Consider the following 115,343-nt stretch of genomic DNA (forward strand, 5'->3'; position numbering starts at 1 on the left):
GAACCATCATAATTTTTAGCTCTCGTATGATTGATTGTATATTTCCTGTCATAAAATCCATATCCGCCCACTCCGGCAAATATATATGGAGAAGAACCTGAATATTTTATATCATTGATATCAAAGAAATAATATTCAAATAAAACTGAGGTTTCAAAAATGGTATTACTTCCTGATATTTTTCTTTTAAATCTATAATCTTCACTTGCTTTCTCATCATCAAAATAGACTCTGTTATAAATTAAATTTAAACGTAAACTTTGTCTATTATCTAAATTATACCTATAAAGTACTCCTAAAGAAATTGGAATTCTATACCTATCCATAGGAAATATTTCAATATAATCGGTTTTACCTATATCACCAATTATATTGGCTCTTCCAATAGATATTCCTACTTCATTACGTTGAGCTTTTATATGCATTAAACAACAAGTACAAATCAGAATAACCAGTAAGAAAACTTTTTTCATTTTAATTTAATATTATTTCACGTAATTGCATAATTGCTTTAAACGTGAAATAAAGTCATTTTGTTGCATTATCCTCTGCAATATTATGTATCTTCTCAAGCAACAAAGATAATAATTCTTTTTATGTTTATACTCTTTATTTTGTTATTAACTTATTTTTAGTATATAACCTTTATTTTAATTATCTTTTTACCTCTTCTTTATAAAATAAAATGGAAATTTCAAATTAAAATATGTAAAATTTGATTATTTTTGAAACCTAATGTCCAAAGTTACTGAACAAATTAAAATTCCAATAGCTGATGAAATGAAGCTTTTCGAAAAAAGGTTCTATGAATCCATGAAAAGTAAAGTTCCCTTATTGGATAGAATCACCCAGTTTATAGTTAGAAGAAAAGGTAAGCAAATGCGCCCCATGTTTGTTTTTTTAACTGCTAAGCTTACCGGTACTGTAACGGATAAAACATATCGAGCAGCTTCATTGATCGAACTTATCCATACAGCCACTCTTGTTCATGACGATGTAGTAGATGAAAGCTACATGAGACGAGGTTTTTTTTCAATAAATGCTTTATGGAAAAATAAAATTGCTGTTTTAGTGGGCGATTATCTTCTATCAAAAAGTGTATTATTAGCTACTGATAATCAAGATTTTGATTTATTATCTATTATTTCCAGAACTATACGAGAGATGTCTGAGGGAGAACTGCTACAACTGGAAAAAAGTAGAAAACTTGATATTACTGAAGAAGTCTATTTTGAAATTATACGCCAAAAAACAGCTGTATTAATATCTGCGTGTTGTGAATCCGGAGCACGTTCTACTTATGCTTCGGATGAAAATGCTGAAAAACTTCGCCTTTTTGGAGAATATACCGGAATTGCGTTTCAAATAAAAGATGATTTGTTTGATTATACAAGTTCTAACTTAATTGGAAAACCGGTCGGTATTGATATTCAAGAAAGAAAAATGACGCTTCCATTAATTTATGTGCTTAACAACGCAAGTAAAGAAAATAAAAAATGGTTGATAAATTCCATTAAAAATCACAATAAAGATAAAAAAAGAGTTGCTGAAATAATCAAATTTGTAAAGGAAAATGGGGGGATTAATTATACGATTGATAAGATGAATGAGTATAAGCAAAAAGCGCTCGATATTTTAGTTAATTTTCCAAAAAATGAAAATAGAGATTCATTGGAATTGATGCTTAAATACGTTATTGAAAGAAAACACTAAATTACCTCGACTTATTTCTTCAATTTGCAATTATTTTCATATTAGTAAAATCCAAAAAATTATTTATTTTTTACCTATAAGTAAACTTATATTTACCACGCGCCAACATATAAATATGTATAAAAAATTATATTGGAATTAGGTAAGGAAATTTAAAAAATAATTAAATCATTTTTCAAATTTCCTAAAGTCATTTACTAGTTTAATTTATTTTCTAAATATAAATAAAAGGCATATTCCAAGGCTACTTCTTTTAAGGATTCAAAACGTCCGCTAGATCCTCCATGCCCTGCATCCATATTAGTTTGAAGTAATAAAAGGTTAGAATCTGTTTTCATATCCCTAAGTTTAGCCACCCACTTGGCCGGTTCCCAGTATTGTACTTGAGAATCATGTAAGCCGGTTGTTACCAACATATTGGGATATTCTTTATTTTCAACATTATCATAGGGTGAATACGATTTCATATAATTATAGTATTCTAGTTGATTCGGATTACCCCATTCATCGTATTCTCCCGTCGTTAAAGGAATACTGTCATCTAACATAGTTGTAACTACATCTACAAAAGGTACATCTGCCACTACACCATGAAATAGTTTAGGGGCATAGTTAATAACTGCTCCAATTAATAATCCACCAGCACTACCTCCATTGGCATATAAATGATTAGAAGATGTATATTCTTTTTTGATTAAATACTCAGCACAGTCTATAAAATCGAAAAATGTATTTTTCTTTTTTAACATTTTTCCATTTTCATACCACGGCCTTCCTAAGTCTTCTCCTCCTCTCACGTGAGCAATTACATAAATAAAGCCCCGATCTAACAAGGATAATCGTATGGAGCTAAATGTTGCATCCATTGAATATCCATAGGAACCATAAGCATACAATAACAAAGGGGTATTTTTAGATGGCTGAGTATCTTTCTTCATTACTAAAGATAAAGGGATTTGTACTCTGTCTCGAGCTTGAGCCCAAATTCTTTTAGTAACATAGTTATCTTTATTAAAATTACCCAAAACTTCTTGCTCTTTTAAAACCTTTTTTTCTTTGGTGCGCATATTAAAATCAATATCGCTCCATGGGGTGGTCATTGAAGTATAACGATATCTGATAATATCCGTATCGAAATCTCTGTTTACAGAAGTTCCTACTGTATAAACTTCTTCTTCGAAAGGTATATCATAATTAATTGAATTATCCCAACTTTTAATTTTTATATGAGTTAACCCTCTTTCTCGTTCTTCGGTTACTAAATAATTTTTAAATAATTCAAAACCCTCCAATAAAATTTCCTTATTGTGTGGTATTACTTCAATCCAATTTTCAATTGAAGTATCTGTTATTGAGGTCTTCATTAATTTAAAATTAGTTGCCCTGTCTTTGTTCGTAAGAATATAAAAAAATCCTTCATAATGATCAAAAGAATATTCCAATCCCCTAATCCTTTCTTGAAATATTTTCCATTCAGCTTCGGGATGATCGGCAGAAATAAATCTATACTCATCTGTTAAGGTACTTCCGGAGGCTATTACAATATATTGTAAGGATTTAGTTTTGGTTACATAGACATTAAATGTTTCGTCATGTTCTTCAAAGACCAAAAGGTCTTCCTTTTGAGAAGTTCCTAAAATATGTTTATATATTTTAGATGAACGTAAAGTTTTAGGATCTTGTACAGAATAAAAAATGGTTCGGTTATCATTAGCCCATACTACATTTCCTGTGGTATCTTTTAATTCATCGGAAAGTATTTCGCCGGTTACCAAATTTTTTATTTGAATGGTATATATTCTTCGACTCACTGTATCAACTGAATAACAAGCCATGGTATTATCCGGACTAACGCTAACACTTCCAATTTGGTAAAATTTATGTCCTTTGGCCATCTCATTGACATCAAACATGATTTCTTCTTTAGCTTCTAAAGAGTCCTTTTTTCTTATATAGAGAGGATATTCTCCTCCTTTTATGTATTTGGTGGTATACCAATATTGATTGAATTTATAGGGAACGGACTCATCATCTTCTTTTATCCTGGACTTCATTTCCTCAAATAATTTTTTTTGCAATAAATCGGTAGATTTCATCTGCTCTTTTGTATAAGCATTTTCTTCCTCCAAATATTGTATTACTTCAGGGTTTTCTCTATCGTTAAGCCAATAATAATTATCAATTCGAATATCGTTATGAGTAATTAATTTTTTAGGAATTTTTTTTGCTACCGGTGCCTTCATAGATACTTTATTTATATAAACATCAAAAATAAGGGTAATACTATAGAAAATCAATTATATTAGTCTTTTTATTTAAAAACGTATTTAATTAAAATAGATCTATTGTATTCGTAAGTAATTGTTAATATTTTAATAATTAAATTATCTTATTAGTCCAGAGATTTGTTCTAAACTTAATACATTTAAATTGTAGTATAATGATTGATTTAATTATGGAATTTTTATAATATATTTTAGGAATATTCACAAAAATAAAACCTATTAGTAATATTATCTTATTACCCTTTAGGAATGCCGTTTAAATAATATTTTAATGTCAAATTATTAATTATCAGCATTAGATCTTCGTAATATTATAGCTTTTTTACCAAAAAAAATGGCCATATTTTGATTGTAAAAGTGGTTGTTTGTTTCTTTAAGATCACTTCTTAAAATTGTTTTAGGTATATTTTTAATTGGTTTAACATAAACAGTATCTTTTTTAGAATTACGAATGGTATTGTATCTTTCTTTCATCTCTTCTTTATACTTTATCATATTTCCAGTTAATACATCCTTATATGAATTATAAAGATTATTTGAAAAATTATAAATATTCTTATCTCGTATAGTAAATGTGTAACTAAAGACTATTAATAATAAAATTGCTAATAAGGTATAAGGTGAAAATTTGATGGTATTAAAAAAAGGTAAGGTTACAATTTTATAGGCAATGATCATAGACAATATATTCATAGCAAAGAAAATCACATTTACGGTTCGTAACGGTGGAAAAAATCCTACCGACCATAAACTAGGAAAAGAACCTAAAAACATAAATATCAAAAAGGTAATAATATAAAATATATTTGAAAATTTTAAAAAAGGTAGATCAATATTTTTAAGCCAATTTCTTAAATTATAAAGCACTAATAGATGAATTGAAAATACTATTATAAAATATCTTATAATTATTACAGTAGTCTTCCATAACATGCTTATTATACAATTAACTAAAGACAAATGATATTGAGCAGTAGTTGAAGATCTGAATTTGTTTCCTGGAGATACCAAAATATACATGGTTAAAATCCCAGCGAATATTAGTAAACTTAAATAAAATGTATTAATTTTTTTATTATTGTAATAACTACATGAAAGTAATAAAAATATAAAAATATCCAAATATATCATGGAAATTTCATTACATCCAATGATTAAAAATATCAATAAAAATGATAATATTTTGTAAATTAAACTATGATTTCTATAAAGTTTTAATATAATTCCAATAAAAAATAAAGATAAAATATTTCCCAAATGATATGTCGCTGAACCTGCTAACCAATAGAATGCAGAGGTAATTTCTGGCAACATAAAAAAATAAGTAAAACAAAAAGTAGATAATAAAATTAAAGTAAATTTTTTATTTAGTGTTATTTGATAAAACATGAAATAAGAACCGACAACAAAAAGAAATATCATTAAAAAAGAAATAATACGATATCCATCAAACCATCCAAAATAAATTGGATCGGTAATAAGTAAACCAGTAGATGTATATCTACTCCCCCAACTCATATAATCATTAATTTGTACTTCTAAAAAACTTTTATGTCTTAGCTTTAACGCATACACATAATCATCGAGAATTGGTTCTGTATAGAAACTTAATATCAAAAGAGGGATAAGTGATGCTATAAATAAGATTATTATGCTCCAATTAAAAAAATTTGAGAAAAAAGAAATTTTCATATTTGTTTTACTTACAAAATATTTATCTAACAAAAATATTAAATTTTAATCTAACTTTCTTATATCTATATTTTAAATTAAAATGTATAATAACCTATATATTTATAGATGCTTGAAAAATAAAAACTTTTAAAAATATTACTATTTTATAATTATTTTTACAAACCGTTTACAAATAAATTTTAAATCTTATTATATTAATATAATTACATAAAAAAACTCTCAAAAATGAGAGTTTCTATAATTTATATTAATTTAATTTTGTGTTAAGTAACTTTTATGCATCTAGTTCACCCGCAATCACGTTTAAACTTCCTAACGTAATGATAGCATCAGACAGCATTTGATCTTTAATTAATTCCGGATAGGCTTGATAGTAAATAAAGCAAGGTCTTCTAAAATGTAATCTATAAGGACTTCTCCCTCCGTCACTAACCATATAAAATCCTAATTCACCATTACCTCCTTCAACTGAATGAAAAACTTCACCCGTTGGAATATCTGTTTCTCCCATGATAATTTTAAAATGATAGATAAGAGCTTCCATACTGGTATAAACATCCGGCTTATCCGGTAGATAATATTCGGGAACCTCTACATGATAATTTCCTTCAGGTAAATTTTCATAAGCATTTTTAACCAATTTGAAACTTTCCCTCATTTCTTGCAAACGAACCATGAAACGATCGTAAGCATCTCCTGAAGTCCCTATAGGAATAATAAAATCAAAGTCATCATATGAAGAATAAGGGCTCATGACTCTCACATCATAATCTACCCCTGCTGCTCGTAAGTTCGGACCGGTAAATCCATAATTCAGAGCTCTTTCAGCGGAAATACCTCCTACCCCGATCGTACGATCCATAAAGATCCGGTTTCTTTCCAATAATTTAGCGAATTCTTCCAATCTTTTTGGAAATTCTGCAATAAATTCTTTAATTAATTGATGGAATTTTGGACTAAAATCACGCTCAAACCCTCCAATTCTTCCAATATTGGTAGTCATTCGAGCTCCGCAAACCTGTTCATAGAGGTCATATATCTTTTCTCTATCCTGAAATACATAAGTAAATCCGGTTAAAGCACCTGTATCTACTCCCATTACTGAATCGCAAACCAAATGGTCCGCAATTCTTGCCAACTCCATAATAATGATACGCATATAATCAATCTTTTTGGATACTTTAATGCCCAAAAATTTTTCCATGGTCATATGCCATCCCATATTATTTATGGGAGAAGAGCAATAATTAAGTCTATCGGTTAAGGTGGTTATTTGCGAATATGTTCTTCTTTCAGAGATTTTTTCAAATGCACGGTGAATATATCCAACGGTTGATTTTGCTGAAACAATCCTTTCCCCATCCATTAATATTTTATTTTCAAAAATACCATGGGTAGATGGGTGTGTTGGTCCTAAATTTATTTTTTGTAATTCTCCATCGACTTGTTCCTTCACAATGTATTTGTCCACTGAATTGGATAAATCGACCAAATCACTTATATTTTTTTGTTTAGACATTTTTTAATTCTAACTTTTTTAGTTTACTAATTATCTGCCAAACATGGCATCATTCTTATCTGTACGGGTAGTATCTTCCAGCGTATATTGTTTTAAAAGCGGATGATAGTCCATATCATCCCTGTTTAAAATCCTTGTTAAATTAGGATGACCTTTAAATACTATTCCGTAAAAATCAAAAGTTTCTCTTTCCTGCCAGTTAGCTGCAGAATAAATTGAGGTAACCGAATCAATTTCAGGATTCTCAATAGAAAAGAATGCTTTAATTCGTATTCTAAAGTTGTTTATGAAACTATGTAGATGGTAAATAACTCCTAATTCCGATCCTTTATTATCGGGATAATGTATTCCGCACACATCAGTTAAAAAATCAATTTTTATCTCATGATTTTTAATAAATGTTAGTAAGGATAGTACAATATCTTTTTTTATTTCAATGGTTAAAATTCCATCCGGCTCGTATGCCCTTATAATACCATCACCAAACTCATCTGATATGAGTTGCAATACCAATTGATTATCTATAATTTTTCCTTCCATGATTACGATATTTCATAGGATTTTAACAACTCTTTATATTCAGCAGATTCTCTTCTTCTTAAGCTTTCATTTCTAGCTATTTCTTGTATCTGCATAAAACCTTCTATAATTTGTTCGGGTCTTGGAGGACAACCGGGCACGTATACATCTACAGGTATGACTTTATCTATTCCTTGCAATACAGAATAGGTATCAAAAATTCCACCGCTGGAAGCACAAGCTCCGACAGCCATTACCCATTTAGGTTCTGCCATTTGAGTGTATACTCGTTTTAAAACCGGAGCTAATTTTTTGGATATCGTTCCGCAAACCATTAAAAGGTCTGCCTGTCTTGGCGAAAAACACATGTTTTCTGCTCCAAAACGCGATAAATCATAATTGGCAGCTTGTATAGCCATAAACTCAATTCCGCAACAAGAGGTAGCAAACGGTAACGGCCATAAAGAATATGACCTTGCCAATCCTATAATTTTATCAAAACTTCCGGCAAAATATCCGGGCCCACTTACTCCTTCAGGAGCATCAACAATCTTAACTTTTTTTTCTGCCATGTCTTTTTTAAAAAATATTTAAAATAGATATTTTATTCCTATTTTTCCCAGTCTAATGCTCCTTTTTTAACTACATATACGAATCCTAAAAGAAAAACCGAGATAAAGGTTAATACTGCTAAAAAGCCTTCAACCCCAAAATCTCTGATGTTCAACGCATAAGGATAAAAGAAGATAATTTCAATATCAAATAGTACAAATAATATTGCTGTTAAAAAATATTTAACTGAAAAAGGCGAACGGGCATCACCTTCATAAGCAATCCCGCATTCAAAGGTATCATCCTTAACTTTACCGTGTACTCTCGAACCTAACATTGCTGAACCGACCAGTGCTATCACACTGAAACCCAAAGCAACTGCAACCTGTATAAGTACCGGAACATAATCTATAGGTAAACTCATCCTTTCTAATTTATTATACTTTCTAATTTAGATTGCAAAGTTAATATATTTTTTAGAGTTGATCTCTATTTAAACCTGTAAACATCACCTAATTAGTCCTTATTTTATTCATATTAAAAAAAACCTAAAAAAACACATATCTTGTTATATTTTAATTGTTTACAAAAAAAGATAATATAAAACATTCTTTTTATTTGTAATTGGTCTAAATTAAAATTATATTTGCCTAAAAATAAAAATTATTATGAAAAAAACATACATAGCTTTTGTTCTTTTATGTTTAGGGCAGCTTCTATTAGCGCAATATACATCAGGGATCAGAGGATATTTATTTGATGTAGAAGATAAACCGATAAAAAAAGCAACTTTCTACATTGACGGTGAAAAAATTTCTGAGATCGACAATCAAACCGGTTTTTTTGAAATATCGGGATTAAGTGATGGATTTCATAAATTGACCATTTCTTCTCCTAAATTCAATGATTATAACGAATCCGTTATTCTCAATCCTGATGAGGTAAAAGAAATTAATATAACATTATACGGTAAGGGAGATATTGATGATGTTACCATATACGGAACTAAACAAATACATGGTTTAGACATGATAACTCGTTTACCGGTTGCTCCGAGAGAATTACCACAAAATATCTCCGTAATTTCCAGTGAAATTATTAACGAACAGGGTGCTCTTACTATAACCGATGCAGTTAGAAATGTTCCGGGGGTTAACTTATTCGGTACTTATGGCGGCTCTTCGGAAAGTATGTCTATCAGAGGATATCGTGGAACTCCTGTGTTGAAAAACGGAGTTCAGGTTGATTCTGATTTTCGTTCTGCGTCTTTGTTGACAGATATGCAAGGGGTATCAAGCATTCAAGTTTTACGTGGATCAGCGGCTATAACTCAAGGTATTGGTAACGGATTAGGAAGTCCGGGAGGTGTAATTAATGTAGTTACCAAGACACCATTATTTTTAACCGGAGGAAATGTTGCTATTGAAACCGGAAGCTGGGGGTTATTTCGACCAACTTTTGATTATCAAACCATTTTGGACAAAAAAGGTACTGCTGCATTTCGTTTAAATGGTGCATATCAAAGAGCGGACAGCTATAAACCAAGAGTTGACAATAATAGAGTTTATATAAATCCTTCTTTTGAATGGAGACCGGATGATAGAACGACTGTTACTTTAGAAATGGATTATATCAATAACAATATAACTCCAGACAGAGGTACTGTAAATTCAACTGATGCCGATAAAAATAATTTATTAGATACTACCCATAAATTTTATGGTTGGACAACGGATAATCAAAATACTAGGACTACTACCTATAGCGCCAAAATTGTACGAAAATTAAATGAAGTATTAAGTTTACGTGCCTTATATGCGGCCTCTATAAATAACGAAGAAACCTATGGATTAGGTTCTTTAGCTAGTCCTTATACTTTTACTGATAAAGCTACCGGTCAAAAAGTTTCGGATTTTTCAAGACGTACAAGAACTCTAACTTGGTCCGAAAGTGAAGATAAAAACAAAGTGATTCAGATTGATTTAATTGGAAAAAATTTATATACCGGCAAGGTAAAACATACGTTTCAAACAGGATTTGATTATAAGATCAATAATACGAATTCTACCACTCACGGAAAATACAGAAAAGATAAAGACGGAAAAGTTATCTTAGATCCAAAAACCGGTTTGCCTCTTATTGACAGATCCATTGAAGTAGACGTTATTAATATATTTGACAAAATACCTAATGTATTACCTAAGGGAATCAATAAATCATCTTTTGATGCCATTGCTTCTACCAGCTCCAGCGAATCTGAAGTTTATGGTATTATGATTCAAGATGCTGTGGAAATCAATGAATATATTAGAGCCAATGTTGGATTACGTTTTAGTCAAGATGCTAAAAAACCAAATATAGGCGCTGCTAATGAAGCATGGGATCCTTTTATAGGAATCATGGTTAGCCCGGTAAAAAATATAAGTCTTTTTGGTAATTATGCTACTACAACCAATTTGCGTTCAGCAAGTAATCCTACTAAAGATGGAGGGACTATTGGATCTTCAGTTACTAACCAATTTGAAGTTGGAGTTAAATCTGATTGGTTTAATAAAAAATTAGATTTCAATGTAACCTATTACTTTATTAAAAATAATGATATTTCATATCAGATATACGAAAATGGAGTGGGAACAGGCTTTTACTCTAAAGCAGGTGATTTGCGAAGAAACGGTATTGAAATTGAGGCAAACGGACATATTTTGGAAAATTTACAAGTAATTTTAGGATATTCTTATTCGGATGTTCAATATAAAAACAGCGTTGCTTATGTAAACGGTTCCAGACCAATGAATGCTCCATATTCCACCGCTAATGGATGGGTACAATATTTATTTAATCGAGGAACATTAAAAAATCTTGTTTTGGGTGTAGGTGTTTATTATGTGGGAGATCGCCCAATTAATGACTACAGTTCAAACTTAAGAGCAGATGGACACGGTTCAACACCGGGTATTAAACCTTTCAACATGCCGGATTATACAACTGTTAATGCTCAATTGGGATACACGTATAAAAAAGTTGGTTTGAAATTTTTCTTTAATAATATATTCGACAAAATTGGTTATACTTCATATTATAGAGGAGGTTATATTAATCAAATCGATCCTAGAAATTTTAAACTTCAACTTTCATATAATTTCTAATTTTTTCATAAAATAATTTTTAATTACACTATAAAAACTACCTGTAAAACAGGTAGTTTTTCGTTTAAAAAGATTTTTATTTTTTTTATAATTCAATATGATATAAATAGGATTGATAATTTTTGAAAATTAACTTATGACTTATACCACTTTTGCCAGGTTTAAAATTCCGTATGTATTATGTAATTTTTCATCTGTCTATTAAAAACTTGTTTACATTTTCTGAAATGAAATTGAATATATGAGTTATTCTTAAAATAGAATGCTTTCTCTTTTTCAATTTATATATGACCTAAAAAATTAGAGTTTAAATACCTTTTTATATTTATTGCATTTCTGTGAGATATTTCCAATACCTTTTAGGCATATGTTGTTTTTGTAGTTTCAAATTAATTCTCTCTTTTATAGATAAAGCTTGAAAGTATTTTTTCCACGATTCTTGAAATAAAATTTCTTTTGAATCTAATAATTTTTCGTTGGGTTGTTCTGAATTAAAATATTCATTATCGCTTTCCAAAGTCATTTCAATCACTACTTTTCCATCATAATAAAATCCATAATTGCGGTTTAAATCATAAATAATCCAAGACTGTGAAGAAAATCGATCTTTAAAATGAGGAATCGCCAATGGTAAACTATTATAAATTGGATATACGGGAGCAAAATAAATTCCGTCTTTCGACTTTTTAAATCTTACAAATTGTTTCCAATTATAGCCTTCTTTGTAAACTTTTTTAGCCAAATTATGAATGTTAATAATGTCTTCATCCCCAAAATCAGTATGGCCTGTAAATTTTGTATCAATGGCTTTTTTAATAAATTTATATAATAGCCAATCTCTATCATCTTGTTCTGATAACCAAACTGCTTGCATCATATTGAGAGATTCTTTAGACATCTTTTTCTCTAAATATGCCCAAGTTTTACTAACAATTTCATCTCGTGTTTGTATTTCAAGTAATTGATCAACGAACAACGGGGGTATTTCTCCCGATTGAATTAATAGTTCAGGAAAAATTTTTCTTTCGTATGCTTCATAAATTACACATAAAAGCCCATCCAACGATTTATCATAAGAGAATACTATCATAATTTTAATAGCTTTTTTAAGGGAAAATCAAAGATATTTGATTGGTGTTTTGGGATGTATGTTTTTTGTTTACAAGTATTTTTTTTAGAAATTCAGGCTTTATTTCATTAATTGTTGTTCCTGACGAATCTCTACAGGTAATAAAATATTGGGCTCTTTTTATGATAACACCTATTTTTTTTAATTGATACCTATCTAATTTACCAAATTTACGGGAGGCTATAATCAATTTAGCCGATTTAATTCCGATGCCGGGCACCCGTACTATTTGCCTGTATTCTGCTGTATTTACATCAACAGGAAACATTTCGGGATGTCGAAGAGCCCAGGATAATTTTGGATCTACTTCCAAATCAAGGTTTGGGTTTGTATCATCAATTATTTCATCAGCCGTGAAATGATAAAATCTCATTAACCAATCCGCCTGATATAATCGATTTTCTCTTACTAGAGGCGCTTGTTGTAAAGCAGGAAGTCTGTTATCATGAGGATTGACCGGTATGAATCCCGAATAATACACTCTTCTCATGCTTGATTGCATATATAAAAGTGAAGAAACTTTCAATATATCCTGATCGGTTTCATTAGTTGCTCCGATAATCATTTGTGTACTCTGCCCGGCAGGGGTGAATTTAGGAATAGATTTATATTTTTTCTTTTCTTCTTTATATTCTAATACCCCGTTTTGAATGTACTTCATAGGTGCAAAGACACTTTTATGGTCTTTTTCGGGAGCTAAAAATTTGAGATTTTTTTCTGTGGGTATTTCAATATTTACGCTGAGCCTGTCTGCATATAATCCGGCTTGTGTAACTAATTCTTTACTGGCGCCAGGGATGCTTTTCATATGGATATATCCATTGTATTTATGAACCGTTCGGAGTTCTTTAATTACCCGCACCATTCTTTCCATTGTATGATCCGGACTTTTAACCACTCCCGAACTTAAGAACAAACCTTCTATGTAATTCCTTTTATAAAATTCAAGGGTTAATTCCACCAATTCCTTAACGCTAAACGAAGCTCTTTTTATATCATTGCTTTTACGACTAATGCAGTAGGCACAATCGTACATGCAATAATTGGTCATCATGATTTTTAATAAGGAAACACATCGTCCATCTTCAGTAAATGTATGACAAATTCCTGAAGATGAAGTTGAGCCTATACCTCCGACTTTACTCTTTCTTCCAACTCCACTTGAGGAACAAGAAACATCATATTTAGCTGATTCTGCTAAAGTTGCGAGTTTATTGATAATTTGTTCATTCATATATAACAAAATTACAAATACTGCTATTTTTAAGGAAATATTAAATCATAAAAGAAACTTAAATATTTAATTAACAACTACTTAAGATAAATTTTTTATTTAGTTTTTTTAAATTTAGCCATTAAAAAAAACTATTTTCATAATTGGATGTTATTGATCATTTAATTATGCCAAGTTGTGTTTATTAACTTGCCATAACCAAATGATTGATTTTTATTATTTATTCAATAAGTTTAGTAATTTTTTAATCAGTGATTATGTCCGGATTCCATTTCTCCGGATTGTAGATAATAAACTCCTGAAATTACAAGTTCTTGATGAGAATCTAAATTAGTCACCTCCACAAAATTATTATTTGAATTTCCAATTAGTATTTCTTTTTGTTCTATTTGTTTATTTTTTCTAATAAATACATAATTTTTACCTTCTTCTTCAAATACAGCCTCTTTAGGTACAGTTAGCACTTCTTTACTTTTATTAATTATATATGCATTTACAAATCGATTTTCATAGAAATTTGTGTCAGGCAATTTTGTTTGAATATCTGCATGAACCTGTATGGTGTTGTTTTCGGTACTTGTTACTTTTCCTATGATGTGAATAGTTCCTTGTAAGGTATCTTTAATTTCCGGCAATGTGAATTCAATTTTTTGTCCTACAAAGAGGGTTGAAGCATATTTTGCGGGAACATTTAATTCAACATGTAGTTTTTCCTGATTTATTATTAAGAATAATTCTTCTGTGGTAGTTATTTGTTTACCTGGAGAAATTTCCTTTGCTTGAATAAATCCGCTTAAAGGACTTATAATTTTTAATTCCGGATTAATTTTTCCTTTTTTAATTATAGTGGCAGGAGAAAATCCCAGTAATTGTAATTCAGATTTCAGACTTTCATATTCTGCAGTTGAAACTTGATATGTTGCTAAAGATTGTTCATACGATTTTCTGCTAATTGCATCACTTTCTAATAGGGCATTTTTTCGCTGATAATCCTTATATGCCAAGTTCATTGTATAATAACTTTCTAGAAATTGTTTTTGTAAAGAGATGAATGAAGGATTATTTACCGTTGCCAATTCTTGCCCCTTACGAACGAAATCTCCGGTTATGAAGTTTATTTTTCCAATAAATCCATCTACTTTACTATGTATAGATGCCTTATTTTGAGGTAAGGCATGTATTACGCCGGTAACCATAATTTTGGATTCAATGGGACGTAATTCTGCAGTACCGAATTTTATATCATTGGTTTTAATCTGTTCTTCGCTCAAGGTAATTTCTGAATGTACACGGGATTCTTTTTCGATAGAGTTTTCTTTATTTTTGGATGAACAGGAATAAACAAGCAATATTGAAATAAAAAGTAGGATTATATGAGTTATTGTTTTCATGATGGATAAATTAATTGGATTGTGTTAAATAGTTTAGCTCAATTAAGGTTTGATTGTAGTTGTTCAATAAATCTAAATAGGTGGTTTGAGCATCTATAGAAGATTTTAATATACTGCAATATTGCAAATAGTCTATTTCTCCGTATTGGTATTTAATCGTCGCTATTTTTATCATTTTTTGTAGTTCTTCTGAATGTGAAGTTCCAAATATGCTTAATTCCTTATCTAAATATTTTTGCTGCTTTTTTAATTGCCTGATTCTTAAATTTAAATTTCGTGTTATCTCCTTTTTTTTAAATTCAACATTGTTATTTTCAAGAAGAGTCTGTTCTTTAATTTTTTTATAAACATTGTTAAATAAGGGAATGCTTATATTAACCACACCCGCAAAATAACTGGTTTTGCGTTCAATGCTTTGCATTAATCCGCCAATTGAAAATTCAGGTAATTTTTTGGCTTTTTCCAGAATCAATGTTTTGTTATTAATATTCAGCTCTTTATCTAATTCATCCAAGTATAGATTATTCAAACTATCCGTCAAGGGATTTTTTTCTAATTTTTTAAATGATTCAAGAGGTACTATATTTTCATCAGCACTTATTCCACATAATGAATATATCTTATTTTCAACTTCCATATTTTCTTGCTCATTTATAGTTTTTTGCTGAATTACTTGTTCTAATTCTACCTTAAAAAATTGTTTTTCCATATAATCCGTCTCTCCTTTTACATTTTTTAATTCAGCTTTCTTTAATCCTTCTCTATATATAGAATCTATTCGGGTAAATAAATTATTCTTTTCTAAGATATAAATCCATTTATTATATAATTGTTCTAATTGATAGGTTATTATATGTTTTTGTAAGTTAGATTTAGCCGTTAACCATTCTAACCGGCTATCAATGAGGCTCTTTTTTTTAGTTTGTGAAAATAGATTTCCTAAATCTTGTGACACTTCCCATTGATAATCAGCATCTTTATTGTTAAATTGTCCAAAACCGATAGTCATTGAAGTAGAATTGACTGTATAGGCATATTTTTTTTCAATCTTTTCTTTCTGAATTTGCAATTGACTGGATTTAAGCTCTCTATTTTCTTTATAAGCTCTTTCTACAAGGTAGGAAAGAGAAACTTTTTTTTGAGCACTCACTGAGCCTATACTGCCTAAAAAAATTAGTATGATTAGCATCTTTTTTACATTTATATTCTTTTGAAAATTTTTATTTTCAAAAACATAATATAAAGCCGGAATAACGAGTAAGGTTAATAAAGTTGAGGTAACCAGTCCTCCAATAACTACAGTAGCCAAAGGTCTCTGTACCTCTGCTCCGTTTGATGTTGACATAGCCATTGGAATAAAGCCTAAGGTTGCAACCATTGCCGTTATTACCACCGGACGCAGACGGTTTAGTCCTCCTTTTTTAATTATTTCTTTGAGAGAAATATAGTTGCCCGAATTTTTCAGTCTATTTAATTCACTTACTAACACGATTCCATTTAAGACAGCAACTCCAAAAAGGGCGATAAAACCTATTCCTGCTGAAATGCTGAACGGCAATTCACGTATCCATAAAGCTATAATTCCTCCTATGGAAGCCAGGGGTACGGATGTAAAAATTAATATTGCATCTTTTAAGCTTTTAAAGGTTGTATACAATAATATAAGTATGATTACTAAAGCTATGGGAATAGCAATGCTCAGTCTCGAAGTTGCTTCTTGTAAATTTTTAAATGCTCCACCATATTCAATTGAATATCCCGGTGGTAATTTGATGTTTTCTTCTAATCCTGATTGAATTTTTTGTACCAGGGAATTTATATCGGAATTACGCACATTTACTCCAATATTAATTTTTCTTTGTGCTTGTTCCCTTGAAATCATCATTGGTCCGGATTCATAATTCACGGTTGCCACTTCGGAAACGGGAATTAAATTTTGGGTAGCCGTACGTATTGGTAATTGATCTAAATTTAAATCTCTTCTATATTTTTCATCCAGTCGCATTACTAAATCAAAACGCCGTTCTCCTTCCATTATAACCCCTGATTTTACTCCTGCTATCCAAGATCGGATAACTTCATTTAAGGTAGTTATATCCAATCCATATTGTGCTAATTTATTTCTATTATAACTTATTTTCATTTGTTTTAGTCCTTCGGTTTGTTCTACTTTTACATCGGCTGCTCCTTCTATTTTATTTATAATCTGAGCCGTTTGATCTGCCAACTTTTTTAATTCTCTTGCATTCTCGCCATAAATTTTAATTACTATGTCTGATTTTGCTCCTGTCATAAGCTCATTAAATCTTAATTGTATTGGTTGAGAAAATTCAAAAGAAGCTCCTAATATTGTCGACAGCTTTTCTTTTATTTTTTCCACTAATTCATCTTGTGTTTTGGCTGAAACCCACTGATTTTTTTCTTTCAAAACAATCATGATATCTGAATCTTCTATACCCATTGGATCCGTTGGTATTTCAGCAGTTCCTATTTTTGAAATTACATGTACTACCTCCGGAAAATTGTCTTTAATTATCTTTTCAACTTTTGAAGTAGTGCGTATACTCTCTTCTAATGAACTTCCGGGCTGTATGCTCATTTGCATCGCTATATTTCCTTCTTGTAAGGTGGGAACAAATTCGGCTCCCATATTGGAAAAAACAAAGAGAAAAAAAAGCCAGATTACAAAAATGCTACCTATAAGAATATAGGGTATTTGCAACACTTTTTCTAAAACAGGCAAATAAATTGATTTTAATTTATTCATGATTTTATCTGCGAAGGTTACTTTGTTTTCAATATTTTTTTTAAGGACAAATGTTGACAATACAGGCACATAGGTTAATGATAATATAAAAGCTCCAATTATAGCAAAACTAACAGTGAAGGCCATGGGCCTAAACATTTTACCCTCTATTCCCTGTAAAGTCATAATGGGAATAAACACTAAAATGATAATAAGGATTCCGAAAGCTGCTGATTTATATATTTCTCCCGCAGTTTTAGATACTACGCCATCTAATTCTTTTTGAGTAAGCTTTTTTCCTAAATAGTTTGCATGTAAAACTGAAATGACCGATTCTATAATTATAATTGCCCCGTCTACAACTATTCCAAAATCTATAGCTCCTAAGGAAAGTAAATTTACTGAAACTCCGAATAAATTCATCAGTATCAGAGCAAATAATAATGAAAGTGGAATAATGGATGCTACAATTAGCCCCGCTCTTATATCGCCTATTAAGATAATTACAACTAACATTACTATTATTCCACCTTCTAGTAAATTTTTTTTAACGGTTGAAATAGTCTTTTCTATAAGATTTGCTCTATCTAAATAAATATAAATATCTAAGCCTTCGGGTAATGTTTTTTTAATTTGATTGATTCTTTCTTTTACCTTATTAACTGTTTTATAAGAGTTTTCTCCTTTTAACATCAACGTGATTCCTCCAACCACTTCTCCCTTTCCATCCATTGTCATGGCTCCAAATCTTTGGGCAAAAGCATATTTTACTATCGCTATATCTGAAATTTTAATGGGTACTTGATCTTTTACTGTTATAACCGTATTTTCAATATCTTGAAAATTTTTTAGTCTCCCTTCTGTTCGTATGTAGAACAAATTATGCTTTTGTTGAATGTAACCGGATCCGGAATTTTGATTATTTTTCTCTAGTGCATTATTAACTTCTTCTAAAGTGATATTGTAACTTTGTAATAAGATAGGATCTATAGCTACTTCATATTCTTTTACTTTTCCTCCAAAACTTGAGATTTCTATTATTCCTTCGATTCCGTTGAGTTGCTTTTTAATAATCCACTCTTGAATGGTCCTTAACTCTTCAAGATTATAAGTAGATTCATATCCGGGATTAACTTTAATTATATATTGGCAAATTTCTCCTAATCCTGTAGTAATAGGCATTAATTGCGGTTCTCCTATTCCATCGGGAATTTCACTTATAGCGATATCTATTTGTTCTTTAACCAGCTGTCTGGCTTGTATTATGGGAATGTCTTCTTTAAATACAACGGTAATTATGGATAAACCAAATCTTGAAATAGATCGTACTTCTATAGCTCCGGGAATATTTCTTAATTCTGATTCAAGGGGTATGGTTAATAATTGTTCCACTTCTTGTGGAGCTAAGGTAGGTGAGGTAGTTACTACCTGCACTTGATTATTGGTTATGTCAGGGGTAGCATCTATGGGTATATGTTTAAGAGAATAAAGACCCCATACCATTAATGCTACTACTCCTAAAGCAACCAATAATTTATATTTTATTGATAAATCAATTATGGTTTGAAACATGATTAAATTGTTTGAATTATGAATTGAAATGGATCATTATTCTCATTATTTAAACAATAGTTTAAATAATGAGTTGTAATACATCAATATTATTTTTTATGTAAAAATTAACTGTTACTTAATTTTTTGAATAGAAACTTTAGTTACGGAGAATAAGAATCAATAATATATTTATTATCTCCGAAAACTTAAAATCAGTTGGAATTTTAGGGATTTACTAATGGGGGAGCTCTCAAACCTCTTCCTAAAAATTTTTCAGAAGTGGTTTTTGTATATGCATAGTAGAAATTTGAATCTTTATTCGAAGAATTTAATAATATAAAATTATGCCCCAAAAAAGATTCCGGTATAATATAAATGAGTTGTTGAGAAAATTCATAATTAGAGATAGATAATTTAAAATCGTCTAAATTTTTTTCTCCTAAATTTATATGTTTGATTATATCTTCGAGTTTCTCGAATAAGTTTACAGAATGATTATTTTTAGCCTCAGATAAAAAACATTCGTGAAGAACAATTTCAAATTTAACCTTGTGTTGATGAGGAACAAAGGAATGTGCTACAATTAGTAACGTAGCAAAAAATATGAATATTTTACTTATTATTTTCAAACATTACAAAAATATATATTTTATTAAAATAAATTAAATGTTTTATATATTATTTTATAACAATAACTCTAAATTGCTTTCTTATCTCCTCCAACCGTTTTAAATACGGTACCTAAAATTATGACCATATCTAATAGGAAAGACCATTTTCTAACATAATAAATGTCTGCAATTATTCTTTTTTGCATATCTTCTCTGGAATTTATTTCTCCTCTGAAACCTTTTACTTGAGCTAATCCGGTAATACCAGGTTTAACATAATGTCTTAGGCTATATTTTATTAATAGATCATTATAATAATTATCTTGAAGAACCATATGTGGCCTAGGCCCTACAACAGACATATTTCCTTTTAACACATTGAAAAACTGAGGCATTTCATCCAAACTTGACTTACGCAATATACGACCTAATTTAGTCACTCTTGAATCACCTTTTACAGTGGCTTTAATGTCATTATCTTTACTGTTTTTCATCGTTCTGAATTTATAGCAATAAAATATATTCCCTCCTAATCCCACTCTTTTTTGAGCATAGATTACAGGTTTGCCAGATTCTAGTAAAATTGCTATTGCAATAAGCGGATATAGCCAACTTAAAATAAAAATTATAACAAACAATGAAAATAGAATATCAAATAGCCTTTTTATAAATTGATTCCAAAAATCATCTAAAGGAAATTTTTTAAATAACAGTATTGGAAATGTATCATAATATTCTAAATTTAAACTATAAAATGAATCATACACTGTGCTTGGAATAAATCTAATTTCAACATGAAGTTTTTGTGCTAAAATTATCAGTTCATCATGTACTTTGTTTGAAAGTTTTCCATTTAATGAAAAAAATATAATTTGGATTTTCTCTTCAACTATATAATATTTTAACCTAGATAAATCAAATTGATACAAATTCTTTTTTTTATTATCATTTACACTTGATAAAAAAGTACCACAATTTATGTATCCATAATCTTTTCTTCTAGATAGAAAATTAATAAAAGAATGAGTGTTTTTATTCTCATCTATAAAAATGGCCCTTATGTAATTTCCACCTAAACTTCTATAAATTTTCAAAAATAAAAATAGAAAAGCTCTAATTATAAAGGTTAATATAAACAGAGAAATTAAAAAAGAAATTGTTACTTTATTTGAAAATAAATCATCTTTTTTTAATCCCGATACAGAGAATACTATTATGCTGAATAATATTATTTGATAAAAATTATTTTTAAAAATTGATATAATATTAGTTACTCTATCTACGACATATAATCGAGTTTTTAATGAAATAAAATACCAACTCATCAATAAGATTATCAGAGCTTTATAATGGGAATGGAATAAATCTTTTACATGTACAAAGTAAATATCTAAATTGTGATATTGGATTTTTAAAAAATGAAAAAATAAGATAATAATTAAAACTAAATCAAGTAATAGTTGAAGAATAAAACTATTCTTTGAATATTGAGTATATTTCATACATTATTAAATTTATAAAAAATAAAAAATAAACTAATATTTGATAAAAATAGTTAAATTTTCTTAAATAAATATTTTTTATTTTAGTATTTTAGTCTGTTTTAATATGAACATAATATTTACATAAAAATTATTAATTTCTCAAAATTATGGATAAAATAAAAGTTTTACATGTTGTTGAAGCTCTTGGTGGAGGTATTTATACTTATATCAAAGACTTAACGATTTTTTTTGGCAAACAATCTAACTTATTTGATACTACTATTGCATATTGTGGAAAACGTCGTGAAGTTGCTAATATAGATATTAAAAAGGAATTATCTAACGGGGTTTCATTAATTGAATTAGATATTAATAAAGAAATTTCTTTAAAAGATTTTAAAAGTATATATGAATTATTAAATATATGTAAATCATTAAAACCTGACATTATACACCTTCATTCATCTAAGGCAGGAGTAATTGGCAGATTTGTATCTTTATTTTACAAAAAAGCAGTTGTATTTTATACTCCTCATGCTTATTCCTTTTTACGTAAAGATATTTCTTATCTAAAAAAAGAATTTTATTATTACATAGAAAAGTATACATCCAAATTTTTTGGGGGAACAACAATTGCATGTGGAGATAGTGAATTTGAATATGGAAAAAAATTCGGAAAAACATTATTGGTGAGAAATGGCATTAACATTGAAACTATATCAGATAAATTTAAACCCGAACAAATTAATAATAAACGATTAGTTATAGGTATCATTGGAAGAATATCACATATTAAAAATCCCTGGTTATTTAATAATATTGCCCAAAATAACCTCGACATAGATTTTTTATGGATCGGAGACGGTGAATTACGAGATGCTATTACTTCTCAAAATATAACTATAACCGGTTGGTTAAATCGTGAAAATATATTTTATTATTTAAATCAATTAGATATTTATATACAAACATCTCTATGGGAAGGTCTACCTATAGCGCCTCTTGAAGCAATGACTTTTCAAAAACCAGTTCTTGCTACTAATATTATGGGAAATAAGGATATTGTAGTTCATGGAAAAACTGGATTCTTATTTCATGATGAAAACGATATCCAACAATATGTTGAAATTTTAAAAGATAGAGATATTCGAGAAGAAATGGGTAAAAATGGACTTACTCGCTGTAAAGAAGTATTCAACTTAAATAAAAACTTTAATAATTTGAAGAATATTTACTTAGACTGTTTAAATAAAAATAACCAAATAAACTAAAAAAAATACAGCTAAAAACTATACCGTCAAAACGAATTAAAAAGTCATCAGTCATATTTGATATTATGAAAAATAATGAAAAATAAATTATTAAAGAATTGTGCAATTTACATCCTATATAAAAAGGTATGAGCATAAATATAATTAATAAGATTAACCCCACTATTCCAAATCTTAATAAATAGTCTAAATATTGATTATGAACAGGAAATTTATACTTAAATAAAAATTTTTGATTAGTTTCACGATAATATTCAAATAATTTTCTTTTTCCATCAGATGCACCTACACCTATCCATAAGTTTCTTTTGGATAGGTCTATTGTGGATTTCCAAATAGTCAATCTTGTAACCATTGAATTATAAATCTCACTTTCGGGATCTTTAAATTCATCTAGCTTTCCCACTTTATCCAGATTATTAAAAGAAACTGTAGTATATTTTTTTATTATATATGGAAAAAAATTTATAAAAAGAAATATAAAAATCGCTAATAAAGCTGTTATTAAAACAGTTTTTTTTAATGTAAAAATGGATTTATATTTATGTAAAGTTAAATAAATAGTTCCTAATATCGCACAACATACCGCTATTCTCGTATTTATAATAAAAACTAAATTCAATAAAATTATATATATAATGAAATTAAATATACGGATTAAACGATTTTTATGTATATTATTATAATAAGTATATAATGCACAAATACAGCAAAATGAAACAATTAGATTAAGTGCAGGTGCGTGATTATTATCAATACTCCTTGAAAAACTATACCCCATATCCCACACATCTATTCCATTTAAATATTTTACAATATTTTCCCTAAATAGTACAATATATCTTACTGAGAAAAAAATTAGTGTTAAACACATAATTTTTGTCCAATAATTAATTATTCTAAATATTTCTATTTTAAATGGGGAAGTTAGAGTAAAAAAAGGAAAAAATAAATATATCATTTTTTTTTCTAATGATTTTATGCCATAATAAAAACTATCATTATTCCAAAAAAATAATATTTCAATTAAAAATGGAATAGATATCAATATTATCAAATAATGAAATTTAATTTTATATTTTAATTTAAAAAAACTAAATACTAAGAATAAAAAATAAATTAAAATCAAAATTGAACATACTGATCTAAATATAATACTACTTAATATTAATAAAATAAATATAAAATTTATTTTTTCAAGCTTTTGATTTGTAAACATCATCAAATAAAATAAAATAAATAAGAGGGAAAATTCCAGCTTTATGTCTTATAGAAGACCCTAAATCTGGTTCAAACAAACCTTGAACTATGAAAAAAGAAAACACGATATAATAAATCCACCTAATGTTATCACTCTTTTTTAATTTCAATCTTTTTTTAAACCTCAAGGATAAACAACCAAATAAAAATATCTGCCATATTGCAAAAACTACAACTTGTGGCGCTAAAGAAAAAATGGAGTTAAATGGTATATTTACTACCATAAACCCATATAATATTGATACTGCTTCTCCATACCACGTATCAGTGGAAACAGGAGATATTATGACCGATTTCGCTTCTTCTCTAATTTTTGGATCATCTAAACGTACTTGATTTAATTCTGTCCTTGTTTGGTCAGACATGTAGTCTCCTTTTACATATCCATATGCCAAACTAATAAGGATTATTAATAATAAACCATATATAAACAGTATATATACATTGTTCGTTATACGTATTAGATGCAAAACACTAAATAACAACGTTATGATTAATACTAGAAAATAATAATTTCTAAATACTATAGCAAAAATTATAAGGAGTATGCAAACTATTATTCTATTTCTTATAATATGATTTTTCTTTTTACATATTACAACAAGTAAAGTACAGAATAAAAATGTAATAAATTCTTTAGTTTGCATAGATATATATATTCCTAAAAGGAAAAAGGCAAAATACATAAGACAGTTATTTACTCTTATTTTATCAAAATTGGAAGGAATTCCCATTTTAACTAATATATAAATAAGAATAGGATACTGTAATATAGCAACTACTGGAAAAGGTAACCATCGAACACCTGTATAAGTGTAAAATGCAATCGAAAAATTATAACTACCTATTATACCACTTAAATTCCACGTATTATTGATAATTGTCAATGCATCTGAAAAATATTTCTTAGGTAATATAAAGCTACTACAAATTGCTAAAATACACCCTAAAAAAGCTAAACTATAAAAAACAAATTGACTTTTAGTTATTACTAAGTTATTCATTATTATTTAAAAATTTAAATATTTGTAAAGAAATATTTTCCCAACTAAGTGATTCTTTCTTTTTATGCATTTTTTTAGCTAGATAATTTCTTTTATCTTGGTCATGTATTAAACCTGATAAACCTTCTTTTAAAGATTCCTTATTGGGTTCAACCCAAATACATTCATCATCATTTAATTGTTCATGAAAACCTCCAACATTGGTACATACCATAGGTAACTCTGAATTTATACCTAACGTTATAACTCCAGATTGAGTAGCTTCTAGATATGGTAAAACTAAAATATCAGCCCAATTTAAAAGTTTTCCAATTTCTAAATCTGAAAGATATTTATCTTGAATTTTTAATTTATTTGATTTTTTGATTTTTGAATCATAAATACTTTTTCCGGCAATTATACATTCATCTATGCTCCCTGCAATTTCTTCAATAACTTCAGAGAGAAGTTCCACTCCTTTATATGGACTAATTCTACCTAGAAAAAGTATTTTTTTTCCACGATTAACTTTAAAAGGGGAATTTATTATAAATTTATTTTCAATTAAACCATGAGGTACAACAATGCTAGGTTTTATTATTTTTAAGGAATTTTCCACATTTGATTTGACGTAATTAGTTAGATAAATTATTTTGGTACTAAATTTAATATTTAAATTAGAATACCATTGTATAAAACAACCATTTTCACCCTTATGTAAAATTCCATCATGTACGGTCATTATTACATCTCGTCCTAATATCCTAAATAAAAGAATAAAAGGAAAATTCCATAAATGAAAATAAGGTAAATATAACTTTTTATAATTTTTTATAATTTTGGGTAAATGTATTGCAATATAATAGGGAAGAAAAAATAAAGTATTAATTATAAATGAAATAGTAGAATTAAATGTTTTTACAGTTTTTTGGTTAGGTATTGTAATTCCACCAATCAAATATTTAGATTTATAATAATCATAAGATTCTTTAGGAAAATGTAAAACTATGCTATCTGAATATAACGGTAAACTCCCTGTTCTCCCAAAAGATAAAATCATTATCTTATTTTTCATTTTTTAAATTTATCTCAATATTATCTTAAGTATCAAAGCTAACCTATCCCATTGCCTACGCTTTATCCTATTTATTATAATAGGTATAAAACTTAAATATATTGTCGGCAAGTTATAAAATTTTAAATTTTTCTTAGCAAATAATATTTTATTTTTTAAAAAATAATAATCTGCGAATAAAGTTTTTCTTTGTTTTCCATCTTTTCCACAGTTTATAGTTGTTCCATGTTTATGATAAATATGAAATTTTGTTATGATTAGCGATTTCCACTTTCTCTTCTTTGCTCTGCTTGCATAATCCCATTCTTCAAAATATAAAAAATAATCTTCATCTAAAAAACCTACATCTTTAAAACATTCTTTTTTTATAAACATAGAAGCACCAATTGGTATTAGATTATTTATATCAGATTTTGAGATATCAGAAAATTGCTTATTTTCATATAAAGGAAAAGTATGAGCTAGCCAAGGATTAAATTTATTACCAACACACTGTAATTTTTTAGGAAAATCATAATAACATAATGAATTACCAACTAATCCAACATTATTTTTTTCTTTACTCATTTTAATAGAGATATTGCGTAAAAAATCAGTAGGAATTACCGTATCATTATTTAGAATCCAAATATAGTCATATTTATCCTGCTTTTTAAGAAACTTTAAAACTATATTATTTGCCGCTGAGAATCCTTTATTTTCTTTTGCTTTTATAAATACAATTTTTTGTTCAATTACTTTCTTTATTTCAATTTCTTCTTCATTAATAAATAATATATCATTATTATTTTTATGAGAAATTGGATAAACAAGATCTGGAAATTTTGTACTTAAATTCAAAGGAACGTTTAAACTCCATTTTTTAAACATTTCATAATCCTTTTCTCTAGTAGAATTATCCACAACGAACAACTGAAAATTTTGTTCAGTTGATTTAAGTATAGACTCCAAACATTCCAATGTATCTGAATATCTATTATGATTTACTATAGAAATCTTATATATCAACTTAATCTAATATTTTTTGTTAAAGAACTTAAATGCTTATTCCAAGAATTATCTGTGTAATTGCTATTATGATATTGAATAAAATAATTATTATCAGAAATTATTTTTTCTATAACGGATTTTAATTGCTCACTATTATCTTGATCAATTATTTTTCCAAAATTATTATTTTTAAGAAGAATATCTTCCGCACCACCAATTCGTGTTGTTATTATATAATTTTGAAATCTATAAGCTTCAGAAAAAACTATTGGATAGCCTTCACTTCTGGAAGTTAGCACAAAAACTTTAGCCCGATTATAATATTCCCATAAAACACTCTTATCATAAATAGGACCTGTAAAAATTACTTTTTCTTTTAAATGAGTGTTAATAGCAAAAAATTGTTTTATCTCTTTTTTAAAATCATCATCGTAAGGCCCTATAAAATAAAATAACCAATTATTTACATTAGACAATTTATCAATAGCATTTAAAAACATTTGTGAGTTTTTTTCAAATGCTCCTAATCGCCCAACTGTTATAAATATATTCTCTTTCTCTTTAAAAGACCTAATTTTTAATGACAGCTTACTTAATTCCTCTTCATCAAAACCATTTTCAATAAAAAAAATTTTTTCAGGTATATTTAAATTCTTTTTCCATAATTGATATGCTAAATCAGTTTCCAAAGAAATATAATCACTTTGTTTAAGTAAGATATTATAAATCCTATTTTTAATGAAAGAGGCATTTTTTCTTACTTCTATTATATCTTTTCCACCATCTACTTTTAAATAAAACTTTCCATTTGGATTAACAAGTTTATATAACATACACAAAATGGCACTTGTTGTACGAAAATGAAAAGTCATCAATAAATCAATTTTTTTTCCTTTAAAAATCACATAAAACAAAGATGATATAAAAAAAGAGATTTTTTCTAAACCTTTTAGTAAGAAAATATTTTTAAGCGGAATTAAATTGATATTTCTAAATTTATCTTTAAAGAATCTATTTGTTAATTTATTTTGATAAACTATTGTTGTTTTGCATTTTAATTTTTTCCCTAAATAATAAGGTACCAGAAATACATCTTTCCCCAAATGTTCCTTTTCCAGATTATAAAAAATTAATGTTAAATTATTAATATTCATTTCTATAATACTTTTAAAAACATAAAAAATAATTTTTTAAAGAATTAAAATAATCTCAATATCAATAAATATTTTATACCATAAATTCAAATAAAAAAAATTATCAACTAATGAAGTAAGTATTTTTATAATAATTTTCATGTTATTTTTTAGTAATTAAGGTGATCGTCTCTTAAATTTATTATAATTATATAAAAAATAACCTAAAAAATCATCATTTTAACAGATTTTGTTAATCAAAACTAATATAATTAATATTTATATTTGCCAAAAGTTAGATATTAAAAATAGTAACAAAATTTGTAACTCTATCTTTATGATCAATTTCTAATTTAGGATTAATTAAAATCAAATTTATATTGTTCATTGCTTTATATTTTTAAATATTTTATGAATCGACATAATACGCAAAAATATTCATTTAGGATAAATTAAACAACAATTATAATTATTTTATTTACTAAAATTACTCCTTATATATTATATGATAAGATAATTTTTTGGTAAATTTTATATTTAACCCTATATAATATTCTTTTCTAAGAAAAATTAAATTATAATTTATTAAATGAAATAAATAACATAAATTTCAAATAATAAATTAAATAAAATGAGCGATCAAATAATAATATAAATTAATGAATAAACATCCCTTTTAAACTATCTTTCCAATCAGGAATGGAAATACCAAATGTATTTTTAATTTTAGTTTTATCTAATAAACTGTATCTAGGACGTTTTGCTGGAGTTAGATAATCCGAAGTTAGTATAGGATTGATTTTTATTTTAGATTTATTTATTTTTTTTATCTCTTCACTGAATTGATACCATGAACATTCTCCTTCATTAGAGTAATTATAAATACCATAAGCTCCTATATCATTTTGTATAATAGTTAAGATAGCATCTGCTAAATCAAATGCATTCGTAGGAGATCCTATTTGATCGTTAATGACATTTATTTCTTCTTTTTCTTTAAATAATTTTAACATGGTTTTCACAAAATTATTCCCAAAGGGAGAATATAACCATGCCGTTCTAATTATATATGTTTTAGGATTATAATATTGTGCAAACACTTCACCATTCAATTTTGTTTGACCATATATACCTAATGGAGCTACCGGATCATCTTCTTTGCGTGGTGTAGATTCTTCTCCTGAAAATACATAATCAGTAGAAATATGTATAAAAGTTGCTTTTTGCGATGCACTAGCTCTAGCCAAATATTTTACTGCATCAGCATTTAATTTTTCGGCCATCTCAATATCCGATTCTGCTTTATCGACCGCCGTGTAGGCCGCACAATTAATGACATAATCAAATCTATTTGAAAAAAAATATGTTTTTACAAACATTTCATCCAACACATCCAATTCCTGAATATCTGTAAAAACAAAACTATAATTAACAAGAGGTTTATCTTTTATTCGTTGCTTTAACGATCTCCCTAATTGCCCATCCCCTCCAGTAATTAAAATTTTTTTCATAATTTATATTTCAATTGGTTTAAAATCTTTAAATGAAATACCATTTAAATCTTTATTAGAAAGAATTTCTTTTCCGTTCTCAATTCCCCAATCGATGTTTAAATCTTTATCCAAGGGATTAACATTAATTTCGTTTTTTTTATTATAATATCCTTCACATTTATATGCAAATAATACTGTTTCTGATAAAACAGAAAAACCATGTAAGAATCCTTTGGGAATAAATAATTGTTTTTTATTTTTTGAAGATAATTCAACAGAAACATATTGCCCGAAAGTTGGAGAATTTTTTCGTGTATCCACTGCCACATCGATTACTTTCCCTTGTAAAACGTATACCAGTTTAGCTTGGGTATATGGAGGTAGTTGTTGATGTAAACCTCTTATAACCCCATAAGAAGACATTGAAACGTTATCTTGAACAAAATTAGGTTTATAACCTAATTGTTTTTCAAATTGTTTAAAATTATACGTTTCCATAAAATAACCACGAGAATCCTCAAAAACCTTTGGTTCAACAACATAACATCCTTTGAGTTTGGTTTCAGTTACAATCATTTATTTTTTAAATAATTTTTTTATTTTTCTTTCTCAATATTTCTACTCTCTCTTCAAATAAATTTTCAGGTATAGTTACACAAATTTCTTCAAATAATTTCATAAATTGTTCAGGCTGAACTTCAGATTTTCGAGTTGCTAAATTAAAATATATTAAAGTTACCCATAAGGAAGCATGTGTTATACTCTTATCCTTACTCAACATTAGTACTTCTACAGTATTAGTTCTATCTGTATATTTTATAATTTTACTTGTAATTACAATGTCTTTATTATATCTTACTTCTTTTATATAAGCAATTTGATTTTGCAAAGCAACCCATAGACATCCCGTTTTTTTAGACTGTTCAAAATTATCCAATTGATAATTATCTAAACAATGATCTTCCCTAGCATTTAGCATATAATCAAAATATCGAAGATTAGAAAGATGGCCTATAGGATCACAATCTGCAAATCTAACTCTATATGTAGATTCCGGTTCTTTAATTTTCATTTTGTAAATTTTATGATTTATTTTTCTAATTATTAAATAAAATCATTTTTTCTACAATAATAAAAAAAAGTTACCAATTTTAAATAATTATTAAAATTTTTTATAGAAGTTAAAAAAAATTTATTACACATTATATGTATTAATAATACTAACAATCTTATTTAAATCACTATTTTCTAAACCTACATATAAAGGCAGACATAAAATTTTTTCTGATATGGACTCTGATACTGGCATTTTACTACCTTTAACATAATTTATTGTATTTAAAGAAGGGTGAAAATATCGTCTAGGGACAATATTTTGTTCAGCTAATTTTTGTTGTACCTTTAGAAGTATCTTTTCAGAATTAAATATAATGGGATAGTAGCTGTAATTCCACTTAGTATTTTCTCTTATTTGGAGTGATTTTAATTTACTAAAATCTAGCGATTCATTGTAAAAATCTACTACTTTTTTCCTTTCAGCAATTATATAATCTATATAATGTAATACAGACAAGCCCATCGCAGCTTGTAGTTCAGATATTTTAGCATTAATTCCTACACCACAAATATCATTGGTTTCAGTGTATCCAAAATTATGACTATAATTTAACCTTTTCATCAATTCGGAATCTTTGCAAAATAAAGCTCCTCCTTCTCCCGTATGAAATAATTTGGTAGCATGAAAACTACAGGTACTTATATCACCATATTCAAATATGGATTTGTTGTCATGCTCCACTCCAAAACAATGCGCTGCATCATAAATAACCTTTATCTGATATTTCTTTGCAATTTTTTCAATTATTTTCACATTACAAGGATTACCAAACACATGGGTTGCTAATATTGCCGTAGTTTTATCTGTAATTGCTTCTTCAATCTTATTTTCATCTATAGTCAGATGATCCGGATCAATATCCACAAATACCGGTTTACAACATTCCCATATAATGGCGGAAGTAGTAGCCACAAAGCTAAAAGGTGTAGTAATAACTTCTCCTCCCTTAGCAATATTTTTCAATGCTATTTGAATAGGGACAGTACCGTTATTAGTAACTAATATATTAGTAATATTTAAATACTTCTTGAGCTTCTCTTCAAGTTTTAAAACTAATTCACCTCTATTGGTCAGCCATTGGTTTTTCCAAACTTTATCTAAATATTCATTATATTCAGATAAAGGAGGTAAAAATACCTTAGTTACATTAATTCTTTTTTCCAAAATCAAAAAACGCCTTTAATTATTAAAATTTAAAAATCAAAAATATAACAAAATTAATAATTCTCACAAAGAATACACATAATTTTATATCTAGAGCATAATTTATTAAACACAAACATTTAAAACAATTATAACAGCCTCAATAACGTTTACATACTCCAAATATAAATCTGCTATTTATTTTTATTTACCTTTGCAAAAAATATGATATGTCAAATATTATAGCGCTTGTAGGAAGGCCTAATGTAGGAAAATCTACTCTTTTTAATCGATTACTACAAAAGAGGGAAGCAATTGTTGATAGTGTGGCCGGGGTTACTCGTGATCGGCATTATGGAAAAAGTGACTGGAACGGAGTCGATTTTACTGTTATTGATACCGGAGGTTATGTTGTTGGATCAGAAGATATTTTCGAAGAAGAAATAAGAAAACAAGTTGAACTTGCCGTAGATGAAGCTTCTGCGATTATATTTTTAGTTGACGTAACAGAAGGCATCACCGACATGGATAAAGAGGTCTCCAATCTTTTAAGAAAGACTGACAAACCAGTCTTTTTAGTTGTTAACAAAGTGGACAATGCTATGTTGGAAACGGAAGCCATGGAGTTTTATTCATTGGGAATGGAGAAATATTATACTATATCAGGAATGACAGGTAGCGGTACAGGAGATCTGCTGGATGATATAGTTGCCACATTTAAAGAAGAAGATTACGTAGACCCTTTTGAAGGCTTGCCGAGAATAACCATTGCAGGAAGACCTAATGTGGGAAAATCAACATTTACCAATGCCTTATTGGAAAACGAGCGTAACATCGTTACAGATATAGCCGGTACTACCAGAGACAGTATAGAAACCTTATATGAAAAATTCGGATATAAGTTTGTATTGATAGACACTGCCGGTATGCGGAAAAAAACTAAAGTAAATGAAAACCTTGAGTTTTATTCCGTAATGCGTTCCATACGTTCAATTGAGGATTCAGATGTTGTAATCTTAATGATAGATGCAACCTTAGGTTGGGAAAAACAAGATATGAACATCTTATTTTTAGCCCAAAAATACCGAAAAGGTGTTGTTATCGTCGTTAACAAATGGGATTTAGTTGAAAAAGAAACCAATACATTAAAACAATTTGAAAATTTTATAAAAGAAAAGATTGCTCCATTTACGGATGTACCCATCATTTTCACCTCAGCTATTACTAAACAGCGTGTGTATAAAACGGTAGAAACTGCTATGAAAGTTTATGAAAATCGTTCACGCAGGATTAAAACCAGTAAATTAAATGAAGTCATGCTTCCTATAATTGAATCTACACCCCCGCCAAGTATTAAAGGTAAATATATAAAAATTAAATACTGTACTCAACTTCCCACCAGAACACCGCAATTTGCATTTTTCGCAAATCTGCCGCAATATATCAAAGAACCCTATAAACGATTTATTGAAAATAAATTACGTCAAAATTTTGAGTTGACAGGTGTTCCTATTGAAATATATTTCAGACAAAAATAAATTCCATAATAAATAAAAAGCATCTCATGATGAGATGCTTTTTTTTATAATAAATACTTTTAATGATTAGAAAGGATATTCAAATAATTCACTTTCATGATAGTATGGATTACCTTTAGCTTCTAAATTAAGCTTACTTATAGAATACATTACAGTAAATATAAATAGTCCCAACATAAAGATAAAAGCCCCGATTTCTAATAATCCTATACCCCAGAAAGCACCTACTGTTCCCGGCATAATAATATTAAACATATCCAAATAATGTCCGAATAGTACCACACAAGCCATAATAGGGACAATGACATAATTTCTTTTCACTTTACTGCTGACTAATATCAAAAACGGTAAAACTAAATTCGGGATCAACATGGTAAAATAAGTAGGTCCATATAATTTATATCTTCCAAAGAAATATACCGTTTCCTCAGGAATATCAGCATACCAATACAACATGAATTGCGCAAACCACAGGTAAGACCATAAAAGGCTAAACCCAAACAAAAATTTAGCAAGATCATGCATATGGTTATCATTAAATGCGGGTAAAAAACCTTTCTTTTTCAGATATATGGAAATAATCAACATCACTCCAACGGAGGAAACCAAACAGCTGATTAATACATACCACATATATAAAGTAGAATACCAATGAGGATCAATGGACATTAACCAATCCCATGCCCAACAAGCGGACGCCAAAGCAAAGAAAACAATAGCACCTACGCTCCAGTTATAAACTTTTTTATAATCGGAAACTTCTTTAGTTTCATCCAACTTTCTCGTTAGAGATTTTATTTTCCATAAAAAGAAAATACATCCGGCCACATAAATCAGCGTTCTAATAACAAAAAACGGTCTATTTAAAAACGGTTCCTTAGATTTTATAAGTAAATCGAAATGCGAAGAATTAGGATCGGTTAAAGAGGGATCCATCCAATGATATAAATGATTCAGTCCTCCGTGTTCACCACCATATGATGAAAGAAAAATAAATACAACCATTAATAAGCCGCCTACAGGTAGAAACGAAGCAATACCTTCCATTACTCTGATAACAACAATAGACCAACCGGCATTACCTGCATGTTGGACAGCAGCAAAAAACAAGGCGGTAGCTGAAATACCGAAAAATAACATCAAAGACACAAAAAATGCTGACCACGGCCTGTTATGAATTTGATGTTCAGCATGTTCAATATGTTCTTTAGAGTGTGCAACATCTCCTTTATAAACTGAATTCATGGGTTGAGCTCCCGCTAATTCTTCATTATGATGTAAAATTTCCTTAACAGCATGTTCATCTATACGTGAATTCTGATAATACCCTATACCAAAGGCTATCAATCCTACTACGATTAATACTATGGACGTTAATTTAAGACTTGATGAAAATGTATATCTCATAGCTGTATTATTGTTCTGTTGTTTGTGTCTGTTCTGCAGAGTTTGATGTTGCAGAAGGTTTAAATTCGTTAATTACATATTCTGCAACTCTCCACATATCTCCGGGTAAAAGTTGCCCCGCATAAGATCCCATGGCATTTCTTCCATGTTCCATAACATAATGTACAGATCCGACTGTTATATCCCTATCTTTATAATTAGGTACTCCCGAAAATGCTCCAGATTGAACAATATCACCTTGTCCGTCTCCGGCTGTACCATGACAGGCTGAACATGTTTTTATATATAAATCTTTTCCTCTGGCTAAGTCCTTATCTTTGTTTAAAGGATTTAGCGGTGAAACCGTTATTTTTTTAGAAGCATCGTATCCTTCAGGGGTGTTTGGCAAATCCATAGGTAGGATTCCTTCGGGATTTTGAGCTATAGTTCCGGGTACAGGCGCTAATGCGGTTGCTCCTCCTTGCTTTGAAAATAAAGGAACCGTCGTTCCTTGTTCTCCATAAGCAATTACTGCCTCTTGATAAGGATCATAAGCTACCGGATAGTACATATCTGGAAAATAAACCAAACTGGGTTTTTTCTTACTACAAGAAATTATAAACAAACTTCCTGTTATAGCAAAAAGAATATATTTAGTTATTTTTTTCATCTTCAATTTTTTTTACAGTTATTTCCTCAACACCTGTAGCTATCAAAATTTCCTTTACTTGGTCGTAATTTTGATTAGAAATTTCAACTAAAAATTTATCATCGGTAGTCCTTGGATCAGGATTTTGAGCTTTTTGTCCCGGATAATGCTTGTTTAAAATAAGGTATGTAATGGACATGAGGTGAGCGGCAAAAAATACTGTCAGCTCAAACATAATTGGAATAAAAGCCGGCATATTTTCTGTCCAAGTAAAACTCGGTTTTCCCCCTATATTTTGCTGCCAATCATAATTCATCGTATACCAAGTAAGCACAGAAGCAACAGCTAACCCCATAGCTCCATAGAAAAAAGCAAATTCAGACATTCTCGATTCTTTTAATCCCATTGCCTTATCTAACCCATGTACCGGAAAAGGTGTATAAACTTCATTAATTTCAATTCCTCTATCACGAAGTTGCTTAACCCCATCTATAAGGAGATCATCATCTCCGTATAAACCGTAAATAATTGTCTTAGTGGTGCTCATTTTCTAAATGATGTTTTTTATACCCTTCACTTGATGTTTTTATAATTGTCTTCAATTCTGCCTGTGCTATAACCGGGAAAGTTCTAGCATACAACAGATATAATACTGAAAAGAAACCTATCGTTCCGATGAATATTCCTACGTCTACAAAAGAAGGTTGGAACATTGTCCATGAACTTGGTAAATAATCCCGTGACAGATTGATAACAATAATATCAAATCTTTCAAACCACATACCGATATTTATAACAATGGAAACAATGAAGGTCCATAGAAAGTTTCTTCTTAATTTTTTTATCCATAGAGAGGCAGGAATTAATACATTACAAAGGATTAATAACCAAAATGCCCACCAATACGGTCCTGTGGCAGCTCCAACTGAGAAATAAGTAAAATCTTCATATCTGCTACCTGAATACCATCCGATAAAGAATTCCGTAATATAAGCTACAGTTACCATACCTCCTGTCACAACTATTACTATATTCATATATTCGATATGCTTTTGAGTGATATAATCCTCTAAATGACATACCTTTCTAACCACGCTAAGCAAGGTTTGAACCATAGCAAAACCGGAAAATATAGCACCCGCAACAAAATACGGCGGATATACTGTTGAATGCCATCCTTTAATAACTGAAGTTGCAAAGTCAAAGGAAACAATGGTATGAACAGAAAAAACTAAAGGAGTTGCAAGACCTGCCAAAACTAATGACACTTCCTCAAATCGTTGCCAATGCTTTGCTTTGCCTCCCCACCCAAAACTCAATATAGTATAAATCTTTTTAGTTACCGGTTTAACCGCTCGATCTCTAACCATGGCAAAATCAGGAATTAGTCCGATATACCAAAAAACCACAGATACCGAAAAATAGGTACTGATGGCAAATACGTCCCATAATAAGGGGGAGTTGAAATTGGGCCATAAAGTTCCGAACTGGTTAGTTATAGGAAATACAAAGTAAGCTAACCATATACGTCCCATATGAATACATGGGAACATGGCAGCCTGAACCACCGCAAAAATAGTCATGGCTTCCGCCGAACGGTTAATGGAAAGTCTCCATTTTTGACGGAAAAGCAATAATACAGCAGAAATCAATGTTCCTGCATGACCTATTCCTACCCACCAAACGAAATTTGTAATATCCCATCCCCAATTTATCGTTCTGTTTAGTCCCCATACCCCTATTCCGGTACCTATCGTATAAGCGATACACCCTACTCCATAGATAAAGGCTACTAAAGCAATATAAAAAGCAAACCACCAAAGCTTCCCGGCTTTGGTTTCAATAGGACGGGCAATATCTTCTGTAATGTCATGATAGGTTTTATCCCCTAAAATTAACGGCTCGCGAATAGGTGCTTCGTAATGTCCTGACATAGTAACTTTCTTAAAATTTTTATGATTCTTTTCTATTCCTAATTTTGTGCTGATAGAATACATTAGGTTTTGTTCCTACTTCTTCTAACAATACATATTTCCTTTTATCTTTTGATAGCCTTGCAATTTCTGATGAAGAATCATTAATATCTCCAAATTTAATTGCTCCACTAGAACAAGCCAGTGAACATGCTACTTGAAATTCTCCATCTTCCACTTTTCTGCCTTGTTTTTTAGCCTCTAAAATGGTAGCCTGAGTCATTTGTATACACATGGAACATTTTTCCATGACTCCTCTGGAACGAACAACTACATCCGGATTTAATACCATTCTTCCTAAATCATTATTCATATTATAGTCAAACTTATTGTTAAGCGCGTAGTTGAACCAATTGAAACGACGCACTTTATACGGACAGTTATTGGCACAATAACGTGTTCCTACACATCGATTATAAGCCATATGATTTTGTCCTTGTTTTCCATGAGAAGTAGCCGCTACCGGGCAAACCGTTTCACAAGGTGCATGATTACAATGTTGACACATCACCGGTTGGAAAATTACATCCGGATTAGTTGGATTCGGTTCAATTAATTCCTCATACATAGGAACTTGATCCAAATTTTCCAAGATTTCTTCTTTTTGCTCTATTCGCTTTTTAGAAGAATAATATCTGTCTATCCGTAACCAATACATGTCTCTTGACATCCTTATTTCTTCTTTTCCAACTACGGGAACGTTATTTTCAGCTTGACATGCTATAATACAAGCACCACATCCGGTACACGCATTTAAATCAACTGAAAGGTTGAAATGTGGACCGTCTGTACTGTCATAATCTCTCCATAGATCTACTTTATTCATAGGAACTTCTCCTACATATGAATCCATTTTTAACGGCTCATTCCATTCTTTAGGATCAACGTTTAAGAAAGTATCTAAGGAAACTTCTCTTGCTATTTCATACCTACCCATCAAGGTACCTTGCATTTGCATTGATGCAAATTCATGCATTCCTTGAGTCGGTTTAATAGTTATGTTATATTGAATTAAATTAGAGTTAAGATAAAAAGGATAGGCATTTATTCCGGTTTGACCTACTTTTCCTGATTTTGATTGACCGTATCCTAAGGCTAATCCAATCGATCCTTTAGCTTGTCCCGGCTGAATTAATGCCGGAACACTTTTTATTACTTTTCCATTAACCGTTAAATCTACTAAGGAACCATCCAATTGCATTCTGCCATTGGTCTCATTCTTAATTCCTAATTGTTTAGCATCTTCTAATGAAATTGTAATATAGTTATCCCATGCTAGACGAGAGATAGGGTCCGGCAACTCTTGCAACCAAGGATTATTCGCTTGAACTCCGTCTCCAATAGCTGTTTTAAGATATAAGTTTAATTCAAAAGTTCCCGCTTTAATAACTGCTAAGTTAGATAATGCCTGTTCCGCATTTCCTCCGATTACATTTAATTCTGTAATTTCAGATGTTTCATTGTATCCATTATATAAAGCCTGATTAAAACTATAACCTAATTTAGTTCCTAACTGCATTTGCCAATATTGTTTTAAATAATTATAATAAGCATTGGTTTGCTGGGGCGTTGCTGTAGTAGTATAGGTAGAATTAAACGGAGTAGTTACATTTTGAACCGTATCTTTTTTAGATTGAGTAGCTAAAGAATCAACCGATGGAGTCGAACCAACGGGAGCAACTGTGGTATTTTCTTTAACCGCATTTGTTTGTAATTCTGCATTTCTCCAAACCAATAATGAATCTTGAAATTGACGAGTATCAAAAATTCTTTGGATGGTTGGTTGTGATAATAAGTATATCCCTGTTGCCGGATTTAAATCTCCCCATGATTCTAACCAATGAGGAACCGGTGCAATGGCTTTACATATAGAAGCTGTTTCATTTTCATATTCTGAAAGAGATACAGAACAATTTACCTTTTTAAATAAATCTTTCAGTTTTTCTCCCTCTGAATATGAATAAATCGGATTAGTATTAAAGTTAAGTAATACTCCTACTTGTCCGGTTGACAACCAAGATAGTAATTCCGAAAAACGTGCATCATTGGATTCTTTAGTCAATAATACTTTATCCTTTCTAACTGCTAATGAATTTAATTTTTGATTTATCAGATTGGCTATCATATAGGCTGATTTATCGCCTTCCGCAAATACAACCGCTTTTGAACCTTTTTTTGTGAGTTCTTTAGCTATTTTTTGAGCAGTAGGATTGGAAGAAGTTCCTTCCAATGCTTTGTACACTTCGCCCAATAATTTTTGAACTTCCGAAGGTTTTAACGGCATTCTTTCATCGGAACTAGCCCCTGATAAACTTAAATTGGATTCAATTTGAATATGCTTAAGCATAGTTTTCCCCGGGGTTTTGGCTTTTGCATAATCTGCCTCAAAATGTCCTCCATTCCAATCATTCAAAAAATCAGCACCAAAAGAAACCAATAATTCGACTTTAGTTAGATCATATAATGGTAAAGCTCTTACTCCATAAACCTCTTCAGCAGCATCTAACGCCGGTGAATAGGAAATCGCATCGTAAACGACATGTTCTGTGCTTGGGTATATGGTTGTAAAATCTTCAATGATTTTTTTAGTGGAGGGAGAAGGTAAAGATGGGGTTAAAATTACAATCTTTTTACCCGAAACCTTAGCTGCCTGTAATTCTTTATTTACATAGTCATCTAATGATTTCCAATCAGTTTCAGATCCATTCAGTTTAGGTGCTTTAGCTCTGTTATTGTCATATAATGAAAGAACAGAAGCTTGACTTCTGGCTGTGCTTTCACCAAAAAAGGCTGCATTTTTATTACTTTCAATTTTAATGGGTCTTCCTTCCCTTGTTTTAACTAAAACACTGGCAATGTCAAATCCATTGTAAAGAGTTGAGGCGTAATAACTGGGTACTCCCGGAATGATACCTTCGGGTTTAACCACATAAGGTACCGATTTAATAATTGGAGCTTCACAGGCTGCTAAAGTTACAGCTGCTGTTCCAAAACCTAAGAATTTTAAGAAATCTCTTCGAGAAGTTTTTGTAGAATACATTGCTTGATTATCTCCTAAAAATTCATCGATAGGAAGCTCTTCTACAAATTCATTTGCTGCTAATTTCTCTGGTAGTGAAGGATCTTGTAATTCTTCTAAACTCCTAAATTTTATTTTATCTTTTGAAGCCATAATGATCTTCTGATGATTTTAATTAATTAATAATGACATTTACCGCATTCTAAACCTCCTATGGCATCTACCGTTATTTTAGATTTATCTTCTCCATATTCTTTCTTCAATTTTTCATGAAGTTTATTGAAGTAAGCTGCATTATATCCATTGGTCATATCGACTTCTGTGGTACGGTGGCAATCTACACACCATCCCATTGTGAAATCATTCGCCATTCTTACAACATTCATGGTATCTATGGAACCATGACAGGCTTTACATACCACGTCAATTTGATGATTCGGGTTCTTTTTATTGAAATCGGCTATTATTGTTTTTTCTCCTGCCACTACGTGTTGTGAGTGATTAAAATATACGAAATCCGGCATATTATGAATTCTTTCCCATTTCACCGGTTTTTGTTTACCTGTGTATTTTTGGTTTTCTTCATCCCAACCAATATGGTCATAAATTTTCTTAATTTCAGCAGTATAGAATTCTTTAGATTTGCCCGGTTCGATATATTTTCCGGTATATTCGCTGATATTTCTATGACAATTCATACATACACTTAGAGAAGGAATTTCGGAAACTTTTCCATATTTTGCTCCGGAATGACACAATTGACAATTGATTTTATTTTCTCCTGCATGAATTTTATGTGAAAAATAAATAGGTTGATCCGGTTCATAACCTTTATCGACTCCTATTCCCATCAACCAAGCCCATACTCCGTAAAAAGATAAAGCCAATAGTAAAGTTACCAATCCATACAAGCCCCCTTTGTATTGTACATAAAATTGTGAAAAAGTTCTAATTCTTGTAGATTCAAGTTCTGATAATTCAGCGCTAGATGTTTTTAGTTTTACTAGTTTATTGATTTTCAGTAAGGTAAAAATCAATATTACCCCTATTGAGGCAAAGGAAAGTAAAATATAGTTAAGATCATTTGATGTTTTCTTTTCAACTACGGCGGGAGCAGCTTCTTCCGGTGGAGCCGGTGGATTTTCAAGATAGGCTAAAATATCATCGATATTTTGTACTGATAATCTGCCTTCGAAAACATCCATAGCAATTTGATTGTTCTCTTCGAAGATTTTATTCGCACGCTTATCTCCACTTTTTCTTAAGGCTTCATTATTCATGATCCATTTTTGGATCCATTCTACATCAGCGCCTTCTTCAGTTAATTTTGTTACAATTCCTTTTAGTGCAGGTCCTGTAAGTTTTCGGTCTAACGCGTGACAAGCGGTACAATTGTCTTTGAATAATTTCTCTCCATTCTTTACATCTCCATTTACTTTCTGCGCTAAAACAGAAACACTTGTAAAGAGAGTCAGCATACAGACTGCTATAATTTTATTCATAATAATTGATTTCAATTGAATGAAACTTATTTATAATATAATTGTCCCATTAAAAGCGACTTATGCAAAAATAAAAATATGCTCTATATTGCCAAATGTTTTTTTTAACATATCTTTTAGTTTTTGTTAATTTGTAATTATTCTAAATAACGACCGCTTTTATCTAGCTGTTAAACAGCTTATTAAATTGAAATACACGCAAATAACCTTTCTAAAAACCAGCTTAAAAAACAGCTTTTTTTATCTTATACGGCAAAAATTACTCATTTTTTCTAGCCAAAAATCGTGTTAATTTAATACCCATATCTAAAAAAATGATTTTAGCACTTCCATTTCTTTCAATATGAAAAAATGCGTTATTAATTTCTTCTAAAATATCTTCTATATTTTTTCCGTGAACAAAATGACTAAAATTATCCCATTTAAAGTTTTCATATGTTAATGGATTATTTACTAAGCTTGAGGATTCGTAATTTTGTAGTAAGGCTTGTCTAAAAGTTTCAGCACAAAATTGTAAGAAATTCTTTTGTTTTTCTCTACCCCAAGCAGATATTTCTAAAGACCAATCTACTATTTCTCTTAAAAATTGTGGTTTTTTAGGAGCCATGACCGCTGCACGGTTCCATCGAATAAAATATTTCTCGAATTCTTCTTGTAAAGTATTGTTTTTTATTAGTTTACAAGCTACATCCCAATCACCTTCAGCTCTTTTTGCTAAAATATCGGCCGTTTCTTTGTCTAAGGAAAACCTATTTTGTAAATGATCGGATATTTCATTATTTTCCAAAGCATTAATAGTTATTTTTTGACAACGAGACAATATGGTTGGAAGAATTTTTTTATCATCTTCAGCAATGAGTATAAACAAAGTTTTAGCAGGCGGTTCTTCCAATATTTTAAGTAATTTATTGGCAGCTTCTACTCTCATAGTTTCTACCATCCAAATTATTTGAACTTTATATCCTCCTTCAAAACTTTTTAAGTTTAAGTTATCAATAATATTTTCAATTTCTTTAACAGAGATGATCCCTTGTTTTTTATCTTCATTAATATATGCATACCATTGGTTTATATCCCTATAAGGATCTTCGATAATAAACTCCCTAAACTGTTTAATGTAGTCGGAACTTATGGCTTCTTTTTTTTCTGTTGAATTATTAATGGTAGGAAAAGATAAATGCAAATCGGGATGTTGCAATTGATTAATCTGTAATAAACATTTTTCAGATTGTTTGCAAATAACTTCTGAAGCATAGGCAAGTGCAAGCGGTAAAACTCCGTAACCCGGTTTTCCTATATACAGTTGCGCATGGCTAATTCTATCTTCCTTGATTGAATTTTGCAATTGCTTTTTTAAATTTTGCTGACCTATTATTTCATCCCATTTCATGTAAACAAAGATAGATCAACTTTTCTAATTCACTTACTTTTATATAATAATTGAATCACTTGGTAAGTTTACTTTTTTATCTTAGGCTTAATAAATTTAGTTTTATATAGACTGACAATCGATAGCCGAAAATCGTTTCCATTATTTACTAAAATGAATAAAAGACAGGATATCTCTAAATTGTTCATAAGTTGTTTAGATGAATTTACATATATGAATAATTATTGCACTAGTTTATTAAACGTTACATCTAACTTCTAAAAAATTGTTTAGAAAAAAGATAGGTCTACCTTATAATTTTGCATATTTTTGAAACTGATATGGAACAACTAGAATCTAAATACAATAAAATTCCTAAATCCAACAAAATCATTAACTTAGAAAAAGGAAAGCTTCCCCCTCAAGCTATTGATTTAGAAGAAGCTGTACTAGGTGCCATGATGATCGATAAAAAAGGGTTAGATGAAATTATAGATATTTTATCTCCCGAAGTATTTTATAAAAGAGAGCACCAACTAATATATGAAGCCATTGAAGATCTTTTTAAGCAAACAGACCCTATTGATATTCTTACTATATCCAATAAATTAAGATCTCAAGGTAATTTGGAGGCTGCAGGAGGTGATTTTTATTTGATTCAACTTTCCAACAAAATATCTTCTTCGGCTCACATTGAATACCATTCAAGAATTATTCTTGAAAAATATATACTTAGGAAACTCATCGAAATATCATCTAATATGATTGAAAAATCATATGATGAAACTTCAGATGTTTTCGATTTGTTGGATTATTCTGAAAGTCAGTTATATGAAATTACCAACGGTACTTTGAAACGAACTTTCAATGAAGCGAAAAATTTAGTTTCCAATGCTTTAAAAAAGATTAAATCTTTAGAATCTAAACAAGGAATGAGCGGTATCCCTTCAGGATTTAAGCATGTGGATAAAATTACTGCCGGTTGGCAACCTTCGGATCTTATAATTATTGCAGCAAGACCCGGTATGGGTAAAACGGCTTTTATTCTTTCCATGGCCAGAAATATTGCCATAGGGGCAGAAACTCCGATCGGTGTATTTTCATTAGAAATGTCCGCAGAACAATTGATGATGCGTATGATATCCAGTGAAACCGGAATAGAATCTGAAAAGTTGAGAAAAGCCAATTTATCCGAATTAGAGTGGCAACAACTTTATTCCCGAGTTAATAAATTGGAAAATGCGCCGATATTTATAGATGATTCTCCCGGGATTTCTGTTTTCGATTTGAGAGCTAAAGCTCGTAGACTTGTTTCTCAGCATGGAGTAAAAATGATTATGATCGATTACCTCCAATTAATGTCGGCAGGAGGAAAAGGTATAGGAAATAGGGAGCAAGAGATCGCTACGATTTCTCGTTCACTAAAAGCTATTGCTAAAGAGCTTGAAATACCTGTTATAGCACTTTCGCAGTTATCCCGTTCTGTGGAAACTCGCGGAGGAAGTAAAAAACCTTTACTTTCGGACTTAAGGGAATCGGGGGCTATTGAACAGGATGCCGATATTGTAACCTTTATATATCGACCGGAATATTACAAATTAGATACTTGGGAAGACGGAACACCTTGTACAGGTCAAGCAGAATTTATTATTGCAAAGCATAGAAACGGTGCTCTCGAAGATGTTCGATTGCGTTTTACGAGTTCTCAGGCTAAATTTTCGGACATCGATGAAGATTACTTTTCCGTACAGGAAAGTATAAGTTCTACCACTTTTGAAAGTAAAATTAATGATGAAACTTCATTTGACAGTTCCATAAATATTCCATCTATTAATCCTAGTGATTCGTTTGGAATTGATGATACTATTGATGATCAGGATTCTGATATGCCTTTTTAAATCTTTGGCAGCATCTTGTGAGTCTTCTGCGTATTTTTAGCATTTAAATCAAGTATAATTAAAATAAAAAACACTCACTATATAGTGAATGTTTTTATTATGATAACGAAAATATTATTAAATTTATTTTTTTACAGTATCCACAACCGCTTTGAAAGCTTCTGGATGGTTCATAGCTAAATCTGCAAGAACCTTTCTATTTAAATCTATATTTTTTTCTTTTAGTAAACCTATAAATTTAGAATAAGAAAGACCGTATTGTCTGACACCTGCGTTAATTCTCTGTATCCATAAAGCTCTGAAATTTCTTTTCTTTTGCTTTCTACCTACATAGGCATATTGCAAACCTTTTTCAACAGCATTTTTCGCTACTGTCCAAACATTTTTTCTTCTCCCGTAATAGCCTTTAGCTAATTTTAGGACTCTTTTTCTGCGCGCTCTTGACGCTACTGAATTGACTGATCTTGGCATACTTTTTTGTTTTTTTGAAGTGGGTGGAAGTATTTTTTATCTTCTCTTCTTTTACCCAATCCAGGGTTAAACTTTTAAATGATTTTTAAAAAACCGGAATATCTTTAAAAAGATATCCTCTCTTACTTAATTAATAATTGTCTTTTAACGCTTTTTTCGTCTGCGATATCTACTAAAGTAGAATACGTCAGATTACGTTTACGTTTTGTGCTTTTTTTAGTTAAAATGTGACTTTTAAATGCATGTTTTCTTTTAATTTTACCTGATCCGGTAATTGAAAAACGCTTTTTAGCACCTGATTTTGTTTTTAATTTTGGCATTTTCTTATTTATTTACCTCGTTATCAATGCTACAAAATTAGATATTTTTCAAAAAATAAACAAATCATTTATCGTATGCTAATTTAATTTCATCAATATCAATTTCTTTAACTAATGAGGTAAGGTGAATAGTGATACTATCATTTTTAATATTATTTATTAGTGCAATTTTTACATTATTAAGATCGGGCTTTTGATTATTGATTGAATAAATTCTCCACTTTTTATTTTTAGAATTTAAAGTTATTGTAGCAGTCTTGTTAAATAATATTTTAGTTTTAAACTTATTATTTTTTTTATCTAATACTACTACATTATTCTTTGAATCTCCCAAAAGATACCCCGGTATTGTTATAAATTTATCATATTCACGTATCCCCAATTTATCCCCATATTTATTCATGAATAATGTGGGATTATAAGAATCATTGATGGAGAAAAGAACAGGCTTATATTTTCTTAAAAATTCATTATTTTTTTTAAGTTCTGCTCCTATTCTAAAGCTTGGATTTGATTGTCCTACTGTAAATATTAGTATATCAGAATTACGTTTCAAAATATAATTTACATCCCCTAATTCATGCCCTATAAATCCTCCTTTAGCATAATCTTTGGGTGGGTGTCTAGCGATATAATAATCATTTAAACCTAACATATCCAAACAAGGCAAATTAGATGAATAGGGTATACATCCGGCGGCTGTAACTCCTAACAAAGGCTGTTGTTTATAAAAACCTCTTTTCAAAAATTCTCCTAATAGTAAACCATCCCATTCCCATTTTTCATGTTTAACAATTTTATTGCTAGAATAATTGATTTGCAGATATAAATAGCAAGGGATACATATAAAAGTAAATATTGCTAAAAAATATTTTGTTTTAAAAAATTTAAAATTACATTTTATAAATCCTTCTATTAAAGCATAAGTTAAAATTACATAAACAAGAACAAAGTGCCTGAATGCCGGGAATATATCACCTCCAACCAAGGTTACATATACTACCCAACTACCCATCACAGCTAAAAGGTAGATAAATTTACTGTTCTTTTTAACAATTGAAAAATATATAATAAATAGTATACCTATTATTGAAAAAGGCAAAGTATTTTTAAGAGCTCTAGCTGAATATATAAATCCTAACAAAATAGTATATAAGGTAACTTTAGCTTTAACAAAAGCGGTATTTGGTAACCATTCTCCATAATAATTTAACCTAAATAGTAATTGAATAACGTAAAAAATTATAGGTAAGGAGAGGATTTTTATCAGAAAAGCAATTATAAATTTATACGGTCTTTTTTGATATAGTAAGAAAAAAAAGAAAAAAAAAGAAGTTATAACTGAAAATAAAACCCCATCGGGTCTTGATATAACTAAAACAGCTAAGGAAATAGAAAGTAACCAATTATATTTTCTAAAATTATATAAATCAATAATTTTAAAGACAGAATAAATCATTAAGCAAATAGACAAAGTGTATAGAGGCTGTTCTAAACCGGCTATTGTCCAAGTAGCGAATGCAGAGGTACAAATAAGAAATGATAAACCTACAAAAAGAGCATTAAAATCTTTATCTTTATAATATAAATAAATGATATAAAGCACACTAATACTACAGATAAGACCTGCTAACCTTAGGGATAAAATTAAGTTAAATCCTAATTTACCGAAAATAGATATTAATAGTATCCATGATAAATTAGAATATCCTTCAACAGGTCTTTCATTATCATTCCATGTTAATCCTTTACCTTGTAAAAAACGATCAGTGTATCGTAAGGAAATCAAACTATCATCTGACAGATACGGGTAATAATAGTAACAATGTAAAATGAATAGAGATATTAATAATAAAAATAAAAATCTTTTCACATAAACGTTTTAATTTTTAAATTAAAAATTATCCATTTCTTATCCTATTTTTTGGGAGACATCATCATAATCATTCTTTTCCCTTCGAGCTTTGGCATTTGCTCTACTTTACCCCATTCTTCTAATTCTTGCGCTAATCTTAATAATAAAATTTGTCCTTGGTCTTTAAAAACAATGGAACGCCCTTTAAAGAAAACGTAAGCTTTTAATTTTGAACCTTCTTCCAAAAATTTTTGAGCATGTTTCTTTTTAAATTCGAAATCATGTTCGTCGGTTTGTGGTCCAAAACGAATTTCTTTAACCACTACTTTGGTTTGCTTAGATTTGAGTTCTTTTTGCTTCTTTTTCTGTTCGTACAGGAATTTTTTATAATCAACAACTCTACAAACAGGTGGATTTGCACTTTCTGTGATCATTACCAAATCCAACTCTAAATCTTCGGCAATAGCTAATGCTTCTTTTATAGGATAGATTCCTTGAGTAACATTATCTCCTACTAAACGAACTTCCGGAACATCAATTTTTCCGTTAATTTTGTGTTCTGGCTCTTGCTTCTTTGGGATATACTTCCCTCTTGAATTATTTCTGTTAAGTGCTATGGTATTTAAATTTTATTGATTATTTGTTGCTTTTTTCATCATCGTTACTACTTCTTCTAAAGAAAAAGTACCTAAATCTCCTTCTCCACGTTTACGAATCGACACAGTATCGGAGGAAGCTTCCTTCTCTCCTACTACAAACATGTAAGGAATTTTATTGATCTCTGCATCTCGTATCTTTTTACCTGTCTTTTCGTTACGATCGTCTATTCGTCCGCAAATATCCGAATTTTCCATTAAATCCAAAACTTTTTTTGCATAATCTACATACTTTTCACTAATAGGAAGTATAATAAACGGTTCAGGACTTAACCATAAAGGTAAATCTCCGGCAGTGTGCTCTAACAGAATGGCTACAAAGCGTTCCAAAGAACCGAAAGGCGCTCTGTGTATCATTACAGGACGATGTTTTTCATTATCTGCTCCTATGTAATAAAGATCAAACCTTTCCGGTAAATTATAGTCTACTTGAATAGTACCTAATTGCCAGTTTCTACCTAAGGCATCTTTAACCATAAAATCGAGCTTTGGTCCGTAAAAAGCTGCTTCGCCATATTCAACAACTGTCTGCAATCCTTTCTTTTCAGCTGCTTGTTTAATCGCATTTTCAGCTTTCTCCCAATTTTCATCACTTCCAATGTATTTTCCTTTATTTTCTTTATCTCGCAATGAAACTTGGGCTGTAAATTCGTTAAATCCTAATGATTTAAATGTATATAATACGAGATCAATTACATTTTCAAACTCCCCGATCAATTGATCCGGAGTACAAAAGATATGGGCGTCATCCTGAGTGAATCCTCTAACTCGAGTAAGTCCATGCAACTCTCCACTTTGCTCATATCTATAAACGGTTCCAAATTCTGCGAATCGTTTCGGTAAATCTTTATACGACCAAGGGGAAGATCGATAAATTTCACAGTGATGTGGACAATTCATCGGTTTTAATAAAAATTCTTCACCCGCATTAGGTGTTTTTATAGGTTGGAAGCTATCTGCTCCGTATTTTTCATAATGACCGCTAGTAACATACAAATCTTTATGCCCGATATGAGGGGTTGCTACAATTTCATATCCTGCTTTTCGCTGTGCCGCTCCTAAAAAGTCAATAAGTTTTTGTCTTAGTTTTGCACCTTTTGGTAACCATAAAGGTAATCCTGCTCCTACTTTTTCGGAAAAAGTAAATAATTGAAGCTCTTTTCCTAATTTTCTATGATCACGCTTTTTTGCTTCTTCTATTCTTTCTAAGTATTCAGTTAATTCTTTTTGTTTTGGAAAAGAAATTCCATAGACACGAACCAACTGTTTATTTTTTTCGTCGCCTCTCCAATAAGCCCCTGCTGCATTTAATACTTTTACGGCTTTAATTATTCCGGTAGAAGGAATATGTCCACCTCTACACAAATCGGTAAAATTATCGTGTGTTACAAATGTGATCGATCCATCTTCTAAATTTTCAATTAATTCAGTTTTAAAAGGATTATCTTTATAGGCTTCTAATGCATTATTTTTAGAAACAGAACGGATTGCGAACGTTGAGTCTTTTTTGGCATTTTCCAACATTTTCTTTTCAATTTTTTCAAAATCTTTTTCTGAAAAAACTTCATCTCCAAAATCAACATCGTAATAAAATCCGTTTTCAATGGCCGGACCAATAGTTAATTTGGCATTTGGATAATACTCCATAATTGCCTGTGCCAGTAAGTGGGCAGAAGAATGCCAAAACGCTTTCTTACCTAAATCATCATTCCATGTTAATAATTGTACCGCTGCATCCTCCGTAATAGGATCGGTAATTTCAACTTGTTTACCATTTACTATTGCAGAAATTGTATTTCTAGCCAAACCTTCAGATATGGATTTGGCAATGTCCAACGGTGTTACGGAATTTTCAAATTCTTTCACACTTCCATCAGGAAGAGTAATTTTTATCATTCTTCTAAAATTTTTAGGATACAAATTTACGAAAGTTTTATAAATGAAATTATTGCGTTTTTTAAATATATCGAAAATAATTTTTTATTTATTCTTGGATTGCAATTATCTCTTTACTAAATTGTTATCTTTATACTAAAACCTTTTTTGTTTTTTATGAATATAAAAAATATTTATTGATTTTATTCAACTGTTTTTAAAAATTTTTGCTTGAAGGAGTTTAATCAAATCTTGAGGATTTAGTTGAATTTGTAATCCTCTTTGTCCGGCACTAATGTAAATGGAATCGAAATTCAAGCAGGATTCTTCTATATAGGTTGGAAATAATTTTTTCATGCCTATGGGTGAGCATGCTCCTCTGATATAGCCCGTTAATCCTATTAGATTTTTCATCGGAATTAAGTCGCATTTTTTATTACCGGATAATAATGCCATAAGCTTTAAATTAATTTCTTCATTTCCGGGAATTACACAAACAAAATAACCGTTTTTATCCCCTTCTAATACCAAGGTTTTAAATACCTGATTTATATTTTCCCCTAAAGTCTCTGCTACATGTATGGCGCTTAAATCATTTTCATCTACTTCATAGGGAATAAGATCATATGTAATTTTATGTAAATCTAGTAGTCTGGCCGCATTCGTTTTATGTATTTTCTGCTTACTCATGCAAATATTTCTCAGACTTTAATTCTTGACTTAATTTTTTATACAATTTATCTTTCAAATTCTAATACCATTCCTCTTACTTCTTTTACTTCCCCTTCACTGTAAGCTAATTTTCCGTTCAAAAAAGTTTTTTCAACGGATGAACTAAAAGTTATATTTTCTAACGGTGACCATCGACATTTGTAAAGAATGTTCTCTTGTGATACTGTATATGGCTTTTCAGGATTAATCAAAACTAAATCTGCATAATATCCTTTACGTATATAGCCTCTTTTTTTAATCTGATACAGTTGAGCCGGAGCATGACACATTTTAGTAATAACTTTTTCTTTGGTAATTTTCCCTTGTTTAACCAATTCTAACATCATCACTAAAGAATGTTGTACTAAAGGACCTCCTGAGGCAGCTTGCAAGCATCCGCCTTCTTTTTCACTCAATAAGTGCGGAGCGTGATCAGTTGCAACAACATCTAATCGATCTTCTACAACTGCTTTAAGTATAGAATCTCGGTCTTTTTTTGTTTTTACTGCGGGATTCCATTTGATTTTGGATCCTAATTTTTCATAATCTTCGTCGGTAAACCACAAATGGTGTACGCAAGCTTCTCCGGTAACTTTCTTTTCTTCTAATGGTTTATTTTCAAATAAACTCAATTCTTTTTCTGTGGATATATGTAAAACATGAAGACGTGTTCCATATTTATGGGCTAATTCAATTGCCTCGAATGAGGATTGATAGCAAGCTTCTACGCTTCTAATTAAAGGATGACAGGGTATGGGTATATATTCGCCATAAATAGCTTTATATTTTTCGATATTTTTCTTTATAATTTCTTCTTTTTCGCAATGAACTGCAATCAGCACATTAACCTCAGAAAAAATAGTCTCCAGGGCTTTTTTATTGTCAACCAGCATATTTCCTGTGGATGAACCCATAAATATTTTTATTCCGCAAACCTTCTTGGGATTAACTTTCATTAATTCTTCTCTATTATCATTGGTCGCTCCCAGGTAAAAAGAATAGTTAGCATACGATTTTTGTGAAGCAAGGGCAAACTTATTTTCCAAGGCTTCAATTGTTGTGGTCTGTGGATTGGTATTAGGCATTTCCATATATGAAGTTACTCCACCGGCTAGAGCAGCACGGCTTTCACTATGAATATCTCCTTTATGGGTTAATCCCGGTTCTCTGAAATGTACTTGATCGTCGATAACTCCGGGAATCAGCCATAAACCTTCTGCATTTATTTTGGTTGATTGAGCGCTAATTTCCGCAGGAACCTCGCCTCTGTATATTTCGGAAATGATATCTTTTTCCAGTAAAACCGATCCTATAAACGATTGTCCTTCATTTATAATTGTAGCGTTTTCAATAAGTATCATTTGTTTATTTATTTGAAGTTAATGTCCTGCTGTTTTGGAAAATAGGTTTATAATAAGTACGCCTATGATGATAAATACGATTCCAATAATAGCCGGAATATCTAATTTTTGTTTGTATAAAAAATAGCCTGAAAGACTTATTAATACAATTCCTATTCCTGACCAAATAGCATAGGCTATCCCGATTGGTATGACTCTAATGGCTTTAGTCAGGCTATATAAAGCTGCAAAAAAGAGAGCAAAAAAAAGGACTGTTGGTTTCCATTTGGTAAATTCTTTAGTCATCGGAAGTAAAGAGGTCCCAGCCGTCTCTAAGCATATAGCTATAAATAAATAGATATAGGATTTCATATTAAAATAGTTCTGATTGATTGCCCAGCATTTTTATTTTGCCTAAATGTTTATAGGCTTTTTCAGTTGCCTCTCTACCTCTGGGTGTACGCATAAGATAGCCTTCTTGAATTAAAAAAGGTTCATATACTTCTTCTAAAGTTCCCGGATTTTCTCCTACTGCTGTTGCTATAGTTGTTAATCCTACCGGTCCTCCTTTAAATTTATCAATAATGGTACTTAAAATCTTGTTATCCATTTCATCTAGACCGTGTTTGTCTACTTTTAACGCTTCTAAACCAATTTCAGAAATGGTAAGATCTATCTTTCCATTACCTTTAATTTGCGCAAAATCTCTGATTCTTCGTAGCAACGCATTGGCAATACGCGGAGTTCCTCTGCTACGGGATGCAATTTCTATGGCAGCCTGTGTATCTATCGGCATATTCATTATGCGCGAACTTCTTTCCACAATACTGCTTAATAATTCTGTGTGATAGTATTCAAATCTAAAGTTAATTCCAAAACGTGCTCTAAGCGGAGCTGTTAACAATCCTGAGCGGGTCGTTGCTCCAATTAAGGTAAAAGGATTTAAATTGATTTGAACTGATCGAGCATTGGGCCCGCTTTCAATCATTATGTCTATTTTATAATCTTCCATGGCTGAATACAAGTATTCTTCAACTATGGGAGAAAGCCTATGGATTTCATCAATGAACAGTACATCATTTTCTTCCAATCCGGTCAATAAACCTGCCAGATCACCGGGCTTATCTAATACAGGCCCTGAAGTGATTTTTATTCCAACATTTAATTCATTTGCAATGATATTAGCTAAAGTAGTTTTACCTAGCCCCGGAGGACCGTGTAGTAATACATGATCCAAAGATTCGCGTCTTAATTTGGCAGCCTTTACAAAAATCTCCAGATTATCCATAATATGAGATTGACCTACAAATTCGTAAAAACTTTTAGGACGCACCTGCTCTTCTTGAGCAATATCTTCTTTTGAATATTTATTCTTATCCGGATCTAATAAATCTGACATTTTGTAAATTTAAAACTTCTGGAGAAATATAAAAAGTAAACAACTTTAAAATTATTATTTACAATTTTTGAATTGTTTTCTTCCTTTTCTTAAAGATGATAGTTTCTTAATCTCTAATTTTAGATTAGAAATTGGAAATAAAAAAACATTTTAAGGTTTTATCAGCTAAATAATTTTGTAAATAATAAAAGGAAAATTAATTTCAACAACAATTGATATAAATAATAAATGATTTATTTCTTGGAATAGTCTTTTTCCAAATTTTCACATTTACCACTCATTTACCTAGTAAAATTGTCAATTGAAATGAGTTGATACCATATCAGTATCTGCCTAATTTCAAAATGTTTAAATTTTTTAATCTAACCCGAAAATTACAACTATTAGAAAAATTGCTACTTATTGATCAAGTAACTTATTTAACTAAAAGAGATACTATGTGTTGAGCCGTTTCTGAAGATAATGATAATAGGGGTTGAGGATAAATTCCACAAACTATAATTAAAGCCGCTATTACGATCAATCCTAATTTAGTTTGTAAATTAATATCTTTCTGACCTTCTAAAAATTCTTGATTTCCTTTACCAAACATTGACATTCCGTACATTTTGGTAATATAAACGGCACATAAGATTAAGGTTAATCCGGCTATAATTGCTCCCCAAATGCTTAATGTAAAAATACTTTTCAATAAAAGGAATTCACCTATAAATGCATTGGTTAACGGAACAGCCATAGTTCCAACAGAGATTATCATAAATAAAACAGCTAAAAATGGAGCTTTAGATGCTAATCCTCCCATTTTACTTAAATCTCTGGTACCGAATTTTTTAATTAATACATCCGCTACATAAAATAAACCGACTACATTAACTCCGTGTGCCAACATTTGAATTGAGGCTCCTTCAATACCGGTACTATCAATACCGCAATGCATGGATACGATTGCACTTGCAAATATACCGGCAGCAATAAGTCCCACGTGTGCCATTGAAGAAAAAGCAATAAGTCGCTTAATATCTTTTTGAACGATAGCGATTAAAGATGCATATACAATTCCAATAATTGATAAAATTAAGGCTATGGAACCGGAAGTTCCTCCTACAGCTTCAGGTGACAGAGGTAATAAATATCTGATGATACCAAATACTCCCATTTTAAGCATGATACCGGATAATAACATGGAGCCTTGGGTAGGAGCCATTGTGTAGGTATCTGCTTGCCATGTGTGGAAAGGGAATATGGGTAATTTGATTGCAAATGCTAAGAAAAACATCCAAAAAATGAATGTTTGTGCTTGTGCAGGAATTTTAACTGCATATAAGGCATTTAAGTCAAATGAACCCGCTTGCAAGTAAACATATATTAGTGCAACCAGCATAAATAAAGATCCAAAAAAAGTATAAATAAAAAATTTATAGTTTATTTTCAATCTGTTTTCACCTGTTCCAAAAATTCCACATATAAACCAAATAGGAATTAAAGTTATTTCCCAAAATATATAAAACATTAAACCATCTAAGGAGGAGAAAATACCCACTAATCCAAATTGCATTAATAAAATTAATGCATAAAAGCCGGAAGGGCGTTCATCGTTCCATGATGAATAGAGTATAATTGGCGTTAATACATTGGTTAATAGAAGCATTAGGACAGTTAATCCGTCAACTCCGAAATGTAATGTAGATTTAATCGGTGAAAAATACAACTCTTTTCCAAATTCAAACTGAATTCCTGAATCTGCTTTGAAATTACACCATATAATAGCGGTTAATACCAATTCGGATATTGCAATTATAAATGCTATATATTTTGAAATATTCCCTTTTAAGGCAAATAATAAGCCTGATCCTATGATTGGTAAAAGTAGTACTGCTAAAGTTAACATTATATCTTTTTACTTTTTGTATTTTAATTAATGACTTAAAAATTCTGCAACTAATAATAATATGAATATTCCCAAGGACATTGCAAATACATAAAATTCTACATTTCCGTTTTGTATTAGTCTAAGGACACTTCCGCATCCCTTAACTGTTTTTGCTGTTCCTTCTACTATTCCGTTTATTATATATTTATCAACTATATTTTTTAGAAATTTTCCTAAGTTTAAAACCGGATTAACAATGACTTCATTATAAAATTCATTGATATAAGCAGCATGTGCTGAAAATTTTTCCCATCCGGTCATATTTTCTACAATAGTTGCCTGTACTTTTCGGGTAACATATATGTTGTAGGTAACAAGGGCTACCATAGCTATTACAGCTAAAGTTATTCCTAGTAACATCATTTCAGTACCTAAAGAAGGTTCTTGATGTATAGGTAAACCTACATAAATAGGATGCAACCAATGCGACAATTTTTGAGAAATTCCTTCTCCTAAATAATGAGGTAAGTTTATTCCTCCGCCAACAACGGTTAATAAAGCTAAAACCAATAAAGGAATGGTCATTATAGCCGGACTTTCATGCAAATGTTTCTTTTGCTCCTCAGTACCTTTGAAATCTCCAAAGAATGTAAGGAATAGTAAGCGAAACATATATATACAGGTTAAAGCAGCTGAGAATAAGGTAAGTCCCCAAATAATTTTGTTTTTAGTCCAAAGTGCTACTAAAATTTCGTCTTTAGAGAACATCCCTGCTAAAGGTGGTATTCCGCAAATAGCTAATGTTCCAATTAGGAATGTCCAATAGGTTACCGGGATTTTTTTTCTTAATCCTCCCATATATCTCATATCTTGTTCTCCACTCATCGCATGAATAACACTACCCGCACCTAAAAATAATAAAGCTTTAAAGAATGCGTGAGTGATTACATGGAATAAAGCAGTAGTGTAAGCTTCTGCTCCTAAAGCGGTAAACATAAGTCCCAGTTGTGAAACTGTTGAATAAGCCAACACTTTCTTTATATCGTTCTGTCTTAATCCGATGAATGCTGCGAGTATAGAAGTAGCTAAACCAATATACATGATAAAATCAAGAGTAATCGGCACTAAACTATAAATGGCATTGGATCTGATAATCATATAAATACCTGCTGTTACCATGGTAGCGGCGTGAATTAATGCAGAAACCGGTGTAGGCCCTGCCATCGCATCAGGTAACCATGTATAAAGTGGTATTTGAGCAGATTTACCCATAGCTCCTATAAATAGAAATACAGTAGCTGTAATTAATATAGGATCATTTAACTTAAATAAATGGGCTTTGGCTGCTATGTCGGAGTATTCTACACTTCCAAAGTAATAAAATAACATGAATATTCCTATTAAGAGCCCTAAATCTCCTATTCTATTCATTACAAATGCTTTTCTGGCAGCATATCCATATTCTTTATTGGTATACCAGAAGCCAATAAGTAAATAGGAACAAAATCCTACTCCTTCCCATCCTATAAATAGTATTAAGAAATTACTTCCCATTACTAACAATAGCATGGAAAATATAAAGAGATTTAAATAAGAAAAGAATTTATAAAAGCCTTTATCTTCATGCATATATCCAACGGAATACAGATGAATTAAAGATCCGATTCCTGTAACAATCATCATCATCACTAAGGATAATTGATCTATTTGAAAGGAAAAGTTAACTTTTAAAGCGTCAACTGCAAACCAATTAAACAGGGATGCTTTAACGGGTTCTGTAAACGTGCAAAATAAATATACGGATAGAAAAAAAGGTATCCAAACAGCAAGATTAGCAATTGTTCCTACTGCCGTTTTAGGCATTTTACTTCCAAAAATTCCACAAATAATAAATCCTATAAGTGGTAAAATTGGTATTAAATATATTATATTCTCCATTTCTTATCCTTTTAATCTATTAAATAAGCTAACATCTACAGATCGTGTATTTCTATACATCATGGTTATGATGGCTAATCCTACTGCAACTTCGGCTGCTGCCACAACCATAATAAAAAATACTAATATTTGACCGTCTGCATCTCCTTTGTAGGCAGAAAATGCTGCCAACAATAGATTCACTGAATTCAACATCAGCTCCACACATCCTAAAATTATGATTGCATTTCTTCTTACTAATACTCCTGTTACTCCTATACAAAATAGTAATGCGGATAAGTATATAAAATAATCTACCGGTATACTTTGTAATAAACTGTTAACCATTTCTTTTTTGTTTCAAGAAAATAAATATTTTTTTATAAATCTCTTTTTCCTATCATAACTGCACCAACTAATGCACCTAAAAATAGAATCCCAGCTAATTCGAAGGGTAATACGTATTGACTAAATAATAAGTGTCCTAAATTTTTAGTTAATCCAATTTGACTGTCGGGATTAGTAGGAAAATCTATTTGTTGATATCCTCTTAATGCTCCAATAAATCCAATGAATACTAATCCTCCGCATATGGTTGCCAAAATTCGAAAAGCACTTCCTTTTAATGGCTCGTCTTTTTCTTTCAAATTCAACATCATGAGAACATAGAGGAATAAAACCATAATGGCTCCGGAGTAAACTATAATTTGAACTACACTTAAAAATTGAGCATTTAACATTATATATAAACCTGATATGGAAAAAAAGGTTATGATCAATGAAATGATGCTGTACATAGGGTTTTTACTGAATACAACAAATAATGCGCTCACAATTGCACTAGCAGATATTAAATAAAACAAAATTGCTTCCATATTCTTTATTTTTCTACCGTATATTTTTTTATTTGCCTTTGTGAAACGTCTATTCTATTGTCCATGCTTTCTACAAGCTTATCTTTCTTGTATATAAATTCTTTGCGTAAATGTTCCGGCATTACTAAACGGTCAGTAAGAAATATGGCTTCTTTAGGGCATGCTTCTTCACACATTCCGCAAAATATGCATCGTAACATGTTTATTTCATAGTTTTCTGCATATTTTTCCTCTCTATATAAGTGTTCTTCTCCTCGCTTTCTTTCAGCGGCAACCATTGTAATGGCTTCAGCCGGACAGGCTAATGCGCATAATCCACAAGCTGTACAACGCTCTCTTCCTTCATCGTCTCTTTTGAGTACATGTCTGCCTCTGTATATAGGACTAAACTCTCTTTTCTTTTCTGGATATGAAGTGGTAACCGGTTTTTTGAAAAAATGACTAAAAGTGATTTTCATTCCTCCTAATACTGCAGGAAGATATATCTTTTCTTTTAAGGTCATTTCTTTATTTGAAATTATCTTAGATTTATTGGTAAGCCTCTGCATAAATTTAATTTCTTTCTTTACTTTTTTCTTTATTTTAGCCAAATACTACAATAGTAGCAGTTATTAATAAATTGAGAATGGACAAAGGTATCATGACTCTCCAACCTAAACGCATTAATTGGTCGTATCTGAATCTAGGTAATGTCCACCTTACCCACATAAAACAGAATATACAAAAGACTATTTTTATTAAAAATGCTACTATACTTATAATTCCTATTGCATTTTCTCCGAGTGTTCCGTTTTTGGCCAATTCATTCATAAACGGAAAGCTGTAACCTCCAAAAAATAGAGTACTTATTAAAGCTGAACTAATAAACATGTTTATATATTCAGCAAAAAGGAATGTACCGAATTTCATGGATCCGTATTCTGTATGATAACCTCCGATCAGCTCGGATTCACATTCTGCCAAATCAAAAGGGGCTCTGTTTAGTTCTGCAAACGAACAGGTAACGAACAATACGAATGCTAAGGGTTGATAAAATACATTCCAAGCCATACCATTTAAAAATGATAATCCGTATAAGTTGGAAGCTTGTTGCTCAACCATGGCTCTTAAATCCAATGTTCCTGTCATCATAATGATGGATAGAAGGGATAATCCCATAGCCAACTCATAAGAGATCATTTGTGAAGAAGCTCTTATAGCCCCTAATAATGAATACTTATTATTAGATGCCCAACCTCCCAGCATGATTCCGTATACTCCGATGGATACAATACCCATTATATACAGAACTCCTACATCAATGTTTGCTACTTGAACTAAATGAGATTCTCCTGCTATAAATAAAGATTTTCCCCAAGGAATCACTGCTCCTGTGCTTAATGCTATTAGCATTAAAATTCCCGGTGATATGATAAACAACCATTTTTCTGCATTTTTTGGAACAAAATCTTCTTTGAAAAAAAGTTTTCCTCCGTCGCATAAAGGTTGCATTAAACCAAATATTCCTGCTCTATTGGGTCCTATTCTATCTTGTAAAAAGGCTGCTACTTTTCGCTCCATTAAGGTTTCATAAGCTGCAGCTCCTAAACACAACGCAAATAAAATAACTACCAATACTACTGTAAACCACATATTATATATATTATTCTAATGTTTTAGCTTTAAATTTTTCGATTTTATAATGCGGATCATTTTTAGGTAATGGTAATTCGTAATGATTTACCGAAATTACAGAATGATCGCTGATATGGGCAGGACCTTCTATATTCCAATAATTCAGATCTTTTCTTTCAAATCGACAATCATTGCATATAAATTCTTCTACTTCATTGTATGCATCTTTTCGCGCTGTTACCCGTATAATGGTATCTCCTTTCATCCATAATACTGCTTTGCCGCTGCATTTTTCACAAGTACAAGTTGCATTTACCGGTTCTGTAAACCAAACTCTACTTTTAAATCGAGCGGTTCTATCTGTTAAAGCTCCTACCGGACAAACATCGATCATGTTTCCTGAAAAATCATTTTCAATAGCTTTGCTTATGTATGTACTTATTTCCGCATGATCCCCTCTGAATAGTATCCCTTGATTTCTTTGGTCGGTAAGTTGATTGGCAACTAATACACATCTTGCACAAAGAATACATCGGTTCATGTTTAATTTTATGTACGGTCCTAAATCATCGGATTGAAAAGTTCTTCTTGGGAATTCAGAACGGGTTTTATCCAACCCATGCTCATAAGCCAAATCCTGAAGTTTACATTCTCCTGCCTGGTCGCATATAGGACAATCTAAAGGATGGTTAATTAATAAAAATTCTGTAACTCCTTGTACGGCTTGTATCACTCTTTCAGAAGTAATAACTTTTACTTCCATACCATCCATTACATTGGTACGACAAGCCGGTACTAACTTAGGCATAGGACGTGGATCTTTTTCTGATCCTTTAGTCACTTCCACCAAACAAGTGCGGCAACGCCCCCCACTTCCTTCCAATTTACTATAATAGCACATAGTAGGCGGAACAGAGGCTCCTCCTATTTGTCGTGCTGCTTCTACAATTGGAATCCCTGGATTTACTTCTACAGTAATTCCATCTATTGTTACTTTTATTTTATTTGGTTCTTCGTTCATTAGATTTTAATATATCTTGGTGCATTAAAAATGCCAACTGAATCCGAATGTGTAATTCCATTGGAGATACAAAATATTTTGAGAAGCTTTATCTGAACTATTGGATGTTGTTCTAATATCCGGCATGGATATAACTCCTTCTTTTAATTCCGTTCTAAGGAAAAAAAGATCCCAGAACAGCAATTCTGCTCCCACTTTTGCATCTAACCCCCATCCTGCTAAATGAAATTTATCATGTCTTTCATTATTCATTATAGTTGCATTGGTTTTTGGGATTAGCAATCCTAAACCTCCTCCTGCTATACTATTAAATTTAAAAAAGCCGGAGCTTATGAAATTATGATAATATTCTATTTCTGCATTCAAGTAATTTAGACCGTCAGTATGTTCTAAATGTAAAAAATCATCAGTTAAATAAATGTATTCTCCGTCAACGATTGCATCCTCATATCCGGGAGTGTTAATTGTTCCTGTTGATTTAACCCATTGCCCCGGTCTAACTACATATTTCATATGATCCATACCTAAAGAAACTGCCCAGTTATCTTTGAAGAAATAACCGATTCTATAATTTACTTGAGGTATTGTTACTCTGGTTGGATCTAAGAAATCATGAAAATTCCAGCCAATCGGCTTATCGTCGCCTTTTACTCCATGTAGGGTAAAATTATAATCATTACCTGTGAAATGGACGGATGACCTTCCATAATAGGCTCGATTCCAACCCCAGTAGGCGTATACTTCACCTTTTCTGTGGGCTTTTCTTTTGTTCTTTTCTTGTTCTTGGGCATCTACTGCACCAATTGTAAATATTGCTAATAAAAACAATAAATTACTTTTGTTAAATAGTTGCATATTCAGCTATACCATAATTTTTTGTTAAACATTCTGGATTATTTATATGCCATTGGAACTCATCTCTAAAATGTCTAATAGCTGCTGCAACCGGCCAGGACGCTGCATCTCCTAAAGGACATATCGTATTACCGTCTATCTTACTTTGTATATTCCATAGCAAATCGATATCGTCGTATGTTCCCCGTCCTTCTTCTATTTTTTTTAGTATTCTGTACATCCACCCGGTCCCTTCGCGACAAGGTGTACATTGTCCACAACTTTCATGATTATAAAAACGCGCCAGAGTCATCGTATGTCTTACTATACACTGGTCTTCATCTAACACTATAAATCCGCCTGAACCTAAGGCTGTTCCTGTAATAAACCCTCCATCTGCCATACTTTCGTAATTCATCAAACGGGTTTCGCCGTTAGCTGTTTTTAGTAATAATTTAGCGGGTAAAATAGGAACTGATGATCCACCCGGAATACAGGCTTTCAATTTTTTACCTTTAGGTATTCCTCCGCAATATTCTTCGCTGAAAATAAATTCTTCTATACTTAAATTGAAGTCAACTTCGTATACTCCCGGTTTATTCAGGTTTCCACAAGCGGAAATTAATTTAGTTCCCGTAGATCTTCCTACTCCCATTTTAGCATATTCTTCTCCGGTTATGGAAATAATAGCCGGTACAGTTGCAATGGTTTCTACGTTATTAACCACGGTAGGGCATTGGTATAACCCTTTAACGGCCGGAAAAGGTGGTTTCAATCTAGGGTTACCTCGTTTTCCTTCTAAAGATTCCAACAAAGCTGTTTCTTCTCCGCACACATAAGCTCCTGCACCGCGTTGAACATAAATTTCCAGATCATATCCTGTATTCTTTATATTCTTACCTAAAAAGCCATTTGCTTTTGCTTCTTGTATTGCGTGTTCTAAGATCTCGGGAATCCAAGAATATTCTCCTCGTATATATATATAGGAAACGTTGGCTCCTAAACAAAAAGATGAAATAAGTATACCTTCTATTAATTGATGAGGTATATATTCCATTAAATATCGGTCTTTAAAAGTTCCCGGCTCTGATTCATCTGCATTTACCACTAAATAACGCGGCACTCCTTCCGGCTTAGCCAAAAAGCTCCATTTCAACCCCGTAGGAAACCCGGCACCTCCACGACCTCTAAGTCCACTGGTCTTAACTTCTTCTAAAATTTCATCAGGAGTCATTTTAAGGGCCTTTTCCGCTGCAGTGTAGCCTCCATGCTTTCTAAAAACTTCAAAAGTTTTTATTCCTTCTACATCAATATTTTTAAGCAATAATTTTTTACTCATTATATTATAATATATGCTTCTAACTTATTGTTTAATCAATTGCAATATTTCCCGCCCTGCAAAGGTCAATGATTTCATCTACTTTTTCTTTTGTCAGATGTTCATGATAAAATTTACCAATTTGCATCATAGGGGCATACCCGCAAGCGCCTAAGCATTCTGCCGGTTTTAGAGTAAACATACCATCTGCGGTTGTTTCTCCTTCTTTTATCTGCAATTTTTCTTTAATATGTTCTATGATTTGATCGCTTCCATTTAACATGCATGGACCGGTTCTACATACTTCCAACACATATTTTCCGACAGGCTGCATATTAAACATTGTATAAAAAGTAGCTACTTCATATACTTCTATTGGTGAAATATTTAATAAAGAAGCCACATAATCCATAACAGGGACATCTAGCCATCCTCCAAATTCTTTTTGAGCCAAATGCAATACAGGAATTAAAGCAGATTTTTGCTTACCTTCCGGATATCTTGCAATTATTTCATGTACTTTATTTAAGGATTCGCTGCTAAAAACTATCTCTTTATCAGGGCTTACACCGTTTTTAGTCATTTTTATTTTAATGTTAGGTTGCAAATATACAATAATGAATTTTACTTGAAAAGTTTAAGTAACTGTTTTTAATCTATATTTAACAATCTGGAATCATTATAAATAACACAAAATAACTGTTTTATAGAGATTAAACTGTTTATAAGAACCTTTGCTCACCTTATTTCGGGTTAAATTTACTTTTTATAGACTTCTTTTTCCTATAAGATTTGTTTTACAACGCATTATCTTACTCTATTGAAATTTATTCTCATTCATTATTAGTATATTTAAATGAATAGTCCTTAATAAAATAGTTTGATTTTTAAATTATATTGAATCAATGTATTAATCAAAATCTCAAAAAATAATTAAAATATTATTTTCCGTTTTATAAAATAAATGTATATTTGCAGTCCAAAACCAGTAAGCGGATGTGGTGGAACTGGTAGACACGCTAGACTTAGGATCTAGTGCCGTGAGGCGTGGGGGTTCGATTCCCTTCATCCGTACAAAAATTAAAAGCAATTAACTGAATAAAGGTTAGTTGCTTTTTTATTTTATAGAATTTTCAAGACTATTGCACGATTATATTAACACTAAGAATGATTTCTAATACCATCTTTGTAAACATATTCAAAATATTTTAACGTCTCTTTATAAGAATATTCGCTTATGGATGTAAAAAGATCATATTTAGAGGCTGTTTATTTATTTCCTAAATAATTGTAAATTGTTCGTTCATGTTCAATTAAATATGATTTTTAAATAGTTTCAACCTATTTAGTATGTTTCGATTCTTATCATTTGAAAATATACCTAAACTAACTCCGGCAGATATTTTAATAGGAGAACAACTTGTAATCATTCTTGACAGGTATTTTAATAAAGTATAAATACTGTTTTGAGAAAATTTATTTATAAACTGTTTCTCAACAATGATCTTATAAAGCTCTAGGGATGCTAAAAAGATAGCTTCCATAATTTTTTTATTTAACAATTTACTGGATTTTCATTTATTTTTTTAAAAAATTTAAAAGAGATGTTCTTATTAAAAATTTATGAAATAAAATTTAATGGTTCATTTGTTTTTTTACTTAAATTATAATCAATTAAAAATACTGTTAATACTGAAAAAAACATTAATAATCCAACAGGGCCAAATAAATCATTATAATCAATCTGTATAAAAGCTAACGTTTGTTCAATAGCATTAATTCCTCCGTGTAAAGCGCCAATGACAAATAGGCTTTGTGTTCTTTTTAAGGCAAAAGAAAAGTAGAATGATATAGCAATACATAATATAACCATCATAAGAATCCCCCAATAAGGGTGGTTAGGATAATTATGTCCAGATATTATTATGGGTGCGTGCCATGCCCCCCAAATGACCCCGATTATTATATTTTTTTTAAAAAAAGAAAAATTTAAATTTTTCTCTAAAAAACCTCTCCAACCAATTTCTTCCCCCAAAGCAATGAAACCATTTATAGATATTGAGGACATTAAACTTGCGATGAACATTATTGGAACCAATAGGAATAATAAAGAGTCGATTTTTAATATAGATGGTATTTTTTGTAAAATTTCTGGATTTAGTTGTCGATAACTTGTAATTAGTTTTCCAAAGGGTTCAATTTCTAATACATTCCCAAATAAATACCCATAAAACATCACTAAAACTGGAAGTAACAAATTGGTTATCAGCAGATATTTAAAAGTTTGTTTCCAGTTAATATTTTTAAAATTTAATTGAAATTTTTCTGATGTTACCAAAAATTTCCTATTTTCTACTTTAAATGCTACTAAAGCAGGAATAATCATTAATAATAATGTGAATAGTAACTGAATGGGATTAACAGTATTTTGTGACTTCGGAATATTCCAGATAATTACCCCTATTATACCTGATATAAGATAACATATACTTATAAATGCAAGAATTTTCTTCATTTATAACAGGTTTTAATTTTCATATAAATATACTAATTTTCCTAATTTATAATACTTCTCTGATATGTCATATTGGCTAATTTCATTCTCTGGTTTTCTCTTAATGAAAATATCTATTTTTTACTTTAACAAATCTTTACTTATTTCAATATCATCATTATTATCTAGATTGAATATTTCAATAATATGGTTTTCTAATTTACCTAAATCATCTTTCTCTTTTTTTACTCCTGCAAGTTTATCATAAGGCAAATCATGTTGTTTACCATCACTTTTAAACCAAAATTTTCTATGTGAAATATAACCTGTATTAATAAAATAGGTCAATTTCATTTTCATTCTTATGAATTAAACGAAGTGTAATTGCTCCTGTTTCTTTTTTAGATTTGCTTCAATAGAGAAAATGAATATTAGCCTTAATTTTGTAATTTAAAATTACGCTAATATAAAAGCAAGAATATACACAATATTTGCGCGATTATATTGTATTTAGTTAGATTATTTTACACCTATTTAGATTTATACATTTTATTAATAATAATCAAATATATAATTAATTATAGGGTTCAACTCCCTTCATATGCATCAAAATAAATAGCAATTAACTAATTGAAAGTTAATTGCTTTTTTTGTTTTATAAAATTTAGTAGATTAAATCGTTTTTAATTATGTATAAAAATTTTAAATAAATTCTTTTGTAAATTATAATAAACAATTAATCAATTTCTTTTAGTGATTAGATACAAATTTAAGACCTACTATAGAGCTAACCAGAGTAATTATAAAAAATATTCTCCAAAAAGTTGCCGGTTCTTTAAAAACAAATATTCCTAACAATACTGTACCCACTGCTCCTACACCGGTCCATACTGCATAAGCTGTACCTAACGGAAGGGTTTGAGAAGCCTTAATCAACAATAACATGCTCGAAATCATACAAATTAAAAAACTGATATACCAATAGTATACTGCATTTCCTTGAGAATTTTTTGCTTGTCCTAAACTAAAAGTAAATCCGACTTCAAACAAACCGCCGATAATTAACAAAATCCAATTCATATTTATCTCTATAAGCTTATATTTTCCACACAAAAATAAATAAAAACTTATTTTTTATTTAGTATGGTTTATATCTTTATATAATATGCGTTTATTTATAATTAACAATCTCTAGCTGTATGCAACTGTTAAATCATAAATGATTTTTTATCAAACATCGCATAAAAATAACTGATCTTAAATTATGCATATATTTAATTCAAAGTTTTAACAACTTATCTGAATATACTTTATTCTATAAAAATATTTAAATGCATTTTCAAGTAATATTTTTTAATCCTATAAAATTTCACTAAAATTGTAACCAATTGATAGTAATCGTATGAAAATAGTAAAATTTGGAGGATCATCTGTCGGTTCCGGTCAAAGTATACAAAATGTACTTAATATTCTGCAGAACAAATATGCTTCAGGCGAAAAATTTATAGTAGTATCATCTGCCATGAGCGGAGTTACCAATATTTTAACGGAACTGGCACAAATTGCCTCTGAAGGAAAGGATTTTAAAAAAGGTCTTATTGAAATTGAACAAAGACATTTTACGGTTATTAAAGAAATGATTACGGTTAAAAATCAAAATCCTGCATTTACTCAGATTAAGATTTTTATAAACGAGATCGAAGATCTTTTGCAAGGAGTCTATAGCTTGAGGGAACTCAGTCTTCAAAGCAAAGATCTTATTTTAAGTTATGGAGAAAAATGCTCCACTTTTTTATTGAGTCAAATAGCCAAACAATATTTTTCAGAAAGTATTTATGTAGATACTTCAAACCTTATAAAAACAGACAGCAATTTTGGAAATGCCCGAGTACATACTCCCGTTACAGAACAGTTATTGCAAGAATTTTACAAAGAGCATTCACATCAAATCCTGTTTTTTACAGGTTTTATAGCCTCCAATGAAAACAATCGAATTACGACATTAGGAAGAGGAGGCAGTGATTATACGGCGGCCATAATAGCTGCCGCCTTAGATGCAAAAGAAATTGAGCTTTGGTCTGATGTAGACGGTATGCTAACCGCAGATCCTCGTGTCGTAAAGAAGGCTTTTTCATTATCTGAACTTTCCTATACGGAAGCAATGGAATTATCTTATTTTGGAGCGAAAGTTATCTATCCTCCAGCCATGATTCCGGCTTTTCGAAAAAAAATACCTATTGTATTGAAAAACACCTTTAATCCTTCTTTTAAAGGAACAAGGATTGAAGAACATACTCATAAAAATGCATACCCGATTCGGGGTATTTCTTCCATAGATGAAATCAGCCTGATCAATATTACGGGAAGCGGAATGATTGGTAAGATTGGTTTCAGCGGCAAACTTTTCTCTTTATTAGCACGTGAACATATTAATGTAATCCTTATTACTCAATCGTCTTCCGAACATAGTATTACATTTGCCATTGAGCCCAAGGATGTTCATAAAGCAAAACAGCTTTTCAACAGTGAATTTGAGTTGGAACTGGAAACCAATAAATTAAATCCGCCTATCATTGAAGAAAATTTATGTGTATTAGCCATAGTTGGTGAAAATATGAAACAAACCCCGGGGATATCGGGCAAGCTTTTCCAGGCTTTAGGACGTAATGGAATCAACATACATGCCATTGCACAAGGATCATCCGAATACAATATTTCGGTAATAATAAAACGTAAGAATATATCGAAAGCTCTGAATGCTGTTCATGATGCGTTTTTCACTCAACTAACCAAAACACTTCATGTATTCAGTGTAGGAACAGGAAATATCGGGGCAACCTTGCTGCGACAAATCGATGCTCAAAGTGATTTTTTACGAGAAAACAATGGTATTGAAGTAAAGATAAACGGAATAGCAAATTCCAGAAAAATGATTATTGACGAAGACGGCATTGATCTTACACAATGGCAAGAAAGAATAAATAAGGGAGAAACCTCTAATTTGGATGAATTCATCCAAAAAATTAAGTTGTTAAATCTTTCCAACTGTATTTTTGTGGATAATACTGCAAGTCCAATAACCGGAACGTATTATAAAGAACTTTTCGAATCTAATGTTTCGGTAGTTACCTGTAATAAAATAGCTAATTCCTCTTCATATAAAGATTATAAAGATTTAAAAGATACTGCCAGAAGAAGAGGCGTCGATTTCTTTTATGAAACGAATGTAGGAGCCGGATTACCCATCATACGGACTTTAAAGGATTTAATGACCAGCGGGGACAGGATCATCAAAATTGAGGCTATTTTAAGCGGTACTATTTCTTATATATTCAACAATTTTAGAGGCAATACTTCTTTTTATGAGGTTGTTAAAAAAGCCCATGAATTAGGCTATACGGAACCGGATCCTCGAGAAGATTTGAGCGGGAAAGATTTTATGCGTAAAATGATGATTCTCGCACGTGATGCTGGATATGAAATTGAAGAAAAAGATGTTGAGTTAGGAGCTATCCTTCCTGAAAGCTGTTTCAAAGCTCCCTCGATTGATGACTTTTATGAAGAATTAAAAAAATCTGATTCTTATTTTAACGAGTTGAAAGAAAAGGCTGAAAATGAAAATAAAGTATTACGATATATAGGAAAGTTGGAAGATGGAAAGGCTTCCGTTAATTTGGAATTCGTAGACGCTTCTCATCCTTTTTACAATTTAACGGGAAGTGATAATATTATCTCATTTACAACAGAGCGATATAAATTTAATCCATTGGTAATAAAAGGTCCGGGAGCAGGTGCTGAAGTTACCGCAGCGGGGGTTTTTGCTGATCTTATTAATGTTGGAGCTAATTAATATTTTATAAAATCTAGATATTTTTTAGATTTTAGGTTGAAAACTATTTTTTTTTAATTTAGGTATAGGCTTTATTATAAAATAAGACATATAAATTTATTTAAAAATAGTACAACTTAATCGCATCGAAATATTTAAGAAAAGTATTAATTCTTGTAGAATTATAAACCTGATACACCTATTGTTTAAAAAAGTTAGTCTTTTGAAATCAAATATAATTAGCTTACATTTGTCTCACTAAAAATTGAACGTTTTCAAATTTCGATGAAAGAAAAAGATAGTGTGCATGTATTTGCTCCGGCGACTTCAGCTAATTTTATTTGTGGATATGATATTTTAGGATTAGCGTTGAATGAGCCGGGAGATGAAGTTTTTTTAAAACGCGTGGATGAACCCGGAATAAGAATTACTAAGATAACCGGAGATCAAGGGCTTTTACCTACCCATCCGGATAAGAATACGGTGAGTGCATGTGTTAAAATGATTCTCGATTTTTTGGGTAAAAAAAATTACGGAATTGAAATTGAACTTCATAAAAAAATGCCTATCGGTAGCGGTCTGGGCTCTAGTGCAGCAAGTACAATAGCGGGTCTGTTTGCTATTAACCAGCTTTTAGGAGAACCATTATCTAAAAAAGAACTGTTGCCTTTTGCCTTAAAGGGTGAAGAACTGGCTTGCGGGCATGGCCATGCCGATAATGTTGCCCCTTCATTAATGGGTGGGATAACATTAATTAGAAGCTATCAACCGTTAGAAGTAATTAACCTTCCCGTGCCTACGGAACTTTGTTGTTCCATTATTTTTCCACATGTAGAGGTTCAGACTCGCGCAGCCAGACAAATTTTAAAGAATAAAGTTGAACTAAAAGACGCCGTTTCCCAATGGGGAAATATTGCCGGATTGATAACAGGCTTATTTACAGAGGATTACGACTTGTTGTCCAGAAGTTTACAAGACCAATTAATTGAACCTACCCGTTCCATTCTTATACCCGAATTTGAAGCCATGAGAAGAATTGCTATGGAATGCGGGTCCTTAGGTTTCGGAATTTCTGGTTCCGGACCTTCTGTAGTTGCTTTTACCAAAGGAATTGAAACAGCAAAAACAATTACTGCAAAACTTAAAGAACATCTTAAAAATCACGAAATAGAAAGCAATGGTTATTCCTCACCTATAAATAGTAAAGGAGCAACTGTGCTTTCATAATTCAGCCATATAATCTACTCTAACATGAAACTATACAGCACAAATAATAAAAATCTTTCTGTTTCTTTTAAAGAAGCCGTATTTACCAGCTTTCCTTCTGATAAAGGATTGTATATGCCTTGGCAAATCCCAAAATTATCGGAAATTTTTATTCAGAATATTACGGATTATTCTTTTCCTGAAATGGCTTTAGAAATTGCCCATTCTTTTATTGGAGAAGATATCCCTAAAAAAGACTTGGAAAAAATTATAAAGGAAACGATTAGTTTTGATGCCCCATTGGTATCACTAGAAGAAAATTTGGCTGTATTGGAATTATTTCACGGTCCTTCGTTAGCATTTAAAGATTTCGGAGCTCGTTTTATGAGTCGACTTATGGCTTATTTAACCGATAAAAACGATAAAATGTTGGATATTCTGGTGGCTACTTCAGGAGATACTGGAGGAGCTGTCGCTTTAGGTTTTTTAGGGGTTGAAGGTACTCGGGTAACTATTTTATACCCGAAAGGTAAAATTAGTGAAATACAAAGAAAACAATTGACTACAAACGGTCAAAACATTAGAGCCTTGGAGGTAAATGGAACTTTTGATGACTGTCAGGCTTTAGTTAAAATGGCTTTTAATGATGCTGAACTTAATTCAAAATTACGATTAACTTCTGCTAATTCCATCAATATTTCAAGGTTATTGCCGCAAACATTCTATTACCTTTATGCTTATGCTCAAGCAATCAAAAAGAATAAGAAAGATATAGTTTTTGTAGTTCCCAGTGGAAATTTTGGCAATATTGGTGCCGGGTTACTAGCCTATAATTCAGGTCTTCCTGTAAAACATTTTGTTGCAGCTACTAATGTAAATGATACTGTTCCCGTATATTTACAAAAGGGTTCTTATGAACCTAAACCATCCATACAAACTTTATCTAATGCCATGGATGTAGGAAATCCAAGTAATTGGGTACGAATTACCGATTTATTTAATGAAAGCTTAGATTCTTTGCGTAATCTTATATCTGCTTATTCTTTTACCGATTCAGAAACGTTGAATGGTATTAAGGAATTATATGAAAAATACAACTATATCGCTTGTCCTCATACTGCAGTTGCTTATTTAGCTGCAAAGAAGTATAATCATCCACAAGATTTCACCATATTTTTATCTACTGCTCATCCTTGTAAATTTATGGATGTATATCCTGAAAACTTAAAAAGTAAAATTATTATACCTGAACAAGTAAAAGAGTTGGATCATAAAATAAGTTCGGCTACATCTCTTGAAAATAATTTTTCCGATTTGAAAACATTTTTAATGAATTCGTAAACCGTAAAATATGTTGAATTCTTAAATGGAAGTGAGAACAGCACATTAAGGGAAAAATAAAAAGCGGTTACATTTTTTAAAAAATTCCTTATTATATTTGCATACAGAAATTTAACATAAATGATTTTATTACTATTTATAGTACCTTCTGTATCTATTTACTTTCTTTTTACTCTTCTATTTAAGTATATAGCATTACTATCCTTTTCGAATTCATTGTCAAAAAATAATAAATATACGCTAGTTAATCATGAAATATAAAAGAATACTTTTAAAGTTAAGTGGAGAAGCTTTAATGGGAAATCAACAATATGGAATAAGCTCCGAAATTCTTCAAAGTTACTCTAAACAGATAAAAGAAATTTCTGAAATGGGAGTAGAAATAGCAATTGTTATAGGAGGCGGAAACATATTCAGAGGAGTTGCGGGAGTTGCTACCGGTATTGACAGGGTTCAAGGCGACTATATGGGAATGCTTGCCACGGTTATTAACGGAATGGCTTTACAAAGTTCTTTGGAGGCAATGGGAGTACATACCCGTTTGCAAACTTCCATAAAAATGGATCAAATTGCTGAACCTTTTATTAAACGAAGAGCCGATAGGCATTTGGAAAAAGGAAGAGTTGTAATTTTTGGTGCAGGAACCGGAAACCCTTATTTTACTACTGATACAGCCGCTACATTAAAAGCTATCGAAATTAACGCAGAAGTTATCTTAAAAGGGACTCGAGTGGACGGTATTTATGATACTGACCCGGAAAAAAATAAAAATGCAGTAAAATTCAACAGTATTTCTTTTGATGAAGTTTATAAAAAAGGACTTAAAATTATGGATATGACTGCTTTTACGTTAAGTCAAGAAAATGCGCTTCCTATCATTGTATTTGATATGAACAAAGAAGGGAATTTAAGAAAAATTATTGAAGGTAAAGAAGTAGGAACTTTAGTTTCTATTTAATTAATTAATAGTTTATATTTGCAAGGCAACTTATCTGAAAATTATGGAAGAAATAAATTTAATTATAGATACGACTAAGGAAAGCATGGAATCCTCTCTAAAACATTTAGAGTCAGCTTTTAATAAAATACGAGCAGGGCGGGCTAACCCACTCATGCTTCAAAACATTTTAGTGGAATATTATGGGACTCCTACTCCTTTATCTCAAGTTGCCAATATTTCCGTTCCCGATGGAATGACTCTAAGTATACAGCCTTGGGAAAAATCTACTTTGGGCGCTATTGAAAAAGCTATTTTTCAGTCCAATTTAGGCTTTACTCCAAATAATAACGGGGAAAATATTATTATTAACATTCCTCCGTTAACAGAAGAAAGAAGAAAAGACTTAGTAAAACAAGCAAAAGCAGAATGCGAAAATTCTAAGGTTGGTATTCGAAAAGCCAGACAAGAAGCAAATGCCGATATAAAAAAGATAGAGAGTGCTTCAGAAGATGAAAAGAAAAATGGTGAAGAGCAAATACAATCGTTGACTGATAAATATGTTAAATTGGCAGAAGAACATCTTTCCGTTAAAGAGAAAGAGATCATGACAGTATAAGCCGTTCTTAACATACTTTTAAAATATAAAATACCCAATCGGTTTCTTTTTTTAAGAACCGATTTTTTTTATCTTTGAATCTTTATATGTCAAAAACTATAAGTGTCATCGGATTAGGTTTGATTGGAGGTTCTATAGCTCTGGATCTTAAAAAAAGCGGATTTGCTTCAAAAGTTATAGGGACCGATAAGTCTAAACTTCATGAAAAAGAAGCCTTGGAATTATCCATTGTTGATGAAATTATGCCGATGGACGAGGCAATATGTTCTTCCGAATTAACCATTCTATCCACTCCGGTCGATGTAAGCATTAAACTTCTACCTCACCTATTGGATATTCTCCCTGACGGTTCGGTACTTATGGATGTTGGAAGTACTAAATCTTCTTTGATTGAAAAGGTTAAAAATCATCCAAACAGAAAATCATTCGTCCCTTCTCATCCCATGGCAGGAACGGAATATAGCGGTCCATCTGCTGCCTTTCATGGGTTATTTAAAGATCGGGCTGCCATCCTATGTAATTCCAATGAATCTCATCAAATAGCAGTTCATCTGGTTTCTCAAGTTTATTATCATTTAGGATCGCGGCTTATTCTTATGGATGCGGAATCTCATGATGAACATGTGGGGTATGTTTCACATCTTTCTCATGCTATTTCCTATGCTTTGGCCGTTTCCGTTCTTGAAAAAGAAAAAGATGATGCTGCCATATTCAATTTAGCATCCGGTGGGTTTGCTTCTACCGTTCGACTGGCTAAAAGTTCCGTTGATATGTGGCTTCCTATTTTTGAACAAAATTCCAAATATATTTTACCTATTCTTACTACTTATTTGGAAAAGTTGACTGAATTTAAATCTTATTTGGAAAATGGAGAATCCAAACATTTATATGAATTCATCAAAGAAGCTAACCGAATAAAAAATAAGTTAGAGAAAAAATAATCGTTGAATTATTAGCTTCAGTTTTTTAAATTTTATTTTTTCAAAAAACTTTTTATAAGTTAATAATTTCACAGCCAAATACTAGTGAATGAAACAGTTAAATAACTAAAAATTATTAACAATTTTTTATTCCAGTCAGTAATTTTTTGAAATTTTAAATTATAATTTTTTCTTTTTGAAAATAGGAACTGTACTACAAGCCTCTCCAAACATTAAGGAAGAAGCTATAGGCTTAAGTTTTTGTATAAGTTGTAAATAAGCATTTTGTGGAACGGGTTTGCGTGAGCAGCCTTTAATAATAATTTTTTTATCATTATAATTATCCACGTCCATTTTATCTATAATTTCTGTAAATATGTCTCTTTCCAAATCCTCTAAAGTGCCGAATGATATTAACTTTGCCATTCCTGTTAAATAATTAGCAATTAATAGATATGACCAGGAAGGCACAATTGCATCAGATGTACAAGTTACTGCTACATAAGCATTTTCATACATTTTCCAATCCAATTTTGAAAGATTTTCACGAAATTCTTTTTCTCTTAAAACTAAACCTTCATATAAATAGCCTTTTAAATCAAATAGCATCCTGGGTTCTTTAGGATAAAAATCTTCTAAATCTAGTGTAATGAGTTCGCTTTTTTCGACTTTATTAATTATTTCATCCATAATTTTTAATTAAAAGTGGTATTAATTTTCATTTAGTAAATCGGGTCTTCTCTCTTGTGTATGTTTGTAAGACATTTCCTGTCTCCATTCATCTATCTTTGCAAAATTACCACTCAAAAGTATATCCGGAACTTTCAAATTTTTATACTCTTCCGGACGGGTATAAACCGGAGGTGCAAGTAAATTATCTTGAAATGAATCGTATAAGGCAGATGTTTCATCATTTAATACCCCGGGTATCAACCTAACTATGGCATCAACCAGTACACACGCTCCTAATTCTCCTCCGCTTAGTACATAATCACCAATTGATATTTCACGGGTAATATATAAATCTCGAACTCTTTGATCTACACCTTTATAATGTCCACAAAGTATGATTATATTTTCTTTTAGTGAAAGTGTATTGCAGGTTTTCTGATTTAAAGTATCGCCATCAGGAGTCATATAGATAATTTCGTCGTATGATCTTTGGGATAATAGTTGGGAAATACATTTATCAATCGGTTCAATCATTAAAACCATTCCTGCACCTCCTCCATATTGAGTATCATCAATCTGCCTATAATTTCCCTGCCCATATTCCCGTAAATCATGGAAATATAGTTGTACTAATCCTTTGTCTTGCGCCCTTTTCATAATTGATTCTTCTAAAGGACTTTTTAGTAATTTAGGCACCGCACTTATAATATCTATTCTCATACATTTTTTATTTGGCAATGATTGAAATACAAAAGTAACGTTTAATGATTAATTATATCAACCGGCGATATTAACTAAGTCTTTATTATTCTAATTTAGCTATTAAAAAAAATCTCAGTATTTTATGGCCTTTTTATTAATTCGAATATCTACATATTTTAAATTCAGCCGATTATGACCTTTGGATCATTAGAGATTTTCGTATATATACAGAAAAAAATTATATATTACAATTATAACTAATTTAAAGGATTACTGAGTATTAGAACTATATAGCTATAAATCAATTGAATTTGTTATATGGGCTAAATGATGATTTCCATGCCATGTAAATAAAGCGATTACTTGCTCATTAGCTGTCTTATAGTCCACCCACCCGATCTGTAAGGCGTATCTAACTGCGTGTCTTATAGTGGAAGTACTGCTTGTTTTAATCTTTCCGGAAAAGATTTTAATTGAGTAATCCATAAAGTTATATCTTCTTTAGATATGTTTTCAGGAATTTTAAAAGTACCTATGGGATATTTTAATTTTTCGATATTTTGTATGATCTTATCATTTAGCTAAAAAATTTCCATCGAGGTATTATGGGAACTAAAGCAAAACCTATAAACAAATATAAGCCGTTAATTGCATCAAGCTCTTCAAATCCTAACGATAAATGAAATAAAATATCTACAAATAAGGTCAAACCGAAAAGAAAAACCCCCCATTTTTTAAAATAATAGGTTCTGATCGATCCGATAATCATTACTATTCCTAAAATGATATTTAGAATAAAAAACCAAGCAGGAGCACCTGGAAAATAAATTTTCATAAAGCCAAGAATACCGAGAAAGATAGGTATAAAGCCCATAAAGCCCATGTAAATACATGAAAGAATAAAAGGTATTGATTTTTTTTCTTTTACTTCAAAATATTCTTTTGGGCGCTTTCCGAAAATTTCTTCATCACTACTCATATAGTATTATTTAGTAACTTAAGTAAATATACAACATTTATGATGGTATATAAAAAATACAGGAGGAATAATATTCCTCCTGTTCATCTAATTTATGAAGTATTTTTGATAATTTTAAAATAAAAAATCGTATCCTTTTAAGCTAAGTTTCTGATATTTTTCTTCATCAAATTTATACAATTTTGCTGATTTTCTTGACGAGGAATTATCCGTTAAACCTGTTTCTAGAATTAATTGAGAATTAACAATTTTTTTTCTAAAATTCCTTTTATCCATTTCTCGGTTTAATGCGGTTTCATACAACTTTTGTAATTGCGAAATGGTAAAATGTTCCGGTAATAGATAAAAACCTATGGGTCTTCTTTTAACTCTGCGTTTCAACCGTTCTTTTGCATAATCAATAATTTCATTATGATCAAATGCTAAGTCCGGGATTTTTGAGTATTCAACCCATTCTTCACCTCTTTCTTTAGTGTATTGCAATAGTTCATCATCTAATTTTACCGTTGCGTAGTAAGCAATGTTTACTACCCTTCCTAGTGGATTTCTAAAAACTTTTGCAAAAGCTTTTAGTTGTTCAACAAATATGTGGTCTTTTTGTGTATGTAAGAATAATAATTTTTCTACATTTGAATCAATGCCCTCATGGGCTTTCACATAAACTGAGGGAAGTCGTGGAGCTCCTTTAAAAGGTCCATTTTTTGTATCATTACTTAATAAAATACGCAGCATTTCCCCATCAAACCCAAATAAAACCAAAGATACAGAAATTGCTACTTTAAAATAAATTTCTTTTTCTTCAGGAAGCATTATTTTTATTTAAACAAAGCATCCATTAATCGGTTTTGATCATTGATGCTTTCTTCTAAAGAAATCATACTTTCTGTTCTTAATACGTCATCAATATCATCTATTTTATAAATAACATTTTTTGCATCTTCAGCATCTTTTGCGCTGATTTTACAATAAATATTGTATTTACCTGAAATTACATTAGCGGTTGTTACGTTTGGTATTGCTGCTAATTTTTCTAATACACTTTGAGTTTTGCTTGATTTGGTTAATAAAATCCCAACATAAGCTATAAAACTATAACCTAAAATATTATAATCAATATTTAAACATGTTCCTTTTATAACTCCTACATCTTCCATCTTTTTAACTCTTACGTGTATTGTCCCGGCGGATACATCCATTTTTTTTGCAATCTCGGTAAAAGGCATTCTGGTATTAATAGATAAAAATTGTAAAATTTTCTTATCAGTTTCATCTATATAAAATTTCTCTTTCATGGTAAAAAACTTTATTGTTTGTTAATTTAATTTATCTTTATTTTACAAATATATAAAATTAATCTTCAACCTATACATGTTTTTATATAAATTCTTTAAAATATAAACAAATTCGCTACTAAATGAACAATTCAGGGTATTCATTTTAAGTATAATTAATTTTATTTTTATCTTTGTTATCATATTAATTAATAATAAGATAATTTTTTTACTATTAATAATTTAGTTGTGAAAAAAATTGTAAAAGAAATAAAATTATTTTTTATAGGTAAGACACCGGAATGTAAAAAAGGTACTGCCATTTGGAAGGCTGAACTTCACGACATTATTTTTGAGTCTGATACGGTAAAAGGTAAAATATTTGACATCATTCTTCTCTTTTTCATCACTTTAAGCACTCTAATTATTATGCTGGAAAGTGTACCGGGCATTAGTTCAAAAATCGGCTTTTGGCTTTATATATTAGATTGGTGGGTTACTATTTCTTTTACCGTAGAATATATTTTAAGAGTATCCAGTGCCAAAAAGGCAAAAAAATATTCGACCAGCTTTTATGGAATTATTGATTTATTATCCATCATCCCAACCTATTTAAGTATTTTTTTCGTTCAATCGCATTATTTAGCCATCATACGAATATTAAGGCTTTTGCGAATCTTCAGGATTTTTAAAATGGGAACTTATATTGATGAAAGTAATTCTCTTTTAATTTCATTGCGACGAAGTAAACGTAAAATTTTTGTATTCTTATATTTTATCATAATTACTACGTTAATCTTAGGATCTTTAATGTATGTAATTGAAGGAGGAAGAAATCGAGAAAGTTTTTCCAGTATTCCTCAATCGATGTATTGGGCCGTAGTTACTTTGACAACTGTGGGTTATGGAGACGTAGCTCCTGTAACGGTCTTAGGTAAAATTATTGCATCGGGAATTATGATTTTAGGATATTCTATTATTTCCGTTCCGGCAGGTTTGTTATCTGCTGAATATACCAGACATAAAAAAAATCAATTAAACAGTAAAAAGTGTAATTTTTGTAATACCATAAATAATGAAGCGGATGCTATATACTGTAAGCATTGCGGTCATATTTTAAATACTCCTACTAAAAATAATGATTTAAACAGTTGATTTAAAATTTTATAATTAATCATGTTTACCGATGAATACTATATGAAGATAGCCTTACAACAAGCTAAAGAAGCTATGTATAAGGATGAAGTACCGGTGGGTGCCATTATAGTCAGTAATAACAAAATTTTAGCCAAATCATATAATTTAACTGAACTATTAGTTGATGTTACGGCTCATGCCGAAATGCAAGCTATTACTGCTGCCAGTAATTTACTGGGTGCAAAATATCTTACTGATTGTACTTTGTATGTTACCTTAGAGCCTTGTACAATGTGCGCCGGAGCTTTGTATTGGTCTCAAATAGGCAGAGTTGTTGCAGGGGCATCAGATGAAAAAAGAGGCTTTCTGTCTAAAGGATTATCTCTTCACCCTCAAACGGAATACGTATCGGGGGTTTTAAAAGATGAATGTTCTTTATTGTTAAAAAATTTTTTTTCGTCTAAAAGATAGGCTTAGTTAGTATTACATAAAGAGTTTAACTATAGAATAAACGATCATTGCTAATAATGCACTTACCGGAATAGTTAGAACCCATGCCCACAATAATTTAATGGTAATTCCCCAGCGTACGGCAGATACTCTTTTAACTAATCCTACTCCAATTATTGAACCTGTTATAGTATGGGTTGTACTTACCGGAATTCCCCAATGTTCACTAAGGAATAAGGTAATTGCACCGGATATTTCTGCTGTTACCCCTTCTAAAGGAGTTACTTTCGTAATACGAGTTCCCATTGTTTTAATAATTTTCCATCCTCCAGACATAGTTCCTAAAGCAATTGCTATAAAACTGCTTATGGGCACCCACCAATAATCGGTTGTAAAATGCTGAAATCTTTCGGCTGTCGTTAGATTAACATATTCTGCAGAATGGGCAATATTCACTTCATAGAAGATAAAGGCTGCACCAATAATTCCCATTACTTTTTGAGCATCATTACCTCCATGACCTATACTAAAAGCTGCAGAAGACACTAATTGTAATTTTTTAAACCATTTATCTGCTTTGTAAGGATTGGCATTTCTACAAATATTCATGATTATTAGTGTAATGATGGATGAAACGATCATTCCAATTATCGGTGCTATGAAAATAAATAAAATAATTGGGATAACTACGGGATAATTGACTACTGTTTCTCCTGCTTTACTGAAACCGCCAACATGAGCAACAGCTGCTCCTATAAATCCTCCTATTAATGTATGGGATGAAGAGGAGGGAATACCCGCCCACCAGGTAAATAAATTCCATATGATTGCAGCTACCAGTCCTGAAAAGATAACTTCGAGAGTAATAAAATTCTCATGAACAGATTTTGCTATCGTATTTCCTATTTTAAATTCACCTACGATATATAATGAAACAAAATAGGCAACAAAATTAAAAAATGCTGCCCACAAAACTGCCTGGAATGGCGTTAATACTTTTGTCGATACAATCGTGGCTATTGAATTTGCCGAATCGTGAAAACCATTAATATAATCAAATATTAATGCTAATATGACGATGGTTATAAGTAGAGTCATGAAAAAAGGTTATGAATATTTAACTAAAATAGATTCTATAATATTTGCTGAATCTTCACATTTGTCTGTGACATCTTCTAAATATTCTAATACATTTTTCAGTTTTATAATATCTAATACATCTCTTTTGCTTTCAAATAAATCTCCAATTTCTTTGCTAAAAAAGTCATCGGCAACATTTTCAATTCTATTGATTTCTACACATGAAGCCAATACCTCTTTGGGTTTCTTAAAGTTTCTTAGATTATAGATTGCTTTTTGCAACTCTAAAACACAGTCATGTATCAGATTTGCAAAAGTAAAATATGCCGGAATATATGGAGATTTGTACAGTAATATGTATTTACAGGATGCGAACAAGATATCAGCAATATCATCAAGTGCAGAAGTTAACTGATGTATATCTTCTCGATCAAAAGGGGTAATGAAATTTTTACCTAATTCTATAAAAATATGGTGAGACAACTTATCATTAGCATGTTCATAATCTTCCATTTTTTTATAAAATGCTTCTGTTATAGTTTCTTGTGATTTCATTCCTTCTACCATATCCTTGGACATGGCAGCCAGATTATCAACAACTTGTTCGAATAAAGTATAGAAAACCTTATCTTTTGGTTGAAATAATCTAAAAAATGCACTAATACCCATAGTTTGCTTTTTAGTTTACTTTATGTAAGCAAATATATCGAATTTTAAATTAACCTAAATATCTTTTTTTAAATTACCCGATTTTCCAGCTTATGTATTTGTTTTAGAAGCTTATCTAAAGTTATAATCTGATTAAAAATTTCTAATCTTCTTTCTTCTGATATATTCCCCGAACTTAATTCTTTAGCTAAATTTTTATTCATTTCCGCTATTCTTATCGCTTTATATTTAAGTATTACATCTTTTGTGTTTTTTGCAAGATTTTGCTCCAATGTTGGAACATATATTTCTTTGAGTTCCCAATTATTGCTTATTGAGTATTTTTTTAATAATTTTCCTACGGCAAATTCGGTGATGTCGACTTCTTTGGATTTAACAAAATATTCTCCGGTTCTCAATTGATTTTTTTCAATACCTTCCATGATTTCCAAATAAATTCTATTGTAAAAATCTACGGTAAATTGTAAATCATCTTCTTTTAAGCGGTGAACAATTTCTTCTATTACAGTAGTTTTATAGGGTTCTTCTTCTTCCACATAGTTTATTAAAATTTCATGGTCTCCATAGGATAGCATTAATTCTAAAATATCTTCTTCAATTTTATAGGTAAAATCAATTTCTTCTTGTTGAGATGTAGTTACAGGTTTTAAAGCAACTTGTTTTCTTGTATTCCGATCTCTAGAATGTATATTTGGTTGTGTTAATTGAGCCAATTCACTGAATAGAACTTGCTCCGAGATATCCAATATCCTTGAACATTCTTTTACATAAATCTCTTTTTGAATAAGATTTTTTATTAAGGCTATACTCCCAACTATATCTCTAATTAAACCGGCCTTTTTTATGGGATCGCCGTTCGTTTCTTTTAATAAAACATCTGTTTTGAATTGAATAAAATCTTTACTGTTTTCTTTAAAAAATGCTTCTATTTCATCGGCAGAATGTTTTCTTGCAAAACTATCCGGATCTTCTCCATCCGGAAACAGCAATACTTTAACATTCATTTCTTGCTCAAGAATCATATCTATGCTTCTGAATGAAGCTTTAATTCCTGCTTGATCCCCATCATATAAAACAGTAATGTTGTTGGTTAACCTTTTTATTAATCTAATTTGCTCAACAGTTAATGAAGTTCCTGAAGAGGCTACTACATTTTTAATACCATTTTGATAAAGGGATATTACATCCATATATCCTTCCACCAAATAACAATTATCTTCTTTAATGATAAAAGATTTCGCATGAAATAAACCATATAAAACTTGACTTTTATGATAGATTTCACTTTCAGGGGAATTAACATATTTAGCCGTTTTTGCATTATTTTGTAATATCCGACCTCCAAATCCCAATACTCTTCCCGAAAAACTATGAATGGGAAATAATACTCGCTCTCTAAAACGATCGAATCCTTTATCTGATCCTTCTTTAAAAATGCTTAAACCGGATTGCTCTAGTATTTCTTTTTTATACCCTTTCTCATATGCAAAATGTGTAAATGAATCCCACTCTTTCGGTGAATACCCTAATTGGAATTGTTTAATAATGTCATCCCGTATACTTCTTTCTCTAAAATATGATATTCCTATGGTATTACCTTCTTCAGTTTTCCAAAGTTGGTTTTGAAAATATTCATTGGCAACCTCTGATAATTGATATAGGCTTTCTTTGTTTAATTGTAATTCTTTTTGACTATCAGACAGTTCTTTACTGTCTTCTTCAATTTCAATATTATACTTTTTTGCCAGATAGCGTAAGGCCTCCGGATAGGTATAATGTTCTTGTTCCATTATAAAGGTAACCACATTACCGCCTTTACCGGATGAAAAATCTTTCCAAATCTGTTTGGATGGGGAAACCATAAATGAGGGCGTTTTTTCATCTACAAATGGACTTAAGCCTTTGTAATTACTCCCTGATTTTTTCAGATTTATAAAATCCGATATTACTTCTTCCACTCTTGCCGTTGAGAAAATCTTATCTATGGTCTCTTTAGAAATCATAAGTACAAAAATACGTTAATTTAAATTTCCATTTTTGAAAAAATCTTCACATATATCTTTTTAAATACAATTATATATGTATCAGTACTCAAGAGTAAAATAGAATTTTTAATGGTATAATAAAAACATTACCCTGCGCAATATCTTTAGAAATCTTATGTTTTGATGATTCTATACTATCATATAAAGATCGATTTAGATTTTATAAAATAAAAAAACACCTGATTTACATCAGGTGCTTGTTTAAACTATTTTTTCAAAACTACTTTTTTCTTGATGATTTATCTTCGTCTGAAGAATTCCATATTTTAATTTGATCTTTCAGTGAAATACCTTTAACTTCAACAAATATTCCGTCTGATAATCCTAGTTTTACATAAACTTTTTTGAATTTTCCATCAGGCTGTTGTACTTCAACGAAAGGTCTCTCTCCATCATATTGCATTAAAGCTTCTCTCATTGCTAAAATATTTTTTCTCTCACTTAATATTACTTCTGCATTGGCACTATATCCGGCGCGAATCGAAACCCCTTCCGGAATAATTATATCTGCTTTAATTTCATATTTAACAGCCCCATTTTCTTCTTTACCTTGAGGAGAAATAAAGGTTAAAATACCATTTATATCTTTGTCTTGAAGTGCTCCGATTATTATTTTTAATTTCATTCCCTCATGCATTTTCCCTGCATCTGACTCGTCCACTTTACCCTCAAATATCATTTTGCTGACATCAGCAATGCTTGCAATAGTTGTTCCTGCATTAAATGTATTGGCTTCAATCACTTGATCCCCTACTTCTACAGGTACTTCCAGTGCCTGTCCATTTGCAGTAGAACGAACTTGAATACTCGCTAAATCTTCTAATCCTGAAGTAATACCTGTTTTAGCAATATCATAATCTTTCTGTGCTTGAATTAGATTTTGATTTGCTATTTTATATTCCGTTTCAGCACTTTCATAATCCTGCTTAGAAATTACTCCTTGCTGATATAATAATTTTTGACGTTCAAAAATTCTTTTTTGATTATTTAACTTAATTTCTGCTGAATTTATATTCTGCATAGCAGTATTTACTGTAGAAACGACCGGAACCACTTTAATCGTAGCCAATAATTGTCCTACTTTTACTTCATCTCCTTCTTTAATATAAATCTCCTTGATAATCCCGGAAATATTAGGTTTGATTTCTATCTTTTCTTTGGGATTAATTTTACCGGTTGCCACAGCTTTTTGCTGAATAGTCATAGTAACCGGAGACTCTGTCTCAAACTTATCATTAGATCGTGTATTGGTTATAATTACGTACCATATACAATACAATAAAAGTGCAATAAAAGCAACAGATAAAACTATTTTAAGAACCTTATTATTCATGACAACTTTTTTCACTATAATTTGTATTATCTTAACAAATTTTGTTACGTTAAAATCACTTTTTTTAAGTATTTTTTTTTATTACTTGTTTATCTTGCCTGTAAATATATAATTCTTTTATAATTTATCTTGCATAAAATCAACACCAAACAATTGTGCTAATTCAAATTAGGATAAATTTTTCTTTTATATATTTGTTACTTGCCAATAAAAATTCTAGTCTAAATGGACTTTTCATTACCAAATAAAATTCTTGAATCTTACTGGGGGTATAAAGAATTCAGACCTCTTCAAAAAGAGATCATACTTACTATATTGGAAAGTAAAGATACTATTGCTCTTTTACCTACAGGAGCAGGAAAATCTATTTGCTATCAAATCCCCGCTCTTTTGGTTCAAGGCACTTGTATTGTTATTTCTCCATTATTGGCTCTTATAAAGGATCAAGTGTATTCATTAAAAAGGAAATTAATTCCGGCCGAGTATATTTCTTCGGATCAAACAGCAGATCAACAACTTTCCGTATTTAATAAATTGAGAAATAATGAATTGAAATTATTATATGTATCTCCGGAAAGATTGTTAAATAAAACTTTTCTAGAGATCATTAAAGATATTGAAATTTCGTTTATTGCGGTTGATGAAGCCCATTGTATTTCTGAATGGGGTAATGATTTTCGTCCATCGTATCAACAAATTATAAAATTTAGAGAATATATCGGGGTTCAAATTCCCTGCATGGCACTTACTGCAACCGCAACTGAAAAGGTCTTAATTGAAATAATAAAAAAACTCAACTTACATAATGTTCAGGTATTTAAAAGATCATTTAATAGAGAAAATCTTTCTTTACAAGTTTTAAATGCCGGAGACAAATTTGGGGAAATTGAAAGAATTTTACATAGGTATAAAGGTTCGGGAATTATTTATTGTAGAACTCGAAATGAAACTAAAACTTTGTCTGAAACCTTAAAAAGAAAGGGATTTGATGTTGAATTTTTTCATGCAGGTTTATCCCCTAGTGAAAAAATGCAAAGACAGAAAAATTGGACGGAAAGTACCAACCAAATTTTAATTTCAACTAATGCTTTTGGAATGGGAATAGATAAGAAAGACGTTCGTGTGATCATTCATCTTTCTCCTCCTTATTCATTAGAAAACTATTATCAGGAAGTTGGTCGTGCAGGAAGGGACGGACTTTTATCACATACATTTTTATTGTGGAATGAATCGGAACTTTCAGATATATACTCGTCACTCATACAAACTATATCTTCAAAATCTGAATATGAAAAAATTATCCGTTATTTATATTCAATGTTTTGTATTGTTCCTAATGAGTTACCTGATACAATTTTTGATTTCGACTTGAAATTATTTCAACAACGTACAAAAATTAATAAAAGTAAGATTATACCTATTTTAGAATTTCTTCATAATAGCTCAGTTCTTCAATGGAAATATGAGCCTTCAGATAGTCTGCTTAAAATTAACTTTCCTATAGAAAGACTTGACACTAATTTTTACGGCAATGATTCCTTTTTATTTGAAAAAATTGCCAGAAAAATAACAGGTGTTTTTTCTTATCAAATAAAATTTGATGAAAAAAAATTAGCCGACAGCCTTTTAATTCCTCTTTCCGTATTACACTCCAAATTCATTAAATATAACCAATCAAGTGATATTTCTTACGTTGATGGTAATAAGCAAAAAATTTACTTTTTAGAACCACGAAACGATCAAAAACTTTTAGTAAACTTTTGGAAAGAATTTCAACATATACAACAAAATAAATTAGTTAAATATAAAGAATTGGAATTTTTTATCAGAAATTCAAAATATTGCAGGATGAAATTAATCCTTGGATATTTTGGTGAAAAAACCAATCAAACATGCGGTAAGTGTGATGTATGTTGTAAATCCAAATTAGATGAACAATCTTATCTGAAAGATATTTTATCTTATATAAAAGAACAGCCTAGAAGCAGAGAAGATATTTATGCCGAATTTAGGAATGTTTCTTTTGAAAAAATTCATGAATGCTTACAAGATCTAATTTCAGAAAATAAAATTAAAGCATTAAATTTTAACACCTATTCGGCTTAATATTTGTCTTATTTCCAACTATTTTTATATTTATTTTTACCTTTACTGAATGAATATAAATATTGAAGAATCATGGAAAAATTTATTAAAGCCTGAATTTGAAAAACCTTATTTTTCATCTTTAATAAATTTTGTTAAGCAAGAATATAAAGAACATACTTGCTATCCAAAAGGTAAAAATATTTTTAAGGCTTTTGAATTGACTCCCTTTGATCAAGTAAAAGTCGTTTTACTGGGACAAGATCCATATCATGGAGAAGGACAAGCTATGGGATTATGTTTTTCTGTTCCCAATGGAATAGTATATCCGCCTTCTTTAAGGAATATTATTATTGAATTAAAAAATGATACCGGAATTGAATTAAAGTCGGGGGATTTAACTCCGTGGGCAAAACAGGGTGTTTTTTTGCTGAATGCTACTTTAACGGTACGAGCGCATCAAGCGGGTTCTCACCAAAAAAAAGGATGGGAAACGTTCACGGATTCTGTAATTCATAAAATATCTGAAGAAAAAGAACATGTTGTATTTATTTTATGGGGAAGCTATGCACAACAGAAAATTAATTTAATAGATACTCGAAAACATTTTATAATTAAATCGGTACACCCCTCTCCTTTATCCGCACATAGAGGCTTTTTCGGTTCAAGACCTTTTAGTCTTACTAATGAATATTTAACCTCAAAAAAAATTGAACCTATTCAGTGGTAGACCGAATAGGTTCATTTTTTATATTAAATTTTATATCTATTAATTTTTAAGTTCTTTTTCTAATTGCTTCATTAATTTTTTTTCATTCTTTTTATATAATTTCTTTTCCTTTCTAGACATGTCTTCATAATTTTTTTCAAACATATTAGACACATCTCCTACTTCTCCATCTATTACTTGAATTTCTTCAATTCCATCATCTCCTATAGTTGAAATTATAGTTTTATCTTCCTCCGGGGCATCTTCTTCTAAAATAATTTTTTCTTCTGATGGTACTGAAACTTCTGAATTAGCTTCTTGACTAGGAATAGATTCGATTTCTACTGTTTCTGCTTCTTCAATTTGCGGAGTTGGGGTTGAAATTTCTTCTATATTTTTTGATTCATTTTCATCTATAACTATGCTAGAAGAACTAGGTACTGTTTCCACCTCTTCTGTAGCAGACGGAGTAGGAATAGCGATAGACTCTTCTTGTTCAGTCTCAGATACATCATCTGAATCTTGTTCATTTATAAATTGAGCTTCCGGTATTAGTGTTTCCTCTTCAGGTTTTTCTTCAGCTATGTCTGCCTCTTCAATTTCTATTTCTATTTCTTTTTCCGGTAAAGCATTTACTGTTTCCGGCGTTTCAATTAATTTTTCTTCAACAACTTCTATAGGAACTTCTTTAATTACTGTTTTAACCGGAACTTCATTTACTACTGCATTATTTTCTTCTTTTCTGATTACAGAAACTTCTTTAGCAGCCGCAGATTTTGATACTTCTCCCGCTAATTCTGTTTTTACAATAGTTCCATCAATCAATTTCCAATATAGATTTCCTGCAGCATCTTGAACTATTACCACATCATTGGGTGATTTAAATGTAGGAGCAGATGCTTTTCCTTTTACTTCTAATGTTCCATCTTTTCCATAAGTGAAAGTATAGCTACTATTAGCTTTACCTTCCTTTGATCCCCTATAAACTAAAATCATTTCCCCATTCTGTTCAAAATAAACTCCTTTTTCAGAAGTTTCTTTTACTTTTCCTTCTTGAGCATAAACAGAAAGCGTAAGTATTAAAAGAAAAACAGTATACTTTTTTTTCATTGTTCGCTATTTTTATTAAAAATATAAATTTTGAAGCTACTAATATACATCTTTATTTAATAATTTCATATTTTATTTGCAAATAACGTTTATATTATTTTTATTCAAAATAAAATTTATTTGCTATCTGTTTTTAAATCATTTGCATAGGGCAAAGTACCTGTGTTTTTTTTCAGTTTAAAATTCTTAAAGTCTTCTGAAGATTCGATTCCATGAACAGAAATATTCGTAGTTACCCCGTCTGCCCTGTAGATTTTAACGGTATCGTTTGAAAAAATTTTTCTTTCTTTCTTATTCCAAAAAATTTGATTGGTTTTTAATGTGTCTTTATCCGAATTAATAATAACTACATTTTTCCTTGCTTCATACCATCCTGCAGTTTCAATTATCTTGGCATAATCTGCTTTCAAATGCCCGGGATCTTTACCTTTTTGGTAGAAATCCATATCTAAGCCTTTAGGAAAAACTGTATATGGTGTTTCTACAAATTCATATTCTTCCATAAGTGGAGTCCTTAATCTAATAATAGCATACACTGAATCTGTTAAAGTTATATTAGCATTATAGATTCTCCTGGAAGCAAAGTTGGTTTTTTTTTCTCCTAAATTATCCCCTTTTTCATCGGAACATGATATGGAAATAATCGCAAAAAAAATAAGATATAAATAGATTTTTATTTTTTTTATAGTCACCATCTTTCCATGGATAAACAATGATAGTTATAAATTTTAATCGTACTGTCTCTTTCTAAACCAAAGATCATCAAAATTAAATCCAACTTTAAAATTTACGAAGTTCTCTTTGATTAAACCGTTTGATTTTGAACCTCTTTGTCCTAACTCAATACCTAAATTAAGCATGGAAGGATCATGTTTACCGGATTTACCCAAAGGCAGGCCTAGACCGGCGGTTACCCCATATTGGTCAATGGTTTTATTGTTCACATTAAGCCCTGTATTTTCATAATACAGCCCATATCGATAAATAATTTTTTCAAAATAAGATCTGAAACCGTTTATATTAGGCAAATACCAGCCTCCTACAGCTACGCGATACTTATTTTTGTAATCAAAATTATCTTCCGGTATCTTTAGTTTAAATTGATCTGTAAATTTAAAATCTGCTCCTAATGACCATTTATGCTCTTTTCCATAGGCCACTCCTATTGAGTATGATGAAGGTAATTTTGCATCATGCGTTCCCTTAACATAGTTTAAGGTATCCATTGAAATTTTTTCATTATTATTGTTATAATAATAGGTTGAATACAAATAATTTACATCTGCATCTATGGTATGCCCTATATTATAAGTTGCTCCAATTTTAAGTAAATGATTATTAGTTAATTTTTTTCGATAGGCTACTCCTAAAGTATAATCGAAAAAACCATATTCTTGCTTATTAAATATACCGGAAATCAAATTAGCATTCTGTAAAGATGTTTCTTGATCTTTTTTCAAATCGCCCCAAACATACCCAATTTTAGCTCCTAAGGAAAACTCATTAGATATATTATATGAATACATACCGCTGAAAGCATTAAGTCCTCCCCTTCCCTTAAATAAAGATTTTTGATTTACAACATCTGAATTATCTGTATTTATATCATATCCTATGTTGGTGTAAGGTTGTAAATTTACTCCTACTCTGGACTTAGCTCCGATTGGAAAGGCTAATGATAAATTAGCTAAATAAGTAGTGGATCGATCACTGCTTACGTTAGAAGTTTTAGCATTGGTATAATCAGTATTGATCACGATGTTATAACTGGTATATCGCAAGTTTCTATTAGCTGCCGGATTTACAAAATTGGCTTCATTGGTAAAATCTGAAATATATGAGGTTCCCAATCCTCCCATAGAAGAAATTACTATATCGGAATTGGTTTTACTTTCTCCTAAGCCAAATGAAGAATAAGGAGAGGTAGAAGTTTGCTGGGCATAAGCTGCATTCAGAAATATGATAAATGATGATAATATGGAGAAAAATTTAATTTTCATTCAGTGTGTTTTATATACAAAGTACAAATATGTTAATAATGTACCGATTATAAAAATAATTATAAGTAAAAATTCTTAGTCAAATTTTATAGCCGAAAAAAAAATTCAAATTTTTTTTAAAAATATTTTGTGATTTAAAAATATGCCCTATATTTGCAATCCCAAACGAGGGTACCTTAGCTCAGTTGGTAGAGCAAAGGACTGAAAATCCTTGTGTCCTTGGTTCGATTCCAAGAGGTACCACTTCAAAAATCCATAATCAATTCAATAAGAAAAGATTGTGGATTTTTTGTTTTTTAATGTGATATTTTCCTTAAGAATTTCTTTAAAAAAATCATTTGATTTCTTAAAATGAAATATTTTTTACTGTTGAAGTTCCTAATACATTAGCATTTTTTCCTTTATAATATTATATAATCCCATGTAAAAAATCATAATATTTTCTTTTTTCCTGCTGCAAAACATATACTCTCAGAAACTATGGTTGAATAAAGTCAATTCTGTGGTTCATGAATAATCTTTTCTTTTTTTATTGCTTTATAGGCATTTTTTATCCAATAAACAACAGGCAAATTTATTTAATGTGGTATGGGGGCTGTTTTATTCCAAACAAAACTCTGTATATACCAAGTTAGCATTTTTTAAAATCAATAAATTTTTGTTGTTAAAAATCTTAATATAAAAAGCCTCTTTTGTCTCTTATTTATCTAGTAATAAGCTTACATTAAATTGCACAATCACATATTACCTCTATTTCTTAAACATTGAATATTTAATATTTTTTGTTTGATTGTTTAAATCTTGGAATAAAATTAGATTATTAAAAATGTAACACTATTAATTTCTTTTACTTAAGTATATCATTTAGAAATTAAAGAAAACATCTTATATATAATAAGTATTTTTTAAATTTAATTTTAATAAATTATGAATAACGTCAGTATTTTCGTGTTTTTAGCAGGAATAGTAATTTTAAATCTAATAGCTTTCTTACTTGGCAATTTATATTGTTTTGTACCTTCCTGGCTAAACTATACTATGGTCGGTGTTGAATTATTCTGTCTCCTGCTTAGTATCTATGCCCGTATTAAAGATTTTAAAAATATTGATGCTTCTGTAGGAGTTATACTCAATGTTTTTCTAACTATTTTGCTGGTTTGTCATATGATATTATATAAATCATCAAATTAATACCCAAATTGACTTTTTATAAAATAATTTAGAAAGCGTATTTTTGCTTTTCTATATATACCCTATGAATTATCTTTCAGTTGAAAACATTAGTAAGTCTTTTGGCATAAGAACTTTATTTTCCAATGTTTCTTTTCATATAAATGAAGGAGATCAAATTGCTTTAGTTGCTAAAAACGGTAGTGGAAAAAGTACCTTATTAAAAATCCTGTCCGGATTAGAATCTGCCGATTCCGGATCGGTTACGCTCAATAAAGACATAAAAGTAGTTATGTTTGAACAATCTGAACTATTTAATGATGATTTGACTGCTGAAGATTATATATTTACCCATTCTAACCCTGTATTGGATATTGTTCATCAATACGATACCATGGTCCAAAATGATCCTTCCAATCCTGAATTATTAGGATTAATAGAAAAAATGGATCAATGGGACGGATGGAAAGTAGAACCTGTAATTCAAGAAATTATCAATAAATTAAAAATTGATTTCCTTGATCAAAAGATAAAAAATTTATCGGGTGGACAACAAAAAAGAATTTCTCTTGCCAAATTCTTGATCGATATAAGCTTTGAAAAAGGCACTGTATTATTAATTCTGGATGAACCAACTAATCATTTAGATATTGAAATGGTAGAATGGTTGGAATTTTTCCTTAACAAAGAAAATAAAACCCTTATTTTAGTTACTCATGATCGATATTTTTTAGATGCTATTTGCACTCGGATCTTAGAAATGGAAGACGGAACCTTATATTCGCATAATGGCGATTATGAGACCTATGTAACCAACAAATCTCTAAGAATTGAAAATCAAATAGCTCAAACCGATAAAGCTAAAAATTTATATCGAAAAGAGCTGGAATGGATGCGCAGGCAACCTCAGGCTAGAACATCCAAGTCAAAAAGCAGAATTGAAAGTTTTTATAAAACGGAAGAACTTGCTAAAAAAAGTATCTCTGATGCTCAAGTTCAATTGGACATGCAAATGACCCGTTTAGGAAAAAAAATCATTGAAATGGAACATGTTTCCAAACATTTTGGAAATAAAATAATCTTGGACGACTTTTCCCATACCTTTGCCAGAGGATCAAAAATCGGGATCATCGGTAAAAATGGAGTAGGTAAAACAACTTTTTTAAAGATACTTGAAAGAAAGGAAGAGTTTGATTCCGGAACTATCGAATGGGGCGAAACTTTACAAATAGGGCATTTTAAACAGGAAGGACTCGCATACAAAGAAGATCAACGAGTTATTGATTTTGTAAAAGAAATAGCAGATTATTTCCCTCTATCCAATGGAAAACAAATTTCTGCCGGTCAATTCTTAGAAATGTTTCTTTTTACACCGGAATCCCAATATACTTATATATCTAAATTAAGCGGCGGAGAGAAAAAGAGATTACAATTGCTATCTATTTTATTTAGCAATCCCAATTTTTTAATACTTGATGAGCCTACAAATGACTTAGATTTACCAACCTTAACTGTTCTTGAAAATTTTTTAAATGAATATCAAGGCTGTGTTTTGATCGTAAGCCATGACCGATACTTTATGGACAAAGTGGTTGATGAATTGATGATTTTTGAAGGCAACGGTAAAATTTCCTGGTTTATAGGTAATTATACAGATTATTATTTAAAATCAAAGGAAAAAGAAAATGAAATCATCAAAGACGTTTCTAAAAAGGAAATAAAAAATAGTAATCCAACTAACGGGAACAAATCTCCAAAACTTTCTTTCAAGGAAAAAAGAGAATTAGAAATGCTAGAAAAAGAAATTCCTCAGTTAGAAGAAGAAAAAAATAAATTAACTGAACAATTATCCTCTTCGAATTTAAGTTTTGATGAAATACAAGAAATTAGCAATAAGCTGGAAAATCTTATTCAAAGTTTAGATTACAAAGAATCTAGATGGCTGGAACTCAGTGAGCTCAACGCTTAAATTTAAAATTTATAATTTTTATGACATAACATGCCCTAGTCGGGATAATTTTTGATGATTAAGAATTTTTATTCTTCTTCCCTCCACTTCTATAAGCTCATCATTTTTAAATTCAGAAATTAATCGTATCGCACTTTCTGTTGCTGTACCGATTAAATTTGCCATTTCTTCACGAGTAAGAGTAATTTTAATGAAGCCTTCATGATCAACATCAAGTTTTTTCTCTAAAAGAAGTAAAACGGCAGCCAATCTTTCTCTCACCGTATTTTGAGCTAACCAAGTGATGGTTTTTCCTGCTTCTCCTAAGTCTTGGGATATTTTTTTTAATACATCAAAAGAAACTCTGGAACTTATTTCTAACAGTCGATGAAAAATAATTTCAGGGATATATACTGCAGTAATATCTTCTAGAACGGTACAAGAAGCACTAAAACTTTCTCCCCCTAATAAAGAACGGTATCCTACAATTTCTCCTTTTTTTACTAAACGCAGTATTTGATCTTTACCATTATATCCTTTTCTGTTAATTTTACCCGTACCGCTTATAACTCCAAATATTCCGGTAGGTTTATAACCTTCATGTATAATTTCTTGACCTCTTTCAAAACGAATTTCCTTCATTTCTTTATCCAATATGCTATGTTCTTCTTTTGTAAATTGGCTTAAAACATCCTTATTTTTTAATTCTGATATTATTAAATCTACTGAATTTTTAGGCATGATATTACTCATATTTTTAATAATTTACGGACAAAAATAATACTTTAATTTTAAATAAAAGGATATAACTTTGCAGGTTTAGTGATAGTACAAATATATGAGTGAGCATTGTTATCATTGCGGACAGATCATTGAGGACACTCCGATTGATTTTGATAATAAATTATTTTGCTGTAACGGATGTAAATCTGTATACGAAATTTTAAATCAAAATAAATTGGAAAATTACTATAATTTAAACTCCAAAGCCGGAATAAAACCTGAAAAGGGGCAAAATTATTTTGAATTTTTAGACACCCCTCAAATCTTTGATAAAATTATTGATTATTCGGAAGGGGGATTAACTCTTATAACTTTTAAAATACCCGTTATTCATTGCAGTGCTTGTATTTGGTTATTGGAAAGTTTAAAAAATATTAATACTAATATTACATATTCTACTGTTAATTTTTCTTCTAAAACGGTACAAATTGCCTACAAAAATGAATTCTATAAATTAAGTGAATTAGCTAATTTTCTAACAGATTTAGGCTATAAGCCGGTCATTAATTTTGAAACTACTGAAAAAAAACCTGAAAAAGTAGACCATACCCTACTTGTAAAAATAGGGATAGCCGGATTTGCTTTCGGAAACATTATGCTTTTTGCTTTTCCGGAATTTCTCGAAACTGAAAAAGACCCTTGGCTTCAACAATACAGTTATTTTTTCAGAATTCTTATGTTTCTTTTCTCATTACCCGTAGTTTTTTATTGTGCTTCAGATTATTATAAATCTGCATGGGGAGCTCTAAAACACGGAGTATTAAATATTGATTTGCCCATTGTTATTGGTATATTTGCCTTATTTTCCCGTAGTTGCTTTGAAGCGTATACGGGAATGAGTAACGGTTATTTCGATTCTCTAAGCGGACTTTTATTTTTTATGCTTTTAGGTAAGTATTTTCAGCAAAGAACTTATAAAACTTTAGCTTTTGACAGAGATTACAAATCCTTTTATCCCATAGCCGTAACTAAAATTACTTCCAATAAAACTCATGAAAATGTTCTGATCTCAAATTTAAAAATTGGTGACAGAATACTAATACGCAATCAAGAAATAATTCCTGCCGATTCTATTCTCATTCATGGAGAAGCGTTTATTGATAACAGCTTTATTACCGGAGAATCCAAACTAATAGAAAAGAAGACAGGAGAAAAAATATTTGCCGGTGGAAAACAATCCGGCACTACTATAGAACTAGAGATCATTAAAGAAGTTAATCAAAGCTATCTTACCCGATTATGGAATAACGAAGCATTTAAAAAAGATACTTCAACTATTGATTCAATCACCAATAACATAAGTAAATATTTTGTGATGGTCATACTGATCATCACAATTGTAAGCGGATTATACTGGTATTTCATTGAAAAAAACACTTCGCAAATGTATCAAGTAATCACGGCTATATTGATTGTTGCCTGTCCTTGTGCATTAGCTCTTTCCGCACCTTTTACCATTGGAAATATCATGAGAATTTTCGGTAAAGAAAAATTTTACGTAAAAGATGCTCTCACAGTTGAAAAACTGGCAAAAATAGACCATATAGTTTTTGATAAAACCGGCACTTTGACGATTAATAAAGTTAACAAAATCAATTATGAAGGAGAAAAACTTACTATTGAAGAGTTAAAAAACTTAAAAGCTATACTTCAAAATTCCAATCATCCTTTAAGCAGATCACTTTATGAATCTATTTCCATGCCTATTGATCATATACCTATTAAGGACTACGAAGAAATAATAGGTAAAGGAATAAAAGGGTTCATTAAGGGTATAGAATACAAAATAGGCTCATCCGATTTTGTAGGAAATAAAAAAAATATTAATTCTGAAACTTCTGTTTATATTTCCATCAATGGTGTATACAAAGGGTTATATAAAATTAAAAACCAATACAGAAAAGATTTAAAAGAAATTATCAGATCACTTAACCATTATAAAATATCATTATTAAGTGGAGATAATAATTCCGAAAAGCATAATTTAGAAAAAATATTTTCCACAGACACGGTTATTAAATTTAATCAGTCTCCTCAAGATAAGCTCGATTACATTAAAAATTTACAAGATCAAGGGCATATAGTTTTAATGCTTGGCGACGGACTCAATGATGCAGGAGCCTTAAAACAATCTAATGTGGGTATTGCCATTTCAGATGATATAAACAGTTTCACTCCTTCGTCTGATGCCATATTAGACGGAAACAATTTTGCTTATCTACCTAAATATTTAAAATTATCAAAAAAAGCCTTAGTTATAGTTTCCATTTGTTTCATTATTAGTTTTTGCTATAATATAATCGGATTAAGTTTTGCAGTTTCTAACAGGCTTTCCCCCTTAGTAGCAGCCATACTTATGCCTGTAAGTTCCATTTCAGTAGTACTATTCACTACCGTGGTAAGTAAAGTTATTGGATATGAAACATTTAAAAAAAAGATAAGGTAATTTCTTTATTAGAAAACACATCAAATAACCTAAAATATACCTCAATTTAGAAATATTCTAAATTAAAGATGCAATGTAAAAATATGTTACAAATCATTATCAATCATATCAAATAAAATGTATTTTTGTTCAGTCAGTATGGAAATATTATATTTAATGATATTATGCAGTGTTTCATTAGCTGTTATATTTTTGATCCTTTTTATTTATGGAATCAAGAAAGGACAATTTGATGATGATGAATCACCTGCAGTAAGAATTTTATTTGATTCCAATGAAGGTAATTCAAAAGAATCCAAAAACGATAAGAAAGAAAAATAATAAAGTAACTACATAACACCAATGGAAACACAAAAATTTTCATATGATAATAAAATTACAAAAGCGTTTGCCTATGCCACTATACTTTGGGGTATTGTTGGTTTCATAGTCGGACTTACTGTAGCCTCATTATTATTCATACCGACATTACCTGAATTTTTCTTTGGTACTGAAGGGGCCGATTTAGCCAGATCTCAAGGCTTTTTGGGATATGGAAGATTGAGAATGCTTCACACCAGTGCCGTTATTTATGCGTTTGTAGGTAATGGATTTTTTACAGGGTTTTATTATGCTACCCAGCGATTATTAAAATCTCGAACCAATGATTTGTTAAGTTGGATTCATTTTTGGGGATGGCAATTAATTATCGTTTCTGTAGTAATTACCTTCTTAATGGGAATCAATACATCCAAAGAATATGCAGAGCATGAATGGCCGATTGATATTATGGTAGCCATTATCTGGATATTATTTGGATTGAACATGTTTATTACCATTGCTAAAAGAAGAATCAGTCATATGTATGTTGCCATTTGGTTTTTTATAGCTACTTGGGGGGGAATTACCTTATTGTGGGTATTTAATAACTTGGCAATCCCGTTAGATTCAAATATTTTACGAGCAAAAAGTTATTCTATATATTCAGGAGTTCAAGATGCCATGGTACAATGGTGGTTCGGCCACAATGCGGTAGCATTCTTCTTGACTACTCCTATCTTAGGATTAATGTATTATTATTTACCTAAAGCTGCTAATAGACCGGTTTTTTCTTACAAATTATCTATTATACACTTTTGGTCCTTAATATTTGTCTACATGTGGGCCGGACCTCACCACCTATTATATACCTCTTTACCTGCATGGGCACAAATGCTGGGAACCGCATTTTCCATCATGTTAATAGCGCCTTCTTGGGGAGGTATGCTTAACGGGTTATTAACTTTACGAGGTGCATGGGACAAAGTACGAGAAGATCCTATTCTTAAAATGTTTGTTGTGGCAGTAACTTGCTACGGTATGGCTACTTTTGAAGGTCCTTTATTGGCTACTAAAACATTAAACAAAATCGGACATTTTACCGATTGGGTTATAGGACACGTACATTTAGGAGCTTTAGGATGGAACGGTTTCATCATTTTTGGAGTTATTTATTATATCATTCCAAGAATATTTAAAACCAATCTATATTCTGTAAAATTAGCCAACTGGCATTTTTGGTTAGGAACTATGGGAATCATCTTATATGTTATCCCAATGTACATGAGTGGTTTTACTCAAGGCTTAATGTGGAAACAATTTAATCCGGATGGAACTCTTGTTACAAAGAATTTCCTTGAAACCGTTACATCGCTAAGATATTTCTTTATATTTAGATTTATTGGAGGGGTACTTTATCTTTCAGGAGCCATATTATTAGTTATAAACATTATTGCAACTGTTAGAAAAGGTACATTTATAGCTAACGAAGAGGCAGAAGCTCCTGCTTTACATGTTTCTCCGGCAAAAGGCCCGAACGAAAAAACGCATTCCTGGTTAGAAAGAATGCCTCTATTTTTCTCTGTTTTAGCAATAATTGCTTTGGCAGTTGGTGGAGCCGTGGAAATTTTACCAACCATATTCGTTAAATCCAATATACCACAAATAACAAGTGTAAAACCCTATACCCCTTTAGAATTGGAAGGAAGAGACTTATACATCCGTGAGGGTTGTAATGCCTGTCATTCCCAAATGATACGTCCATTTAGAGATGAAGTAGTTCGATACGGAGAATATTCTAAAGCAGGAGAGTACGTATACGATAGACCTTTCCTTTGGGGATCTAAAAGAACCGGACCTGATTTACACAGAGAAGGAGGAAAAAATCCGGATTCATGGCATTTTACTCACTTATTCGACCCTAGAGAAACTTCTCCCGGGTCCATTATGCCTAGATATCCGTGGTTAATTTATAACGAATTAAATGTCTCCAAAACTAAAGAAAAGTTAGAATTAATGAAAAATTGGTTCAATGTTCCTTACGAACAAAAGGATATTGACAATTATAAATCAAATATGGAGGCTCAAGCAAAAGAAATTGCAGCCAGTATATTTACAGACAGACCCGACTATAAGGCCGGTTTTGATGCCTCTGCAAAGGCTGAGGGTGCTAACTTTGTTCCATTGGAAAAAAGGGAAATTGTAGCTATAATTGCTTATTTACAAAGACTTGGTGTTGATATCAAAAAAACACAGGTAGAAACGGCAAATAATTAGAAAAATGCTCAAATTTTATAATAAAATAATTGCAGGAGTAGATAATGCCATAATTTATCAAAGCTTAGCTCTTCTGCTTTTTGTCTTATTTTTTCTTGGAGTAACTTTTATGGTAATGAACAAACCAAAAAATTACTATAACGATATGAGCAATCTACCCTTGGAGGATAATGAAAAAAGAACTAATAATATAAATACTAAATGATCATATGAAACCTAGAACACCCTTTGTCATAAATGCTATCTTATCGGTATTTTTAATTACCGGTGCATTTTACATGTTCTTGCAAAACTTTGATTTCATCACAAATCCTATATTTTTAGCCACTATTGCCATTTCTTTTGTGCTATTACTTATTAACAATTCTTTAAATGCTTTAATAGATGCTGAAAAATTTAAGTTACTTTCTGAAAGTGAAAAAAAGGACTATTTAGAACTTTTAAAAACCCCTTATTTAACTCGACTTTGGAGAGACGCATTTAAACAAAGCAAAGCAGAAGAAACCGGTGAGATTAAATTAATAGATCATGGGTATGACAATATAAAAGAATTGGATAATCAATTGCCTAGATGGTATATAGGTTTATTTGCCGTAACTATCACTTACGGTGTTGTGTATCTTTTTTCCTATGCATTTACAAGTTTTGCGCATCCGGATGTTGAATATGAAGAAGAATATAAAACTCAGATGGCTGAAATTGCCGAATATGAAAAGATAGCTCCTCAAGCCACTATAGAAACCGCTCAATTTAATCCGGATGCAGTAGCAGATGGAAAGGTAATTTATGAACAAATTTGTAAAACTTGTCATGGCGAGGGAGCTAAAGGACTTTCCGGTCCTAACCAAACGGATGATTATTGGATTAATATTCAAGAAGAATACAATAACGCAAAAGAAGACTCTGAATTTAAAAATATTTTTTATACAGTATGGAACGGTAGTAAAAATAATCCTACCATGAGAGCGTTCGGAGCGACCGGAGAAATAAAAGGAAATGATATTGTTAAAGTGGCAAGTTACTTGTATCAACTTAATAAAAATTCTCCTAAAGATTCTGAAGGCCGTTCAGTAGATAAAACCGCCAAAGAACCTCAAGGTAATTTAGCCCCTTGGTCCAAAGCATATAAAGGGGGATCCGGTACAGCTGCAGCACCAACTGAAACAACTCCTCCGACTGCAACTACGCAAAACTCATCAAACTCAGAGAAGTAAAATAAAAATTATATAAAAGTCTGTTTAGTTTCAATTGAAGATTAACAGACTTTTGTTTTTAAATATAATTTTACTCTTTTTTATAAATGTATAATTTAAAGAAATAAAGTATAATTATAGATATCAAACTTAATAATTAACTAATAAACAAAACACCATGTCTCAGGAAACGGAGGATAAAAAAATTCCTGACCTTGAACTACAAAAGGAAGAATTCAGAGAGAACCTTGCTACTGCAGACGTATCAGGAGAAAGAAAATGGGTTTATGTCCGAAAGCCTCATGGCAAACTCACAAAATACAGAGATATAGTCAGTGCATTTCTTCTCATCATTTTGTTTATATTTCCTTTTGTTAAAATCAATGGAAATCCAATATTCCTATTTGATATATTAAACAGGCAATTCTATATATTCGGAGCTTATTTTTCCCCATCAGATTTTTATCTTTTTGGTATAGGTTTAGTGACAACTACGGTTTTCATCATTGTATTTACCGTGACATATGGGAGAATTTTTTGCGGTTGGATATGTCCACAAACTATATTTATGGAACATGTTTTCAGGAAAATTGAATTTCTTATCGATGGAGACAGAAATATGCAAATTCGCCTCGACAAACAAGAATGGAACGGCCAAAAAATTAAAAAGAGAATTTTAAAATGGTCCATATTTTTAATTGTTTCTTTACTAATATGTGCTGTATTATTTTCCTACGTTTTAGGCACCGATGAGATACTAAAAATTTTTAAAGAAGGTATTTCAAAAAATGTCACCGTATGTATAGTATATATCATATTTACCACTTTATTTTATTTTGTATTTGCTTGGTTCAGAGAACAAGCCTGTACTTTTGTTTGTCCATACGGCAGACTTCAAGGAGTACTAATTGATAAAGACACGATAAATATTGCTTATGATTTCGTGAGAGGAGAAGGTACTGCCGGGAGAGCAAGTTGGAGGAAAAATGAAGACAGAAAAGCTTTAGGAAAAGGAGATTGTATAGATTGTAAACAATGTGTTGAAGTTTGTCCAACGGGTATTGATATAAGAAACGGAAGTCAATTGGAGTGCGTTAACTGTACCGCATGTATTGATGCTTGTGATATGGTAATGACCCGAATGAAAATGCCAACAGGTCTAATTAGGTACGCTTCGGAAAATATGATTGAAAAAAGAACGGATTTCAAATTTACTCCGAGACTAATTGCCTACACTATTGCTTTATTGGTTTTGACATCGGTTTGTATATCATTATTGTTCATTAGATCAAGTGTGGAAACCAAATTTTTAAAGATTGTAGGTACTCAGTTTACTATTGAAGAACAATTTATTGTTGATGAATATCAATTTATTTTTATTAATAAAACTACAGAAAAGAAAAAACTAAACGTAAAAATAATCAAACCCAATCATGCAAGGATAACTTTAGTAGGATATGGTACACAATTTATCATCCAACCAAAACAAACTCTCAAAGGTACAGCCACTATTAAAATTCCTCAGTCTGATTTAATTAAAACCAAAGAAGAAGTAATTATTGGTATCTTTGACGAAAATGGTAAAAAAGTAGATGAGTATAAAACTAATTTTATTGGTCCGTCTAAAATCCGATTTTAATTATGAAATTTAAATTTACTTGGGGGCACGGGGTTATTTTAGCACTTGCCTGCTTTATTATATTTATTTGTACATTGATATTCACCATAGAATTTTCAAAGAATACTTTTGACCTGGTAACAGATAATTATTATGAAGAAGAAATAAATTATCAAAAAGAGATTGATGCTACCAACCATGCTGCTTTATTACAAGAAAAACCTAAAATTGAAATAATACCTGAATCCGGCATTAAAATAATCTTTCCAAAAGAATTTAATTATACTAATACCACCGGAAAATTTAAACTTTTCAGAGCCAATTCTCAAGCTTTAGATATTAACAAGAAAGAACTTGATTTATCTCCTTCTAATACCATTTTAATACCGGCTAAAGTTTTAGTAAAAGGAAATTATACATTAAAATTATATTGGGAAAAAGAAAAAACTAACTATCAGATGGAAATACCGTTAACATGGAATTAGATATCGTTTACTTATATACAGCACTTAGTTTAGGGTTATTGGGGGGATTTCATTGCATAGGCATGTGCGGCCCGATCGCTTTTTCCATTGGTCTGGATGCTACTAATAAATTTAAATTCTATACTCAGAATATTTTATATCAATTGGGAAGAATAACCACTTATTCTTTATTAGGAGGCATTTTAGGAATTGTGGGTAAAAGCTTTAATATAGCCGGATATCAAAAATACATATCTATCTTTGCTGGTATTCTATTAATTCTCATGGTATTATTGCCGGGAAAAACCACTGAAATAGGAGATAATTTCAGACCGATTAATAAGTTCATGATTAAAATTAAACTATTTTTAGGTAGATTTCTTCAAAGGAAAGACAATACTTCCCGATATCTTACCGGAGTACTTAATGGATTTCTTCCTTGTGGTGCTGTATATGTAGCATTAACCTCTTCGATTGCTGCCGGTGGAATTATTCAAGGTATGCTATTTATGGCCGTTTTTGGATTAGGAACATTTCCTTTCATGTTCATAACAACATTAACCGGTAAATTTATTGGAGCTAAAGTTAGATTCAAGATTCTAAAAATATTTCCCTACTTTATTATTTTAATAGGCATTCTATTCATATTAAGAGGGTTGGGTTTAGGCATTCATCTATTGTCCCCCTCAGATAAAGCTTTAAAATTGGAACAAAGATCACATGCAAAAAGTTGTTGCCATTAAAACCGTTTCCTTTAAAAATAATCTTTCTTTTTTTAAAAATAAAAAAATAGTAACTTCGCACCATTATGGGGATGATTTCGAATATTGGAGCATATTCTTTCTTAATGGCAAGGGTTTTTAAAAAACCTCAAAAAAGAAAAATTTTCAGAAAAAATTTACTTAGAGAAATAAATGATTTAGGAGTTAATTCCGTGGGTTTGGTTGCTTTCACCTCTTTTTTTGTGGGTGCTGTCGTTGCCATTCAAATGTATAATAATTTCAAGACATCCTCTTTCCCTATTCCTGATTATTATGTGGGATATGCAACCAAAGTGGTTCTTATACTGGAATTTTGCCCTACAATAATTAGTGTTGTATTAGCCGGAAAAGTGGGTTCCTTTATTGCATCGAGCATCGGTACTATGAGAGTAACCGAACAAATTGATGCTTTGGAAATCATGGGTGTAAACAGCCCATCGTATCTAATTCTTCCAAAAGTGGTTGCTTCTTTATTTTTTAATGTAATCTTAATCATGATTAGCCTATTGATGGGCATTCTGGGAGGTTATTTTGCGGGAAGTTTTTCAGGAAGCTGGGCCCCGGTAGATTATGTTCAAGGACTTCAAATGGCCTCACCTGATTTCTTTATTTATTATTGTTTTATAAAAACTATCGTATTTGCCTTTATCATAGCAACAGTACCTTCTTATTATGGTTATACCGTAAAGGGCGGTTCATTGGAAGTTGGGCGTAATAGTACTTCAGCTGTTGTATGGACAACAGTCCTTATCATCATCACAAATTTAATGTTAACTCAACTTTTACTAGATTAAACAATGATTTCAGCAATAAACGTTACTAAATCATTTGATGGTGTAGAAGTCCTTAAAGGGATTACTACTACTTTTAAAAAAGGAAAAACAAATTTAATTATCGGACAAAGTGGTTCTGGAAAAACTGTTTTTCTTAAATGTCTTCTTGGCCTATTTGAACCTACTTCCGGACAAATCCTATACGAAAATACAGATGCATCCAAATTATCTGTATCTGAAAGGCAAAATTTACGAAGCGAAATAGGAACCGTGTTTCAAGGGAGTGCCCTGTTTGATTCCATGACGGTTGAACAAAATGTAAAGTTTCCTCTTGAAATGTTTGCAAATATATCTGAAAAAGATATGAGGGAACGGGTAGATCAAGTATTAGAACGGGTAAACCTTACAAACGCGCGTAAAAAATTTCCATCTGAAATTTCCGGAGGAATGCAAAAAAGAGTAGCTATTGCACGTGCTATTGTTAATAATCCAAAATATTTATTTTGCGATGAGCCAAATTCAGGTTTAGACCCTCAGACTTCTCAAATAATAGATAAACTTATTCATGAAATTACCCGTGAATACGACACAACTACTATTATAAATACGCACGATATGAATTCTGTTCTTGAAATAGGTGAAAATATAGTTTACTTAAAAAACGGAGTTAAAGAATGGGAAGGAGATAAAAACTCTATCGTAACTTCTGATAATCAAGCTTTATTAGATTTCGTATTCTCTTCAAAAATATTTAAAATGGCTCGTGAAGCCATGCTATATCATCAAAATAATAAAAAGTAAGAAACAAAGAAATATTATTCTTTTGAAGATTTCTTACTTTCTTCCAATTTTTTAATATTTTCTAAATAATCCTTAATTTTTTGGTCATTATTTCGGGGACATACTAATAGTGCTTCTGAAGTATCCACTATTATAAAATCTGTTAGTCCATCAATAATATATATTTTATTCGAGAGGTCTGTTTTTATAATGGTATTACTGGTATCATATGTATAAATATTGTTGCCATGTACTGCATTCCCTTCCTCATTTTTATTAAAGTTTTCATATAATGCACTCCATGTACCTAAATCACTCCATCCAAAAGTAGAAGGAATTACCCAAACATTATCAGATTTCTCTAAAATGCCATAATCAATTGAAATTTTTTCAATTTTAGAATAAATTTTTTCTACAGCCTCCGGTTCTTTATCTGTATTATATTCAGGGATTATAGATTCAAAAGATCGATACATATCCGGAAGATATTTTTGATAAGAACTTAAAATACTTCGGCTTGACCAGATAAAAATGCCTGAATTCCATAAAAAATTCTTACTTTTTAAGAACTCTTTAGCCGTTTCAAGATTCGGTTTTTCTTTAAAGGATTTCACTTGGTAAAGTCCCTCTTTGCCTTCCTTAATGTACTCAATATATCCATATCCGGTGTCAGGTCTTGTAGGGGCAATCCCCAAAGTTACCAATATATTTTCATGACTGGCATGTTTTAAAGCGTTTAATACATTAGTAATAAATTGATTCTCATTGATAATTAAGTGATCTGAAGGAGCAACTATAATACTTGCATCCGGATTTAAATTATGGATTTTTTCTGCCATATAAATATTACAGGCAGCTGTATTCATCATTTTGGGTTCACCGATAATTTGGCTTTTTGAAATATCGGGTAATTGACTTAATGTAAGATCAACGTATTCTTGGTTAGTAATAACAAAAATATTTTCTTTTAATATAATTTTACTTAATCTTTCAAATGTTTGCTGAATTAATGTTTTCCCTGTACCTAAAATATCGTGAAACTGCTTAGGGAATTTTGTTGTACTTATTGGCCAAAAACGACTACCTATACCTCCGGCCATAATTACACAATAATAATTCTTATTCTTTGTCATAAAACATTTATTTCAGTAACCGGAGCATTCTCCGCAATCAAATATCTTTTACCTGTATTTTTTTCAATGCAAATATAGCGAGTTTTTGATTTCTTTAATTTATAAAAAAATTTATTATTAATTTTAAATAAAGCATTTACATGTAAATCTTTCAATAACAATGCATTCGGATCTTGCTTTCTTATAAAATATTCAGATAATTTTTTATCTGCATAAAAACTTGCTTTGGGATTCTGCATAAAAACTTTCAATATCACTTTTAATTCTTCTTCATATACATCAATACTTTCAGAAATCATTTCAGAAAATGTTTTTTTCCATTCTTTACCATGAGGTTGAATTCTTCTAGAATACAAATCAAAAGCTCTTAAATGCGCTATTTCATGGGTTAAAGTTAAAAAACATAATGATTTTAACATACCCGAATTTACTGTTATTATATGAGGATTACCTTCTTGTGGAACTCTATAATCTCCTAATTTAGTTGATCGTGGTTTTTTTATAACCAAATGAAACCAATATGGTTCCAGCCATTTTTCAATATAAGCTATTGCTTCCTTAGGGATATGAGGATTTAATTTTGAATAATCTACTTTTTTAGAAGTTTCCACTATATTTTTAAATATTTCTTTAAATTTTCTTCAAAAGTAAGCCTTTTATATTAAATAATGGAATATAACGACTATATACCTTTCTCAAGAAAGGTAATTGTAAAAAATATTTTTAAAACTTATAACTTTAAAAATATCTATCTTTGTGAATTAGATTAATATCAAAATATGGAAACATGCAGTTCTTGTAGTTCGGGAGAACTACCTAAAGGATGTAAAAATAATGGAGCTTGTGGAACTGGAAATTGCAACAGTAAACTTTCTGTATTCAATTGGTTATCCGACATACACCCCCCTACTCAAAAAAATCAACCCCAATATATTGAAGTACGATTTAAAGACGATAGAAAAGATTTTTACCTAAATGATTCTCATTTACCTCTATCAATTGGCGACATAGTTGCTGTGGAAGCTAATTCAGGACATGATGTAGGGATTGTATCTTTAACCGGAGAATTAGTCAAAATCCAAATGAGGAAAAAAAAGGCTAAAATTGATGAACTGTTTAAAGTTTATAGGAAAGCATCTCAAAAAGATATTGAAATTTGGCAAAACTATAAAAACAAAGAGCACTCGGTTATGCTTGATGCGAGACAAATTGCCAGGAGTTTGGGACTTCAAATGAAAATTTGTGATGTAGAATTCCAAGGGGATGGGTCAAAAGTTACCTTATATTATACGGCAGAAGGCAGAGTAGATTTTAGACAGTTGATAAAGGAATATGCTATGTCCTTTCGCTCAAAAATTGATATGCGGCAAATTGGTTACAGGCAGGAAAGTGCCAAAGTGGGAGGAATTGGATCCTGTGGGCGAGAGTTATGTTGCTCTACTTGGCTGACAGATTTCAGATCTGTTAACACTGCGGCGGCAAGATATCAACAATTATCCATCAATCCGCAAAAATTAGCCGGACAATGTGGTAAATTGAAATGTTGTCTTAATTTTGAGTTAGACACCTATGTGGATGCCTTAGCTGATTTTCCTTCCAACCAAACTGTATTAGAAACTGAAAAGGGTAAAGCATATTGCATTAAAGTGGATGTATTTAGAAATCAAATGTGGTTTACTTATACAGATAATTCTATTTCTTGGTATCCTGTAAATATTTATGAGGTTAAAAAATTAGTTGAACTTAATAAAAAAGGTGTAACTATTAAACCATTAGATGAACTTCAGGAAAAAGAAGATTTAAAAGTTGATTTAATTGAAGAAAATAATTTGAATCGATTTGAAAAAAAATCGAAATCAAATACTAAACGGAAATCCAAAAATAAAAATCAACAGCGAACCAATTCAAAAAATACAACTGAAAAGCCTAAACCAAAAGCTAAAGCTAATACTAACGTTCAATCAAATTCTAATCAACCCAAAAAAAGAACCCCTAAAAAACCTAAATAATTTTTTTAGAACAATTTTAAATGAAAAAATTTCTTTTTATATCTCTTTGCTCAACGCTTCTTTTCATAAATTGTAATCATAAGTATGAATACTCACAAATGAAAAGCATCAATAATTCTTGGAGTAAAAAAGATACTTTAAATTTTAATTTTACCATTAAAAATGCTTCCGACAAAAAAAATATAAACTTTATAGTAAGAAATAATGAGGATTATCAGTTTAGTAATCTCTATTTATTTATTAAATTAAAAGAAGGAAAAAAAGTTATTAGTACCGATACCTTAAATTATATATTAGCTGATAAAACAGGAAAATGGCTTGGTTCGGGCATGGGATCCATTAAAGAAATTTATTTTCAATATAAAAAAGATTTCTCATTTACTAAAAACGGGGACTATACTCTTTCCGTTGTTCAAGGAATGAGGAAAGACACTTTAAAAGGCATTGTAGACTTTGGAGTAACTATTGAATAAACTTACCATAGAATATATATTATGGCATTAACAAATAAAAATAAGAATAAGACCAATACTATTAATAAAATAAATAAAACTAATTCCACTAAAAAATTTATAAGAAATTTTTTTATATGGTTTTGGGGATTATTTTTTGCCGGAATTTTATCATTTGCTTTACTTTTCTTATTAACGATTTATGGCTTCTTTGGAGAAATGCCCAATGTTAGAGATTTGGAAAATCCGGATATATTTGTTGCCTCTGAAATTATATCTGCAGATGGTGTTGTAATTCAAAAGTTTGAAAAAGAAAAAAGAATCCCGGTAGAATATCAAGATTTACCCCCATACCTTATTTATGCTTTAATGTCTAAAGAAGACGAACGTTTTCCTTACCATTCAGGGGTTGATAAAAAAGCTTTATTCAGGGCTGTTTTTTATGGTGGAAAAAGAGGGGGGGGTAGTACTATTACCCAACAGTTAGCTAAACTTCTTTTTACGCAAAAAGATGATGACGAGGGTAACTTTTCTTACAAAGGGGTATCGCAAAATAAATTTCAACGAGCTTTCCAAAAAATAAAGGAAATTATAATCGCGGTTCAACTCGAAAAATTATATACTAAAGATGAAATCTTAACTCTTTATTTAAATAAATTCGATTTTTTATTTAATGCTAATGGTATTGCAACCGCATCCAAGGTATATTTTAATAAAAATGTTAAAGATTTGGATCTATCACAAAGTGCCACATTGGTTGCTATGTTAGAAAATCCGGTGGTAAACAATCCTAAAATTAATCCTGAAAATGCTAAAAAAAGAAGAAATGTTGTCTTGGGCTTGATGAAGGACCAAGGTTACATTACTGAAGCAGAATTCAATTCGATTAAAGAAACCCCTATTGAGCTTAACTACAGACCGGTAAAAGAAATTGGCGAAGGATATTCCGCTTATTTTAAACATGCGTTAAAAAAGGAAGTAAATGCCGTTTTAAATGATTATGAAAACCAAACAGGAAAAAAATATAATCTTTATAAAGACGGACTAAAAATATATGTAACTCTAGATTCAAGAATGCAAAAATATGCTGAAGAAGCAATTGAAAAGCATTTAAAAAATCTTCAAAAATCTTTTTTCAGAGAGCAAAAACAAAGGAAATATGCTCCTTTTTACACTTATCCGGGAGATCCCAAAATTGATTTTTTATACAATAAACTCATGACAGATGCCATGAAAAGAACCGGAAGGTATAAAAACCTGAAAAATAAGGGATTATCTGATGAGGAAATTGTTGCGGAATTCAAAAAACCAATCAACTTACAAATCTTCACATGGAAAGGCGATAAAGATACTTTACTATCTCCTTGGGATTCTATAAGATATCATAAACATATTATTCAAGCCGGACTAATGGCAATGGAGCCTCATTCGGGAAATATAAAGGCATGGGTAGGAGGAATCAATTGGAAACATTTTCAATACGACCATGTTAAACAAGCACGTAGACAGGTAGGTTCTACATTCAAACCTTTTGTATATGCCACAGCCATTAAAAACCTTAATTACACCCCTTGTACACAAGTTTCAAATGCAACTTATACCAAAGGTAAATGGACAGTTGCCGGAAACGGCGCTTCTATGCCTTTAAAAACAGCACTTGCCTATTCCAAAAATGCGGTAACGGCAAGGTTAATTGATGCTACCGGATATGATGCAGTTATAAAAATGGCCAGAGATTTAGGAGTTGAAAGTCCTATTCCCAGAAACAATACTATTGCCTTAGGATCTGCAGACTTAACCATTTATGAAATGGTTGGAGCCTATAGCACTTTTGCAAATTTTGGAAATTACACTAAACCTGAGATGGTTTGGCGTATTGAAGACAGCAACAATAAAGTAATCAAGGAATATCAACCACAGGTAAGAGAAGTTATGAATGAAATATACGCTTACACTATGATTGAATTAATGAAAGGGGTAATTGACCAAGGTACAGGCCGAAGAGTCAGGAGTATGGGCATTGATGCTGAAATTGCAGGTAAAACAGGAACGACCAATAAAAATGCCGACGGATGGTTTATAGGAATTGCTCCTAAATTGGCTACCGGCATATGGGTTGGATGGGAAGACAGATATGCGCATTTTGAATCAACTTCCATTGGTCAAGGAGCAAGTATGGCTTTACCTATTTGGGCCTATTTTATGCAAAAAATATATGCTGATCCTAAATTGGAAATAACCCAAAAAGATAAATTTGCCAGACCGGAAACTATGAATGACAATTTTAGTTGTGATGATTTGGCTTCTTACGGTGCTTACGACGGAAGTTATTCTTCAGATGAGAATGGAGTGTATTATAATTCATCGAACGAAAACCATGGTTCTAATAAAACGGAAAATATAAATCGAGATAACAGAAAAAAAGATACGGTGAATTTTGATAAATAAATAATAAAAAAGTTAATTCACTCTTTATTTTACATTAAAAATAAGTAGATAAACTTTATTATTATAAAGAGCATTTTTTTTATTTTTTTCGTAATTGAGATAAAAATTAGAGATTACACTCAAATAAACATGATAAACAATCCATAAAATAATCTCATCTAACTAATATCTGTCACATTATGTTAACACAAAATTACGTACCTTGCAAATTATTATAATAATTTAATGATTTCTCTGATCACATCTGCAATTTTACTTGGGCTTATTCTCAGTCTTGTTTTAATAGGTCCCGTATTTTTTCTTCTGATTGAAACCAGTCTTACTAAAGGTATAAAACCTTCCATAGCTCTTGAAGCTGGTGTAATCTCTGCAGATATACTTTGCATTTATGTTTCGCATACAGGTAGTAAAGGTTTACTAAAGTTTATAGACACTCATCCGTCGGTATATATGATTGCCGGTTTTGTAATTTTTATTTACGGATTATACAATATTCTTTCAAAAGGTAATTTGCATATTAAAACAGATGCTAATATTGCGACTACCAATTATTTTAAAACCTATATGAATGGTTTTTTACTTAATTTGGTGAATATTGGTGTTATCGTATTTTGGCTGACAACAGTTGTATTAATATCCGCACAATATTCAAAACCTTCCGATTTTTATTTATACATAACCATTTTATTAATTACTATGGTGTCTGTTGATATGTTAAAAATATTTTTAGCTTCTAAGTTTAAGCATCAGCTGACCGATCAACTTGCCTACAAAATAAAAAAAATTGTAGGTATTGCCCTTATCGTATTTGGCATTATTATCTTTGGTAAAAGCTTTATAAAAACTAAAACAGAAAATCCTTTTGAATTAATCGAAAATAATAACTTCCGAAAGAAAAAGTAACACTAAAAAATAACTCTTCTTATTTACTTTACGATGTAACCTTTCAGTTTTAGCTTTGTCTATACTGAAAATAAAATTAATAAATGACTTCAAGTAAATCCATACTATCAACATTTTGTTTAGTACTATATACCTTTATATTTTCACAAAACATTGTTATAACAGGAACCATAATTACAGATAATAACCGTCCCGTACCCTACAGCAGCATTACTTTAACCAATTTAGAAGATACTTCTAAAGTATTTGGAGGATTGGCTGACGAAAAAGGTAAATTTTCTGTTAAAGTAACACCGGGAGAATATGAATTGGTGATAGATCAGGCGGGATTTGATTCATATGTCGATCAAAAATCGCTTCTTCAATCAACTTCCTTAGGAAATATAAAGATTGAACAAACGGCTAAAGAATTGGAGGGAATTGTTGTAGAAGGAAAAAAGCCCTTATATAAAATTGAGTTGGATAAAAAAATATATGACGTATCTCAAGATTTAACTGCCAAGTCAGGAACTCTTTCAGATGTTATGCAAAATGTTCCATCGGTGACTGTAGATGTAGATGGAACGGTTAGTTTACGAGGTAATGACAATGTTAAAATTTTAGTTGACGGTAAGCCTTCTGCTATGTTGGGAATTAATGATACTGCCGAAGCTTTAAAATCCATACCGGCTGATATGGTTGAAAAAATCGAAGTAGTAACCAATGCTTCTGCTCGTTATGAATCTTCAGGAACTGCCGGTATTATAAACATAATTACCAAAAAAAATAGAAAAAAAGGTGTTACCGGAAGTATTCAAATGTCCGGAGGATCTCCACAATCGTACGGTACATCCATTAATTTAGGATATGGCAAAAAAAAATGGAACTGGTTTACTAATATCGGTTTTAGGTATGGTAAAAATAAAGGTAAAGAGAAAAAAAATTACATTGGTTATGATATGAACCACCTTATGGATGAAAATTCCCTACAAGATTCTAAAAGGAATAGAGAAAGAACTTCCCTAAATGCAAGTACGGGATTTAATTTTACTTTTGACGAACAAAACTCATTATCTACATCTATAGGATATAATTATAATACCAGCAATTATTTAAGTACCACCCATTATAATACTACATTATATCCCTCACTTATACAAAGCCTTACAGAAAGAAAAGAACGAGAAAACAGAAATAATTACGGAATCGACGGAAACCTAAATTTTACGCATAATTTTTTTAAAAAAGGAAATATACTAACCGTTGACGGATACTATTCTTATAATCTAAAAGATTCCGATTCTAAAATTTTTGACCGAATTCCCGGTTTAAATACCAATGATAATACGCAAACCAAAATAATGTTGAAATCTGATTATGTATTGCCTTTTAAAGAAGGTTCTCAATTAGAAGCCGGAATGAGAGCTGATTATTCTAAAATTAAATCAGATTTTTCTTTAAATGAATTTATAAATAATTCGTGGGTAGTGAATCCTGATCAAACAGACAATACGGTTTATCAAGAAAACATTTTATCTTCTTATTTACAATATGGAAATAAATGGGGGGGATTTTCATTTTTAGCAGGATTAAGAGAAGAAACGTCAATTATCAAGGTTGTTTCTCGTCAAGCTAATTCAACCATTACTAAAAATTATACGGACTTATTCCCTACTCTGCACCTAAATTATGATCTAACGGAAAAAAGCCAATTGCAAATCAGTTACAGCCGAAGGATATTTCGTCCGGACAGCAGAATGCTTATCCCCTATAAAAACATTTCTGATGACAGGAATACTCGTCAAGGAAATCCGGACTTAGACCCGTCTTACATCAATTCTTTTGAATTGGGATACAACCTTCAACAAAGTAATTGGGGAATTACTCCTTCTTTATATTATCAAAGAACTCAAGATCCTTTACAATTCATAACTACATCAGACCCTTTAGGAAATTTAAATACCATGCCTACCAATTTAGGACATGAAAATAGATACGGTGGAGAATTGTCTTATTCTGTAAATCCTTATAAATGGTGGAAAATTTTTGGAGATGTAAATTTATTTCAATACGAAAGCTATGGGAATTATTCGTATGAAAAAATTAATACTATAACCGGAAGTACCACCTTAGTTACCGAGAATTTAGATAAAAAAGGGTTTACATGGAGAACTCGTATGAGTATGACAGTAAAACTCCCGGAAAATTTTAATTTTCAATTACAAGGAAATTATATGGCACCTTTTAAAAATGGACAAAATAAAAGTAAAGAAATGTACGGAATGGATTTAGGAATCAGCAAAGATATATTAAAAGGTCAAGGGACATTCCTTTTCAATATTCAGGATGTTTTTGATTCTAAAAAAAGGAAATTTAAAACATACGGAGACGATTTTTACAGATACTCGGAAATGCAATGGCGTCCAAGACAATTTACCCTATCTTTTACTTTTAGATTCAATAATAGTAATGATAAAAGGAGTAATAATAAAAAGAATCGCCAACAAAATAATACTGATACTAATTCCGATTTTGACGATATAAACATGTAATCCTTATTTTTTAAGTATTTACATCACAAAAATCGCATGGGGTGATTTCATAACTTCATAAAAACTATTAGTAGCCCTTTAACTTTTGTAATGCATTATATGCGTTTTCAGTAATGGTTATTTATAAACTAAAAAGTTCTGAACTTTTAATTACTCGAAGGAATCGCCGATATTTATGTAATATAAATCTGTTTCCTACTTATAAATTCATTATAAAAACGATGTAAAGGTGCAATATCACTTAAACAGTATATTCTAATATCAAATCTGTACAATGGAATGATTGATATTCGAAAGTTACTTAATAAACTCCTTT

At 30.7% G+C, this 115,343-nt stretch carries 99 protein-coding genes and 2 tRNA genes (1 of these 101 only partly in view); 33 read left to right on the top strand and 68 right to left on the bottom strand.

The features are described 5' to 3' along the window. Window positions 1-473: the 5' portion of a DUF6089 family protein gene (locus tag GFV01_RS02415; protein WP_160541768.1), read on the bottom strand. 394 nt of this gene lie to the left of the window's left edge; 473 of the gene's 867 nt are visible here — the first part of the coding sequence; its start codon is at window positions 471-473; the stop codon falls past the left edge of the window. 262 nt (window positions 474-735) lie between these two features. Here GFV01_RS02415 and GFV01_RS02420 point away from each other — a divergent pair, with 262 nt between their 5' ends. Continuing rightward, the gene (locus GFV01_RS02420; protein WP_160564563.1) at window positions 736-1,713 is read left to right on the top strand and encodes a polyprenyl synthetase family protein; all 978 of its coding nucleotides are present in this window, start codon (window positions 736-738) and stop codon (window positions 1,711-1,713) included. 197 nt (window positions 1,714-1,910) lie between these two features. On the opposite strand, the gene GFV01_RS02425 is transcribed toward GFV01_RS02420, so the two are convergent. From GFV01_RS02425 to GFV01_RS02450, 6 genes are all read right to left on the bottom strand, one after another. Continuing rightward, on the bottom strand, window positions 1,911-3,956 hold the full coding sequence (locus GFV01_RS02425) for a S9 family peptidase (RefSeq protein ID WP_160564565.1): 2,046 nt from the start codon (window positions 3,954-3,956) through the stop codon (window positions 1,911-1,913). A gap of 324 nt (window positions 3,957-4,280) precedes the next feature. Further along, window positions 4,281-5,690, bottom strand: coding sequence for a DUF6056 family protein (locus tag GFV01_RS02430; protein WP_160564567.1), 1,410 nt, complete (start codon window positions 5,688-5,690; stop codon window positions 4,281-4,283). 277 nt (window positions 5,691-5,967) lie between these two features. Further along, window positions 5,968-7,212 carry an NADH-quinone oxidoreductase subunit D gene (locus tag GFV01_RS02435; protein WP_160564569.1) on the bottom strand — a complete coding sequence of 415 codons (1,245 nt, stop codon included), beginning with the start codon at window positions 7,210-7,212 and terminating at the stop codon, window positions 5,968-5,970. A 30-nt stretch (window positions 7,213-7,242) separates the two neighbouring features. Further along, window positions 7,243-7,737, bottom strand: a complete 495-nt coding sequence (locus GFV01_RS02440) for an NADH-quinone oxidoreductase subunit C (RefSeq protein WP_160557297.1) — start codon at window positions 7,735-7,737, stop codon at window positions 7,243-7,245. A gap of 17 nt (window positions 7,738-7,754) precedes the next feature. Beyond that, on the bottom strand, window positions 7,755-8,303 hold the full coding sequence (locus GFV01_RS02445; RefSeq protein ID WP_055424507.1) for an NADH-quinone oxidoreductase subunit B: 549 nt from the start codon (window positions 8,301-8,303) through the stop codon (window positions 7,755-7,757). 38 nt (window positions 8,304-8,341) lie between these two features. Then, on the bottom strand, window positions 8,342-8,707 hold the full coding sequence (locus tag GFV01_RS02450; protein ID WP_105296712.1) for an NADH-quinone oxidoreductase subunit A: 366 nt from the start codon (window positions 8,705-8,707) through the stop codon (window positions 8,342-8,344). Window positions 8,708-8,951: 244 nt separating this feature from the next. On the opposite strand from GFV01_RS02450, the gene GFV01_RS02455 reads away from it, so the two are divergent. Then, a complete protein-coding gene (locus GFV01_RS02455; protein WP_160564571.1) occupies window positions 8,952-11,429 on the top strand; it encodes a TonB-dependent siderophore receptor in 2,478 nt (825 codons plus the stop codon). A 325-nt stretch (window positions 11,430-11,754) separates the two neighbouring features. Here GFV01_RS02455 and GFV01_RS02460 read toward each other — a convergent pair whose 3' ends face one another. The 6 genes from GFV01_RS02460 to GFV01_RS02485 form a co-directional block, all read right to left on the bottom strand. Next, window positions 11,755-12,519 carry a TIGR03915 family putative DNA repair protein gene (locus GFV01_RS02460; protein WP_160564573.1) on the bottom strand — a complete coding sequence of 255 codons (765 nt, stop codon included), beginning with the start codon at window positions 12,517-12,519 and terminating at the stop codon, window positions 11,755-11,757. A 16-nt stretch (window positions 12,520-12,535) separates the two neighbouring features. Further along, on the bottom strand, window positions 12,536-13,792 hold the full coding sequence (locus GFV01_RS02465; protein WP_160556981.1) for a putative DNA modification/repair radical SAM protein: 1,257 nt from the start codon (window positions 13,790-13,792) through the stop codon (window positions 12,536-12,538). Window positions 13,793-14,040: 248 nt separating this feature from the next. After that, entirely contained in the window at window positions 14,041-15,183 is a 1,143-nt protein-coding gene (locus tag GFV01_RS02470) for an efflux RND transporter periplasmic adaptor subunit (protein ID WP_160564575.1), read from the bottom strand. Window positions 15,184-15,193: 10 nt separating this feature from the next. Further along, entirely contained in the window at window positions 15,194-19,501 is a 4,308-nt protein-coding gene (locus GFV01_RS02475; RefSeq protein ID WP_160564577.1) for a CusA/CzcA family heavy metal efflux RND transporter, read from the bottom strand. A 206-nt stretch (window positions 19,502-19,707) separates the two neighbouring features. Further along, window positions 19,708-20,112: a hypothetical protein gene (locus GFV01_RS02480; protein ID WP_160564579.1), complete on the bottom strand. Its 405-nt coding sequence runs from the start codon at window positions 20,110-20,112 to the stop codon at window positions 19,708-19,710. Window positions 20,113-20,180: 68 nt separating this feature from the next. Continuing rightward, a complete protein-coding gene (locus GFV01_RS02485) occupies window positions 20,181-21,596 on the bottom strand; it encodes an exopolysaccharide biosynthesis polyprenyl glycosylphosphotransferase (protein WP_160556977.1) in 1,416 nt (471 codons plus the stop codon). A gap of 149 nt (window positions 21,597-21,745) precedes the next feature. On the opposite strand from GFV01_RS02485, the gene GFV01_RS02490 reads away from it, so the two are divergent. Then, on the top strand, window positions 21,746-22,849 hold the full coding sequence (locus GFV01_RS02490; protein WP_185150311.1) for a glycosyltransferase: 1,104 nt from the start codon (window positions 21,746-21,748) through the stop codon (window positions 22,847-22,849). Here GFV01_RS02490 and GFV01_RS02495 read toward each other — a convergent pair. From GFV01_RS02495 to GFV01_RS02535, 9 genes are all read right to left on the bottom strand, one after another. Further along, entirely contained in the window at window positions 22,791-24,071 is a 1,281-nt protein-coding gene (locus GFV01_RS02495; RefSeq protein WP_370513720.1) for an O-antigen ligase family protein, read from the bottom strand. The genes GFV01_RS02490 and GFV01_RS02495 overlap by 59 nt on opposite strands. Continuing rightward, window positions 24,046-25,113: a hypothetical protein gene (locus tag GFV01_RS02500; protein ID WP_160556975.1), complete on the bottom strand. Its 1,068-nt coding sequence runs from the start codon at window positions 25,111-25,113 to the stop codon at window positions 24,046-24,048. Before GFV01_RS02500 ends, GFV01_RS02495 begins: the two co-directional genes overlap by 26 nt. Then, window positions 25,106-26,167: a glycosyltransferase family 4 protein gene (locus tag GFV01_RS02505; RefSeq protein ID WP_160564580.1), complete on the bottom strand. Its 1,062-nt coding sequence runs from the start codon at window positions 26,165-26,167 to the stop codon at window positions 25,106-25,108. The genes GFV01_RS02500 and GFV01_RS02505 overlap by 8 nt, the downstream gene beginning before the upstream one ends. A gap of 9 nt (window positions 26,168-26,176) precedes the next feature. Continuing rightward, window positions 26,177-27,175 carry a glycosyltransferase family 2 protein gene (locus GFV01_RS02510; RefSeq protein ID WP_160564582.1) on the bottom strand — a complete coding sequence of 333 codons (999 nt, stop codon included), beginning with the start codon at window positions 27,173-27,175 and terminating at the stop codon, window positions 26,177-26,179. After that, window positions 27,172-28,311 (bottom strand): glycosyltransferase family 4 protein, encoded by a 1,140-nt coding sequence (locus GFV01_RS02515; RefSeq protein WP_160556972.1) that lies wholly within the window; start codon window positions 28,309-28,311, stop codon window positions 27,172-27,174. Before GFV01_RS02515 ends, GFV01_RS02510 begins: the two co-directional genes overlap by 4 nt. A 635-nt stretch (window positions 28,312-28,946) precedes the next feature. Further along, the gene (gene rfbD / locus GFV01_RS02520; protein ID WP_160564584.1) at window positions 28,947-29,801 is read right to left on the bottom strand and encodes a dTDP-4-dehydrorhamnose reductase; all 855 of its coding nucleotides are present in this window, start codon (window positions 29,799-29,801) and stop codon (window positions 28,947-28,949) included. A gap of 3 nt (window positions 29,802-29,804) precedes the next feature. Then, a complete protein-coding gene (gene rfbC / locus GFV01_RS02525) occupies window positions 29,805-30,359 on the bottom strand; it encodes a dTDP-4-dehydrorhamnose 3,5-epimerase (RefSeq protein WP_160564586.1) in 555 nt (184 codons plus the stop codon). Window positions 30,360-30,366: 7 nt separating this feature from the next. After that, on the bottom strand, window positions 30,367-30,855 hold the full coding sequence (locus GFV01_RS02530) for a thioesterase family protein (RefSeq protein WP_160556969.1): 489 nt from the start codon (window positions 30,853-30,855) through the stop codon (window positions 30,367-30,369). 123 nt (window positions 30,856-30,978) lie between these two features. Continuing rightward, a complete protein-coding gene (locus GFV01_RS02535) occupies window positions 30,979-32,070 on the bottom strand; it encodes a DegT/DnrJ/EryC1/StrS aminotransferase family protein (RefSeq protein WP_160564588.1) in 1,092 nt (363 codons plus the stop codon). Between the two features lie 203 nt (window positions 32,071-32,273). On the opposite strand from GFV01_RS02535, the gene der reads away from it, so the two are divergent. Further along, entirely contained in the window at window positions 32,274-33,581 is a 1,308-nt protein-coding gene (der, locus tag GFV01_RS02540) for a ribosome biogenesis GTPase Der (protein WP_160541745.1), read from the top strand. Between the two features lie 66 nt (window positions 33,582-33,647). Here der and GFV01_RS02545 read toward each other — a convergent pair whose 3' ends face one another. The 7 genes from GFV01_RS02545 to GFV01_RS02575 form a co-directional block, all read right to left on the bottom strand. Continuing rightward, window positions 33,648-34,988, bottom strand: a complete 1,341-nt coding sequence (locus tag GFV01_RS02545) for a quinol:cytochrome C oxidoreductase (RefSeq protein WP_160564590.1) — start codon at window positions 34,986-34,988, stop codon at window positions 33,648-33,650. Between the two features lie 7 nt (window positions 34,989-34,995). Further along, complete coding sequence (locus GFV01_RS02550; RefSeq protein WP_105296733.1) at window positions 34,996-35,637, bottom strand: cytochrome c; 642 nt, start codon at window positions 35,635-35,637, stop codon at window positions 34,996-34,998. After that, window positions 35,621-36,163, bottom strand: a complete 543-nt coding sequence (locus tag GFV01_RS02555) for a DUF3341 domain-containing protein (protein WP_160541743.1) — start codon at window positions 36,161-36,163, stop codon at window positions 35,621-35,623. Before GFV01_RS02555 ends, GFV01_RS02550 begins: the two co-directional genes overlap by 17 nt. After that, window positions 36,150-37,550 (bottom strand): NrfD/PsrC family molybdoenzyme membrane anchor subunit, encoded by a 1,401-nt coding sequence (gene nrfD / locus GFV01_RS02560; RefSeq protein WP_160557295.1) that lies wholly within the window; start codon window positions 37,548-37,550, stop codon window positions 36,150-36,152. The genes GFV01_RS02555 and nrfD overlap by 14 nt, the downstream gene beginning before the upstream one ends. Before the next feature lie 19 nt (window positions 37,551-37,569). Then, window positions 37,570-40,761 carry a TAT-variant-translocated molybdopterin oxidoreductase gene (locus GFV01_RS02565; protein WP_160564592.1) on the bottom strand — a complete coding sequence of 1,064 codons (3,192 nt, stop codon included), beginning with the start codon at window positions 40,759-40,761 and terminating at the stop codon, window positions 37,570-37,572. 26 nt (window positions 40,762-40,787) lie between these two features. Continuing rightward, window positions 40,788-42,110 carry a c-type cytochrome gene (locus GFV01_RS02570; RefSeq protein WP_160564594.1) on the bottom strand — a complete coding sequence of 441 codons (1,323 nt, stop codon included), beginning with the start codon at window positions 42,108-42,110 and terminating at the stop codon, window positions 40,788-40,790. 259 nt (window positions 42,111-42,369) lie between these two features. Continuing rightward, entirely contained in the window at window positions 42,370-43,500 is a 1,131-nt protein-coding gene (locus tag GFV01_RS02575) for a DNA polymerase III subunit delta' (RefSeq protein WP_160564596.1), read from the bottom strand. Window positions 43,501-43,820: 320 nt separating this feature from the next. On the opposite strand from GFV01_RS02575, the gene dnaB reads away from it, so the two are divergent. Further along, window positions 43,821-45,377 (top strand): replicative DNA helicase, encoded by a 1,557-nt coding sequence (gene dnaB / locus GFV01_RS02580; protein ID WP_160556962.1) that lies wholly within the window; start codon window positions 43,821-43,823, stop codon window positions 45,375-45,377. Between the two features lie 123 nt (window positions 45,378-45,500). Here the strand turns inward: dnaB and rplT are convergent, their stop codons facing one another. The 19 genes from rplT to nuoE all read right to left on the bottom strand — a co-directional run bounded on the left by rplT (window position 45,501) and on the right by nuoE (window position 64,036). Then, on the bottom strand, window positions 45,501-45,848 hold the full coding sequence (gene rplT / locus GFV01_RS02585; RefSeq protein ID WP_105296739.1) for a 50S ribosomal protein L20: 348 nt from the start codon (window positions 45,846-45,848) through the stop codon (window positions 45,501-45,503). A 122-nt stretch (window positions 45,849-45,970) separates the two neighbouring features. Further along, window positions 45,971-46,168, bottom strand: a complete 198-nt coding sequence (gene rpmI / locus GFV01_RS02590; RefSeq protein ID WP_105296740.1) for a 50S ribosomal protein L35 — start codon at window positions 46,166-46,168, stop codon at window positions 45,971-45,973. Between the two features lie 64 nt (window positions 46,169-46,232). Continuing rightward, a complete protein-coding gene (locus tag GFV01_RS02595; RefSeq protein ID WP_160564598.1) occupies window positions 46,233-48,041 on the bottom strand; it encodes a hypothetical protein in 1,809 nt (602 codons plus the stop codon). A 44-nt stretch (window positions 48,042-48,085) separates the two neighbouring features. Next, window positions 48,086-48,604 carry a translation initiation factor IF-3 gene (gene infC, locus GFV01_RS02600; RefSeq protein ID WP_255410571.1) on the bottom strand — a complete coding sequence of 173 codons (519 nt, stop codon included), beginning with the start codon at window positions 48,602-48,604 and terminating at the stop codon, window positions 48,086-48,088. 48 nt (window positions 48,605-48,652) lie between these two features. Continuing rightward, entirely contained in the window at window positions 48,653-50,575 is a 1,923-nt protein-coding gene (thrS, locus tag GFV01_RS02605) for a threonine--tRNA ligase (RefSeq protein ID WP_160564600.1), read from the bottom strand. 186 nt (window positions 50,576-50,761) lie between these two features. Continuing rightward, window positions 50,762-51,244, bottom strand: a complete 483-nt coding sequence (ybaK, locus tag GFV01_RS02610) for a Cys-tRNA(Pro) deacylase (RefSeq protein WP_160541736.1) — start codon at window positions 51,242-51,244, stop codon at window positions 50,762-50,764. 47 nt (window positions 51,245-51,291) lie between these two features. Continuing rightward, on the bottom strand, window positions 51,292-52,626 hold the full coding sequence (locus GFV01_RS02615) for a dihydroorotase (protein ID WP_160564602.1): 1,335 nt from the start codon (window positions 52,624-52,626) through the stop codon (window positions 51,292-51,294). Between the two features lie 18 nt (window positions 52,627-52,644). Next, the gene (locus GFV01_RS02620) at window positions 52,645-52,977 is read right to left on the bottom strand and encodes a multidrug efflux SMR transporter (RefSeq protein ID WP_105296745.1); all 333 of its coding nucleotides are present in this window, start codon (window positions 52,975-52,977) and stop codon (window positions 52,645-52,647) included. A 1-nt stretch (window position 52,978) separates the two neighbouring features. Next, complete coding sequence (ruvB, locus tag GFV01_RS02625) at window positions 52,979-54,004, bottom strand: Holliday junction branch migration DNA helicase RuvB (protein ID WP_160541733.1); 1,026 nt, start codon at window positions 54,002-54,004, stop codon at window positions 52,979-52,981. A gap of 415 nt (window positions 54,005-54,419) precedes the next feature. After that, window positions 54,420-55,892 (bottom strand): NuoM family protein, encoded by a 1,473-nt coding sequence (locus GFV01_RS02630; protein ID WP_160564604.1) that lies wholly within the window; start codon window positions 55,890-55,892, stop codon window positions 54,420-54,422. A 27-nt stretch (window positions 55,893-55,919) separates the two neighbouring features. After that, window positions 55,920-57,812 (bottom strand): NADH-quinone oxidoreductase subunit L, encoded by a 1,893-nt coding sequence (gene nuoL, locus GFV01_RS02635; protein ID WP_160564606.1) that lies wholly within the window; start codon window positions 57,810-57,812, stop codon window positions 55,920-55,922. A 3-nt stretch (window positions 57,813-57,815) separates the two neighbouring features. Beyond that, window positions 57,816-58,139, bottom strand: coding sequence for an NADH-quinone oxidoreductase subunit NuoK (gene nuoK, locus GFV01_RS02640; protein WP_105296749.1), 324 nt, complete (start codon window positions 58,137-58,139; stop codon window positions 57,816-57,818). A gap of 32 nt (window positions 58,140-58,171) precedes the next feature. After that, window positions 58,172-58,666: an NADH-quinone oxidoreductase subunit J gene (locus tag GFV01_RS02645; protein ID WP_105296750.1), complete on the bottom strand. Its 495-nt coding sequence runs from the start codon at window positions 58,664-58,666 to the stop codon at window positions 58,172-58,174. Between the two features lie 5 nt (window positions 58,667-58,671). Further along, window positions 58,672-59,169 carry an NADH-quinone oxidoreductase subunit I gene (locus tag GFV01_RS02650; protein ID WP_160564808.1) on the bottom strand — a complete coding sequence of 166 codons (498 nt, stop codon included), beginning with the start codon at window positions 59,167-59,169 and terminating at the stop codon, window positions 58,672-58,674. Between the two features lie 79 nt (window positions 59,170-59,248). Further along, on the bottom strand, window positions 59,249-60,298 hold the full coding sequence (gene nuoH / locus GFV01_RS02655) for an NADH-quinone oxidoreductase subunit NuoH (RefSeq protein ID WP_160541730.1): 1,050 nt from the start codon (window positions 60,296-60,298) through the stop codon (window positions 59,249-59,251). Between the two features lie 10 nt (window positions 60,299-60,308). Continuing rightward, window positions 60,309-61,301 (bottom strand): 2Fe-2S iron-sulfur cluster-binding protein, encoded by a 993-nt coding sequence (locus GFV01_RS02660; RefSeq protein ID WP_160564608.1) that lies wholly within the window; start codon window positions 61,299-61,301, stop codon window positions 60,309-60,311. A 24-nt stretch (window positions 61,302-61,325) separates the two neighbouring features. Further along, a complete protein-coding gene (locus tag GFV01_RS02665) occupies window positions 61,326-62,156 on the bottom strand; it encodes a hypothetical protein (RefSeq protein ID WP_221411110.1) in 831 nt (276 codons plus the stop codon). Then, window positions 62,143-63,474, bottom strand: a complete 1,332-nt coding sequence (gene nuoF / locus GFV01_RS02670; protein ID WP_160564612.1) for an NADH-quinone oxidoreductase subunit NuoF — start codon at window positions 63,472-63,474, stop codon at window positions 62,143-62,145. Before nuoF ends, GFV01_RS02665 begins: the two co-directional genes overlap by 14 nt. 31 nt (window positions 63,475-63,505) lie before the next feature. Continuing rightward, window positions 63,506-64,036 carry an NADH-quinone oxidoreductase subunit NuoE gene (gene nuoE, locus GFV01_RS02675; protein ID WP_105296755.1) on the bottom strand — a complete coding sequence of 177 codons (531 nt, stop codon included), beginning with the start codon at window positions 64,034-64,036 and terminating at the stop codon, window positions 63,506-63,508. Between the two features lie 409 nt (window positions 64,037-64,445). Between nuoE and GFV01_RS02680 the strand changes: the two genes are divergently transcribed. After that, window positions 64,446-64,527 (top strand) — tRNA-Leu (locus GFV01_RS02680). Between the two features lie 239 nt (window positions 64,528-64,766). Here GFV01_RS02680 and GFV01_RS02685 read toward each other — a convergent pair. The 4 genes from GFV01_RS02685 to GFV01_RS02700 form a co-directional block, all read right to left on the bottom strand. Further along, window positions 64,767-64,997: a hypothetical protein gene (locus tag GFV01_RS02685; RefSeq protein WP_160564613.1), complete on the bottom strand. Its 231-nt coding sequence runs from the start codon at window positions 64,995-64,997 to the stop codon at window positions 64,767-64,769. Window positions 64,998-65,074: 77 nt separating this feature from the next. After that, window positions 65,075-65,968, bottom strand: coding sequence for a CPBP family intramembrane glutamic endopeptidase (locus GFV01_RS02690; protein WP_160564615.1), 894 nt, complete (start codon window positions 65,966-65,968; stop codon window positions 65,075-65,077). Between the two features lie 120 nt (window positions 65,969-66,088). Further along, window positions 66,089-66,307 (bottom strand): hypothetical protein, encoded by a 219-nt coding sequence (locus GFV01_RS02695; RefSeq protein WP_160564617.1) that lies wholly within the window; start codon window positions 66,305-66,307, stop codon window positions 66,089-66,091. Window positions 66,308-66,697: 390 nt separating this feature from the next. Next, the gene (locus GFV01_RS02700; RefSeq protein ID WP_160541723.1) at window positions 66,698-67,027 is read right to left on the bottom strand and encodes a multidrug efflux SMR transporter; all 330 of its coding nucleotides are present in this window, start codon (window positions 67,025-67,027) and stop codon (window positions 66,698-66,700) included. 322 nt (window positions 67,028-67,349) lie between these two features. On the opposite strand from GFV01_RS02700, the gene thrA reads away from it, so the two are divergent. The 6 genes from thrA to GFV01_RS02730 all read left to right on the top strand — a co-directional run bounded on the left by thrA (window position 67,350) and on the right by GFV01_RS02730 (window position 74,820). Next, window positions 67,350-69,797: a bifunctional aspartate kinase/homoserine dehydrogenase I gene (gene thrA / locus GFV01_RS02705; protein WP_160564619.1), complete on the top strand. Its 2,448-nt coding sequence runs from the start codon at window positions 67,350-67,352 to the stop codon at window positions 69,795-69,797. Between the two features lie 264 nt (window positions 69,798-70,061). Continuing rightward, entirely contained in the window at window positions 70,062-71,003 is a 942-nt protein-coding gene (locus GFV01_RS02710) for a homoserine kinase (RefSeq protein ID WP_160564621.1), read from the top strand. A 24-nt stretch (window positions 71,004-71,027) separates the two neighbouring features. Continuing rightward, window positions 71,028-72,323, top strand: a complete 1,296-nt coding sequence (thrC, locus tag GFV01_RS02715; protein WP_160564622.1) for a threonine synthase — start codon at window positions 71,028-71,030, stop codon at window positions 72,321-72,323. 250 nt (window positions 72,324-72,573) lie between these two features. After that, window positions 72,574-73,281 carry a UMP kinase gene (gene pyrH, locus GFV01_RS02720; RefSeq protein WP_105296761.1) on the top strand — a complete coding sequence of 236 codons (708 nt, stop codon included), beginning with the start codon at window positions 72,574-72,576 and terminating at the stop codon, window positions 73,279-73,281. A 43-nt stretch (window positions 73,282-73,324) separates the two neighbouring features. Beyond that, complete coding sequence (frr, locus tag GFV01_RS02725) at window positions 73,325-73,879, top strand: ribosome recycling factor (protein WP_160541719.1); 555 nt, start codon at window positions 73,325-73,327, stop codon at window positions 73,877-73,879. 86 nt (window positions 73,880-73,965) lie between these two features. Beyond that, a complete protein-coding gene (locus GFV01_RS02730) occupies window positions 73,966-74,820 on the top strand; it encodes a prephenate dehydrogenase (RefSeq protein ID WP_160564624.1) in 855 nt (284 codons plus the stop codon). Window positions 74,821-74,979: 159 nt separating this feature from the next. On the opposite strand, the gene GFV01_RS02735 is transcribed toward GFV01_RS02730, so the two are convergent. The 6 genes from GFV01_RS02735 to GFV01_RS02760 all read right to left on the bottom strand — a co-directional run bounded on the left by GFV01_RS02735 (window position 74,980) and on the right by GFV01_RS02760 (window position 78,444). Beyond that, window positions 74,980-75,489 carry a DUF2480 family protein gene (locus tag GFV01_RS02735; protein WP_185150312.1) on the bottom strand — a complete coding sequence of 170 codons (510 nt, stop codon included), beginning with the start codon at window positions 75,487-75,489 and terminating at the stop codon, window positions 74,980-74,982. 21 nt (window positions 75,490-75,510) lie between these two features. Continuing rightward, window positions 75,511-76,191: a tRNA (guanosine(37)-N1)-methyltransferase TrmD gene (trmD, locus tag GFV01_RS02740; RefSeq protein ID WP_160564626.1), complete on the bottom strand. Its 681-nt coding sequence runs from the start codon at window positions 76,189-76,191 to the stop codon at window positions 75,511-75,513. 276 nt (window positions 76,192-76,467) lie between these two features. Then, window positions 76,468-76,659 (bottom strand): hypothetical protein, encoded by a 192-nt coding sequence (locus tag GFV01_RS02745; RefSeq protein ID WP_185150313.1) that lies wholly within the window; start codon window positions 76,657-76,659, stop codon window positions 76,468-76,470. Window positions 76,660-76,750: 91 nt separating this feature from the next. Beyond that, window positions 76,751-77,152: a hypothetical protein gene (locus GFV01_RS02750; RefSeq protein ID WP_160564628.1), complete on the bottom strand. Its 402-nt coding sequence runs from the start codon at window positions 77,150-77,152 to the stop codon at window positions 76,751-76,753. A gap of 114 nt (window positions 77,153-77,266) precedes the next feature. Then, the gene (locus GFV01_RS02755) at window positions 77,267-77,962 is read right to left on the bottom strand and encodes an NUDIX hydrolase (RefSeq protein WP_160564630.1); all 696 of its coding nucleotides are present in this window, start codon (window positions 77,960-77,962) and stop codon (window positions 77,267-77,269) included. Window positions 77,963-77,967: 5 nt separating this feature from the next. Continuing rightward, window positions 77,968-78,444 carry an Lrp/AsnC family transcriptional regulator gene (locus GFV01_RS02760; protein ID WP_105296768.1) on the bottom strand — a complete coding sequence of 159 codons (477 nt, stop codon included), beginning with the start codon at window positions 78,442-78,444 and terminating at the stop codon, window positions 77,968-77,970. Between the two features lie 228 nt (window positions 78,445-78,672). On the opposite strand from GFV01_RS02760, the gene GFV01_RS02765 reads away from it, so the two are divergent. Further along, window positions 78,673-79,578, top strand: a complete 906-nt coding sequence (locus tag GFV01_RS02765; protein ID WP_370513721.1) for an ion transporter — start codon at window positions 78,673-78,675, stop codon at window positions 79,576-79,578. A 21-nt stretch (window positions 79,579-79,599) separates the two neighbouring features. Beyond that, on the top strand, window positions 79,600-80,031 hold the full coding sequence (locus GFV01_RS02770; protein WP_160564632.1) for a nucleoside deaminase: 432 nt from the start codon (window positions 79,600-79,602) through the stop codon (window positions 80,029-80,031). Window positions 80,032-80,043: 12 nt separating this feature from the next. On the opposite strand, the gene GFV01_RS02775 is transcribed toward GFV01_RS02770, so the two are convergent. The 4 genes from GFV01_RS02775 to GFV01_RS02790 all read right to left on the bottom strand — a co-directional run bounded on the left by GFV01_RS02775 (window position 80,044) and on the right by GFV01_RS02790 (window position 85,137). Continuing rightward, complete coding sequence (locus GFV01_RS02775) at window positions 80,044-81,108, bottom strand: inorganic phosphate transporter (protein WP_160564633.1); 1,065 nt, start codon at window positions 81,106-81,108, stop codon at window positions 80,044-80,046. A 9-nt stretch (window positions 81,109-81,117) separates the two neighbouring features. Then, window positions 81,118-81,759, bottom strand: coding sequence for a DUF47 domain-containing protein (locus GFV01_RS02780; RefSeq protein ID WP_105296771.1), 642 nt, complete (start codon window positions 81,757-81,759; stop codon window positions 81,118-81,120). A gap of 68 nt (window positions 81,760-81,827) precedes the next feature. Further along, window positions 81,828-83,762, bottom strand: a complete 1,935-nt coding sequence (gene dnaG / locus GFV01_RS02785) for a DNA primase (RefSeq protein WP_160564635.1) — start codon at window positions 83,760-83,762, stop codon at window positions 81,828-81,830. A gap of 262 nt (window positions 83,763-84,024) precedes the next feature. Then, the gene (locus GFV01_RS02790) at window positions 84,025-85,137 is read right to left on the bottom strand and encodes an efflux RND transporter periplasmic adaptor subunit (RefSeq protein WP_160564637.1); all 1,113 of its coding nucleotides are present in this window, start codon (window positions 85,135-85,137) and stop codon (window positions 84,025-84,027) included. Window positions 85,138-85,362: 225 nt separating this feature from the next. On the opposite strand from GFV01_RS02790, the gene GFV01_RS02795 reads away from it, so the two are divergent. Both GFV01_RS02795 and GFV01_RS02800 read left to right on the top strand, forming a co-directional pair. After that, a complete protein-coding gene (locus GFV01_RS02795) occupies window positions 85,363-87,243 on the top strand; it encodes an ATP-dependent DNA helicase RecQ (protein WP_160564639.1) in 1,881 nt (626 codons plus the stop codon). Window positions 87,244-87,292: 49 nt separating this feature from the next. Beyond that, entirely contained in the window at window positions 87,293-87,952 is a 660-nt protein-coding gene (locus GFV01_RS02800) for a uracil-DNA glycosylase (protein ID WP_160556937.1), read from the top strand. 39 nt (window positions 87,953-87,991) lie between these two features. On the opposite strand, the gene GFV01_RS02805 is transcribed toward GFV01_RS02800, so the two are convergent. The 3 genes from GFV01_RS02805 to GFV01_RS02815 all read right to left on the bottom strand — a co-directional run bounded on the left by GFV01_RS02805 (window position 87,992) and on the right by GFV01_RS02815 (window position 91,041). Next, entirely contained in the window at window positions 87,992-89,041 is a 1,050-nt protein-coding gene (locus GFV01_RS02805; RefSeq protein ID WP_160564641.1) for a hypothetical protein, read from the bottom strand. Between the two features lie 116 nt (window positions 89,042-89,157). Continuing rightward, window positions 89,158-89,736 (bottom strand): LPS export ABC transporter periplasmic protein LptC, encoded by a 579-nt coding sequence (lptC, locus tag GFV01_RS02810; protein WP_160550007.1) that lies wholly within the window; start codon window positions 89,734-89,736, stop codon window positions 89,158-89,160. Window positions 89,737-89,769: 33 nt separating this feature from the next. Beyond that, on the bottom strand, window positions 89,770-91,041 hold the full coding sequence (locus GFV01_RS02815) for an OmpP1/FadL family transporter (RefSeq protein WP_160564643.1): 1,272 nt from the start codon (window positions 91,039-91,041) through the stop codon (window positions 89,770-89,772). Window positions 91,042-91,211: 170 nt separating this feature from the next. Between GFV01_RS02815 and GFV01_RS02820 the strand changes: the two genes are divergently transcribed. The 3 genes from GFV01_RS02820 (at window position 91,212) to GFV01_RS02830 (ending at window position 94,180) form a co-directional block, all read left to right on the top strand. After that, window positions 91,212-91,284: transfer RNA gene (locus tag GFV01_RS02820), tRNA-Phe, on the top strand. A gap of 684 nt (window positions 91,285-91,968) precedes the next feature. After that, window positions 91,969-92,232: a hypothetical protein gene (locus GFV01_RS02825; RefSeq protein WP_146105549.1), complete on the top strand. Its 264-nt coding sequence runs from the start codon at window positions 91,969-91,971 to the stop codon at window positions 92,230-92,232. A 64-nt stretch (window positions 92,233-92,296) separates the two neighbouring features. Next, window positions 92,297-94,180: an ABC-F family ATP-binding cassette domain-containing protein gene (locus tag GFV01_RS02830; protein ID WP_160564645.1), complete on the top strand. Its 1,884-nt coding sequence runs from the start codon at window positions 92,297-92,299 to the stop codon at window positions 94,178-94,180. A gap of 18 nt (window positions 94,181-94,198) precedes the next feature. Here GFV01_RS02830 and GFV01_RS02835 read toward each other — a convergent pair whose 3' ends face one another. Beyond that, window positions 94,199-94,912, bottom strand: coding sequence for a Crp/Fnr family transcriptional regulator (locus GFV01_RS02835; RefSeq protein ID WP_255448154.1), 714 nt, complete (start codon window positions 94,910-94,912; stop codon window positions 94,199-94,201). 85 nt (window positions 94,913-94,997) lie between these two features. Here GFV01_RS02835 and GFV01_RS02840 point away from each other — a divergent pair, with 85 nt between their 5' ends. The 9 genes from GFV01_RS02840 (at window position 94,998) to GFV01_RS02880 (ending at window position 105,572) form a co-directional block, all read left to right on the top strand. Continuing rightward, on the top strand, window positions 94,998-97,388 hold the full coding sequence (locus GFV01_RS02840; RefSeq protein WP_160564647.1) for a heavy metal translocating P-type ATPase metal-binding domain-containing protein: 2,391 nt from the start codon (window positions 94,998-95,000) through the stop codon (window positions 97,386-97,388). Window positions 97,389-97,526: 138 nt separating this feature from the next. Beyond that, window positions 97,527-97,709 (top strand): cbb3-type cytochrome oxidase assembly protein CcoS, encoded by a 183-nt coding sequence (gene ccoS / locus GFV01_RS02845; RefSeq protein ID WP_160564649.1) that lies wholly within the window; start codon window positions 97,527-97,529, stop codon window positions 97,707-97,709. A gap of 21 nt (window positions 97,710-97,730) precedes the next feature. Further along, complete coding sequence (gene ccoN / locus GFV01_RS02850) at window positions 97,731-99,962, top strand: cytochrome-c oxidase, cbb3-type subunit I (RefSeq protein ID WP_160564651.1); 2,232 nt, start codon at window positions 97,731-97,733, stop codon at window positions 99,960-99,962. Between the two features lie 209 nt (window positions 99,963-100,171). After that, window positions 100,172-101,176, top strand: coding sequence for a cbb3-type cytochrome c oxidase N-terminal domain-containing protein (locus GFV01_RS02855; protein WP_160564653.1), 1,005 nt, complete (start codon window positions 100,172-100,174; stop codon window positions 101,174-101,176). 157 nt (window positions 101,177-101,333) lie between these two features. Beyond that, entirely contained in the window at window positions 101,334-102,794 is a 1,461-nt protein-coding gene (gene ccoG / locus GFV01_RS02860; RefSeq protein ID WP_160564655.1) for a cytochrome c oxidase accessory protein CcoG, read from the top strand. A 2-nt stretch (window positions 102,795-102,796) separates the two neighbouring features. Further along, window positions 102,797-103,258 (top strand): FixH family protein, encoded by a 462-nt coding sequence (locus tag GFV01_RS02865; RefSeq protein WP_160564657.1) that lies wholly within the window; start codon window positions 102,797-102,799, stop codon window positions 103,256-103,258. Continuing rightward, window positions 103,249-103,980, top strand: coding sequence for a sulfite exporter TauE/SafE family protein (locus GFV01_RS02870; RefSeq protein ID WP_160564659.1), 732 nt, complete (start codon window positions 103,249-103,251; stop codon window positions 103,978-103,980). Before GFV01_RS02865 ends, GFV01_RS02870 begins: the two co-directional genes overlap by 10 nt. A 65-nt stretch (window positions 103,981-104,045) precedes the next feature. After that, window positions 104,046-104,792 carry an ABC transporter permease gene (locus GFV01_RS02875; protein ID WP_166004694.1) on the top strand — a complete coding sequence of 249 codons (747 nt, stop codon included), beginning with the start codon at window positions 104,046-104,048 and terminating at the stop codon, window positions 104,790-104,792. A gap of 3 nt (window positions 104,793-104,795) precedes the next feature. Continuing rightward, window positions 104,796-105,572, top strand: coding sequence for an ABC transporter ATP-binding protein (locus tag GFV01_RS02880; protein WP_105296789.1), 777 nt, complete (start codon window positions 104,796-104,798; stop codon window positions 105,570-105,572). A 14-nt stretch (window positions 105,573-105,586) separates the two neighbouring features. Here the strand turns inward: GFV01_RS02880 and GFV01_RS02885 are convergent, their stop codons facing one another. Then, on the bottom strand, window positions 105,587-106,684 hold the full coding sequence (locus GFV01_RS02885) for a mannose-1-phosphate guanylyltransferase (protein ID WP_160564661.1): 1,098 nt from the start codon (window positions 106,682-106,684) through the stop codon (window positions 105,587-105,589). Then, a complete protein-coding gene (locus GFV01_RS02890; protein WP_160564663.1) occupies window positions 106,681-107,295 on the bottom strand; it encodes a SprT-like domain-containing protein in 615 nt (204 codons plus the stop codon). The genes GFV01_RS02885 and GFV01_RS02890 overlap by 4 nt, the downstream gene beginning before the upstream one ends. Window positions 107,296-107,463: 168 nt before the next feature. Here GFV01_RS02890 and GFV01_RS02895 point away from each other — a divergent pair, with 168 nt between their 5' ends. The 5 genes from GFV01_RS02895 to GFV01_RS02915 all read left to right on the top strand — a co-directional run bounded on the left by GFV01_RS02895 (window position 107,464) and on the right by GFV01_RS02915 (window position 115,027). Next, on the top strand, window positions 107,464-108,693 hold the full coding sequence (locus tag GFV01_RS02895; RefSeq protein WP_160564665.1) for a regulatory iron-sulfur-containing complex subunit RicT: 1,230 nt from the start codon (window positions 107,464-107,466) through the stop codon (window positions 108,691-108,693). Between the two features lie 20 nt (window positions 108,694-108,713). Continuing rightward, window positions 108,714-109,166: a gliding motility lipoprotein GldH gene (locus GFV01_RS02900; protein ID WP_160564666.1), complete on the top strand. Its 453-nt coding sequence runs from the start codon at window positions 108,714-108,716 to the stop codon at window positions 109,164-109,166. Window positions 109,167-109,187: 21 nt separating this feature from the next. Beyond that, entirely contained in the window at window positions 109,188-111,593 is a 2,406-nt protein-coding gene (locus GFV01_RS02905; protein WP_160564668.1) for a penicillin-binding protein 1A, read from the top strand. A 225-nt stretch (window positions 111,594-111,818) separates the two neighbouring features. Further along, window positions 111,819-112,496, top strand: a complete 678-nt coding sequence (locus GFV01_RS02910; RefSeq protein WP_105296795.1) for a LysE family translocator — start codon at window positions 111,819-111,821, stop codon at window positions 112,494-112,496. An 83-nt stretch (window positions 112,497-112,579) separates the two neighbouring features. Beyond that, the gene (locus GFV01_RS02915; RefSeq protein WP_160556921.1) at window positions 112,580-115,027 is read left to right on the top strand and encodes a TonB-dependent receptor domain-containing protein; all 2,448 of its coding nucleotides are present in this window, start codon (window positions 112,580-112,582) and stop codon (window positions 115,025-115,027) included. The last annotated feature ends 316 nt before the right edge of the window (window positions 115,028-115,343 follow it).

Source organism: Apibacter sp. B2912 (assembly GCF_009827835.1).
Taxonomy (GTDB): domain Bacteria; phylum Bacteroidota; class Bacteroidia; order Flavobacteriales; family Weeksellaceae; genus Apibacter.

What these genes read in the sequence shown, in the direction of transcription:
- GFV01_RS02550 (WP_105296733.1), bottom strand. Translation starts at nt 35,637, where the DNA reads ATGAAAAAAATAACTAAATATATTCTTTTTGCTATAACAGGAAGTTTG.
- GFV01_RS02900 (WP_160564666.1), top strand. Translation starts at nt 108,714, where the DNA reads ATGAAAAAATTTCTTTTTATATCTCTTTGCTCAACGCTTCTTTTCATA.
- GFV01_RS02665 (WP_221411110.1), bottom strand. Translation starts at nt 62,156, where the DNA reads ATGCAACTATTTAACAAAAGTAATTTATTGTTTTTATTAGCAATATTT.
- GFV01_RS02615 (WP_160564602.1), bottom strand. Translation starts at nt 52,626, where the DNA reads ATGATACTTATTGAAAACGCTACAATTATAAATGAAGGACAATCGTTT.
- GFV01_RS02855 (WP_160564653.1), top strand. Translation starts at nt 100,172, where the DNA reads ATGAAACCTAGAACACCCTTTGTCATAAATGCTATCTTATCGGTATTT.
- GFV01_RS02885 (WP_160564661.1), bottom strand. Translation starts at nt 106,684, where the DNA reads ATGACAAAGAATAAGAATTATTATTGTGTAATTATGGCCGGAGGTATA.
- GFV01_RS02450 (WP_105296712.1), bottom strand. Translation starts at nt 8,707, where the DNA reads ATGAGTTTACCTATAGATTATGTTCCGGTACTTATACAGGTTGCAGTT.
- GFV01_RS02500 (WP_160556975.1), bottom strand. Translation starts at nt 25,113, where the DNA reads ATGAATAACTTAGTAATAACTAAAAGTCAATTTGTTTTTTATAGTTTA.
- GFV01_RS02430 (WP_160564567.1), bottom strand. Translation starts at nt 5,690, where the DNA reads ATGAAAATTTCTTTTTTCTCAAATTTTTTTAATTGGAGCATAATAATC.
- GFV01_RS02815 (WP_160564643.1), bottom strand. Translation starts at nt 91,041, where the DNA reads ATGAAAATTAAATTTTTCTCCATATTATCATCATTTATCATATTTCTG.
- GFV01_RS02915 (WP_160556921.1), top strand. Translation starts at nt 112,580, where the DNA reads ATGACTTCAAGTAAATCCATACTATCAACATTTTGTTTAGTACTATAT.
- GFV01_RS02905 (WP_160564668.1), top strand. Translation starts at nt 109,188, where the DNA reads ATGGCATTAACAAATAAAAATAAGAATAAGACCAATACTATTAATAAA.
- GFV01_RS02790 (WP_160564637.1), bottom strand. Translation starts at nt 85,137, where the DNA reads ATGAATAATAAGGTTCTTAAAATAGTTTTATCTGTTGCTTTTATTGCA.
- GFV01_RS02495 (WP_370513720.1), bottom strand. Translation starts at nt 24,071, where the DNA reads ATGATGTTTACAAATCAAAAGCTTGAAAAAATAAATTTTATATTTATT.
- GFV01_RS02775 (WP_160564633.1), bottom strand. Translation starts at nt 81,108, where the DNA reads ATGACTCTACTTATAACCATCGTCATATTAGCATTAATATTTGATTAT.
- GFV01_RS02530 (WP_160556969.1), bottom strand. Translation starts at nt 30,855, where the DNA reads ATGAAAATTAAAGAACCGGAATCTACATATAGAGTTAGATTTGCAGAT.
- thrA (WP_160564619.1), top strand. Translation starts at nt 67,350, where the DNA reads ATGAAAATAGTAAAATTTGGAGGATCATCTGTCGGTTCCGGTCAAAGT.
- dnaB (WP_160556962.1), top strand. Translation starts at nt 43,821, where the DNA reads ATGGAACAACTAGAATCTAAATACAATAAAATTCCTAAATCCAACAAA.
- GFV01_RS02700 (WP_160541723.1), bottom strand. Translation starts at nt 67,027, where the DNA reads ATGAATTGGATTTTGTTAATTATCGGCGGTTTGTTTGAAGTCGGATTT.
- GFV01_RS02865 (WP_160564657.1), top strand. Translation starts at nt 102,797, where the DNA reads ATGAAATTTAAATTTACTTGGGGGCACGGGGTTATTTTAGCACTTGCC.
- GFV01_RS02825 (WP_146105549.1), top strand. Translation starts at nt 91,969, where the DNA reads ATGAATAACGTCAGTATTTTCGTGTTTTTAGCAGGAATAGTAATTTTA.
- GFV01_RS02545 (WP_160564590.1), bottom strand. Translation starts at nt 34,988, where the DNA reads ATGAGATATACATTTTCATCAAGTCTTAAATTAACGTCCATAGTATTA.
- GFV01_RS02910 (WP_105296795.1), top strand. Translation starts at nt 111,819, where the DNA reads ATGATTTCTCTGATCACATCTGCAATTTTACTTGGGCTTATTCTCAGT.
- thrC (WP_160564622.1), top strand. Translation starts at nt 71,028, where the DNA reads ATGAAACTATACAGCACAAATAATAAAAATCTTTCTGTTTCTTTTAAA.
- GFV01_RS02745 (WP_185150313.1), bottom strand. Translation starts at nt 76,659, where the DNA reads ATGGATTACTCAATTAAAATCTTTTCCGGAAAGATTAAAACAAGCAGT.
- GFV01_RS02755 (WP_160564630.1), bottom strand. Translation starts at nt 77,962, where the DNA reads ATGCTTCCTGAAGAAAAAGAAATTTATTTTAAAGTAGCAATTTCTGTA.
- GFV01_RS02875 (WP_166004694.1), top strand. Translation starts at nt 104,046, where the DNA reads ATGGGGATGATTTCGAATATTGGAGCATATTCTTTCTTAATGGCAAGG.
- GFV01_RS02880 (WP_105296789.1), top strand. Translation starts at nt 104,796, where the DNA reads ATGATTTCAGCAATAAACGTTACTAAATCATTTGATGGTGTAGAAGTC.
- frr (WP_160541719.1), top strand. Translation starts at nt 73,325, where the DNA reads ATGGAAGAAATAAATTTAATTATAGATACGACTAAGGAAAGCATGGAA.
- GFV01_RS02435 (WP_160564569.1), bottom strand. Translation starts at nt 7,212, where the DNA reads ATGTCTAAACAAAAAAATATAAGTGATTTGGTCGATTTATCCAATTCA.
- ruvB (WP_160541733.1), bottom strand. Translation starts at nt 54,004, where the DNA reads ATGTCAGATTTATTAGATCCGGATAAGAATAAATATTCAAAAGAAGAT.
- GFV01_RS02515 (WP_160556972.1), bottom strand. Translation starts at nt 28,311, where the DNA reads ATGAATATTAATAATTTAACATTAATTTTTTATAATCTGGAAAAGGAA.
- GFV01_RS02455 (WP_160564571.1), top strand. Translation starts at nt 8,952, where the DNA reads ATGAAAAAAACATACATAGCTTTTGTTCTTTTATGTTTAGGGCAGCTT.
- GFV01_RS02565 (WP_160564592.1), bottom strand. Translation starts at nt 40,761, where the DNA reads ATGGCTTCAAAAGATAAAATAAAATTTAGGAGTTTAGAAGAATTACAA.
- GFV01_RS02840 (WP_160564647.1), top strand. Translation starts at nt 94,998, where the DNA reads ATGAGTGAGCATTGTTATCATTGCGGACAGATCATTGAGGACACTCCG.
- GFV01_RS02620 (WP_105296745.1), bottom strand. Translation starts at nt 52,977, where the DNA reads ATGAAATCCTATATCTATTTATTTATAGCTATATGCTTAGAGACGGCT.
- nuoH (WP_160541730.1), bottom strand. Translation starts at nt 60,298, where the DNA reads ATGTGGTTTACAGTAGTATTGGTAGTTATTTTATTTGCGTTGTGTTTA.
- GFV01_RS02630 (WP_160564604.1), bottom strand. Translation starts at nt 55,892, where the DNA reads ATGTTAACTTTAGCAGTACTACTTTTACCAATCATAGGATCAGGCTTA.
- GFV01_RS02780 (WP_105296771.1), bottom strand. Translation starts at nt 81,759, where the DNA reads ATGGGTATTAGTGCATTTTTTAGATTATTTCAACCAAAAGATAAGGTT.
- thrS (WP_160564600.1), bottom strand. Translation starts at nt 50,575, where the DNA reads ATGATAAAAATTACTCTTCCTGATGGAAGTGTGAAAGAATTTGAAAAT.
- GFV01_RS02470 (WP_160564575.1), bottom strand. Translation starts at nt 15,183, where the DNA reads ATGAAAACAATAACTCATATAATCCTACTTTTTATTTCAATATTGCTT.
- GFV01_RS02805 (WP_160564641.1), bottom strand. Translation starts at nt 89,041, where the DNA reads ATGAAAAAAAAGTATACTGTTTTTCTTTTAATACTTACGCTTTCTGTT.
- GFV01_RS02750 (WP_160564628.1), bottom strand. Translation starts at nt 77,152, where the DNA reads ATGAGTAGTGATGAAGAAATTTTCGGAAAGCGCCCAAAAGAATATTTT.
- ccoN (WP_160564651.1), top strand. Translation starts at nt 97,731, where the DNA reads ATGGAAACACAAAAATTTTCATATGATAATAAAATTACAAAAGCGTTT.
- GFV01_RS02465 (WP_160556981.1), bottom strand. Translation starts at nt 13,792, where the DNA reads ATGAATGAACAAATTATCAATAAACTCGCAACTTTAGCAGAATCAGCT.
- GFV01_RS02555 (WP_160541743.1), bottom strand. Translation starts at nt 36,163, where the DNA reads ATGAGCACCACTAAGACAATTATTTACGGTTTATACGGAGATGATGAT.
- GFV01_RS02695 (WP_160564617.1), bottom strand. Translation starts at nt 66,307, where the DNA reads ATGAAAATGAAATTGACCTATTTTATTAATACAGGTTATATTTCACAT.
- GFV01_RS02475 (WP_160564577.1), bottom strand. Translation starts at nt 19,501, where the DNA reads ATGTTTCAAACCATAATTGATTTATCAATAAAATATAAATTATTGGTT.
- GFV01_RS02505 (WP_160564580.1), bottom strand. Translation starts at nt 26,167, where the DNA reads ATGAAAAATAAGATAATGATTTTATCTTTTGGGAGAACAGGGAGTTTA.
- GFV01_RS02485 (WP_160556977.1), bottom strand. Translation starts at nt 21,596, where the DNA reads ATGAAATATACTCAATATTCAAAGAATAGTTTTATTCTTCAACTATTA.
- GFV01_RS02660 (WP_160564608.1), bottom strand. Translation starts at nt 61,301, where the DNA reads ATGAACGAAGAACCAAATAAAATAAAAGTAACAATAGATGGAATTACT.
- nuoK (WP_105296749.1), bottom strand. Translation starts at nt 58,139, where the DNA reads ATGGTTAACAGTTTATTACAAAGTATACCGGTAGATTATTTTATATAC.
- pyrH (WP_105296761.1), top strand. Translation starts at nt 72,574, where the DNA reads ATGAAATATAAAAGAATACTTTTAAAGTTAAGTGGAGAAGCTTTAATG.
- GFV01_RS02735 (WP_185150312.1), bottom strand. Translation starts at nt 75,489, where the DNA reads ATGGATGAAATAATTAATAAAGTCGAAAAAAGCGAACTCATTACACTA.
- rpmI (WP_105296740.1), bottom strand. Translation starts at nt 46,168, where the DNA reads ATGCCAAAATTAAAAACAAAATCAGGTGCTAAAAAGCGTTTTTCAATT.
- ybaK (WP_160541736.1), bottom strand. Translation starts at nt 51,244, where the DNA reads ATGAGTAAGCAGAAAATACATAAAACGAATGCGGCCAGACTACTAGAT.
- GFV01_RS02645 (WP_105296750.1), bottom strand. Translation starts at nt 58,666, where the DNA reads ATGGAAGCAATTTTGTTTTATTTAATATCTGCTAGTGCAATTGTGAGC.
- GFV01_RS02650 (WP_160564808.1), bottom strand. Translation starts at nt 59,169, where the DNA reads ATGACCTTAAAAGAAAAGATATATCTTCCTGCAGTATTAGGAGGAATG.
- GFV01_RS02760 (WP_105296768.1), bottom strand. Translation starts at nt 78,444, where the DNA reads ATGAAAGAGAAATTTTATATAGATGAAACTGATAAGAAAATTTTACAA.
- nuoF (WP_160564612.1), bottom strand. Translation starts at nt 63,474, where the DNA reads ATGAGTAAAAAATTATTGCTTAAAAATATTGATGTAGAAGGAATAAAA.
- nuoE (WP_105296755.1), bottom strand. Translation starts at nt 64,036, where the DNA reads ATGACTAAAAACGGTGTAAGCCCTGATAAAGAGATAGTTTTTAGCAGC.
- GFV01_RS02795 (WP_160564639.1), top strand. Translation starts at nt 85,363, where the DNA reads ATGGACTTTTCATTACCAAATAAAATTCTTGAATCTTACTGGGGGTAT.
- GFV01_RS02570 (WP_160564594.1), bottom strand. Translation starts at nt 42,110, where the DNA reads ATGAATAAAATTATAGCAGTCTGTATGCTGACTCTCTTTACAAGTGTT.
- GFV01_RS02685 (WP_160564613.1), bottom strand. Translation starts at nt 64,997, where the DNA reads ATGGAAGCTATCTTTTTAGCATCCCTAGAGCTTTATAAGATCATTGTT.
- GFV01_RS02710 (WP_160564621.1), top strand. Translation starts at nt 70,062, where the DNA reads ATGAAAGAAAAAGATAGTGTGCATGTATTTGCTCCGGCGACTTCAGCT.
- GFV01_RS02870 (WP_160564659.1), top strand. Translation starts at nt 103,249, where the DNA reads ATGGAATTAGATATCGTTTACTTATATACAGCACTTAGTTTAGGGTTA.
- rfbD (WP_160564584.1), bottom strand. Translation starts at nt 29,801, where the DNA reads ATGAAAAAAATTTTAATTACTGGAGGGGATGGGCAATTAGGGAGATCG.
- GFV01_RS02800 (WP_160556937.1), top strand. Translation starts at nt 87,293, where the DNA reads ATGAATATAAATATTGAAGAATCATGGAAAAATTTATTAAAGCCTGAA.
- GFV01_RS02460 (WP_160564573.1), bottom strand. Translation starts at nt 12,519, where the DNA reads ATGATAGTATTCTCTTATGATAAATCGTTGGATGGGCTTTTATGTGTA.
- GFV01_RS02690 (WP_160564615.1), bottom strand. Translation starts at nt 65,968, where the DNA reads ATGAAGAAAATTCTTGCATTTATAAGTATATGTTATCTTATATCAGGT.
- GFV01_RS02895 (WP_160564665.1), top strand. Translation starts at nt 107,464, where the DNA reads ATGGAAACATGCAGTTCTTGTAGTTCGGGAGAACTACCTAAAGGATGT.
- der (WP_160541745.1), top strand. Translation starts at nt 32,274, where the DNA reads ATGTCAAATATTATAGCGCTTGTAGGAAGGCCTAATGTAGGAAAATCT.
- nuoL (WP_160564606.1), bottom strand. Translation starts at nt 57,812, where the DNA reads ATGGAGAATATAATATATTTAATACCAATTTTACCACTTATAGGATTT.
- GFV01_RS02770 (WP_160564632.1), top strand. Translation starts at nt 79,600, where the DNA reads ATGTTTACCGATGAATACTATATGAAGATAGCCTTACAACAAGCTAAA.
- ccoG (WP_160564655.1), top strand. Translation starts at nt 101,334, where the DNA reads ATGTCTCAGGAAACGGAGGATAAAAAAATTCCTGACCTTGAACTACAA.
- rplT (WP_105296739.1), bottom strand. Translation starts at nt 45,848, where the DNA reads ATGCCAAGATCAGTCAATTCAGTAGCGTCAAGAGCGCGCAGAAAAAGA.
- GFV01_RS02575 (WP_160564596.1), bottom strand. Translation starts at nt 43,500, where the DNA reads ATGAAATGGGATGAAATAATAGGTCAGCAAAATTTAAAAAAGCAATTG.
- GFV01_RS02830 (WP_160564645.1), top strand. Translation starts at nt 92,297, where the DNA reads ATGAATTATCTTTCAGTTGAAAACATTAGTAAGTCTTTTGGCATAAGA.
- GFV01_RS02730 (WP_160564624.1), top strand. Translation starts at nt 73,966, where the DNA reads ATGTCAAAAACTATAAGTGTCATCGGATTAGGTTTGATTGGAGGTTCT.
- GFV01_RS02445 (WP_055424507.1), bottom strand. Translation starts at nt 8,303, where the DNA reads ATGGCAGAAAAAAAAGTTAAGATTGTTGATGCTCCTGAAGGAGTAAGT.
- lptC (WP_160550007.1), bottom strand. Translation starts at nt 89,736, where the DNA reads ATGGTGACTATAAAAAAAATAAAAATCTATTTATATCTTATTTTTTTT.
- ccoS (WP_160564649.1), top strand. Translation starts at nt 97,527, where the DNA reads ATGGAAATATTATATTTAATGATATTATGCAGTGTTTCATTAGCTGTT.
- GFV01_RS02425 (WP_160564565.1), bottom strand. Translation starts at nt 3,956, where the DNA reads ATGAAGGCACCGGTAGCAAAAAAAATTCCTAAAAAATTAATTACTCAT.
- nrfD (WP_160557295.1), bottom strand. Translation starts at nt 37,550, where the DNA reads ATGTCAGGACATTACGAAGCACCTATTCGCGAGCCGTTAATTTTAGGG.
- dnaG (WP_160564635.1), bottom strand. Translation starts at nt 83,762, where the DNA reads ATGATTTCTAAAGAGACCATAGATAAGATTTTCTCAACGGCAAGAGTG.
- GFV01_RS02490 (WP_185150311.1), top strand. Translation starts at nt 21,746, where the DNA reads ATGGATAAAATAAAAGTTTTACATGTTGTTGAAGCTCTTGGTGGAGGT.
- rfbC (WP_160564586.1), bottom strand. Translation starts at nt 30,359, where the DNA reads ATGATTGTAACTGAAACCAAACTCAAAGGATGTTATGTTGTTGAACCA.
- trmD (WP_160564626.1), bottom strand. Translation starts at nt 76,191, where the DNA reads ATGAGAATAGATATTATAAGTGCGGTGCCTAAATTACTAAAAAGTCCT.
- GFV01_RS02835 (WP_255448154.1), bottom strand. Translation starts at nt 94,912, where the DNA reads ATGAGTAATATCATGCCTAAAAATTCAGTAGATTTAATAATATCAGAA.
- GFV01_RS02420 (WP_160564563.1), top strand. Translation starts at nt 736, where the DNA reads ATGTCCAAAGTTACTGAACAAATTAAAATTCCAATAGCTGATGAAATG.